Source organism: Vibrio sp. SCSIO 43097, from assembly GCF_023650755.1.
Lineage (GTDB): Bacteria > Pseudomonadota > Gammaproteobacteria > Enterobacterales > Vibrionaceae > Vibrio > Vibrio alginolyticus.
In genome coordinates this window covers 1037700-1151926 of record NZ_CP071841.1, presented here as the reverse complement: position 1 = coordinate 1151926, position 114227 = coordinate 1037700, and the positions used below count along the sequence as shown (strand labels likewise).

Below are 114227 nucleotides of genomic sequence, written 5' to 3'. Positions count from 1 at the left end.
AATGGACGAGTTAATTTGCTTGTATTGCTACCCTTCAATGACGCCTTACTTGCAGCACTTTGCGCAGGAAGCCTCTTTCGGGCGCGCGAAATTGCAGTTTCTCGACTCATCGCTTAGTGAACTCAATCAATCTTTGAATCACCTTGGTCAGCGATTATGGGCGGTTGAACTAACGCCCGATCAAGCAATCAAGTATGCTGTTAATCGCTTCGGCGTCACACATATATATGCTGACGCCTTTCCCGGTTCGGATGAGCAACAAGCGTTAGATCGCGCAGTTGAAGGCGCTTCTCATGTAAAAACAAAACAGCAAGCAATCCGGACCCTGTTAAGGGAAGAACAACTGCCATTTGACTTGAGCAATCTGCCTACCACTTTCACGCAGTTTAGAAAGCAAGTTGAAGGTTTAGACATCCCTCAGCCCCACGAGAGTATCCGTTCGTTACCTCCAATTCCCTTAGGTGTGAATCTTCCTTCCGTTACTGCATATTACTTTGACACAAAAGCTGCGTTTCATGGTGGAGAAAGCCGCGGGCTTGAACACTGTCGTCAGTATTTTGCTTCAACACTAGCAAGCGAATACAAACAAACGCGCAACGGTTTAGATGGTATGGATTACTCCACCAAGTTCTCTCCTTGGTTAGCTCATGGGTGCCTTTCTCCGAAAACCATTTATGCCATGTTGAAACGTTATGAAGCGGCGAATGGCGCAAATGATTCAACCTATTGGATTTACTTCGAACTGCTTTGGCGTGAATACTTTTATTGGTATGCCCGTCGATACAAGCGGCAGCTCTTCCGATTCGGTGGCATCCAAAATCAAGCACCACTCACCAGCTTTTACGCGCACCGTTTCCAACAATGGAAGAAAGGTGAAACGCCATTTCCTATCGTGAACGCGTGTATGCACCAGCTCAATGAAACCGGTTATATGTCGAATCGTGGCAGGCAGTTAGTCGCCAGCTGTTTGGTGCATGAGCTTGGCCTTGATTGGCGTTATGGCGCGGCGTACTTTGAGTCACAACTGGTTGATTACGATGTGGCATCGAACTGGGGAAACTGGCAATACTTAGCAGGCGTTGGTGCTGATCCGCGTGGTTCACGACAATTCAACCTCGAAAAGCAAACCGAAATGTACGATCCGCATATGGAGTTCATCGATAGGTGGCAAGGTCGTTGTGCTGGCGCGCATTTGGATAGTGTAGACATGGTCGATTGGCCTATCGTAATGGGCAGCAGTGACGAAGCTTCGTCACCGGAGAAACCGTAATGCAATTTGAAACCGTACGATTGATCTTGGGCGATCAACTTAACAGTGAGCACTCTTGGTTTCAGCAACCGGATGAGCAAGTGCTTTATTTGATTGCAGAGCTCAAGCAAGAGAATACTTACGTCACGCACCATATTCAGAAAGTGTGTGCGTTTTTTTCTGCAATGGAACAGTTTACGCAAGAGCGTCAGAGTGAGGGTCACCAAGTTCTGCACCTCACATTAGATGACACACAATCCTTCGACGATCTTGAGCAAGTCTTGCAACACTACGTGAGCGAAGTTGGTGCAAGTAAGTTTGAATATCAACGCCCCGATGAATACCGTTTGCTAGAGCAGTTAGCCAAACTAAAGCTTGATGGGGTCGTGACACGTTGTGTCGATTCGGAACACTTTTTGTTGCCGTTTGAAGAAATAGAATCGCAGTTTCCTCAAGGCAAACACATCATGATGGAGCACTTTTATCGCCGCATGCGCAAGCGCTTCGACATCTTGATGCAAGACGGAAAGCCAGTCGGCGGAAAATGGAATTACGATGCCAATAATCGTAACAAGCTCAAAGCCAAAGACATTGAACAACTTCCACAACCTTTGATGTTCAGTACCGACGTAAGCGACATTATTGAGCGATTGGCAAAACATGACATCAAAACTATCGGAAATCTCGAAGGAGACTTGTTGTGGCCGATTAATCGCGTGCAAAGCCTCTCTTTACTCGCGCATTTCTGCCAAGTCTGTCTGCCGTTATTTGGACGTTTTCAAGATGCCATGACAGGCCAGCACGATGCTAAGTGGAGCTTGTATCACAGCCGAATTTCATTCTCGCTTAACAGCAAATTGCTGCACCCGAGAGAAGTCATTGATGTTTCACTCAAGGCATTTCATTCCAACGCGGACATCGACATTTCTCAAGTCGAAGGGTTTATTCGCCAAATCTTAGGATGGCGAGAGTACATTCGAGGCGTCTATTGGGCGAACATGCCTCATTACCCGAAAAAGAACGAGCTGGGCGCAGAAAGAAAGCTGCCAAACTTCTTTTGGAGTGGCGAAACCAAAATGGCCTGTATGCGCAATGCGATTGGTCAGTCCCTCGATTATGCCTACGCACACCACATCCAACGTTTGATGGTCACTGGTAACTTTTGCTTGCTAACCGAGATCGACCCAGATCAAGTGGATGAGTGGTATCTCGGTATCTATGTTGATGCGATTGAATGGGTCGAAATGCCGAACACACGTGGCATGGCATTGTTTGCGGATGGCGGCATTGTTGGCACCAAACCTTACGCGGCGAGTGGTTCTTACATCAACAAAATGAGCGACTACTGTAAGGGTTGCCATTACGACAATAAGGCGAGGAGTGGGGAAGGATCGTGTCCGTTTAACAGCCTTTATTGGCGCTTTATGAACAAACACGACAAGCGCCTCGCAGCCAATCCACGAATCGGGATGATTTTCCGCTCTTGGGACAACATGGAAGAACAACAACGCCAAGCGATTCTTGATACCGCAGAGCACTACATAGAAAACGTGGAGAACTTGTGATGGAAATACTCATCGTCGGTGGCAATGGTGGAATTGGTTTGGCGATGGTGAGAGAAGCCGCAGCTCGGTTTCCTCAAGCTCGCGTGCATGCCACTTATCGTAAGCAGCAACCAGATTGGCAACACCCAAATGTCGTTTGGCATCAAGTGGATGTATCGCAAGACGAGCAGGTAAAAGCGTTCAGTGAGCAGATTGAACACGTCGATTGGTTGGTGAACTGTGTTGGTATGTTGCACACCCAAGAGAAAGGTCCTGAGAAGAATCTTAGCTCGCTCGACGCAGACTTCTTTCAGCAAACCATCACGGTTAATACTTTGCCAAGTTTGCTGTTGGCGAAATACTTCACGCCCAAGCTAAAGCGCAGTACTGCACCCAAGTTTGCGACCATTTCGGCCAAAGTTGGCAGCATTAGCGATAATCAGTTAGGTGGTTGGTACAGCTATCGAGCATCGAAAGCCGCATTAAACATGTTCCTAAAAACCATGTCGATCGAATGGCAAAGAGTGGTCAAACATGGCACGGTGCTTTCACTTCACCCTGGCACCACAGATACCGCTTTGTCGGCACCTTTTCAAACCAATGTCCCAGAGGGAAAGTTGTTCACGCCAGAGCGAGTTGCTAAGGATTTATTAGGCTTGATAGAAAAAGCAACCCCGCAAGATAGCGGGGAGTTTTGGGCTTATGATGGGACGTTATTACCTTGGTAAGAGAGCGCGTACAAACGTTAATACAAATGAAATAACATACTCCAGAGAGGGTCGGAGTGACCTACGTTTTCGTTGATTTATTTCTTCGGCAACGCTCAGAACAATAAACGATTTCCTCCCAATTTCGCGCCCACTTCTTTCTCCAAGAAAATGGGCGCTGACAGACCGGACAGACTTTCATGGGAAGGTTGGATTTAAAACCTTTCATCGCGCTGAATGTTCACTCCTAATTTGGTTAAAACTACTTATCAAATAGGTACAGGTAATCGCCGTAGCCTAAACTCGCCATCTTGTTCACAGGTACAAATTTCATCGCAGCAGAGTTCATACAATAGCGTAATCCCGTCGGCTTCGGACCATCTTTAAACACATGACCTAGGTGTGAATCACCAAACTTACTGCGGATCTCCGTTCTAGGGTAGAGCAGTTTATAATCGGTTTTCTCCACGATGTAACCCGGGTTAATTGGTCGAGTAAAGCTTGGCCAACCTGTGCCAGATTTGTATTTATCAGTAGAAGAAAATAGCGGTTCACCGGTCACAATATCCACATAAATTCCCGCTTCTTTGTTGTCCCAGTATTCATTATCAAACGGACGCTCCGTGACTTCTTCTTGCGTCACGTAATACTGTAGCTCTGTTAAGTTTGATTTGATTTCAGACTGAGAGGGCTTACTGTACGCTTTCACTTTCGAAAGCAGCTTTTTTTCTTCAATCAACTGTCGAAGCGTTTTAGGACTTTCTTTTCGATCTTCACCAAACACTTCGTCGAGGTATTTATCGCGACCTGATGCGTAGCGATAGTATTTGTATTTCAGACTACTCTTCTTGTAGTAATCCTGATGGTACGACTCCGCAGGGTAAAACTTTTCAAACTCGATCAGCTCTGTTTTCAACGGTTTTGGATAGATCATCGCCTTGTCGATTTCCATCATAAACTGCTTAGCAATCTGCTTTTGCTCCGCATTATGGTAGAAGATCGCTGGACGGTATTGAGGACCACGGTCAACAAATGAACCTTTATCGTCGGTAGGGTCGATATGACGGAAGAAGTAGTCCAGCACTTGCTCGTAGTTCACGACAGCAGGATCGTACTTCACCTCAATCACTTCAATATGACCAGATTTACCAGAAGAGACTTGGCGGTAAGTCGGGTTTTCAATATGACCACCTGAATAACCTGATACAACATCGATTACGCCGGGCAGTTGCTCTAAATCCGATTCTGTACACCAGAAACAACCGCCAGCTAGCGTTGCGATTCTTGTATTCTCTGAAGCCTTCAGCTTATCCATCGTATCGGCGGTACCTGTTTTACTCAATAGTAGAAACAAGACTGGAAGTGCGAAGGAGAAACCGGCCAATAACTTAGACATATTCTTCATAGCTACCTCATCGTTATTTTTGTAGAAAGTGTTACTTAAATAAAAAGTGTTACGTATAGAGAAAGGTAACCGAGCGAAAAAATTACAGTAATGTTGAAAATTCCGTTGCCCTTTTATGCGATAGAGCTAAAGTATCGACAAGAAACACACCGCTAGTAAGGGCAACGATGCCTTGAATAAGCGATGCTAAATGAGGTAAATCATGCAAGCTGAAGTTAAATGGATAGAAGATTTTAAATTCCTTGGGCAATCTCAGTCGGGCCACTCCGTAGTGATGGATGGCAATGGCGGTGCAACCGCACCAAGCCCAATGGAAATGGTACTAATGGCTGCTGGTGGCTGTAGCTCTGTCGATGTTGTTGATGGTTTGAAAACAGCAGGCCAAAAGGTTTCGTCAGTTAATGCCAAGCTAACCACAGAGCGTCGTGAAACCGCGCCGCGTATCTTTACGCAAGTGAATATCCACTTTGAAGTGTCAGGTGACGAGCTTGACCCAGAAGTCGTAGCAAAAGTGGCGGCTGACTCGCTAGAAAAATACTGCTCGGTTTGCTTAATGCTAGGTGAAGGTGTTGAGATGACCCACAGCTGGGAAATTGTGTAAGCCGACAGACTCCACAAAATATAAAAACAGGAAAGAGAAAAGTCCGGGCTTTTCTCTTTTTTTATTTCGCAGTTCACGTACCTTGTGAAGAATCTGAAAGCAGTAATTGCAGGTTGTAGGAGTCTTCCAGTGACAGAACTAGAAAAAATGATGTCTGGCCAGGTCTTTGATGGCATGGACAAAGAAATTGACGCCATTAGAAGCCATGCTCTTCAAGCACTTAGAGCGCTCAATAATAACACCGACGAAAGTCAGCGCGACGAATTGCAAAAGCAGCTATTTGGCAAGGTAGGCCGTTGTATTGTCCAGGCCCCTTTTCATTGTGAATTTGGTAAGACCATCGAAATAGGTGAAGAAACCTTTATCAACATGAACGTGGTCATGCTCGATGGTGCCAAAATTACCATCGGGAACCACGTGCTCATTGGACCGAGCGTGCAATTTTATACCGCTTCTCATTCTGTTGATTACCGCAGTCGCCGACGTTGGGAAACGTTTTGTAAACCCATCACGATTGAAGATGATGTGTGGATTGGCGGTAACTCCGTCATTAACCAAGGTGTAACAGTTGGCGCTCGTTCGGTTATTGCGGCGAACTCGGTAGTCAACCATGATGTGCCGCCAGATTGTCTATACGGAGGCACGCCAGCTAAGTTGATTCGTCGTCTCAACGAAGAAGAGTAGAGGTTAGTATGCAATAACTCTGGCGATTAGAGAGTTCAGACTGAGCTCTCTTCGTCGAATACATCGTTATATTTTAATGTTAATTCCTCACTCAATTGCTAAAAGAACGGCACCAATTGATAAAGTCAGGGCAACGACAACAGAGTTAACAATGATAATACCCAGTAATAGAATCGACAAATAACGATACCATTTTGGTACTTCTCTAGAAATATTAGGTAATTTTCGCTTTTCACCTGAGCTAGGTTGAACGATTAAACGAACAAACATCAATGTTCGGAAAAATGCGTAAGGCCACCCTGTGAATAAAGAAAGCTCAAATTCATTAAAATATGGTTTTTTAAAATAGTTCCCAACAATCTCCTTCGGCATCAGAAAGTGCATGACACCGATAAAAATGGTTTGTAAGAAAATAATAATCACACCAGTCATTAAAGTGTAAAAAAGAAATGTGATTACTTGCTGCATATAGACTCTATTCCAGTACTAGCGACTAAGTTTGGCTTGCTTTCAATTGAGTTATAAAAGCTTTTTGCCACTTTACCGGATGCATAACCTACAGCCGTTGAACCGGCAGCGAGTACAATGGCAGTCCCCCAGCCAATAGGGTTTGATACTAAAAATAGACCGACTAACGCGCTGGTACCCATTCCTACAGCTGTGCTAGTTATTGACTCAACAAAAATTTCATTCTTTTCATGTTGGTCTTGTGTATTCGCAATCTGAATGCAGGAAGCCGTCAGACCAACACCGACTAAAACATGTCCGCCCACTTTAGATGCTTGAGCTATTTTATTCAGTTTTTCGGCTTGTTTAACTATATGAGCATTCGCAGGTAACCCTCCACTTCGAGCTATGCGAATAGACTGGTGAGTCGTTTTGTTGCCAAATAACAGCTTTTCCATAGGGCCAACATTTTTCTTTAGTAGGTCTAAATGTTTTTTACATCGACCATCATATTGTCCTTTACTTATTACTCCGTTTTTATAGTTTGCGTAAAGGTCGTTGATGTTCTCAATGAGCTTAATATTTCCTTTACTCATCAAGTTCCCTGTAGCACCCATCAAGGTACCTCCTGGAATAGTAATCATATTGGCGTTGTTTTCTAACCATGCCAACGCCCAAAACATTTCAGCATGTTGCGGTGGAACTTGATTTGAGATTGATTTTGGAGGTTGATTGTAGCTGAGAAGGTTGGGAGGCAAAACTTTATGGGGAGGAGAGCTGGGCATTTGAGGTTTAGACGCTGGGTAGGTCCCTAGCTTCGCGATACTTTTAGGAGGTAACGCATTGTTACTTTGAGTTTTAAGTTGAGAGCTTGATTTGGGTAGAGCTGATAACCAAATGATATCGCCAGCTCTAATGCGGTTAGGATCTGAAATATGCTTGTTTAATGTCATTATATGAGTCAGTACCATCTGATAGTCCTTGCTACCATATGGAGCACCATACATGTTTAATATAATTGATGATAAGTTATCATGAGTTTTTATTTTATACTCAAATAATCCCGACACAGAGCACCTCTAGCTAATAATTTGTTTGTTCAGATACTAACAAAAAACTATATTTAAAAAGTTACAAATTAGCTGATGTATTTATTATTTGCATGAAATTGTTAATGTGATTTTTTACATTTAAAGTGTGATATTAAACTTGGTTGGATAAGTGAAGGTCATACATGATTTGCTAGTGATAAAAAACCTGCGATAAAAAATACAAGTGCTAACATTGTAGAGTTTATGATAATTACCCATATTATTATGAAGGATAATAGGCGGTACCACCTAGGCACCTCTTGGGATACATCGGGTAACTTTCGTTTTTTACCTGAGTTAGGTTGAACGATTAAACGAACAAACATCAATGTTCGGAAAAATGCGTAAGGCCAACCTGTAAATAGAGCTAGTTCGAAAGTGTTAAAATAAGGTTCTTTAAAGTAGCTATTGACAATGTCTTTTGGCATTAAAAGGTGCATGATACCTATAAAGAATGTTTGAAAAAAAATAACTAATACACCAGAGAACATTAAGTATCCAATAATGTTCCAGATCAATTGCATATTGCACCTATCCTTATAATAAACCGATGCTTTTTCAAAGGTTTTATCCTAATTTTTATCATGAAGAAATAAAGAGACTAACAGATAACCTATATCTTAGCTATGAATGTAAGGCCGTTTTGAAGGAGTGTCGAGAACGAAAATAAGAACTATTTTATTGATTTTTATGTAAATATAGTTGGTCGTGTATAAAATTGATAACGTGAAATGGCGAGATGTAAGCCTTGCACAACTAACAAAGGTTGGTTAAACAAGGCTAATAATCGGTTATGGATGAATAACGATTTGTTGCTCCTCTGTCATCACAAGTGTCGCTTTGCTTTGTTCGATAAGTTGGGCAGCATAAGAAGGGGTAACGGCCTGCATATCACCTTTAGATCGAAGAGTTAAAGACTCCCACGCTTGATCTCGATATTTCCCTGCTTGGGTGTATTGAATCAGTACTTTCATAGCTTCACGCTCCGGTGTGGTTGACGTGCTACTTAAGTTAACGATCTTAGGTTGGTTGCGCATCTGTTAAAAATGAAACATTAGTTTAACCAAATGTGCCTTTCCAAATATCGCGCATTGAGCAGAGCAATTTAGAATCCTTGTGATGGAAGGATGAAGAACACTCAATCTTTCGATTCATACTGCGCAATATAATGTTTGAGAGATTTGGTTTCCGCACTCTGAAACTCTTCATCGTGCATACGCAGTGCTTGGATACGGTCGAGGCGGAACTGGCGGTAGTCATCGCGCAATTCGCACCAGGCGACCAGCGTCCAGACTTTGCCCCAAAAGAACTGGCCTAACGGTTGGATTTTTCTCTCGGTCACCTGTCCGCTTTCATCTTGGTAATCCAAACTGACTTTAAACTGATGATCAATCGCGTGGCGCAGAAGCTGCCCTCGTTTGGCAGTCTCGGATTGGGTGTGATAATCGGGCACAATCAGCGGACAATCTTCCACTTGTTGTTTGAGCTTATCGGGCAATACCGAAAGTATTTTGGTGGACGCAGAGTGAGACGCTTCGGCGAGTTCGGCATCCGACCAAGCTCGAACCATCCGCATACCCAGTTCAAGCGCCATCATCTCTTTTTCTGAGAACATCAAAGGCGGGAGATGAGAGCCAGCTTGCAACAAGTAGCCGACACCTGCTTCACCTTGAATAGGAACACCAGAACTAAGCAACGACTGAATATCGCGATAAATCGTACGTTCGCTAACTTCCATTCTTTCTGCGAGCTCTTTCGCTGTCACGGCGTAACGCTTTGCGCGCAAAAGCGTCAGTAGCTCAAACAGTCGTTCTGATTTGCTCATGATGTTCCTTATCTAGACCTACTGGTTGTTAGTGGTAGTGCGGCTGATTACTTCTCTAGCTCACTGCACATTTTTAAGTTGTGATGTTTAAGCTCGAAGCTTTCGCAGTCAATCATTGATAACAGAGGCTGAAATTCAGCGGCTTGCTTAAGCTGTTTTCCCGCCTGTTTTGCATCGTCCATTGAACGCCAGTAAATGATGTCTGTCCACACATCGTCCGTCGCTTCGTGACTGAGTGAGCGATACAAAAAGCCTGGCAGATTCTTCACAAACGTTTGTGACTGTCTGGCAGCGGCGATCACGTCTTGCTCTGTTGTGCCTGTGGTTAGACGAAATTGCACAGTTTCGATAACGGTTTCCATATTGTGATTCCTTATTGGTTTTGGCGGATTGCCTGTTGAGTTCCAAATAAGGTTACGCGGATGGAATGTCAGAACATGTCAGTAGTGAAATCTCACTCACTTATCATCAATATGGTTATTTTTCTGGGCTGTTGTAACGATCCCAGTAAGGTAAATCTGTGCCGAGTTTTTCGCTGATAAAATCGATAAAGGCTCTTACTTTCAACGGCATGTGCTTGCGCTCAGGGAACACCGCATAAATGGCGTGTTCTGGTAGAGAATACTCTTCCATCACCGGTTTTAGATTTCCTGCGGCAAAGTCTCTTCCTGCAATAAACGTCGGCAGTTGCGCAATGCCCGAACCTCTTAACAGCAACTGGCGAATGGCTTCGCTGTTATTGACGATAAAGTTTCCTTTTGGAAGCACCTTGTATTCGCTGCCATTGTTGATGAACAACCATTCGACGCCGCCACGGAAATAGGAGTAGCGCAGGCAGTTGTGACCGACTAAATCACTTGGTTTTTGTGGTGTTCCAAACTCCGCTAAGTAATCTGGTGAGGCACAAAGCACACTTTTACAAGGGGCGAGACGTTTTGCGATTAGATTGGAAGAGGTGAGTTCACCAATACGGATCCCCAAATCAAAACCGTCTTTAACCAAATCGACCATTTTGTCTTCGAGGTTTAAATCCACTTCAATTTTCGGGTAACGAGCGAGAAACTCGCTGATCAAAGGCGCGATATGCAGCACACCGAAAGACATCGGCACGGTAATTTTGAGCCGACCTTGTGGAGATCCTTGCAGCTCCGATACCGCGTCCACGCCTTGCTGGGCCAGATTGAGCGCTTGAGAAGCGTACTCAAAATAGCGTTCTCCTGCTTCGGTCAGGCTCAGCTTACGCGTAGTTCGATTAAGGAGACGAATGCCCAAATCGTCTTCTAGTTGGTTGATGCGTTTGCTGATCGCCGATTTCGTCAGATTCAGCTGTTTGGCCGCAAGGGAAAAGCTGCCGCATTCGACAACAGCAACAAAAACGGGCAGGGAGGCAATCGCGTTCACATCAATCTCCTATTATCGTGAAGCATTTATTGTTGAGCACAAGGATACAATTAATTTCCAATTATAGAGATTATCTTCAAGAAGAAAACAATCTAGACTATGCACCAGTATTACGACCTTGATTTTGGGAAGAAGAAAATGAAGTACGATTGGATCCTGTTTGACGCTGACGAAACCTTATTCCACTTTGATGCTTTCAAAGGTTTGCAGCTTATGTTTTCTCGCAAAGGCGTAGATTTTACTGAACAAGATTTTGCTCATTACCAAACCGTAAACAAACCGCTTTGGGTGGATTACCAAGACGGCAAAGTAACGGCAGATGAGCTAAAACATAAGCGTTTTACCGAGTGGGCTGAGAAGTTGAATACCACAACAGCAGATCTCAACAGCGCATTTTTAGAAGCAATGGCCGATATTTGCAGCTTGTTGCCAGGTGCAAAAGAGCTGATGGAAGCGCTGCAAGGCAAAGCTAAAATGGGCATTATCACCAACGGTTTTACAGAGTTGCAAGCGATCCGCCTTGAGCGCACAGGGATGACTGAGTACTTCGATAAAGTGGTGATCTCTGAACAAGTGGGCGTAGCAAAACCGGACTTAGGTATTTTTGAATACGCGATGCAGCAAATGGGCAACCCATGCAAAACGCGCGTACTGATGGTGGGTGACAACCTGCATTCCGATATTCTGGGTGGTAATAATTTTGGTATTGAAACTTGCTGGTTAAATACCACAGGCGCAAGCGTCGATGAGCGTATCGCACCAAATTACACCGTTGAGTCTTTGAGTGAACTAAAGAACATTTTGGTGGCGTAACCGAATCGGGTATTATTCCGCAGTAACCCTCAGAAAAATCAAGGAATAATCATGTCAGATATCAAACAGCTAGACAGCAAAGTCGTTTACCAGAATAAGTGGATGACGGTGCGTGAGGACAAAATTTTACGTCCGAGCGGCGCAGAGGGCATCTATGGTGTGGTCGACAAACCTGATTGTGCTGCGATTCTGGCTATCGATAACGGGATGATTCACTTGGTTCAGCAGTACCGTTACACCGTAGGTCAACGTTGTTGGGAGATCCCACAAGGGGCGTGGGAATCAAACCCAGATGCGGATCATCTTGAGCTTGCCAAAGGCGAGCTGCGTGAAGAAACGGGCATGCAGGCGAGCGCTATGGCGTATGTCGGCGCGCAGTTTATCGCATACGGCTTTTTGAATCAGACATGTCACGTCTACTTCGCCAGTGATTTAACGGACGTGGGCAATCAACTCGACAGTGAAGAAGAGGATTTGATCACTCGCGCTTTTTCTGTTGAGGAGTTCGAACAGATGATGATCGACGGCACGATCAAAGATTGTGTCACCATCGCCGCTTATGGTTTGGCGAAGCTGAAGAAATTCATTTAGTTATTCATGACGATTTTTTAATGAAAACAGCGGCCTAGTGCCGCTGTTTTTCGTTTGGGTGAGCTCGTTGAGCCATCGCTTACTCGTCGATTTTCTTACCTAAGATTTCCACTTGCGCTTTTTTGGTCACCCCCGCGACTTGCAGCGCAGTGCTGCCAACCGATTCATAGTTCAACTCGATTTTGTCTAACTTCGCGTTATCTTTTGTTGGTAGGCTTAAACTTCTTGATGACATGCCTTTAGTCAGAACCCCTAAACTGTCGAACGTCTTTTCCTGACCATCTTTCATGATTACTTTAACGCTTTTCAGATCGACCGTACCTTGCGTACATTTGATTTTTATGTGGCTGAAACGAGCGTTAGCAAATGGTGACAGTGGATTGACTGTGTCGGTTTCCGATTTAAAACTGACGGTCTTATCTGCAATCTTCTCCCAATCGTTGTCTCCTGCAACCGATTGGAAAGAGGCTACAGCCGCTAAAAGACAGAGTGCGATGGTGTTGAACAGTTTCATAGCTTTTCCTTACCTTAGGTTTAGATATTCTGTTTAATCAGTTCGGTGACGTGTGTGACTTCGTCTTGAGTTAAAGCCCCTTCTTTCACGAATAAAATTTCGCCTTGTTTATTTTGTACGATAATCGCAGAACTTTCTTGCTGCAGATCCCAAGTTGTTGCTAATACGCCATTTTTGTCTAACACCATGGAAGACCAAGAGAATGTCTTTTTGCTGTCCTCTGCCGACGATTTTACAAATGTACCGGTTCCCCAGATGGCGTCTTCTTGGTTGATCACGGTTGTGGTCTGATACTGATCTTCAGGAAAGTGAGCGGCAGTGATTGCTGACATCAGCGGCGCGTTCATCTCTTTAGCTTTACTACGACCTGCAATGGCTTGTATCACACGGACTTTGCCTAACATCTGCTGAGTTGCCCAAGGTTGATAAGCCACATCGTCTCCTTGCAGCGTCATTTCGCCATAGGTATCAATGCTGACGGATGGGGTGGTTTGACCGACAGAAAGGTTATGAGAGAAGGCGAATGTCGGGGCGAGTGCGAGTAAGAGTGACAGAACAGATGGAGTTTTCATTGGGGGTTCCTGTAACGAAGTGAGGTTAGAGCGAATCAAAATATGGGGCAAATACGATGCCCCTTATCGGATATGGCGATTAGTTAGAAAGTACAACGCGCGCATTTAGCGGTTGCAGCGGACGATTGTTTTGTCCCATGACTTCCATCAGTTTCGCGGCTTGATCTTTGGATAAGGTTTGAGTGTCTTTAAGCACAAACCAGCGCACACCTTCTGAACATGGCGGTGTGGTTAAAGAGCCGTTAAATCGATAGTAGTTTGCAGTTTTTGGCAGTAAGTCGTTAATCTCAAACGTATCTTTAAAGAAAGTGGTTTGATTCTCTTGTGGGATTGCGTTGATCAGTTTAGACAGTGCTGCGTTTTGATCGCCAGCATCAAACATCACCGAAATTACCGCCAACTCGCCATCTGCGTTGGCGTGCACAAAGTGCGCTTCAAGTGGATATTGGCGGCCTTTGATTTGGTTTTCTGAAGGTGTGTGGAAATGGAACTGTTGCAGCTCGAACGTCTCGCCATCGATGGTGAAGCTGTTACGTCCGTTCACTTGCGCTTGCAGCGTATGACCATTGTTGGTTAAACCAATGACCTGACCAGTGTACGAAAGGTTCAGTGCTTCCAGTTTTGCATCGGCTGGGTTGTCGATGTTGATTGGGCTTTGGTTTTTCGTGGTTGCGCAGTCTTTGGCGATTTCTCCCCAGTGCTCTGGCCCGTGTTTGTCATTGCCATAGCCCCATTCAGAAGCCTGAGCCGCGCTTAGAGTGAGAAGTGAGAGTGAAAAAGCAAGTAGTGTTTTGTTCATAATAATGTCTCTGTTCGGTCACCTTGATAAGCGTTGTTACAAGGCAATGACCTAGAGGTCTGATCACTGCCTGACAAATTAGAAACGGTGGCTGAGCTGGGTACCAATTAGGAACGCATTTGAATGGGTAACGCCCGTCACCATCGGTGCAGGAACACCTTCATACGCGTACTCTTCTACGTTGACATCTTCACCAATCAAGTACGTCATGCCGATGTCAACCGTGGTATCTGATGACCATTGGTAAGAGGCCCCCGCAGATAACCAGTGACGGTTCGAATCTGGGATAGAAAGCGAAGTCAGCTCATCGACAGGTGTTTTGTCGAACATGTAACCCGTGCGTAGTGTCCAACGTTCATTGGCGTACCAAGTTGCACCGATGGAGTAGTGCGCGGAGTCTTGCCACTGAAAATCTTTTAGCAACTGATCATCAGCTTTCAAGCTGTCAAATGCTGACCAACCAATCCACTGCACAGAATAGTGCAGGGCAAATTTAGGTAAGACGCGGTGATAACCGGAAAACTCCGCAATATCCGGTAGCGGCATAGCAAGCGAGTCGTACGATTCGCCAGCAAAGTGGATGTCACCCTTGGCATCAATGTTAGGGCTGTGCTTGTAGCTTAAACCTAAGCGATGACGTTCGTTAAACTCGTACATCATGCCAATGTTCGCGCCAAGCCCAATGCCGCCAGCTTCCACATCAAGTGCGTTGCCTTTTACGGATCCACAGCGTTGTTCTAGTTCGTTTCCAAGTATGTTCCCACCAACGCAAACACCCACGTCCATATCGCGGTACAGCTCACCAGAGCCGTAAATCACATCAATACCACCACCGATACTAAAACGATCGTTCACCTTGTATGCCAAGCTTGCGCCAAGGTTGACACTCGCTACGCTGGTGACACCGCCAAAAACAGGTGCGCCATAGTTTGGTTTAAACTCCATGTCGGTTCCGAAGTTGGAGTATGCCGATAAGCCTAGATACCAGTCGTCGTTGATAGGGTGAATAAAGTAAAAATTGGGTACAACGGCTGGTTGACCAACGCCATCGACGTCATCAATGTCGGTCACGGTTTGAGAGAAGGACGGGGTAATGTCAACTTGAGGGGACGGAGGAAAACCGCCCATACCAACATTGACATCCGCATTAATGTTAGCTCGATGATATTGCGCATTTTTAACGGTAACGTCAGGTTTGACGTAAGTGACACCGAACGATAAGGCATTTTGTTTAAACAGCGTCATCGCTGCGGCGTTGCGGCTGACTACAGACGAATTATCACCAATAACAGCATCACCAGCAAAAGCACGACCAAGACCCGTCGCCGAATGTTCGTTAATTTGAAAACCACCGGCATACGCCGTCGAGGAGGCTAACCCGATTAATAAATAAATCGGTGAAAGAGTTAATTGTCGCTGCATGTTTTTCTCATGAATTAATTAGAAGTTGTATTGCAACGAAAATTAGTAAAATAAACAAATCTGACCAGTGCATTTAAGAGTAAAACTAACAGTGTGCTGACAATAAGTAAATTTAACTTAATAAATATTTATTATTGAATTTATTAATGCTTCATGGCGTGAATATAGTAATTATTTTACGTGTAAATTAAATCCTGAACCTCTATTTTTATTTTTGCGGTATTACTTCTCTATTTTTATTGTACTGACTGTTCCCTAACAAATAGAGGGAAATCCCAACGTTGGTAGTTCGAATCAGCAAGAGAACTATCGTTTAAACCCACATGACACACTCCTCTCGGTCTTACCTGTGTTATGTGGGTATTTTTTATTTAACTTGCCACTTAACTCCTCTTGAAATTCAATAATTAAAAATGGCCATAATGAAATTTTAATGGATTGCATATTGAATAAGTTAAGATTTTTACTGGTTTGTTGGTATTTAAAAGTTTTGTTTATAATACTTATAACTTGAATTTCTATATTAAAAATGGTCTTTGCTATACGTATTGAATAATAAAGTTTTGAAGTGACTATAATATCTCTGATTTTTCACGTTAGTGAAGTTATTCATTCAGTTTCTTGACGTTAATTTACCTATCTTTACGTCTCGTACCCTGTACGGCTAAGACAAATAGCAGTATAAAATCAAAACGATTATTTACTTCACTCCTGCTATGAAACTCAATAAAAAATGGCTCGTTTTGTGTGGCCTACTTGCTATTGGTGCTGGTGGTTATCATTATCTGCAACGTCCAGAACCCATTTCTCCTTACGCGACAGAAGTCGTTCGCAAAGGCAATATCGAAAAGGCGGTATTAGCTAACGGCATGTTGCAAGCGTCCAAATTGGTGAATGTAGGTGCGCAAGTATCTGGGCAAATTCAACGCCTTGCTGTGAACTTAGGGGATGAGATAAAACAGGGGGACTTGATTGCACAGATTGACAGCCTGACTCAGCAAAACAGCCTCAAAGAAGCCCAAGCGTCTCTTAATAGTCTCAACGCTCAGTACCAGGCTAAGCAAGCGCAGATTAAACAAGCAAACTATGAATACGTGCGCCAAAAAGGCATGTTGGCAGCGAAAGCGAGCTCACGAGCTGATTACGAGAATGCCGAAGCGACGCTCGCCATCTACAAAGCCGAGTTAGCGCAACTGGATGCCGAAATCGAGAAAGCCAAAATCAACGTCGACAATGCGCAGTTAGATCTCGGTTACACCACCATCAACGCACCGATGGATGGCACGGTGGTCTACACCGCGGTGGAAGAAGGACAAACCGTAAACGCCAATCAAACCACGCCAACGATTATCGAGTTAGCCAAGTTAGATACGATGACAGTGAAAGCCGAAATTTCGGAAGCCGATGTGATTTTTGTTCACCCCGGCCAAACGGCGCTGTTCACCATTTTAGGCAAACCGAATCAGCAGTTTAAAGGCACATTGCGCGCCATTGAGCCGGGGCCAACAATCATGGATGGCGATGACAGCGATTTGAGCATTTCAGATAGCGACGCCATTTACTACAACGCTGTATTTGATGTGAAGAACCCGCAAGGTATTTTGCGTATTGGCATGACTGCGCAAGTTTCGATTGTCCTTGAGCAATCGGAAAATACCTTGATTGTCCCTTCACAAGTGCTGCAAAAATCTGGCGGCAAAGGCAACTATACCGTGCCAGTGCTTGAACAGGGCCAAGTGGTGCAAAGGCCCGTGACAGTGGGTATCAACAACAAAGTGAACGCAGAAATTCTCTCAGGTTTGAAGGAGGGCGACCAAGTTGTTCTTGGCAATGCTATGGATGGAGAATCATCAAGCCGAGGTGATCGTCGTCGACCTCCAATGAGGTTCTAAGATGAGTGACGTGCTTTTAAAAGTTGAGGATTTAACTCGACGTTTTGTCTCTGGCGACGAGTCGCTTACTGTGTTGAACCACATTAATTTAGAGATAAAACGCGGTGAAATGGTCGCGATCGTGGGTGCATCAGGCTCTGGTAAATCGACGCTGATGAATGTGCTCGGCTGCTTGGATAAACCGTCCAGCGGTCGATACTTCATTAATGGGCAAGATGTCTCGACGTTGGAATCCGACCAACTGGCGGAGCTGCGCCGCGAGTATTTTGGCTTTATATTCCAGCGTTACCACCTGCTGGGGGACCTAACCGCGGTGGCAAACGTGGAAGTACCGGCGGTTTACGCGGGAGTTCCTCATCGTCAAAGAACGGAGCGAGCGCAGTCGTTATTGGCACGCTTAGGGCTGGAAGATCGTTTGACCCACAAGCCCAGCCAACTGAGTGGTGGCCAGCAACAGCGCGTGAGTGTTGCTCGTGCACTGATGAACGGTGGTGAGGTGATTCTCGCCGATGAGCCCACTGGCGCATTAGACAGTCACAGTGGGCAAGAGATGATGGCACTGCTTAAAGAGTTGCATCAACTTGGGCATACGATCATCTTAGTGACTCATGATATGAACGTGGCGAACTTTGCGGATCGCATCATTGAAATCAAAGATGGTGAAATCATTGCAGATACGCCAAATGCACAAGTTGTAATCAATGAGCAAGCAGCAAAGACACCGAGCGCGTCTTTTCATCGCCCAGCGCAAGCCGCCAGTAAGTGGTGGAAGTGGGACAGTTTTATTGACGCGCTCAAAATGGCGCTGCTGGCGATGTCTAGCCACAGAATGCGCACGTTTTTGACCATGCTCGGCATCATTATTGGTATAGCTTCGGTGGTTTCCGTGGTGGCACTAGGTAATGGTTCACAACAGCAAATTTTGTCGAATATTTCATCCATGGGAACAAACACCATTGATGTCAGGCCGGGCAAAGGGTTTGGTGACCGCCGCTCCGGACGAGTGAAAACGCTAACCGCCGACGATGCTAAATCGTTGGAGAGTCTACCTTTTGTCGACAGTGTCACGCCGTCTTTATCCAACAGCTTAACCGTGCGTTACTCCAATCAGGATGCAACCGCGTCTGTGGAAGGGGTTGGGGAAGATTATTTCCGTGTGCGCGGTTATGAGATCGCCAAAGGTCAGTTTTGGGATGAAGAGAGCGTGAACTCACTCGCCCAAGAAGCAGTGATTGATGACAACACCAGAAAGGAAATGTTTGCGGATAGAAATCCGATTGGTGAAGTGATTTTTCTAGGTTCATTGCCAGTGCGTATTGTGGGTGTCACGCAGAAAAAAGAAGACGCGTTTGGCAACAGCGACGCACTGAAAATTTGGGTGCCATACACCACCATGTCGGGACGAATGATGGGACAACGCTACCTCAACGGTATTACTGTACGGATTGATGAGAACGCCCCAAGCGCAGCGGTAGAACAGAGCATCATCAACTTGTTAAAAATGCGCCACGGTACAGAAGATTTCTTCACGATTAACACTGATACTATTCGTCAGAGCATCGAGGAAACCACCGCCACCATGACGTTACTGATCTCAGCGATTGCGGTGATCTCCCTAATTGTCGGCGGAATTGGTGTAATGAACATCATGTTGGTGTCGGTGACAGAGCGCACGAAAGAGATCGGTGTGCGAATGGCTGTGGGTGCGAGGCAAGCGGATATTTTGCGTCAGTTTTTGATTGAAGCGGTACTAGTGTGTTTGTGTGGTGGCATTGCTGGTATTGGTTTGGCGTTTTTGATTGGTTTTGCATTCAGTACATCTGGCAGCAGCTTCCAAATGATTTACTCAACGAACTCGATCATCTGGGCGTTTATTTGCTCAACGTTGATTGGCATCGCTTTCGGCTTTTTACCTGCTCGCAATGCCGCCAAACTCGATCCGATAGAAGCGCTAGCGAGAGACTAAAAATGAGTAACACAATGAAATTCAAAACTCGATTGGTCGCGGCTGCCTTAAGCGCAGTGTGGTTGTCAGGTTGTGGTTCGCTTATGCGTAGCGACTATCAAGCTCCTGAGGTGCAAGTGCCTGCAAATTGGCAACAGATGCATGTTGCGGGTGATGTCAGTATGGATCCTTGGTGGTTGGCGTTTAACGACCCAACTCTTAATCAATACATTACTCAGGTGTTGGCTCAAAATAACGATTTGACGCTGGCAACGCTAACGCTAAAGAAAGCGCGTTTACAGCTGGGTTTAGCGCAAGATGACCTTTTCCCTACGTTGAGTTCTTCCACATCAGGACAAGTTCAAAAATCTCTTGATAGCGGGGAATCGGCAGATAGTTACAGCACTAACTTATCCGTCAATTACGAGTTGGATTTATGGGGAAAAATCTCGGCAGACGTTGACCAAGCCAAGTGGTCGGCGATGGCAAGTCAACAAGATCTCGAGGCGACCGCACAAAGTTTGGTCGCAACGACGGCATCGCTATATTGGCAAATCGGCTATCTGCAACAGCGCTTAAACCTCAGCCAGCGTAATGTGGTAGACGCAGCTCAAACGCTACAATTGATTGAAAAACAGTACCAACTTGGCGCTGTGGATCAGTTAGATGTGCTTGAAGCCAAACGTACGTTGGCAAGCTTACAAGCGCAGCAAAGTGAGTTTGAACAGAGTTTACTTGAGGCAAACAACGCCTTTGCGATTTTGTTCAATCAACCGCCGAAGAGCATCAGTGCAAACATCCAAATGCTGCCTGAAGGCGATATGCCATCGTTGAGTGTTGGTGCTCCGTCTGATTTATTGATCCGCAGACCCGACATTAAAGCAGCGATTTATGACGTCAAAGCCGCGCTAGCAAATAAAGACGCAGCAGATTTGGACTACTTGCCTAAGCTGACGCTCACTGGGGCTTTGGGGGGATCGTCACAAGCGCTCAAAGACCTGCTTTCCAACCCGATTGGCAGCTTAGGTGCGGATATGACGCTACCGTTTTTGCAGTGGAATGAGATGAAAAACAGCCAAGCCATTGCCGATTTAGACTATCAATCGGCTATTGTGAGCTATCGCCAAGTGTTGTACGCCGCATTCCAAGATGTCGAAAATGCCTTGTCAGCACGAGAAAAATTGAAGTATCAAGCGGCGCGTTTACAAGAGCAGTATGATGCCGCAAGTGCTGCTGAGTCCATTTATGCTGCGCGGTATCAGTATGGCTCGACATCGATCATGGACTATTTGAATGCACAAGAAGACACCAGAAACGCGCAAGCTTCTTTGTTGGAAAACCGCTACAACCAGTTTCTCACTCAGGTTACGCTTTACCAGTCTTTAGGAGGAACCGACGTTGCGCCGTTGTAATTAGGGATCAGCGCACACTAGCGAAGCGTCATGCAACAAAGCCTTTTTTGAAGGTATTACTGGTCCCATCAATGGGACCAGTAATAAAAGCTTAAGTTACTTGGCGAACTTCTTGAAAGGTGCATCAACCGGGGTGTCAGCTAGGTGATTGGTGTAGTTACTCATCACTTTTTGCGCTAGACCAAGTACAATTTCAAGCAGTTGCTGCTGTCCGTAACCCGCCGCAAAGAACTTCTCTATCTGAGACTCTTCCACTACACCACGTTGGCGCACCATTTGAAGCGTTGTTTCTCGTAGTGTTTCAAGTTTTTCGTCTGCCAATGGTGTTTGGTTGACGAGAGCATCAACAATCTCCTGATCCACTTTCATTGACGCCGCGATCGCACTATGAGCAGGAACGCAGTAGTGACAACCATGTTCAACGTTGATGGTTTGCCATACGACGGTCAATTCTTCTGCGTTAAATGATGTTTGTTGAAATAGCTCATGCACAACTTGATAACCCTCAAGCAAGGTTGGCGCTTCAGCCATAACAGCATGAAGATTTGGTAGCATGCCAAACGCTTTGACTGAATTTTCAATCAGGTGCTTTGATCCTTCGGGTGCGTTTTCTGCGGTATACAGTTTAAATTCTACCATGTTTAAATCTCCTGTAGTTGGATATGAGCGAATTAGGCAAGAACAGGATAGTTGATTTTGAGCGGTCGCTCAATATAAAATTGAGCATATGTTCAAAATTGATAATTGCTCATGGCGAATACAAAGAAATTCCAACGTGATGAAGTGGTGAAAGCCGCCTCGGATCTATTCTGGAAGAAAGGTTTTCATGCAACATCTACACGTGATTTACAAGATAGCGTTAATCTGCGTCCTGGAAGTATTTATGCGACGTTTGGGTCAAAAGAGGGGCTATATTGTGAAGCGCTAAAAATGTACGTTGCGAACTTACAAGCCCTGTTTGAGTTGCATTTAGCTCAGAACACAACGGTTCTAGATGCAATAGAAGCTTTCGCGATTGATGTGGTTATCAATCAGCGAGACTCCAATCCCAGTGAAGTGTGCATGTTAGTCAAATCAGCAAGTGAATTTGCTGAGGATTTTAATGCGCTGCGCAATCAAACAAACAGCTTAGCAAACCAATTTGAATCTTTTCTTGCAAAGCTGTTTGAGCGAGCAATCGAGAATGGCGAAATTGAAGCTCAGGATACATTGCTTCTTGCTCAGTTGTTCCAGGTTCAGTTTACGGGTATACGAGCCTACTCATACCGTAGTGATGATGTAACCTTAAAGACGTTGATCTCTATTATGGTGGACAGCTTCCGCGGTAACGTACCAAAAACAGAAAGCTGAATGAGGCTGCTCAAAGTCAACGTCTCTAAATCAACGGCTTGAACTAAGCGAGCTCAAATAAACCCGTTATCGGGGTTCGATATCGATAAAAAATGACCACGAAGCATCGTGGTCATTTTTATGCAGATTAACTTGCAATGAACAACAACGGCTTATTAAAAGCGAAACTCTTCTAAGTTATTGCTGCTTTCTAACATTTTTTCAGCCACATAACGATGCGTTGCTGTGGTTGGGTGAGTCACATCCCAGAACACGAACTTATCTGCGCCAGATGCTGCACATTCAGAACGTAATGAGTGAGTGTACATGTAGTCAACAGAGGATGAACGGTTGATGTCTAAGCAAGGGTCGCTTGCATTTACGAAACCGTGTTCTTCTGGTGCCGAGGTTAACTTCTCAAACAGTGCGTGTGTATCAAACAATGCGATGTTGTAGCCTTGGGCTTTGTAGTACATCGCTTGTGCTTTGATGAACTCGTTCATTTTCAATACTTTCGCACGAATCGTTTCAATTTCTTCCTGTGTTGAGTATTTGAACTGTGGTGCTTTGGTTGCATCAGGCAGTGTCATCAACATGAAGTTCTTAGCGCCAGCGTCTGTTAAACGAATCAGAGCTTCAGCGTAATCCGCTTTTACTTCCGGCACGCTACGGTTGTAGTTCATGAAATCATTTAAACCAAACTCTAACGTAAACAATGTGTTAGCAGGGTTGTAGTTCTTCGCCAGCTTTGTGTAGGTTAAGTAAGAAGAAACTTGTTCGCCGACACCAGTTAGCGCGATGTATTGGTTTTCACCTGCTGCGCCACCAACTGCCCAGTTGTATAGCGGTAAGTTTTTGGCTTTAGCAACGTATTCCGTCCAAACAAAACCGTTTGAGAAGTGACCCAAGAACCAGCTATTCGGGTTAGGGAAGCGCCATTGGGACGCGTTAAAGATGTTGCCTGTATCAGACAAGCTATCGCCCAAAGCCACTACTTTGTTTATTTGATCTGGTTGCATTGCAGCATCATTGCTCCAGATCGTGTGGTTATAAGAATAACGATTGTCAGCAGCAAAAAATGTAATGTCTGCGTTCTCGTTCGCTAGATCTAGTGTTTCTTCACAACGCTGACGAATTACGTTTTGTGAGGTATTGGTGTAGAACATGTTTTTAAATGAAACAGAGCTCCACCAATAGCCATCGATAGTGAAGTCACTACCATCTTGGTTTTTTGCCCATTTCCAATCGGTAGCCGCATCGTCCTTAGAGTGGCTCGTACGATACCAGCATCGAACGTACGTATAAGTTTGATTTTCTTGCGCGCTAACCACTTCAGCCGCAGAAACCATTGCTGGTGATAAAGTTGGCTCCTCTGCAATGGCGGAGGCAAGCGGAAGTAATGCAGTTAATAGTGTGATTGTTTTTTTCATCATTCACTCTTCTTGTAATGGTTATTGTTCCGAATGCGTGAATACGCTCGGCTATAACAGTATTTAGATGAGAATTTTTCTCACTAAACCTTCTAATTCTGAGTAAATGCTCAAGACAGTCAACAACTAAATATTCAATATTTCAGTTTTGGCACCACGGTCAAAAAATCCATTCAGCATAGCAATCGATTAAATGGGTGATATTTAGAATAATTACTCACTAACATTAATTTAACATTCACTTTTTGTTAATTAAGTAATTGCTTTATAAGGTTTTGTAGATAATTTTTAATGTTAACTTAAAGTGTTTATTGAATGATCTTTTGTACAAATTTGTATATTCATGAAACAAATTGTTTGGCATTTTTGCTCTGTAAACTATAGCTGAAGCTCTCATGCAAACATCATGATGATGACTTTTCATGAGAATATAGTGAATAAAAATTAGCTCAAATAAGGAATAGGGCAAATGCACTACACAACAAGTAAAAAACAAGGCTTATTTTCGTTGTCTGCCGTAGCAATAGCACTGACCACTTCGATGTCAGCGTTTGCGGCTCCACCAATGGGATTTGATGAATCTAAGTTACCGACGAAGTACATCGTCAAATTCAAAGAAGATGCAGTCAGCCGTTCTTCAATGGGGGGTAACTCATTCTGGGGGCCACGAATCGCGCAGGAGTCTGTTCTAGAACAGGTGAAGGCACGTAAGGTGGAAAAACTGGGCAATCGCGCCATTTACAGCGTTGAATTGGATGGCGATGACTTAGAGCCGCTTCGCAACCGTAGTGATGTGGAATACGTGGAAGTCGATCCACCTCGCTATTTGCTCAGCGAAACGACTCCATGGGGATATGAAGCGGTTAATGCTCAACTGTTAGCTGACTTCAATGCGGGTAATCGCACTGTATGTATTATCGATTCAGGGTACGACATTTCGCACAACGACCTAAGCGGAAACCGCGTTGCTGGTACTAACGATAGTGGTACGGGATCATGGAGTGATCCGGGTAACAACAATGCCCACGGTACTCACGTCGCGGGTACGATTGCTGCGATTGCCAACACCGAAGGTGTAAAGGGTGTGATGCCAAACCAGAATGTGAATTTGCACATCGTGAAAGTATTTAACGAATCGGGTTGGGGTTACTCATCTGGGCTTGTTAAAGCAATCCAAACCTGTGCCGATAATGGTGCTAACGTTGTGAACATGAGCCTTGGTGGTAGTCAATCAAGCCGAACTGAGCAAAATGCACTGCAAAATATTTACGATCAAGGCGTTCTATTGATCGCCGCAGCGGGTAATGATGGCAATACAGCGCACAGCTATCCAGCTTCTTATGACTCAGTGATGTCTGTTGCGGCTGTTGATAATCAAAATGATCATGCAGCGTTCTCACAATCTACTAATCAAGTTGAGATCTCAGGCCCGGGTGTGGCGATCTTATCAACGGTTACGGTAGGTGAAGGTAAACTTTCTGATATTACCTTGAATGGTGTCAGTCAGTTTGATCGTGGGATTGTTCCTCACAATCGTTTGATCAATAACGGTTCTTCGTATGTTCCGGATCCAATCGCGGGTTCAGTAACGGCAACGCTAGATAGCTGTGATGTATCTGGCGGTAACTTTAACTGTGGTGATATGTCGGGCAAAATTTGTTTGACTGAGCGTATTGGCAACCAGTCTTCAGGAAACTACCCTGAAGTGGATGCGGTTCAGGCTTGTTACAATGCGGGTGCGCGAGCTGCAATCGTATACAGCAACTCTGAACTACCTGGTTTACAAAACCCATTCTTGGTAGACACAAACAACGCTTATCGTATGGTTTCGGTAACGGTTGATCGTGCATTTGGTCAAGAGCTGTTGGGGTATGTTGGTCAGGAAATTACTGTTGCAACAACCTCTGGTGAAGATTACGAATACTACAATGGTACATCAATGGCGACACCGCACGTAACGGGCGTAGCTGGCTTGGTGTGGAGTTACCACCCAACCTGTACAGCAGCGCAAGTGCGTAATGCCCTAGTGAAAACTGCAACAGATATTGATGTTGCTGGTCGAGACAACCGTACTGGCCACGGCCTAGTTAATGCTGAAGCGGCGAAGCTGTTCTTGGACGCTGGCTGTAATGGACCTGATGGTGGTAGCTCTTCGGATTCTAGCTTCTCAAATACCAGCCCTGTTGCGATTCCAGATAATAAATCTTCTGGCGCAATCAGTGCAGTAGAAGTCGATCGCTCTGGTGATTCAGGCACAGTAAGTATTGACGTTGATATTAGCCACACTTACATCGGTGATTTACGAGTGACTTTAACGTCACCGACTGGTGGAGAAGTTGTACTTCACAATAATACTGGCGGCAGCGCTAACGATATAAAAAACACGTTCCAAGCGGATTTTTCTGGTTTTGAATCGCAAGGTACATGGGAACTAAAAGCGGTAGACAGTGCCAGAAGAGACACAGGCACCATCAACAGTTGGACTCTGACCTTTCAATAAGGAGTGACTATGAAGAAGTTGACCTTACTTTCTTTGTCTGCGGTAGGCGCTACCGCACTATTGGCAATCGGACTGAGCTCAAGCAGCTTGGCAAACAATCAAGGATTTCCTCTCGTGGATGAACGCCAAGATCAAGCCGAGCAGCAACCTGAACGTTACTTTATTAAGTATCATGAAGGAAAAGAGAGCGAAGTGAGAGCGCTTCTTCGTCAGCACAACATTGAAGTAGTCGACGCTCTGGTGAAACAACATGTGTTGATTGTGGTGGGTGAACAGGCGGAAGTCGATAAGCTCGCCGCTCACGATGCGGTCGAATACACCGAGCAAGAGCCGACAAGGAAGCTGCTATCTAACGGAACTACGCTTCAATAAGCCAAACCTCCTTAAGATAGTGCCAAAAAGAAAAACGCCCCTCACGTAAGGGGCGTTTGTTTTCTTTCTATGATTGCTTTTTATGACTGGTTTCTTCTAAAGCCAGTCGTTTGCTATGACTAGAGATTCTTGAAGATTGATGCCGATGAGCCTATTCCCGCATTAATCACGCCAGTTCTCAGCTCGTCATATTCAGACTAACTACTTAGCGAACAATCAGACCCAGTAGGATACCTACAGCGCCGAAGTCTGCGTCACTAAAGGTTGTGTTAGCAAAGCCTAGGTCACCAAGCACTGGCATTAGGAATACTGGTAGGAAGGTAATCAGTAGACCTTGTGCAAAAGCACCCAAGATTGCACCGCGACGACCACCTGTAGCGTTACCAAATACACCTGCCGCTGCACCTACAAAGAAGTGTGGAACGACACCAGGGATAATCACAGTAAGCCCCATCACGTAAAGTAGGAACATACCCAAAAGACCCGCCGCAAAGCTCGATAGGAAGCCAACTAATACTGCGTTTGGTGCGTATGGGAATACAACCGGACAATCAAGCGCAGGTTTTGCGTTTGGTACTAGTTTGTCTGAGATGCCTTTAAACGCTGGAACGATTTCTGCGATAACCATACGTACACCTTGAAGGATAACGTACACACCACCGGCGAATGTGATGGATTGCATCAGTGCGAACATGAACCAGTGTTTACCACCGCTAACTTCGCGTACAAAGTCACCGCCAGCGAAGATACACGTCACCATAAAGATGATGCCCATGGTGAATGAGATTGCCACTGGCGTATCACGTAGGAACAACAAGCTCTTAGGTACGTTCATCTCTTCAGTAGAGTGTTCTTTATTACCGAACTTGCTGCCAATAAAGCCCGCTAGTACGTAAGAAAGGGTAGAGAAGTGACCAATCGCAACGTCGTCAGAACCTGTTACTTGCTTCATGTACTTGTGAGCAATCGCAGGGAAGAACACCATCACAGAGCCCACAACTAGAGAGCCAAGCGCGATCAGTGGAACACCTTTCATGCCGCTAGAAGCAAGGATCGCCGCTACCATCATTGACATAAATAACGTGTGGTGACCCGTTAGGAAGATGAATTTCCATGGCGTGAAGCGAGCGATCAAGATGTTCACTAACATACCGAAGAACATGATCATCGCCATCTCTTTACCAAACGCTTCTTGCGCGATAGAGACGATAGCTTCGTTGTTTGGAACCACGCCAGTGATGCCGAACGCGTGTTGGAAAATCGTCGCAAAGTCACCCAGAGAAGTTACAACCAGACCCGCACCCGCACCAAGCACGATGAAACCAAGAATGGTTTTTACCGTGCCTTTAATGCACTCGGTGACCGGTTTTTTCTGGGCAATTAAGCCGATTAGGGCGATAAGACCTACCAGAACCGCCGGCTCTGATAGGACATCGTTCATTAAGAAACTGAAAAATTCCATAACGCCACCTTATAGAGCGCCAAGCTCTTGAAGTGCCACAGATAGACGCTCTTTCATTGCCACTTTGTCGACCATGTTATCAAGCGCAACGATGCGTGGTTCAACGCCCAGTGCGTTCAACTGCTCAACGATGTCGTTAGTACCGATGAAGATGTCACAATCCGTACCTTTTGCAGAACCTAGATCGATATGATCCACTTCTGCGTTTACATTCAATTCTTTCACGATGCCTTTGATGCTCATTTCCATCATTAGGCTAGTACCAAGACCGTGACCGCAAACAACCATAATTTTCATAATTCAGACCTTTTCTTTTTATAGGGGTGTATGCCCATTTTGAAGGGCACATCAGGAGTTAGTATTTTTCGATGATCGTGAGAACATCTTGTGTGTTTTGAGCGGAGCAGATGGCTTCTACATGCTCTTCATTCATAAACAACTCAGCCAGTTTAGAAATCGCATCCACGTGCGAGTTACTGTCTGTCGCGGCTAGCGTAACCAGCATTTTCACTGGGTCGTTACCTTCAGAATCGAAGTTCACGCCGTTTTGAATCACCGTGATAGCAAGAGACAAACGGTTAACGCCATCTTCAGGGCGAGCGTGTGGCATTGCCATACCAGGACCTACCACGTAGTAAGGACCGAGCTCTTCGTGTGAGCGGTAAATAGCGTCCACGTAGCTTGGCTCAATCGCGCCATTTTCAATCAGTGCTTCACAGGATTTGCTCACCGCATCTTTCCAGTCAGTAGCATCAGAATGGATGCGAATCACATCAGAGGTAATCAGTTCACGTAGCATTGGATCTTTCCGGTTTGTTGTTTTGTTGATGGGTACTTTATCGATCAATTTGTCAGAAAAACCTGAGAATGATCACAAATGATAGCGCTATCTGATAGCGCTATCATAAATTGTGATAGCGCTACCATTTTTATCAGTCATCCGAGTTTCATATGCTTGTGATCGACTTCTAATGCGCTAATATCAAAACCACTAAAACGCTGTGGTAAGATGTCGCGGCAGAAAATAGAGAACACTAAATAAGAACAATGAGCGAACCTCGCAAACGAAGAAGTACTGGCAATGTCACCTTGGCGGACGTCGCTAAAAAAGCCGGCGTAGGCACCATGACGGTGTCGAGAGCATTACGAACGCCCGAGCTAGTATCTGACAAGCTGAGAGAAAAGATTCAACAAGTGGTTGATGAGCTCGGCTATATCCCGAATAAAGCGGCAGGGGCTTTGGCGTCTGCTGAAAGTTACTCCATCGCTCTTATCATTCCTTCCCTGTTTGAAAAAGCGTGCGCGCTTTTCTTACCGAGCTTTCAACAAGCGTTGAACAAAGCGGGTTATCAGTTGCTGCTTGGTTACAGTGACTACTCGGTAGAGCAAGAAGAGAAACTGCTTTCGACATTTCTTGAGAGCCGTCCAGCCGGAGTGGTGCTGTTTGGTAATGAACACAGCCAACGTACTAATCAGCTTTTGGAAGCCTCGAACACACCAGTATTGGAAATTGCTGAGCTAAGTTCGAAAGCCAGTTATCTCAATATCGGTGTTGACCATTTTGAGGTGGGTAAAGCCTGTACCAAGCATGTGATTGAGCAAGGCTTCAAGAACGTGGGCTTCATTGGGGCACGTGGGGATCACTCCACTTTGCAACGTAAGCTACACGGCTGGCAAAGCGCGATGATTGAGAACTACCTTGCACCGGACCATTTTTTAACCACGCACGAAGCACCATCGTCACAATTAGGTGCGGAAGGGTTGGCAAAGTTATTGCTGCGCGATTCAAGTTTGAATGCTCTGGTATGTAGCCATGAAGAGATTGCGATTGGCGCGTTGTTTGAGTGTCACCGCCGAGTGCTGAAAGTCCCGACCGACATTGCGATTATCTGTTTGGAAGGCTCTTCCATGGGTGAGCACGCCTACCCAAGTTTGACCTGTGCGGAATTCGATTACGAACGTATGGGGACGAAAGCCGCAGACAAGTTACTGCAAGCCATTAAAGGTGAGCCTGTAGAGCACGTAACGGACATGGGCTTTAAGCTAAAACGCCGAGCAAGTACTGCGATCAACTAATTTGACTTGGTTAGATACTAAAACGCGATACAAAAAACCTCTCGATGCTGAGAGGTTTTTTATGCGTGAGAATAGTGATTGTCGACTAAGGACGCTCACCTGCCGCTAGGCGACGTTCGATATCTGCAACCACTTCAGGGAAGTCAGCAATGGTGTCGATAAGGTAGTGCGGCGAGCTCTTGAGCAATTTTGCACGCGCTTTTTCACGAGCAGCATTAAGCGTTGCTTCGTCCGCAGCTTGGTATTCTTCAAACGTTAGACCTGCTTCGTTACCAGAAAGCAGCAAACCAACGGTCCACATACCGGCGTTGTGACCTTCATCGATGCCCGGTGCGGCGTCATCCACTTTGATACACGCATTAACGTCCGTTACATTCAGCTCAATCACGTTTTTCAGTGCCATAAATGGTGCTGGGCGACCACCTTGCGGCAGGTCATCCGTTGCTACTACGTAATCCGGTTTGTAGCCGTAATCCGCAGCCACAGGAATCAGCACATCCATCACTTCGCGAGGGTAACCAGAACAAGAACCGATCTTGATGCCTTTGTCTTTCAGACCGTTCACAACTTCAATCGCATTAAGGATTGGCTCTGCGTGGTCAGCCACTTTTGCTTTTTGCAGAGGCATGAATGCTGCGTAGATAGCGTCGATGTCTTCGCTGGTCATTGAGCGACCAAACTTCTCATTCCAACGCTTATCAACTGCAGGGATGCGACCCACAGCTTGGATGTGATCCCACTTACCAAGCCCCATTGGTTCCCGCGCTTCTTCAAGATCGATATCAAAATCAAAGCCTTGTTTGAACGCTTCCACAAAGATGCTGGTTGGCGCAAAAGAGCCGAAATCGACGATAGTGCCAGCCCAGTCAAAGATCACTGCTTGAATTGGTGAGTTGCTCATGTTCAATCCTTTTTCTTGCTTGCCAGAGCGCTGCCTACACGTTGGAACCGCGCTCTGGATAAATTGGTTTTTGTTGAGGTCTATCGACCCTAAATGTAGTTAAAGTCTTTACACACTTTGGCGATGGCTTCTTCGAAGATCGCCAACGCTTCTGTCAGTTGTTCGCGAGTGATGATCAGCGGTGGGCTGAGTTGAATCACATTGCCTTGCGATACCTTGAAGCTCACGCCGTTATTGAGGCATTGGTACAGCACGGCTTCTGCTTCGTCATAGGCGCGCGCTTTGCTCTCTTGGTCAGTGACCAACTCAATACCCCACAACATGCCGATGCCACGCACATCGCCAATCACTGGGTACTTGGCTTTCATCTCTAGCAGCTTTTCACGCATGAACTGGCTGTCGGCTTTGGCTTTATCTAGCAAGCCGTCTTGCTCAATGGCTTCCATGGTTGCCAATGCTGCAGCACAACCGATAGGGCTTTTCTCATGAGTGTAATGACCCATGGAGATTTGCTCAGCAGTGTTGTATTTGTCTTTGGTCACCATGGCTGCGATAGGCACTAAGCCTCCGCCCAAACCTTTACCGATGCAGAGCATATCTGGCTCGATGTCATAGGCTTGGTAGGTAAACCATTCACCGCTGCGACCCATGCCGTTAGGGATGTCGTCGATGATCAACATGACATTGTGTTTGTCACAGATTTCACGGATGCGTTTCCAGTAGGCTTTGCTCGGCACTTGTACATCCGTGTTGCGAACCGCTTCTGCGATAAACGCGCCCACGCCACCTTCTTTCTCAATCACGTACTCAAGGTAGTCGGCGTAATGTACGTCGCTGCCGTCCGCGACTGGAAAAGCGCCTCGGTAAGACACTGCTGGTGGAATGCGTTCAACACCTGCCATTAATGGTCCCATTCCTTGACGAAAACACGCTTCGCCGCCCACTGAGATGGCATCCAATGATGCGCCGTGGAAGGAATCCCACAGAGACACCACCTTGTAGTTGCCCGTGATATGGCGCGCTAGTTTAAGTGCCATGCCCACTGCAGATGTGCCACCCGGCGCAAACAGCACGCGATTCAATTCGCCGCCACATATTTGGGTAAGTTTTTCGGCACACTCAATCGCGGTCTCGTTGGTAAAACGACGTGGTGAAAACGGCAGTTTGGCAATTTGCTCTTGCACACGTTTAATCACATGCGGATGACCGTAGCCCAACTGATGGACGTTATTGCCATGGAAGTCCATGTACTTTTTGCCGGTGGCGTTTTGGATGTAGATGCCTTCTGCTGCTTCCAAGGTATCTAAGCAAGGCGTTGACATGGCTTGATGAAGAAAGACCTCCGAATCACGCTTCAACAAAGCTTGCGTGCGTTCGTCGTCCATCGATGCATTCCAAGCTTGGCGCGCTGGTGTCGTGTTGACATCACCTTCGCTGCGGAAATGGGTCGGTTTGATATTCTGAGTCATAACGCTCTCTCAATCAGAAGGCTGCTTTAAGCAACTTGCCAGTACATTGCTTTTTCAATCGCACCGATTAAGCGCTCGATATCTGCTGGGTAAACTTCGCCAATGTTGCCGATGCGGAAGCAATCTGCGTTCGATACTTTACCCGGATAAATCACGAAGCCTTGCTCTTTCAAACGCGTGTAGAACGCTTTGAATTGGTAATCACTGTGAGTTGGAGAGTAGAAAGAGGTGATGATTGGCGAGTGAAGGTCATCACTCAGTAGCGGTTCGAAACCCAAAGAGCGCATACCTGCAACCAGTGTTTTCTGGTTAGTTTGGTAGCGGTTATGACGAGCCTCAATGCCGCCTTCTTGTTCCAGTTCTAGCAATGCTTGGTAGAAAGCGCGAACTGTGTGCGTTGGAGACGTGAAACGCCATTTGCCGTGGTTCACTTCCATACAGTGCCACTGGTCGTAAAGATCAAGGCTCAAAGAACGCGCCTGACCTTGGCACTTTTCTAGCTCAGTTTGTTTCGCAATCACAAAGCCAAAACCCGGTACGCCTTGAATACATTTGTTTGCAGAGCTGATCATAAAATCGATGCCTAGCTCTGCGATATCGATAGGAATGCCACCAAAGCTCGACATGGCATCGAGAATCACGACTTTACCGTGTGCTTTTGCCGCAGAAGCAAATGCCTCAATTGGATTCAGCATGCCAGTGGTTGTCTCGCAGTGAACAATCGCCACGTGTGTGATCGCAGGATCCGATGCCAATGCAGTTTCCACCTCGTTCAAGTGTGGCTGTGATGTTTCGCCTGGGGAAACTACATGGCATGGAATATTTAGGTAATCAGCGATCTGAGCGATACGTGCACCGTACGCACCGTTGTCGACAACCAACAACTTTCCATCTTTGCCAATGGCGCTGCCAATTGTCGCTTCTACTGATGCGGTGCCGCTACCTTGCATTAGTACGCTGGTGTAGCCGTCTTGCTCCGTCGCCAGTTTTACAAGCTTAGTGCGGATCACTTCTACAATGTCTTTGTTGTATTCATCATCCCAAGTACACCAGTCTTTCAGCATGGCTTCGCGTACTGTTTCAGAAGTAGATAGAGGACCTGGAGTCAGTAGTAGGTATTCGTTTTTCATCTCGATTTCCATCAGAATAGGCTAATTGGTCTACACCAAATTTCGAGTTCACTCTAGCGAGGAAGAAAAGGGCAGTAAATAGGCGAATCTCCAATTTCATAAAACTTTAATATCCAGAAAATGGCGGATCAATTGAACGATTATTCATCGCAAATTTTCGTAAAACTGCCATTTAATGGTCATGATTTCGTCACAAAGGCTCAGTAGGGTGGTTATCGTCAACTGGTACAGACCAAATGAAAACTTAGCCAAATTAACTGGAGAAAATGATGAAAAACCGTTTGATGAAAGGATCGCTGGCTGCACTTGTCTCTCTGCTAGCTACGAATGCAATGGCAGCACAGGAAGTCACGGTTTACACCGCTTTCGAAACTGACATTCTTGCCAAATACAAGTCTGCGTTTGAGAAAGATAACCCAGATATCAAGATTAAGTGGGTTCGCGATTCCACCGGTATCATGACGGCGAAATTGCTGGCAGAAAAGAACAACCCTCAAGCGGAAGTGGTTTGGGGTCTGGCTGGCTCGTCAATGGCACTGCTTAAAGATGAAGGTCTTCTTAAGCCTTACACACCAAAAGGTTTGGAAGAGCTGCACGCGAACCTAAACGACCCTCAATCAAACCAAGCTTGGTTTGGTAACGATGCGTTCTTTAACGCAGTTTGTTTCAACGAAGCGGTAGCGAAACAACTTAACCTACCGAAACCAACGTCTTGGGAAGACCTAACGAAGCCGGTTTACAAAGGTCACATTGCAATGCCGAACCCAGCGTCTTCAGGCACTGGCTACATGCAGGTTTCTGCTTGGCTACAAAACATGGGTGAAGATCAGGCATGGAACTACATGCGTGACTTAGACAAGAACATTGCACACTACACGCACTCGGGCTCTAAGCCATGTGTTCAAGCGGGCATGGGTGAAGTGGCTATCGGTATTTCGATGGCAAGTCGCGGCGCGAAGCTGAAAACACAGGGTGCGCCACTAGCGGTGATCACACCAAAAGGTATCGGCTGGGAATCAGAAGCTGTTGGTCTAGTAAAAGAATCGGATGCTGCAAAGCGTGTGGTTGATTGGTCAATCTCTAAAGCGGCGAACGAGCTATACGTAGAAATGTACCCAGTGGTTGCACATAAAGAAGTGAAAGCGACCGTGTCTAACTTCCCGAACGTTCAAGAGAACATGGCGAAGATGGACTTCGCGCAAATGGGCAGCAAGCGTGCAGAGATTCTAGCGGCTTGGTCTGAGAAGTTTGACGCGAAATCAGAACCAAAGTCTTAACTGAATTTGCTTTGAGTTGAATACTGAAATCCACCTCGGTTGAGGTGGATTTTTTGTTTTCTCTGTTATTTCAAAGTTTGCTGAAAGTAGATTCCTAGTCTCACCTAGGTTCGCTGGAATGACGAACTTAATAAAGTCGGGAATCTCTAATTACCACTTAAACAAACCTTATCTCCCTTCATCTATTTGTCATCTTCTGGCTATAAATTTGTCATTGGAACGTAACACTCCAAAATTAAAGTTGGTATATACCATTTGGAGCGTGTGCTATGTCAACTAACCAACATTACCTAAATATTGAAAATGTAGTGAAGCAATTCGGACAGTTCACTGCATTAAAGAAAATCTCGCTAGCGATTGAAAAGGGCGAGTTTGTTTGTTTTCTTGGTCCTTCTGGCTGCGGTAAAACCACTCTATTACGTGCCATTGCAGGTTTAGACTTGCCAACGTCTGGTGCGATTTTTCAAAACGGTCAAGAGACCACATTCCTACCACCAGAGAAGCGCGATTTCGGCATCGTATTCCAATCTTACGCGCTGTTTCCGAACCTAACTGTGCAAGAGAACATTGCGGTGGGTTTGAAGAACCAAGGCATGTCGACCAAAGAAGCGTTAGAGAAGGTGGACTACTGGCTAGAAACCATTGGTCTTCCAACCTCTGGCGAGAAATTTCCTAACCAACTTTCTGGTGGTCAGCAGCAGCGTGTTGCTTTGGCTCGTGCATTGGCGTTGTCACCGGGTTTACTGTTACTTGATGAGCCGCTGTCAGCGCTAGATGCAAAAGTACGTGTTCACTTACGTGACGAGATTTGTAAGCTGCAACGTAAGCTGGGCATCACCACCATCATGGTTACGCACGATCAGGACGAAGCATTGTCGATGGCGGATCGCATTGTGGTGATGAACCATGGCGTGATTGAGCAAGTCGGTACACCTCAAGAGATCTACCAACAACCAGCAACGCGCTTTGTCGCTGAGTTTGTCGGCAGCATGAACTTTATTGAAACCTCAGTCGCAACGGACTCCCAAGTACGCATTGCAGAAACCTTGATGCCAGCGCCAAGCTTGACCAATCGTAAGATCCAACGTGGTGACCGCTTTGACCTTGCGGTGCGTCCTGAAAGCATCAAGTTCGTTGAAAACTACGATAACTCTTTACCTGTGCGAGTTACCGCTACCGAGTTTTTGGGGGCGTTTTTCCGCATTGATTGCGTATTGCAAAACGACAGTTCAACGAAAACCATCGTCGTGGATGTGCCTGTGGAAACGGTTCAAAAACTCAATATCAAAGCGGGCGATGTACGTTACATCCAGTTTGCTGAAGAAGGGCTGCATGGTTACGCCGTGCCCTCGGTTGATAAAGCGCTAGCGGCGTAGGTGTAAACATGGATGCGAAGACAATGACGATGAATAGCCTGACCACACAAGACAAAGCAAAATCCTTACTCGGACGTGTCAGCCGCGACAACCTTGTGTTGTTCGGTTTGCTCGCAGGCTTGTCGACCATGATGGTGCTGTTCATCTTAATGCCGCTTTGGGCAATGTTGACCAAGAGTGTGCAAAATGCCAATGGCGAATTTGTCGGATTGGCAAACTTTGCGACGTACTTTTCCTCTTCAAGCTTATGGGTATCGGTGGGCAACACCTTCACTTTGGGCGTGATTGTGACCTCGGTAGTTGGTGTGCTTGCGTTCGGTTATGCCTACGCGCTGACTCGTTCATGCATGCCGTTTAAAGGTTTGTTTCAAATCCTAGGCACTGCGCCAATTCTCGCGCCTTCGTTGTTGCCGGCGATCAGTTTGATCTTCCTTTTCGGTAATCAAGGCATTGCTAAAGAGATGCTGTTAGGAAACTCGATTTACGGCGTGATTGGTATCTCGATGGGTTTGATTTTCTGGACCTTCCCTCATGCATTGATGATCTTAACCACTTCGTTGCGCACTTCTGATGCCCGCTTGTATGAAGCAGCCCGCGCACTTAAAACATCGCCCATCAAAACCTTCTTTATGGTGACGCTACCTGCGGCGAAATACGGTTTGATCAGTACGCTTATCGTCGTCTTTACACTGGTTATCACAGACTTTGGTGTGCCGAAAGTGATTGGTGGCAGCTACAACGTTCTGGCGACTGACATCTTCAAGCAAGTCGTGGGGCAACAAAACTTTGCCATGGGGGCGGTGACCAGCATTATGTTGTTATTCCCTGCGGTAATGGCGTTCGGCGCAGACCGTTGGGTACAGAAAAAACAAAAGAGCTTATTCGACACTCGCTCGGTGCCTTATCAGCCAGAGCCTAACAAAGCGCGCGACAGCATTTGTTTGGTTTACTGCAGCATCATTTCTATCGCAGTGCTGGCAGTACTTGGTATGGCGGTGTATGGCTCGTTAGTTACGTTCTGGCCTTGGAACAAAGCGCTGACGCTAAACAACTACAACTTTGCTGAAATGAGCACTTACGGTTGGAGCCCATTCTTCAACTCGCTAACGCTGGCAGGCTGGACGGCAGTGATCGGTACAGCCATTATCTTTGTCGGTGCTTACTGCATTGAGAAAGGGCGTGCGTTTGGTCCAATCCGTCAGGTTATGCAAATGCTTAGCGTGGTGCCAATGGCAGTTCCGGGTATGGTGCTTGGCTTGGGTTACATCTTTTACTTCAACGATGCGAACAATCCTCTGAACGTACTTTATGGCACCATGGCATTCTTGGTAATTAACACGGTAGTGCATTACTACACAGTGGGTCACATGACCGCCCTGACAGCGCTAAAGCAGTTGCCATCGGAGATTGAAGCCACGGCGGCATCGGTGAAGCTCCCTCAATACAAGTTGTTCTTTAAAGTGACATTACCTGTGTGTTTACCTGCGATTTTGGACATTGCGACTTACTTGTTTGTTAATGCATTGACCACCACTTCTGCGGTAGTATTCCTTTACTCAACCGATACGATTCCGGCTTCGGTCTCGATTCTGAATATGGACGATGCAGGTCAAACTGGCGCTGCAGCGGCAATGGCTGTCATGATCATGATTGCTGCCGCGATTGCGAAGATTGTTCAGATGACTTTGGGTAAATTGTTAGAAAATCGCACACAAGCTTGGCGCAAAAGATAAGGACACTTCGTGCAATACGTAAAAATTAAAGATTCGATTGTTGAACAGATTGAAGCGGGCATGCTATCGCCGCGTCAAAAACTGCCAGCAGAGCGTAAGTTGGCGGAGTCGTTCGATACTACACGCGTCACTCTGCGTGAAGCTTTATCACTGCTAGAAGCGGAAGGTCGAATCTATCGCGAAGATCGCCGAGGCTGGTTTATCTCACCTGAGCCATTGCGTTACGACCCAACCCAAACGCTAAACTTCCCGAACATGGCGAAAGCGCAAAATCGTGTGCCAAAAACGGAGTTGGTTGCAGCAAAAGGGACGTTGGCAAACAAACAAGCGGCGCGTTTACTGGACTTGCAGCCTTTCTCGGATGTGTATCGAGTTGACCGTGTGCGATACCTTGAAGACAGACCTGTGGTATTCGTAACAAACTATATTCGCCCAGAGCTGTTTCCGAACCTGTTGGATTACGATTTATCAAATTCACTGACGGACATTTACCGCGATCATTATGGCGTGACGTATCAAAAGATTCGCTACCGCATTTCAACCAGCACTTTGTTGGGGGAAATGGCTCAGGCACTGCGTGCGACAGCTGGCACTCCCGCGATGGTGGTGGAGCGCATCAACTATAACCAGCACGGTGAGTTGATTGATTGCGATATCGAGTATTGGCGACACGATGCCATCAGCATTGAATCTCTGGCGGAACTCAATCGTTAAGTGGATTTTCTCATCATCTAAGGCTCCATCTCGGGGCCTTTATTTTATTCAGACAGGAACATTGAAATGGATTTGTTGGCGATTGGTCTCGTCGTTTTTTCTGCTGTTCTCCATGCGGGTTGGAATATCCTTGGTAAAAGCAACTCAGGCTCTGGACTCGCGTTTACTATGGCGGCCAGCTTTTCTGCATGTTTCATTCTTACCCCTTATTTGATTTGGTATTTGGCAACCATTGGCTGGATATCATTACCGAGTGAGTTTTGGGGATTGCTGTTCATTAGCGGCATTTCACAAATGGTTTATCTGGTCGGTTTGATTGTCGCTTATAAGCACGCGGACGTGGGCGTGGTTTATCCCATTGCTCGGGCGTTGCCTGTGATGATGGTCGGCGCAATCAGTGTGGCATTAGGGCATGAATTATCCAGTCAGCAGTGGCTTGGATTCTTGCTGATTATCCTTGGTTGTATGCTGGTACCACTGACGAATTTTCGTCAGATGACATTGGGCTCTTATTTGAACGTTGGTGTGTTCTGGGCATTGATTGCCGCAATAGGAACAACGGGTTACTCGGTGGTCGACAAAGAAGCGCTGAGTTTACTTACAGGGCAAGCGTCAGAGATCTTGAATGATCAGTACAGTGCAATCTTCTACTTGGGCGTGCAGTTTTGGGCAATTGGTATTCCAGCCCTTGTATGGTGCTTAGTTACGGGCAAGCCAGATGAGATTAAGACAGCGTGGCAGATCCGCAAAACAGCCAGCATGGCAGGGGTAATGATGGCATCCACCTACGGCTTGGTGCTGTTTGCGATGACCATGACCGACAACGTGAGTTTGGTGGTGGCACTAAGGCAAATCAGCATTGTGTTTGGGTTGTTTATGGGGATTTGGTTTCTGTCTGAGAAATGGTATCTCACTCGAGGGCTTGGCGTTACTTCTATCGTGGCGGGGATCATTCTCGCGCTTGCATATTGACCTATATTCATGAAAAAAGGCAGCGAATGAGCCTCTCGCTGCCTTTTGTATTAACTTGTAAGCCTTGTTTAAAAACGCAGTTGCGCACCAAACATCACGCCGCTAGAGTCAAAATCGCTGTTTTTTGAGTACACATATTCTGCATTCAAACCAAAGTGTTTATAGCTCCAGCCGATACCGCCAGCCGCTTCACCTCCGACACTTGATTGTTCGATGTTCTTGCTCTGACCGTTCACTTTATAAGTGTATTCGAGAGTGTAGAGAGTGACACCTGCCTTGCCGTACAGTTCGAAACCTGAACCCAGGGGATAGCTAGCATAGCCACTTAAGCGAGGTCCGGAGAAGCTCGTATCGGTGACTTCTGAAATCGGACTCACGAGTATCGAGCCGATACCGTCAAACGCGCCTTTATAACCTGCTTCGATACCAAAGTTATGTGTTGGCATGTAGCGGTAATATATTTCACCTAAGAACATGTCGCCTGATTCTTTGCTTGTCGGAGCATCGTAGTTCACATCGCCATAGCCAATGTTTGTACCTATGATGTGCTCACTGGTTTCTGCATTGGCTGACAAAGAAAAAGCCGACAGCACTAAAGCAGTAATGAATGAATAACGCATGAACGCTTCTCCTTAGCTTTTAGCTTGCTCGCCTTTTAATATTTGTTCGAAAGTGATCTTGGTGTTGTCTAGCCATTCATAACGGCGACGATACATCGAACGCTTAGAGCGCGACATGCCTTCGATATCTCGACGGGGTGCATTTACATCAATTGAGTAAAAATGACGATTGTATTCGGTGCCGCCCAATTCTTGCCAGAGTGCATCGTAATCCGTTTTGATTCGCCCTTTGCTGTAGCGCTTAGCTGCGTAAGTATGGGACTGCGTTTTCACTGCTAGAATCGTGTTCACTTCCCAAATTTGTGCGAGCAAAGTGAGCAAGCTCACCATCAAGCTTTTTGGTCTCTGTCCGTAAAGCTTACGGGTTAGCTTTTTAATTTTCGCGTTGTTTTCTTCACTGCTTCGCGGTCCTTGTAAGCCGCCAATCATAATACTGCGTCCAGATTCGATGTGACCTAGCGTAAAAGAGAGCGTGTAGAAGTTGCCATCTTCAGCGCTGTGCAGCACTAGGCTCATGTCGCCTTCTTTTTGATAACGTGCTTCGTATACTAATCTCACCGAGTACAGTATTTCGTCAATTTCAAAAGAGGCTAATGTTAGGCCTTTCGAGTCTGTGTAGATTTCTTCGATTGTTTGTTTAGAAAACAGTTCTGAAATCGTTTTGTAGTGATCAACCACCAAGTTAGAACGATCGAACGCTGAGTTGTTTTTGATGATATACGGACGAAACGGCTTCTCTAAAAATCGATGCGTACGTGTACAAAGTAACTCTAACAATGACGATTCAATATTGTCTGAAAGGTGCTTAAACGCACGTTTGTAATAAAGCGCACGTAAGATGAACTTAGCTCTGTAGGTCCAAATTGGCTTGTAGACATCAGCATAATCATCTGAGTAAATCGATTTGCTATGGTAAAAAATAGATTTGTTCGCGGTCATTTTCACTCCAGATTAACTTGTGCTCAATAGCGACAATTAAGAACCGACGGACGAGCAGCGAAGAACCCGAAAAGGAGGAATGCAAAGCACGACTGAAAAGAGGTGGTTTTTGCTGTGTCCGACGTTTTTGTAAGGTTTTGAACACTGTTCTTTTGCTGGAATTCTAAGAGAAAATTGACCTTAGGTATTGTATGGTTTGGTAAGGAAATGTCAGGTTGAAACCCATTGTTCAAAAGGAAGAAAATGCGAATGTCGGCTGAATATGACGTTGAGTTGCTAAGTTAATGTGAAATAAGTTGAACGAAAATTGAACATTATTTGAAATTGTTTTGACGTGTTTTAGGTCTTTATACGTACCTTATAAGTATCGAGCCAATTTTGGCCCGATGTAAAGGTAAGTAAGGAGAGGTTTATGAAACGCTTAACAACTTTAGCAAGTACGATTGCTCTGATTGCTGCACCTTCTATGGCTCTTGCTGGTGGTTATCATTGGACAAACGATACCGAAACTATCCATGGCGACGTAATGGATAGCAAACAAGCGGCTTATGAAATGGGCCGAGACATGATCCAAAGCTACCAAAATAAATCATCTGGACAACTCCGTGATGAGTTTACGAGCCTTACAACGTATGTTGATCGCCAATCGTTTTCTATCACTGACTCAAAAGTCATGGTAAATGAGTTCTTGCAAAGTGACGGGCAAGTTGTTTACCAGCCTATTCTCAATGTTCAATACGAGTACCGCATGCGTGATACCGGTAAATATTAACCAGTAAGACGGACTCGAATTGTTTACCACTAATATTTTTGCTGTTTGTTTTGGGGAGCCACGAGCTCCCCATTTTGTTTTTGTTGGAAGCGAAAATTCGCACACTCTCAGTGCAACATTTTCTATCGCTCAGCGTTAGATTTTCTTGCTCGTTGATTGTCATCATCGTTTGTAAAGTGTTTGCGGAAATGGATGTAACGCACTAACGAGGATACCCGATGACACATCATTCATATTGGTTCAAGCAGGCAATTGAAGCTGAGCAACCAGAAACGCCACAACCGTTACAGCAGAACATTAATACTGACGTTGCGATTGTTGGTGGCGGATACACCGGACTTTGGACCGCGATTATGATTAAGCAGCAATCTCCGGAAAAAAAGGTAGTCGTGATTGAAAAAGGCCTTTGTGGCAGTGGTGCATCGGGCGCAAACGGCGGTTGTATGCTGACTTGGTCGACAAAGTTTCCGACATTGAAACGGTTATTCGGTGAAGAACATGCTGCTTGGTTGGTAAAAGAGTCGGAACAAGCAGTGCTAGAGATTGACGACTTTTGTCAGCAGCACAACATCGATGCGCAATTATCGTTGAAAGGGGTTTATTACACTGCAACCAATCAGGCTCAAACTGGGGGAATGCAGCCAGTTGTGGACGAGTTAAAGCGATTAGAAGTGAACAGTTGGCGTCGTTGCTCGGTGGAGGAACTGCGTGCCAATGCGGGATCGCCGCGCAATATAGAAGGCTTTCACTCTCCAGTTGCAGCCAGCGTTCAACCTGCTTTATTGGCGAGAGGATTAAGACGCGTCGCAATGGAGTTGGATGTTGAAATCTATGAGAATACGCCGATGACGCGTCTAGATTATGGAAAACCTGCCACTGTCTGTACACCTAAAGGAAATGTTCAAGCGCAGCAGGTGGTGTTGGCATTGAACGCATGGATGGTGGAGCAGTTTAAACAGTTTAAAAACAGTATCGTGGTGGTCTCTTCCGACATGGTGATCACCAAGCCGCTTGGTGACGCACTACCTCAATCTGGTTGGCAGGCAGGTTCTAGTGTGTTGGATTCTCGTATTTTTGTACACTATTACCGAGATACGCCAGATGGCCGTTTGATGTTGGGGAAAGGCGGCAATCAGTTTTCTTTCAATAACCAAGTTGACGCAATGTTTAACAAGCCAACACGCTACCAAGGTCTACTGCGTAAGTCGTTCGATAAGTTGTTTCCTCGTTTGAGAGGCGAGGAGTTTGCTTATTCATGGACGGGGGGCTCTGATCGTTCTGCTACTGGTTTCCCTTTTTTCGGCGATCTAGATAAACAGAGCAATATCTTTTACGGATTTGGTTATTCAGGCAATGGTGTAGCGCAGACTCGCATGGGCGGAAAGATCCTATCTTCATTGATATTGGGAATCGATAACGAGTGGACGAACAGTGGTTTAGCCAAAGGACCGTTGGGGTGTTTCCCACCAGAACCGCTTCGCTGGACCGGGGCTATGATAGTGCGCAACGCGGTACGTCGAAAAGAGGAAGCAGAAGATAACGAGAAAACGCCGTTTATCTGGGATAAGTGGCTAGCAAAACTTGCAGGACCAGCAGGCAAAGCGGATAAGCTTGACTAAACTGAAGACTTTAGCCACAAACGAGACAGTTTGCAGTGAAAGTCATTGGGGCGCGATGAAGCCTTGTGTTAGCCTCTGTCTTTCAAGCTCAGATTTAAAAGGTGAGTCATAAAATGAAAGTATTCAGCAACTTCGATAGCGGCAGCATTCACGTAGTGAAAGCGGACGACAAAAACGACATCCAACTCAAAATTCCTAACGACAATATGTCGGAATTCTACCAGTGGTTCCACTTCCGTCTTGAGACAGAAGCCGAGCAATCACACACCATCAAATTGCTTGATTTGGCTAAATCGGCTTATCCAGAAGGATGGCAAGGTTACGATGTGGTTGCGTCTTACGATCGTGAAGAATGGTTCCGAGTACCGGCAGAGTTCGATGGCGACACGCTGACTTTCACTGTAATCCCTGAGCGCAGCTCAATTTACTTCGCGTACTTTGCGCCATACACGTACGATCGCCATTTAGACTTGTTACACATGGCACAAAGCGCGCACCACTGCCAACTTGAAACACTAGGCCACACATTAGACGGCAATGATATGAGCCTGCTTACTTTCGGTGAGCCAGAAGAAGGTAAAAAGAAAATCTGGATGATTGCACGTCAGCACCCAGGTGAGACAATGGCGGAATGGTTCATGGAAGGTATGATCCAACGTCTGTTAGATGAAAACGACACGGTTGCGCGTGCATTGCTTGAAAAAGCGGTGCTTTACGTCGTACCAAATATGAACCCAGACGGTGGTATTCGCGGTCACTTGCGTACCAACGCAGTAGGCGTAAACCTAAATCGTGAATGGCAAACGCCATCAATGGAAAAGAGCCCAGAAGTCTACCTTGTGCGTCAGCGCATGCTGGAAACGGGTGTTGACATGTTTTTAGATATCCATGGCGATGAAGCGATTCCTTATAACTTCGTCGCTGGCTCAGAAGGTATTCCTTCTTACGATGAAAATCTTGCCGCTTTAGAGACATCATTTAAGCAAGCGTTATTGACTATTACGCCAGAGTTCCAAGATGAGATTGGTTACGATAAAGATGAGCCTGGTAAAGCGAATTTGACTGTGGGTTCAAATTGGGTTGCAGAGCAGTTCAAATGCTTGTCTTACACAATCGAAATGCCATTTAAAGATAACAACAATCACCCAGATCCACTTTACGGTTGGTCTCCTGAGCGTAGTGTCTTGTTTGGACAAGATGTATTAGCTGCAACGTTAACCGTAGCGGATAAAATTTAGCGCGACGAGTTAACGCTTTTTCATTATTTCGAAAACAGCTCATTTTAAATGAGCTGTTTTTTTGTGCTCTCCATATCCACGCTCCCCTGTAAAAATTTGTTGCCATTCACAAGCTTAAATGATGATTCTTAAATTTGAGAAAGTGGCTTTTTATGGTGATTTGCGTCACAGAAAGTTGGCTTCTTTGTGATATTCTCCGCAACGAATTGACTATGGCTAAACCAACGCAACGAACTTTATTTTTCGGTTGGGTATGCGGATGAAGCTCATGAATAGATGGTCTTGAGGTTACCTTTTTCCGTTTTACGTCATTGGCGTTTGAATATCATTTTTGATTCTTTCCTACGCTATTTAGCTATTTCTATTCGAAGAAAAGAGAAAGTTACGGCTTCATATTTTACGGCAGTATGCTGCCGCGATGTGTTGCTTTGTGTACAAGAAAAAGGAAAAGAATAATGAAAAAAATCGCTATAGCAGTGGCTACTGTACTTGCTGGTGGTGTGATCTCAAACGTTGCACTTGCTGACACTTACATGGGCGGTAAAGTAGGTTACAACTCTCTAAACGATGCGTGTTACCTAAACGAACCTTGTGACGACGACAGTTTTGCAGCATCTATGCACTTAGGCTACAGCTTCAACAAGTACGTTGCAGCAGAGTATGGTGTTGATTACCTTGGTGACTTCACTGCAAACTTCAAAAAGCCTGGCCTAAACACCGTTGATGGTGATCTTTGGGCGTTGACGCTTGCTCCTAAATTTAACCTACCGCTAACGGATTCTTGGAATCTATTCGCGAAAGTTGGTGCTGCATACATGATGGCTGGTGACGAGAAAGATTTCGTACCAACTGGCTCTCTGGGTGCTGAATACCAAATCAACTACAACTGGAGCCTACGTGCTGAATACCAACGCTACCAAGATATGTCTGATGATGTAATTGAAGACATGGATTCAGATTTCTTCGGTATCGGTTTCAACTACAAGTTTGGTTCTGAGCCAGTCGTTCAAGAAAAAGCCGTTGAAGAGGTGGTAGAAGCACGTCCTGCAACACGCATTGTAGATCACGTTTACCCTGCTCAAACAACAGCGACAGTACAATTCGACTTAGAAAGTGCAGAAGTGAAAGACACGTCGAACCTTTCTGGTACCGTTGATTTGATGAATACTTACCCACAAGCTCAAGTTGAGATCACGGGTTACAGCGATACGACAGGTTCTGCTGCTTACAACAAACAACTCACAGAAAAACGTGCGAAAGCCGTTGCTGACGAGTTCCAAGCAAAAGGTATTGCGGCTGAGCGTATGACAGTGAAAGGCATGGGTGAAGCTAACCCAGTGGCAAGCAACGAAACACGTCAAGGTCGTCAAATGAACCGTCGTGTTGAAGTAGTTGTCCCTGCGTTTGAATACCAAACCACTGAGAAAGCAGAATAATTCCTGCTTAAGAGACAGTTCCAAAAGCCAGCGTGTATCACGCTGGCTTTTTTGATCCCGCTTAACAAACTAAGGAGTTGTGTAGAAACATAGTTATATCGGGACGCTTTGACATATGCTCAACATACGTAAACTCAGCACCTTCATCAATTTGTCATCACCAGTTCATAGCATGACAGCTAAATGTCTGGGAGAATGATATGCAAAGTTTACCGCCGCTTAATTTGCTCCGAGCGTTTGAAGCCACGGCGCGATTACAGAGCTTCACTAAAGCCGCAGAGGAGCTAAATGTGACCCGTGCGGCCGTCAGTCAGCAGGTGAAATCGCTAGAACTGCAGTTAAATGCAACATTATTCGAGCGCAAGGGTACGCACCTTACGCTGACCAGCTCAGCAAAAGAATACTGGCCTGTGGTTAACCATGTGCTTCAAACATTATCGACCACGACGCAGCATTTATTTACTCGTCCCAAGAATACGCAAGTTAACTTACATGTCGCTCACAGCTTTTGCTCTCAGTGGTTAATGCCAAGATTGGCTGATTTTCAGCGACAATTCCCAGACATTTCCTTTAAAATCTCGACCACTGCTAATACAGTTCCAAGCGCCAGTGCAATTGCGGATATCGAAATTATTAACGGAGATGGAGATTGGCAAGAGCAAGAAGCCATACGATTAACCCAAGAAAACTGGATCGTTGTCGCAAGCCCCGGCTTTATGCATTTAAACCCGATAAATGACCTCTTGCAGTTAGCTAAAGCGCCTAAAATTTGTACTGGCGGTTATCATGAATCTTGGCAAGAGTGGCTTACGCACCAAGGTTATCAAGGGAAGGTGAGCAAAGTCGTCGCCGAGTTTGAACACTCATTGCTTGCTATTCATGCTGCGATGAATCAACTTGGCGTGTTGCTGGTAAGAGACTTTCTTGTTGAGGATGAGCTGCAACAGGGCGTATTAGTCCAGGCTGGAAATTGGAATATGCCAAGTTCTGGTGCACATTATATGATGGTTCGAGCATCCGAAAAATCACACGTAAACACCTTTGCTCAATGGTTAATACAGAGTCTTTAATGTTCGTTCAGCGAGTGAGTAGAGCGCATGTGTGGTTTGGCTATTATTAGCAGTAGCAAGTCATCAGTCTAGGACTGAGCGACATGCTTAATTACATCTAATAACCACTGATTTACCGGAGCTTGCTGTTGAGAGCGACGACAGCTCATCACGTAGCGAACATCAAGCTCTAGCCCAGCAGGAAGCGCGATACTTCGGCAACCCTTAGGAACATGTCCACTCATCGTTATGCCAAAATGATTCGTTTGCAGAAGCACTTTTTGAATCATCGCTGGGTGCTCAATTTCCACTTTAGGTGTGGTTCTAAAACCCATATGTTTGAGCCTTTCCAACACAGGGTATCGGTAGTCGTTCCATCCCGGCGTTTTAAAAAGTATAAAAGGGTATTCTTCTAGCTCTTGGGAGTTTTGAGCGGGATGATCTTGTCGAACAAAAAATACCGCTTTTCCTCGCCCCAGTTCGGTCTGAACAATTGACTGTGGCAGATCTTCATCAAAGTAATGAATCGCAATGGCGTTTTCACCGTCAATTAATCGTTTTTTTGCTTCGCTACCCCAGCGCAAACATGAGAATTTTGCTTCTGGAGCGTGCTTTAGTAACTCCAAGTAAAACTTGTCACCGAAGTACTCCCAAAACAATGTGTTGGCATAAATAGTGATTGAGCCGTCAAAATGAGCTGGTGAAAAATGCTGTGGTTTGATGGAATCAATACTGTTGATTATTTGCTCAAAATGCGCAATGTTCGCTTCCACAAAAGCTGTTGGTTCAAAGCCATTTTTGGTCTGAACGAATAGCGGATCATTGAGCTGAGTTTTCATCTTTGTCAGATTTTTGCTGATTGCTCCTGACGTTTTACCGAGTGATTCTGCGACTAACCGGACGTTACGTAACTCATACATCCGTTTTAATACCAAAATATTTTGAATATCCAGATTAACGCTCATACATTGTCTCGCTTGGCTTTTGTCGACAAATCATATCGCTGAATTTCTTAAGAAAAGACAACGCTCGGTCAATTTAAGTTGCTGCCTTATCCCTGATTTATTGAAGGTAACGATAAGTTATTCTTGGTTACATCAGTTTATTAGCATGGATTTCCATTTGGTAAATAATGGCTTTCCTCGTATGAGCGCGTTTCTGTTGTTACAGTTTTTCCACCGAAAGAAAGTAAGAACGATAATAGAGGTGATGTATGAAAAAACTAATCGCACTTGTTTTGATGGTTTGCTCAACAAACGTAGCATTTGCTGGCGATGGGTCATACACGGGCACGATTGATATGACGATGGCAACGAAAAATCAGGTTGACGTAGAGCGTGCAGATTCTCAATTGACGCTGAAGGGTCGCAATGAAATGGCCTATGGCGGTGTAACAATCCATTCGGATGCTGCAACTCAAAAAATTGAACTTCGTGGTCGACGTGATTAATCGAATAGTTTCTTGTTAAGAAAATGCCGCGAAGAACGCGGCATTTCTATATGTAATATCATCAGATCATAATTACCAGATAAGCGTATGGTGAGAAGCTAAGCGCAATGACCACTTGCCATTATTCGCATGGCGGTGCCATATGAATGACAGCTAAGCCCCCCAAAGAGGTTTCACGGTATTTTTTATTCATATCTTTACCAGTCTGATACATGGTTTCGATAACTTTATCTAACGAAATTAAGCATTTACTTGTGCGCTTTAATGCCATACGCGATGCATTAATCGCTTTCATTGCTCCCATGGCATTTCTTTCAATACAAGGTACTTGAACCAAGCCGCCAATCGGGTCACAAGTCATACCCAATGAATGCTCCATCGCAATTTCCGCAGCAATACAAATCTGCTCGTTACTGCCCCCTCTTAGCGCTGTTAAGCCAGCGGCAGCCATGGATGAAGAAACCCCAACTTCTCCCTGACACCCCACTTCTGCACCAGAAATTGACGCGTTAGTTTTATATAAGATGCCGATAGCGCCGGCGACTGCGAGAAAGTCTTTTAGCTGTTTAACATCGAGCTCTTTGATGAAGCGATGGTAGTACATCAATACCGCCGGAATCACCCCTGCTGCACCATTCGTTGGAGAAGTGACGACTTGCCCTCCTGCTGCATTTTCTTCACTAACCGCAAAGGCAAAGAGATTGATCCAATCCATGATCTCCATCGGATCGTTTTCAACTGCAGCGTTGGCTTCGAGCTTTTTCAAAAGGTTTGGTGCTCGACGAGTGACATTTAGACCACCTTCCAAAATCCCTTCCGTATCGAAGCCACGTTGCATGCAGAGCGACATCACTTTCCAAATTTGCTCTGCTCTTTGGTTAATTTCTTCGTCTGAGCGAAATGCGAGTTCGTTTTGGAGGATCATGCCTCCCAAGCTGAAACCGTTCGTCTCGGCTTTTTCCAGCATCTCATCTGCGGATGTAAACGGAAATGGTACTGCGACCTCATTTTGTTGCGTGCCGTTCTCTAGTTCGTCGGCGGTGGCGATGAATCCGCCCCCAATGGAGTAATAAATTTCAAACGCTACTTGATCTCCAGCTGCGTCTAATGCCGTAATCGTCATACCATTTTCATGCAGGGGAAGGTTGTCGCTATGAAAGACGATGTCATGGTCGTAGCTAAACTCAATCTGGTGTGTACCGGCGAGCATGAGCGTATTATTGTCTATGGTATTTTGTAGCGCACTTTTGGCACTGCTCATTTTGATGGTATCAGGTTTATTTCCCATCAAACCAAGGACCGTGGCTCGGTCTGTATGGTGCCCTCGACCTGTCAGTGACAATGAGCCATAAAGGTCCACTTGCACCCGATGCACTTTCGCCATAGAGTCGCTAACTAGCTGAGTGAAATGGAATCCGGCAAGCATAGGACCATTAGTGTGGGAGCTGGATGGCCCGACACCAATTTTAAATATATCGAAAATCGACAGCATAATTGACTTCCTTTAGCAGTGAACCTTTATAAAGGTCTCTAGAACAGTGTTGTTAACTAGATGTTAAAGCTTGTGGGTCGGGAGTGAAAGAAGATTTTTGTAACACTGCCAACTAAGCGCGAGATTTTAAAATGAAGTTAGACAACATCGTCATCGTTTTAGGTAAACGCCTCGTCAATAACAGGTTGACCTCTGAGGGCATAACCAGAGTCGAAGCTTTGTCTTGTAGGACTGCATCACTACCGATAGAGCGAACGGTGATTGTTTTTTGTGGCGGAGTAACGCAAGGACAAAGTGTTTCTGAAGCAGAGGCGATGTACGCGTATTTTAGAACCCTAAACGCAGACTCTGTGAATCCGTTCCCTGAACGTCATATACTCTTAGAAACGGAGTCGTTGAACACGTTTCAAAACATGCGTTATGTTTCCCAAGTTTTGTGCAAAAGTGGGTTGTTCGAGTTATGGTCGGGGCATCCGGTTGAGGTTATCTTGCTGTCTAATGACTACCACCTCGAACGAATCATTGATATCCAGAATTTGATGGATGAGCAAGGCTTATTACGAGTACTTAAATCCGATTGCGAATCCATGGGGGTGACTCTCAATATTCCACTGGATATCAGCAAACATATTAGCGTGCCATACCCACATAAAGGGCTTATGGCGGAGACATTCTTGCTACTCGATGAACTCACAACCTACCGAGTTTATTTAGAAGGGATCAAGCATGGCGCATTTTTCCGAGATTTATCAATTGTCCGAAAAAAGCCACTTATGATCGCAAGAGATGCTATTCACAAATTGCTCTCTTTACCGCTCGATAAAGAGGCTTTGCAACATATTGAAGAAATGAAAAAGGCCGTCGAAATGACGGCCTTGGATGAATCTGTAGGTGCTGCGGAAAAGGCATTAAGTATCTTCCATCCGATACTGACGGCATTGAACCGTCGCTTTGACCCAGAGTCTATTCATTAAGCTCGCGTTTTGTGCGGACGGCGCTTAATGCGATCAAACAGTAGCAAAGCAGTTCTATACCTTCTTCTGAGATATTTTTAACATCACGGATGTAATTTTCGTCCATCACTTGTTGCCAAAAACTACCCATACCATACAAACGAGAGAAGACTAATAATAGCATTACAGCACCAACTAATAGCTTCATATGTGGCACCGTTAAAATGGTCGCCATTTCGTTCATGGTACCTTTACCACCTTGGTAAGCTTTGGCGCAAGCCAGTGCGGTGACAGCAAGTGCTGGGAAAACCCAAGAGCCATGATGAATCATGTCTGTCCAATAGTCCGTTTCGCGAATAATCAGTACTGCAAAAAATCCTGCAATCAAAATAGCCGCATGCTTTAGCTGAGGCTGTTGTTTCGATAAGCTGAAAAACGACCATGATGCAATAGCAAGCATCACAAGCTGGAGCGTTTCTGTAACGGAAAGCTCGCCAAGGCTTGATCCCAACACGACATAATCAAGACGAAGACTAAGGTTAACGAGAATACTTATAGCGACAATCATCAAGGCGTTTAAACTCGATTTATAAATAATGCGCTTTGATTTTTCAGTAACAACGTTGCTTGGGGCTGACTCGGCTTCTTTTACTATTTGTGTTTTCATCTTGCTCACCTGTCCCAGAAAATGTGGAAGAAATGTGAATTAGTGTGATCTGTGTTTGGAATTTTATTGTCCAAGTGGAAAGTTATGTCAGGGGAATGTCAAGAATAGAACACTGTTCGATATAGGGTCGATGTGCGGTAAAGTCAGAGATATGTAAAAACAACGTAAGAACACTTTGATAAATCAAATAAAAAAGGAGCCCAAAGGCTCCTAAGTGATAGAGGGAAGGTGACGGATCGATAAAAATAATTAGTAGTTGTCACCCTCATTTTCTTTGTGATTCTCGCGATAGTATTCCCATTGCTCGACGCGTTCATTGTCCGACAGCACACAGTAAGTGACACGTTCGCCGTTTTCCGACACGGTATCCAGCTCACCACCTTGCTGAACACAGTATACGGCTGCGGGATTTGCAACGGAGGTATACTCAGTTGATCGGGTCGCTCCCTCGTAAGTTGAACAACCAGCCAGTACCAATGTTGCAGCCATAGCCATCATTAAATTTGTCTTTTTCATTCTTTATCTCCGCATGGGGTGGGCGAGTATTGTATTGATTATAGGCAACTTTAAGAGATTATTGTCTTATCGATGTTAAAAGTAAGAGGGACGTATAAGAATTTAGATATTCTCATTTATTGCTGATTAGCACGTCACACTTCTGTTCTTGGCGTATTGTTGTGAAGGTCATATCAATCACTTCCTGACAAGCGCTCGAACGTACCTGGCCTACAACAATGATTTAAAGTGTGAAATTCGGTAATATGCGCACAAAACATTGACCGTGGTATTTTCGATGAGACATTTAAAATCGACCGTTCATCCAGACATAGAGCATTTGGATGACAAAATTGTTTTTCAGCGCAATGCAGCGCGAGCCATTGTACTTGATGGTGAAGATGTGCTGTTGCTCTATACAGAACGTTACCATGACTACACGCTACCAGGCGGTGGTATTGATGATGGTGAAGATGTCATTGCTGGATTAGTCCGTGAATTAGAGGAAGAAACGGGCGCCCAAAATATACATGGTATTAAGCCTTTCGGAATCTTTGAGGAGTTTCGTCCGTGGTACAAGGATGACGCTGACGTGATGCACATGGTGTCGTATTGTTATACATGTAAAATCGAACGTGAGCTAGGCGAAACGGCGTATGAAGATTACGAAGTTAAAAATGGAATGCGCCCGGTATGGATGAACATACACGAAGCAATTGCACACAATGAAAAAACGATGGCAGAAAGCCCGAAAAAAGGCATGAGCATTGAGCGCGAAACGTTTTTGCTTCAGTTGATTTCTAAAGAATTACTATAAACAGCTAGCTTGCATCATTACGACTTAGCTTCTGTTGGCGCTATTGTTGGTAAAGATTTTAGAGCAATAAAAAAGTCCGGACTCCCCCCCGGAACCCGGACTTATTCCAGACGCGCAAGCGAAGCGTCATCTTGATATGTTAGATTTGTTTCGAACTATGAAAACAATAGCTGTTTTACATTTAGTGTGTAAATAATTATTAGGTCTGACCATTGGTTTTCATGTTTTTTTGCAAACGCAATGTGACGCATATCTACCCAATTGCCAAGCGCAATTGGGGTGCTTTTTAGTAAACCACTACTCTTTCTTATCTTTGAGATACCTTACCTCAACTTTTTTGCACACGTTTGCATAGAGATCACGAGTTTTCAAATTCGCCGAACAGGATCTTGTGATTTTACGTTTCTCTGACATTGAGCTCTGTCGTAGCTTTTATCACAAATTAACTAGCGGAGGCAGTCGGCTAAAGTCGACCAGCGGTTGTGAAATCATAGTAGCGTCTGGAGCAAATAAGAGTAAAGGTTGAAATGATGAGGATTGTAACTGACCGATATCTATCAACTTTTCCAATGCATAGAAGCGGCTGACATATTGGCGAGTCTCGTTAGGCAGCGTGAGTTGTTGGAAATCTCGACTTCCTGCTCGCTGAATAGCACGTGCAACACGTCCTTCTCCGGCATTGTATGCAGCTAAAGTGAGAGCCATATTTTGATCGAATTTGTTGTATAAAAACGCCAGGTACTTGAGCGCGGCCTTTGTGCTAGCTTCTGTGTCAAAGCGATCGTCTTGTTTTGTATTTATCGTTAATCCGAAACGTTTCGCTGTGGCTGGTATCAGTTGCCAAAGTCCGGCGGCGTTAGCGTGAGAAACGGCTTTGGGGTTGTAAGAAGATTCTAACATTGGCACTAAGGCTAGGCTATTTGGTAATGAGTGGTTTTGAAGCTGTTTGAAAATGTGGTTAATTACCGGTTTGGATGAATCGAGACGCTTGGCAATTTGTGGCTTGTATGGGGCTAATACTTGATACTGCGTTTGAATATCGACAGCATTTGGTTTTGCCTGGCATGTGAATGGAAGGTAGGACAGAAAGGCAATAAAAATAAAAAGGCCTACAGTACTCAGCCGAGATGGCGACTGAATCTGTAGGCAAGACGAACATCGTTTAGAACGATTTATCTTCATAAGTGTGTTGCACAGGTTGTTTGAGTTGACTGACCAACTCATGGAACGCCGCAGAGCTGTGGCCATTGCTCTGATTGTATTGTTGGCACTGACTTACCAACGTTTCCAATAGCGCCCATTGTTTTCTAGCTTGCATACCTATTTGGGCAGGCAAAGCGTTGAAAATTCGTTTTACGCTGGCGTCATTACACGCTAACCCCAGCGCTCGCATACACTGGCTTCTGTCATTGGCGGAGCGGCTGAGTTTATTGAGTATCGGCATTTGTTTCTGAACATTGTCGTTCAGTGCCTCTCCATCAAACTTTAAGTACAATACCTTTTGCTGCTGAAGCAAAGGAAGCAGTTGTTGATAAAGCTTAATATCCTCAGATATAGAGCGAACAAATTGTTGAATTCGCTGCGATACTGCGCTTGCCATGATGTCTTCCTAGCGTTTTATTACTCGTGACCTGTATGGAACTGCATGATTGCCTTGGATAGCACTTTTGTATCTAGGCTAAGTTCACCACGCGCTAATGCGTTGCGTACTTGTTCTACTTTTTCCATATCAACATCAGGTAGTGATGCCATTTCAGCTTGAGCGCGATCTATCGCTACGGTATTCGCTTGAAATGCAGGCTCGTGTACTTTGCTCTGTTCGACGACGTCGACAGGCTGTTTGCTTGCTTGCTGTAATTTTGTTTGTGGGACATGACCGCCCGCGACTTTGTCGATTTTCATGCTGTGGTCCTCATCATCATGTTCTAAATTAAGTAGGCGGTTAGAATGTGGTAAACATTAAATATTTTTTTGTACTCGAAGTTCAGTGTTACTGACGAGAGCCAAAATTAAAAAATGTTACCCCGAGTCAAAAAATCAAAATTGAGTATGAACCTGGTTTAATCCAGTTACGACTGCTCTTATGACCTTGCCCGAACTTGGGTTTTCCACGTCAATTTGTTGCCCTTTCGCTCCATCTTCTAAGGCGACTCCTTTTGTGCTGGCACTAAATCCATTTTTGCTCGCAATGACTATGACTTCATTGCCTTTCTCGATTAGAGGTGGGGCCGACAAATTGGATGGATTAACCACTTGTCCAGCCCGCAAACGACGAGAGGTTTCTAAGCCTACTGCTTGCTCGGGGCGAGTATAAAAATCGTCTTGGCGAGAGATGGTTCGGGTTTCAAGCTTTATGTGTTTAGCCGTTACGACTTCATTTCGGCCAACCGTGGTTGTCGCGACTAAAACAGGCAGAGTCAGCGAAGACTTTATCGTAACGTTAATTCGCCATGGTGATGCGATATTGTCGCAGCTGACTGAGCGCTTGAGGTTACCGACTGGCAACGTGTTGTTGTCACGACCTGTGATAACTAAAGGCGATTGACATTCTGGCAAGTGATTGGCAGAACCGGGCACCCACATGTCGAAGTCCAGTTTGTACTCCCCCCACTGATTGGAGAGCGCTACGCGATCCACCTCTTGTTCGAAATCCGTTGCTACAACGGATTTTATCTCTTCAACGCTGAGGGTTTTGTCATTGGTGTTGGCGAATGCTTGTTCTGATGTCAAAGCGAGTAACGTCAGCATTATTGTTGAGGAAGTGGACACTTTCCTCTTGTTTTTAATGCTTTCCGAGAACCGGAAGTTTGGCTTCCATCCTTGTTTATAAGTCATTGATATATATGGCTATTTTTTATGGCACGTATCTTGTTTGTATGTTGGCGTATTCGAGCCAACTGTAAGGAAGATGCATGGCGATCACATTTGAAAATGCTTTAGGAGTACATCCAGAGGCACTTAATTTTCGCGTTCAGCGTACCAAAGTCCTCGCCAGTAACCTAGCAAATGTTGACACCCCTGGGTATTTGGCGAAAGACCTAAGTTTCACCACCGTAATGAACCAAGTAACGGCAGGTGGTGTGAACAAACCGGTGCCAAAGTTCCAGGTTCAGGCCCAATACTCGGTGCCTTACCAGAATAGCAAAAATGGCAACACCGTAGAGCTTGGTGTTGAACAAGCAAAATTCACGCAAAACAACATGGACTTTCAAACTAGCCTGACGTTTCTCAACATGAAATTTAATGGCTTAGCGAAAGCGATTGAGGGACGTTAATTATGTCATTCACTGATATTTACTCGATCACTGGTTCCGCGATGACAGCACAAACTGTGCGTCTGAATACGGTAGCCAGTAACTTAGCAAACGCAGATGCAGTATCTGCAAATCCAGAAGATGCTTATAAAGCGCTTAAGCCAGTATTTGCGACTGTGTACCAAAAAACGCAAATGACAACAGAAAATGGAGCTTATCCCAATGCAGAAGTTCGCATTGTTGACGTTGTTAAAAATGCTGGAGATGCAGAGAAGCGTTTTGAGCCGAACAACCCACTGGCTAATGATGAAGGCTATGTGTTTTACCCAGATATTGATGTAGTTGCTGAAATGGCAGACATGATGTCCGCAACACGCAGCTTCGAAACGAATGTTGAAGTATTAGCCAATGTAAAAAGTATGCAGCAAGGTCTGCTTAGGTTAGGGCAGGGCAGCTAATGAGTATTGCACAATACACCCCTTTATCGTCTGACGCTCCAGTAAATACAAAAGCAAAAGACAGCAACGGTATCTCACCAAACCCTAAAGACATGAACAGCGCTTCTTCATTGGAGAATGAGTTTATTTCTTTGATGGTGGCTCAAATTCAAAACCAAGACCCACTTAATCCCCTTGATGGTACGGAATACGTTGGTCAATTGGCTCAGTTCTCGCAGGTACAAAGTACCGAGAATATGTCTAAGACAATGCAACAGAGCATGGTGTTACTGGACAACATGCAAGTGCTATCAACAGCAGGCCTTGTTGGGCAAACGGTTTACGTCAATGCGGATGAATTTCAGCTTGGTGAAGACGTACAAAACGGAAAAATCGAACTCGCTCATAGCTCAAACCAAGTCACGTTAGTTGTTAAAGATGAATTTGGTCAATCAACTAAAGTGCCACTAGGTGCTCACGGCAAAGGTGACGTCGACTTTTCAATTAATCCTGAAGAACTTGGTCTTAAACCAGGCAAATACTCAGTGGCCGTAGAAGTGCAAGAAGGGCAAGCAAGTCCAAATGTGCTGATGGCAGGCACTGTTGAGCAAGTGCGCATTCCTAATACCGGTGGCGCAGCATTAGTCAATGTCCATGGCGTTGGCAACGTTCCTTTCTATCAAATCACTCAGTTTGGTGCTTAACCAAATACGGAAATCAGAGGTCTATTTATGAGTTTTAACATCGCACTAAGTGGTCTGGACGCGACCAACACAGAGCTAAACACAATCAGTCACAACATTGCCAACGCATCAACGTATGGTTTTAAAGGTGGCCGCACAGAATTCTCCGCTGTATATAACGGCATGCAACCTGGTGGTGTGGAAGTCGCGTCAATTTCACAGAACTTCGACAAAGACGGCAGTATCACAGGAACTGGCCGTGCGATGGACCTAGCTATTAATGGCGGTGGCTTTTTTGTTACTAAAGATAATATGGGTCAAATGTTGTACACACGTTCAGGTGTGTTCTCAACGGATAAGAACAACTTTGTTACGGCTAACAGCGGCGCAAAGCTTCAAGGTTACAGTGTCGATAGCAACAACAACCTAATGACAGGTTCTGTGGGTAATATTCAGGTATCGACTTCCTCACTGAATGCTAAAGCAACAGACAGCTTAGATTTTGTTGCGAACTTCGACGCAAGCGCGTCTGTTATTGATAAAGCCGTAACGCCATTCAATCCAAAAGATCCAAGCTCATTTAACTCGTCTTACACAACAAAAGTCTACGACTCACTGGGTAACTCGCACACGGTAACTCAGTACTTTACTAAGACTGCTTCTAACTCGTGGGAAGTGAACGTTCAAGTAGATGGCGGTACGACGCCAGTAGCAACTGTGCCTGTAACGTTTGGTAAAGACGGCTCGCTTTCAGCACCAACTGCGCCGTTTAATGTTTCATTCCCTGCTGCAGGCGCGAACGCGATGAGTGTAGACATTAACCTGAAAGGCAGCACGCAATTTGGTGCAGCTTTTGGCGTAAGTACTAATAGTCCTAACGGTTACACATCAGGTGAACTTGCAGGTGTACGCGTTGAAGGTAACGGCATGGTTTACGCGACTTACACTAACGGCCAATCACAGCTACAAGGTCAGGTTGTTCTTGCTGATTTTGCAAACACACAAGGCTTAGCGAAAGTGAGTGGAACATCATGGACTCAAAGCTTTAGCTCAGGTGCTCCAATTATGGGTGTTCCGGGTTCAGGTACGATGGGTGACCTAACTCCGGGTGCATTAGAAGGTTCTAACGTTGACTTAACCAGCGAGCTTGTTGCTCTAATGACTGCACAACGCAACTACCAAGCAAACGCAAAGACAATTTCTACCAGCGACAAGCTTACTCAAGCTTTGTTCAACGCGGTGTAATGGGAGTTTTGCATGGATAGTTTGTTATTTACGGCAACGTCGGGTGCCAGCCGAGTTCTTAAAGCGCAGCACGTTCGTTCAAACAACTTATCAAATGCTGATACTGCGGGTTTTCGAGCGGATATGGAGCGTGTGCGTAGTGTAGAGATGCAAGGCCCAGGTTTTGATGGTCGCACTATGGTTGTGACCAACTCTGCCTCAACACGTTTCGACGCTGGCGATATTGTGAAAACAGGACGTCCGTTGGACGTTGCGGTTATGGGGGAGGGATATCTCTCTGTAGAAACCCCAGCGGGTAACGAAGCTTACACCCGTGCAGGCAATATTCAGGTCGATACTTTTGGCGCTCTAACAATCAATGGGTTCCCTGTCCTCGGTGACAATGGTCCTTTGGTTGTGCCGGATTATCAAAAGATTGAAATCAGCGAGCGTGGTCAAGTCTCAGTGATCCCACCAGGTGGCGGCGCAGAAATTGTGGCAGGCACTTTGAAGTTGGTTAAACCGGAAATTAATCAACTGCAAAAAGAGAGCGATAGCTTGCTGCACAGCGTAGATGGCGTGCCATTCGCGGCAGATGAAACCGTGCAACTCTCTCCTGAGCACATTGAGGGCAGTAACGTATCTGCTATTGATGAATTGGTTAGTGTGATGTCGCTGACGCGCAACTTTGAAATGCAAGTTCGCATGATGAAAACGGCGGAAACTCTAGCAAAAGCTGGTAACAAATTAATGGCGGCGAGCTAAGTCTCGCCCCGCAAGGAGTAAAAAATGCATTCAGCATTATGGGTAAGTAAGACAGGCATGGCAGCGCAAGACACGAAGATGACTGCCATTTCTAACAACCTAGCAAACGTAAACACGGTTGGCTTTAAGCGTGACCGAGTCGTATTTGAAGACCTTTTCTACAGCATTCAGCGTCAACCAGGCGCTCAAGTAGACCAAGTTAACGAACTACCAAGTGGTATTCAGCTAGGTAGCGGTGTTCGCGTTGTTGGCACACAAAAAGTGTTCACGCAAGGTAATACCCAAAACACAACGCAAGAGTTGGATCTTGCTGTAATGGGTCAGGGTTTCTTCCAAATAGAAAACTCGGACGGACAGATCATGTATACACGTAATGGTCAGTTCCATCGAAACTCAGAAGGCTTAATGGTGAACAGTCAGGGCCTGCCTTTAGAGCCTCAAATCCAGATCCCAGACAATGCGGTCTCTTTCTCTGTGGGTGTTGATGGCACCGTGACTACAACAACAGCAGACGATCCAACACCTCAGCAGCTTGGTCAAATTACACTTGCAAAATTCATCAATCCAGCCGGCTTAGAGGCCATGGGTGGCAACTTATTCCGTGAAACGGAAGCCAGCGGTCCAGCTGATGAGCTGATTGCAGGAGCTGATGGTGCCGGCATTATCAAGCAAGGTGCACTGGAAGGGTCAAACGTACAAGTAGTAGAAGAGATGGTCGACATGATCACCACTCAACGTGCGTATGAGATGAATGCGAAAGTGGTCTCTGCTGCAGATGACATGCTGAAGTTTGTTTCGCAATCAATGTAAGTATGAAATTGGTGATGATGAAGGAAAAAGCAATGAAATGGCTTTCTAAGAGTTGGGCAGTAGCCGCCGTGTTGCTGGTGGGATGTGCTGGCCGTCAGGAATTTATTCCGCCTGAGCCGAATGCTGAGGAATATGCACCACCAACGCTCGATTACACGCTGCCGGAAACCCAATCTGGTAGCCTTTATCGTCACCAATACACGATGACCCTGTTCCAGGATCGTCGTGCTTACCGAGTTGGCGATGTATTAACGGTTCAACTATCAGAAGAAACCTCATCGAGTAAAAATGCGGGTACTAAGTTCGGTAAAAGTTCAGCAATTAACTTTGTGGCTCCGACCATAGGCACGAAAACTATCGATGAGTTAGGGGTTAGCGTGGATGGCAAACGTAACTTCGATGGCAGTGCATCAAGTTCACAAGGCAACAAGCTTCAAGGTGCCATTACGGTAACGGTACACGAAGTATTACCTAATGGCGTATTGCGTATCAGCGGTGAAAAATGGCTTCGTCTTAATCAAGGCGACGAGTTTATTCGCCTAACCGGTATCGTCCGTGTGGATGATATTAACCGCAGTAACCAAGTTTCTTCTCAACGAATTGCTGATGCAAGAATTACCTACGCAGGTCGCGGAGCCCTAGCTGACAGCAACGCAGCCGGGTGGCTAACTCAGTTCTTCAACAGCCCATGGGTACCTTTCTAATGAAGACAATGCAATCTTTCTTTATGTCTCTCCTATTGGTGTTGACCTTGGGACTACCAGGCACTTCACGTGCTGAAGCGGAAATTCCGATCATGGACTTGGTCGATGTTCGCGGCATTCGAGAAAACCAACTGGTTGGTTATGGTTTGGTGGTTGGCTTAGCCGGCCAAGGTGACCGAAACCAAGTGAAATTTACCTCTCAATCTATTACCAACATGCTACGTCAGTTTGGGGTTCAAATTGATGACAGTATGAACCCTAAGCTACGAAATGTGGCTTCTGTGAGTGTGACAGCGTCCGTTGATCCAATGGCAGGCCCAGGACAAACGTTGGATGTGGTTGTGTCTTCAATCGGTGATGCAAAGAGCCTTCGCGGTGGTACGTTATTGCTAACGCCTTTACGTGGTATTGATGGCGAAGTGTACGCGATTGCGCAAGGCAACGTGGTTGTGGGGGGCTTATCTGCAGAGGGGCGAAGTGGCTCCAAAGTAGAAGTGAACACACCAACGGCGGGTCGCGTTCCGAATGGTGCGACTTTAGAGAGAGAAATCAAAACCGATTTCAACCAACGTGATGAAATCACCCTAAACCTGCGCAAGCCTAGCTTCACTACAGCAAAAAATATTGCGCGTGAAATTAACAACACTTTTGGACCTAACGTTGCAGTTGCGATCAATAAAGCTCGCATTGATATGCGTGCACCAAAAGATACACAGCAGCGTGTCGTCATGATGTCGATGCTTGAAGAAATGAGCGTCGTTGAAGGCCGTAAACCTGCTCGTATTGTCTTTAACTCTCGCACTGGCACCGTGGTGATCGGTAAGAGTGTCAAAGTGAGTGAAGCAGCAGTAAGTCACGGTAACTTAACCGTGCGAATTTCTGAATCACAACAAGTTAGTCAGCCTAATGCGTTTGCAAATGGCGATACGAAAGTCGTTAACCAAACGGATCTTGATGTGAATGAAGATCTCGCTCAGATGGTGATTTGGCCTCCAGGCACGGAACTTAACACCATAGTTAATGCGGTAAATAGTTTAGGTGCCACGCCTACAGACTTGATGTCTATCCTGCAAGCTTTGAGTGAAGCGGGTGCGTTGAACGCTGAATTGGTCGTGATATAAGGAGTTAAGGATGAAGCTAGACAGTACCAATGAACAAACTCAGTTAAATTCGATGCTTTATCACGACAACAGTGCATTGGCTAACATCAAGCATAGTCGTGATCAAGAAGGCGCACTTGAAGTCGTCGCAGGTCAATTTGAGGCAATGTTCCTACAAATGGTGTTACGCCAAATGCGTAGCAGTAGTGACGCTCTTGCTGATAAAGACAGCCCGTTTGCCAGTCAGCAACAAGGGGTATTCCGTGATATGTATGACGGTCAGCTGGCGATGGAACTAGCAAAGAAACAGAGCTCAGGCATTGCCAATATGCTCATCCAGCAGCTGAGCCCGTCTATGCGTGAGGTTGCTTTCGATGCTGCGCGCAACATCTCATCCGCTAACGATGGTAAAGGTTCGAATTCTGAATCTATCTCACAAGTAGATTCTAAAGAGGTGGAGAAGAATTCAAGCCTATTTAATACCGCTTCTCAAGCCGTCGCCTCTGCTAAACAGGTATTCGGTGAGGCCGGTATGACTACCGCGTTTTCTCAGCCGTTGATCAGAAAAATGGAGCTGTAAATGAACCTAGTTAATATTGCCCTTTCAGGTTTAGGCGCGAACCGTGTGGCCCTAGACGTAACCGCGCAAAACGTGGCAAACGTGAATACCGTGGGTTACAGTCGTCAACAAGCGTTGATGGCGTCTGTCGATGATGGTAAAGCCAATCGCTTAAGTCCAGGTTTAGGGGTAGAAGTCACTAGCATTCGCCGCGTTACTGATCAATTTCTGATTAAGCAAACGTGGTCGACTAACAGTATGGCGGCATACGCATCTGGATACACCAGTAACATGAGTCAGCTGGAGAATACGCTTGGTGCCGATGGTTTCAGTATATCGGCTGGCTTGGACTCGCTAAACGCTGCGCTTAACGATGCGACCGTTAAGCCGGAATCCATACCTTACCGCCAGCAGATCATTAACGAATCTGAAGCTTTGGCCCGCCGTTTTAATACGCTTACCGAATCTTTATACAATCAACATAAAGACATGAGCGACCAACGTAATGCAGCGCTTAACCACGCGAATAGCCTTATGGAAAATATCGCGAAGGTGAACAAGCAACTGGTAGAGATGCAAGGTACAGGTGGTAACCCATCACAGTTAATGGATGAACGAGATAGGTTAATCGGTGAGTTATCTCAAACCATTGAAATCAAAACAACACAGCAGCATGACGGCAGTGTTCAGGTCACACTAACCTCTGGTCAACCGCTTGTGATGGGTACGGACCATGGCAAACTGGAAGCCATTCCTGACCCGAGTGATCCTTACTTGGCGGACTTACACGTCACGTTCTCGAATCAAAGTTTTGCGATTGGTGACTCGCTTGGTGGCAAATTAGGTGCGATTAATGACTATCAAACCGAAGTGTTGAAACCAAACCAATTGGCTCTGAATGACATGGCGAAAGCTCTCGCGGATGAATACAACGCCGTGCTTGCGACTGGCAAAGACTTAAATGGCAACCCAGGTAAACCTTTGTTCAGCTATGACCCAGCAAACCCTGCAGCCAGTTTGGATATTACCAAGCTAACTCCAGATGAGCTTGCGTTCTCAAGTGATGGAACACCTGGTAACGCAGATGCGTTGCAATCATTGATCGAGTTAAGCAACAAGCCAGTGGCGGTATCAGGTTACGGCTCAGTAAGCTTGAACGATGCCTTTAGTTCAATGGTGGGTCAAACCGCAATTAAAGCACGCCAAGCTAACGCTGATTATCAAGCGAAGTTAGCCATGAACAAGCAAGCGCACGCAGCTCGCGATAATGTTAGTTCCGTAAACAGCGATGAAGAAGCGGCTAACCTAATGATGTTTGCTAATGCGCACAATGCCAACATGAAAGTGATCAGCACAGCAAATCAACTGCTCGATTCTATTCTGCAGTTATTCTAAGAGGAAAGTTTAGATGCGAATTAGTGACAATCAATTTAGTCAAATGATGTTGCACAGCTTGCAGAGCAATAGCGCGGGATTAGGCGAAGCTCTGCAACAGATGTCTACTGGCAAGCGCTTGACCAAGCTGTCTGACGATCCAATGGCTTCGATCAAGTTGCTTAACTTAGACCGAGAAACCAGTGCGATTGCTCAGTACAAAAACAACATTGAAAACGTAAAAACGACGCTATCGAGTCAAGAAACCCATTTAGATTCGATCAAAGAAAGCTTAAAAAGCATGCGAGACATCGCGCTTTGGGGTGCGAACGGCTCTCTTACTGACGAAAGTCGTGGCGGTATGATTACAGAGCTTAAGAGTTACCGTGACTCTATTGAGTCGTCTTTTAACGCGCAGGATGAAGAAGGGCACTACCTTTTCTCTGGTACTAAAACGGATACTGCGGCTGTAAGTAAAGCGAGCGGCAGCTACGTAATTGAAGGTAATAGTGACAAGCGCGTAGTAACAATTGCTAAAGGTGTCACGATGGATTCCAATATGACTGCAAAAGAAATATTGGACCTTGGGGGAGGCCATAACGTGCTTAACCAAATTGATGCGCTGATCAAAGAGTTTGAGAGCCCTACCGCCAACTTCAGAGCTGAAGTTGAGGCGAGTATCAGCGCTATCGACGATACTTTTTCAAACGTACTAGGGACCATGACTGAGATTGGTGGTCGACACAACAACTTAGATCTTGTTGGTGGCGCGCATAGTGAAAACAAGCTGTTCGTTGACAAAGTATCTGGAGACCTCTCTGCTCTGGACTATGGTGAAGCGTCGGTACGATTGAGTAATTACATGGCCGCTTTGCAAGCAACGCAAGCAAGCTATGTGAAGATCGATGGTTTGTCGCTGTTTGACCGTTTATAAGGTTAGGAAGTTCTTTTTATGGTAATGAGTACAGTAGAGGTTAGACCCCATAGCATACGCTTAGGTGGACAAGAACAAGCCTCTATCATGCCGACCCGTTCTGCAGACTCAAGTACGGCAATTAAACCGCGCCCGGGGCGAATTCAGGCTGACACTGCGTCAGCCTACTCTGTATCTGGTATTCAGCTTACACAGGGTCAGCAGCAAGCCACGGCGGTTCAGATCGCGTCCAAATCGCTGCAGGTGATTGGCAAAGAGCTCACGCAAATTAAACGTGGTTTGACGCAAGCTATTAATCAAGGCGTACAAAATGTTCCTGGTTTGCAGGATACATTGGTTCGCTCTAAAGCCACCATCCAAAAAGTCGTTGAGCAAGCACGTTTCGATGGCCAGAAAGTCCTAAATAACGAACTGCACTTAAAACTGGATAAAGCGGATATTCGTCGCTTTTCTATTCCAGGTTTGAATGTTCATCGCTTAAGCGACAAGGCCGAGCAAATCCGTTTGGATTTTCCTCAAGGTCAAGCGGTGATGATTCAGTTTGATGGACAATCAGACGGTGAGCGAACGGTCAAAATGCTGGATCGCAGCTTGATTGCGTTAGGAATGCGAGCCTCATTAGCCGATGATGGCAGCATTTTATTTGAAGCCAGAGACAACGCTTATCAACAAATGCAGCAAAAGGTGATGGTAACGGGGGAAGGGCACCGATTCCCTGCGGGACAGCCTAACGTTTTGAACTTAAAGTCTGAGCCAGATGGTATTGCGGAGCTCGGGTTTGATCTAGGCTCACGCGACGGCATCAAGCAGACGATTGCCAAAGTAAATCAGCATCTGAAACAAGTTCAAACGAGTTTGCAAGAAGCGAAAGCTTTTCATGGTGAACTGAATACTCAAATGCGTTCTATCCAAACCAAAACCGCACAGCTTTCAGTCAATGAGGTGAATGCAAAACTGGATGGATTCATGCAAAAGTCTGGCGAGTTTACTTCGACTTTTCAGGCATTGAATGCGCAAGCAAACGTGCGTCGTCATACCGTGGTCGCTTTACTGAAGTAACGAACACTCCAATGATTCCCGGCTTTACACTGTTATCGTCCCCCAATAACGAAAACAGCGCACTGTCGGGAATCTCTCTTCGACTCGTCTAGGGCTAGAGTGCTTTTGCCACCGAACGATTCAATTTCTGGAATAGCCATCCAAGTGCTATCAAAGACGCACCTAAGCCTAAGAAGCTTATCGCTCGCCAGAACCCATCCAGAGAGCTCACATCCCATAAGAATACTTTCAGTGCGACACAGGCAAGGACCACTAGACCGACACGCTGCATCATCAGCCCCTGTTGGGTCACGCCGCGCCAAGTCAGTAATCCGCCTACGAGCAAGCCAGCCACTGAATAACTAAACAACTCTGCCATGCTGGTTGGCTGATACAGCATCATCGATGTGGTTTGCCAGAATTGACGGATAGACATCCCCAACCAAATGGCTGCAAGTAAAAAGCCTAGACTAGCAATCGCAAATCGATGAACTTGCAACGTATTCCAGCGTTTAAATGTTGCGATAAGCAGGATGCAAGCTGGTAACAGCCAGCCGATACTCAGCATGTTAAAGATGGGAAGTGCTTGTGCCGAGACGTTATCAGTCACCAACGGCGATTCTGCCGTATTAAGCAAAATAATCAATATAGCGAACGCGCACCAAAGCAAGTAACTATAGATTTCGTAGATACGACTTAAGCGTTGCGCAAATTGGCTGCGGTAGCTGTATACCAAACCCATAACTAATGCTTGATTGGCAAAGACTGCCGCACTTGTGAAGTCGATGTGCCCCAAGTAACCATATTGCCCCGTTAACCAGTAGTTAGTTTGGGTGAACAATGCCATTAAGAATACATGTAAAAACGCCCCTTCAAACCAGTTGGTCAGTTCTCGGTCCACTTGTTTTAGTGTTGAACGAGCGTAAGACAAGATGAAGAGAGAAGGCATATAACTCACAAGAACCCAAGCCCAATGCCCAGCTTCTACCGGTTGCCATTCGGGTATGAAAGGTAGCAGCGTGAGTCGGATAACCAGTATTCCCATTGCCACTTTAATCGCCCAACTCGCAGGTCGAAATAACCCGACTTGAGCCTGTAAGGCCATTATCGCAACTTGTATTGAGATTGCTGTTGTTAACCAAGTATCGCTCAACCAAACAAAAGCGATACCTACGATTAAAGCATGCATAACGGCAGAGCATTCTAATGCCAACGAACGTGCACGCTGACCAAGCACAACATAGTAAGTGGCCATCAATGCGCAGAAGGTAGTCCAATACCACAGGTAGCCTTGCATAAATTCGTCAACATAAAGCAACGTAATTAAGCTCATCGCGGGAGCCAGTACCAGCAGAAGCAGCCCACTGAGTTGCGAACGGTCACTAAGTGATTGGCAATATGTTCGATAGCCGATCAGTGCAATACTCACCGCCAATGCGAATAGAATGCTAGCTTCTCGCTCTAACATATACAGCGCATCAAAAGCGATGGTAAGAACAATCAGCGCGGTTGCCGAGACGAGAATGGATGGCAAAAATACACGTAATGACCAGCCTGTACGAAGTGCTGGTAGCCAGATGATCGCAACAAGCAGCGTATAACAGTACGCCATTTGTAGAGTGTTCAGCTCCGGCATTCTGGTGACGGCAGAAAAGGTCAATAAAGCAGTTGCGAGAGCGGTAGCGGTCGGCGAGTTTGTCCACTTGCTTTGATAGTGACGAAAGCGAGGATTGAGCATCCAACCCATTCTCGGAACCGCGAAAATGAGATACAAAGTGATGGAGAGATAAATCGCGAGCCACGAGAACAACCGTTCTGTTGGTACACTCTCAATCAACAGCAACATCCAAATGACATGTGGAATCGCGATACTTGGCGTAATCCATGCCCTACGCACTTTTTGCATCAATAAGGTCGCCGCGAACGAAATTGCGCAGATGTATCCGGCTAACAAGAAGTAGTTGGGTTCATTACCCCCAATCCACAGTGGTGCTGTGTAGCCACCAATTAAGCCAAGCACGGCCATTAACGGCCCTTGTCGCAATGATAATGCTAAACTGAAAAATGCCGCTGAAGCTAAAATGATCAACGAGATACTTGGCGTTAGCATTTGATAAACCACAAAGGCAAAAATGACGGTGCAGTAAATGCCCGTTAATCCCGTACCGGTAACGGCAGCAGGAACATACGTAAAGCCTTGGGCTCGTGCTGCCCGTTGCGGATTCTGTTGTTCTTTACGGTGAAACCACTCGCCAACAAGCACCATAAGTAATGAGATCACAAAGGCAAAGGACACTCGCATAAATGGCGAAAACTGGATGTGACTACCAATCACCTGTACGAGATAACCTCCACCGATCAGCATGGCCAATGCGCCTACCCAAACCAACCAATTTTCTTGAATGTTGCTAAGCAGGCTCTGAACTTTACTCTGAAGGAATGACTCATTTTCTTGACTAAAAACATCCAGTTGCACTTCTCTTATCTGGGCGTACCCTTGATTCGCAGCGCTCTGGTCCAAGTCTAGGTTGGCAGCTGGTTCATGTTCCCCAGAGGATGAGACATTTTTCTGTTGTGATTCTATGTGAGGTGACGTCGCTACAGATGGTGTGTCTTTTTCGATGCTGGATTGTTGGTGTACTTGTTGGTTTGAGCCCCCATGGACACTGGCTCGTAGTGATGTGACTTCCTCACGAAGTTTGGTTAGTTCTTTTTCTAAAAGTGCAGCTCGGTTGGCGGCTTTCACTCCGATGAGGATGGCGAGACACGCCATGAACAGTGCTAGTATTACGTACAATCCATTTCTCCTTGCGTACGTCGCGTGACCCACGATTCTTAACTTTGAGCACTTACGCTAAAGCTTAGTTCATGCTCTATGCCTTAGCCTCATATAGTGCTAGGTTCCGCGCTTTCTTCAGAAATCATTCTACATAATGAAACTCAATGCGTAATGATGAATTCGACAAAGTCGCACACTTGTGTGCCACTTTAAGACCTGATGAACAAAAATGAGTCGTTAAGTCATTGGGGGTCAACTATATTCATAGTTCTGATGCGATCGCCAAATGACTTCAAACATGTGCGTTTCGTAGCGATGTCATCGAAGGTCAGTCGTTTGATTTGCACGTTCGGTTGTTTCTATTTGACCGTAAGGCTGAATGTATTCGGGTATAGCGCATTCACGCGAAAAAAGACAAAAACAGGTAATTATTGATGCAAGTGGGTAATGAAGCGCTGGTGCTGTCAGCGGTTGGGGTTATTGGTTTAGGTTGCCAATGGTTAGCTTGGCGATTGCGTTTGCCAGCGATTTTATTTTTGTTGTTGGCAGGGCTGATCGTCGGGCCATTTATGCAGTGGTTAAATCCTGATGAGATATTAGGTAATTTGCTCTTTCCGTTGGTTTCTTTAGCGGTGGCAGTGATTTTATTTGAAGGCAGTTTGACCTTAAATTTTAAAGAAATTCGTGGCGTGAGTGGTTCGGTATGGAGCATTGTTTCCATCGGGGCGATCATTTCGTGGGCAGCGACCAGTATCGCAACACACTATTTCCTCGGCTTTACTTGGGAGCTTGCCATGTTGTTCGGCAGCTTAACCGTAGTAACAGGGCCGACGGTCATCGTGCCACTTCTACGAACCGTAAGACCTAACAGTACGCTTGCTAACATTTTGCGCTGGGAAGGGATTTTGATTGACCCGCTCGGTGCGCTTTTTGTTGTGATGGTTTACGAGTTTATCGTATCTCACAGTGCGATAAATAGCGTCGAAGTGTTTGGGACGATCATTGCTGTCGGTGTCATGCTAGGTGCGGCCTCAGGCTATGCAGTTGCGACGATCATGCGTCGTTCTTGGCTACCGGAATATTTGCAGCCATTTGCGGTTTTGATGGTGGTTCTAGGTGTATTTTCGGTCTCTAACCACATTGAGTCTGAAGCTGGGTTACTAACCGTCACCGTAATGGGTATGTGGCTCGCAAACGCTAAAGACATCAATATTCAGCAAATTCTGCATTTTAAAGAGCATTTAACCATTTTACTGATCACCGGATTGTTCATCTTCCTTGCGGCTCGAATCAGTCTGGATGATTTTGCTGCGCTAGGTAGCGGTGCGTTATTGTTGTTTGTATTTATGCAGTTAGTGTCGCGTCCGTTATCGATTTTTCTTTCAACCTTCCGCAGCAACTTGCGTCTCAAAGATAAGCTGTTTTTGTCTTGGGTTGCACCGCGCGGTATTGTTGCTGCTTCGATTTCGTCTCTTTTCGCGATCAAATTGACTGAATACGGCATTGATGAAGCGATTTTACTGGTCCCTATGACCTTCATGGTGATTATAGGAACGGTCGTGTTACAAAGTGCGACGGCACGTCCTGTAGCGCTGACGTTGGGCGTTGCAGAGCCAGCACCACGCGGCTTCTTGTTGATTGGTGCTAACCGAGTAGCAAGAGAAATAGGGCAGGCGCTGGCGCGTTATGACCGCCGCGTATTAATGACTGACTCAAACTGGGAGTACATCAGTCAGGTTCGTATGTTGGGATTGGATTACTATTACGGCAACCCTATTTCTAGTCACGCGGACGACAACTTGAACTTGATAGGAGTTGGACAAGTGGTTGCATTAACGCCCGATCAGCATTTCAACATTATGGCTTGCATGCAATTCGTCGACGAGTTTGGGGAAGATAAAGTTCACTGCTTACAAAAAGTGAAAACCAACGGCAATGGCAGCGAGAAGCACTCCGTGGCTCAGGAGTACCATGGTAAATTGCTGATGGGCGGCAATGTAAGCTATACCCAGCTAGCCAGTATGTTAAGTCGTGGTGCAGAGGTTAAACACACGAAATTGAGCGATAACTTCACGTATCAAGATTATTTAGCGCATCACAAAGGTAGTTCAGTTGTACCGCTGTTCCATGTAGAAGAAAAAGGAAAAATTCAATTCTGTGATGATCCCGAACAGTTTGAACCAACGACGACAAGCACTGTTGTGTCGCTAATTCTGTCGGACAGCGTAAAGTAAACTACAGAGCAATGTGATCCATTTTCATCATGGGTATCGTACGCTGATTATCTCAATTTGAAGAGAAACTTGCCGGCTTGTTTAAAACGGAAAGCGAGTTTCTTTTCTTATAATGTCAGGGGCAGTCGAGATTCATTACTCGTTTCGGAAAAGTAATCCGGCAAATTCACAAAATTCGCATTGACGTTACTGATAAGGATCGCAATACTGCGCGACTGTTTTACTTTAGGGTGACATTATGGCTCCGCAAACTAACCGAAAAGATTTACACCTAGATGCTGTTTTACATCATGATATGAGCATGAAGCATAAAACGGCGGGTTTTGAGTCTGTCGAGTTTGAACACTGTGCGCTGCCAGAATGTGACTTTCACGCGATCGATTTATCGACAGAGTTTCTTGGTCATCAATTAGCGCTACCGTTTTTGATTAGCTCGATGACTGGCGGAGCAAAAGACGCAGAAACGATCAATTGTCGTCTAGCTGAAGCAGCAAGTGAATTAGGTATTGCCATGGGTGTGGGCTCGCAACGGATTAGCTTAGAAGAAAGTCAGCATTCGGGCTTGGGTAAAACCATTCGTGAGTTGGCGAAAGAAGTACCGTTGTATTCCAATCTTGGAGCCGCTCAATTGCTCGATAAAGGTAAACTCGATAATGCGCAACGTGCGGTTGAGGCGATTCAAGCCGATGCCTTGTTTGTGCACGTTAATCCAATGCAGGAAGCGTTTCAGAAAAATGGCGACCACAATTGGGTTGGTGTTTTCCAGGCAATTGAGATGCTTAAATCTCGCGTGAAGGTTCCTATCATTATCAAAGAAGTCGGTTTTGGTATTAGCGGACACGTTGCGCAGCGATTAATTGATGCTGGTGTGGATGCAATTGACGTTGCGGGCGCGGGTGGCACAAGCTGGAGTGCGGTTGAAGGGTATTGCCAAGATAATCCGAAAATGCAGCGTGCAGCCGAGCTTTTCCGCGATTGGGGTGTCCCTACAGCAACATGTTTGGCTCAAATCCGCGCACTGCATCCTACATTACCCTTGATCGCCTCGGGAGGTGTTCATAACGGACTTGAAGCGGCGAAAGCCATTCATTTGGGTGCTAATCTCATTGGGCAAGCTGGTGCGGTATTAAAAGCTGCGACGATCAGCACGCAGTCTGTCGTCGATCACTTTGAACAAATGGCATTAGAGCTGCGTTTAGCGTGCTTTGGTACTGGCTCTTTTAAGGTTGGTGAGCTAACAAAAGCGCGCTGCCTATAGCTTTTAGAATGGCGCGCTTTACACAGAGTCGCTCAATAATTTTTCGGTGTCTTAACACGTAGACTGATAATTTCGTTATAGTTGATACAAAAGTCACTTCAGCTAGTGACGCCTTTATTCAGACACTTGAATGGGCATGTGTTGAAGAGATTGAGTTTAATTTTACTATTGTTTGCAACTGGAACCTTAAATTTATGAAAAAACTAGTCATGCTGATGTTGGCGGCTTCTGCTTTGACCGCTTGTAGTGATGAAGTGGGCACTGAAGGCTGGTGTAACGACATGCGCGATAAGCCAAAAACAGAATGGACAGCAGACAACGCGGTAGACTTTGCAAAGCATTGTGTTCTGCAAGATGGTGTCGGCAGCGAGCAATGGTGTGAAAACCTGAAAGATAAGCCGAAAGGTGACTGGACTGCAAACGAAGCGACCAGCTTTACTAAACACTGCATTTTTTAAGCACAGCGGAAAGCGCCTTTTCTGAGGCGACATTCTGTGAGGTAAACACCAAGCGTTATTGCTTGGTGTTTTTGTATCTAAAATAGCTCGATTTTTCACGTGTCGAGCGCACTTCCCTCTAAATGGAATGTTTTACATTTTCGTTTCATTTTTGAAAACCTGTATTGCCTGTCTTTAATTTTTCGTATTGCAGTGGCATGGTGTCGAGATAGCCATCTAATTCAATTAGATTCATAACAAAAAGGAATTCAAATGGAAGTACTAAAAGGCTCATGTCTGTGCGGCAAGGTAAAGTTGGAAGTGGCAGATGAATTCAAGTACATGGGAAATTGCCATTGCTCTGAATGCCGCAAGTTCACAGGTTCTGACTATTCATCTGCCGGTGGTATTGCGTTGGATAAACTGCTTATTATCCAAGGGAAAGAAGATATTCAAACTTATCAGAAAAGCGAAAATACCATGCTATGCTTTTGTCGCCACTGCGGATCAAGTCTGTATTCGAAAAAGAACAATGGGATCGTCAATATTCGCCTTGGTATCTTGGATGACACACCTTCTCACAAGCCTGATTTCCATATTTTTGTCGCGTCGAAAGCGCCGTGGCTCGAGATATCGGATAACCTGACTCAATTTGATGCAGGGCCAAAATAGAGTTGTTGTAGATAAGTATTTAGAAACAGAGCGCGTTACAATACGCTTGCGACGCGCTCTGTGCTTTTACTTTGTATATTAGAACGGAGACGACTATTTGGCGTCTTGTAGTTCTTCAAAGCCACCTGCATTGTGCAGATTCGTAAAGCCTTGCGATTGTAAGTATTGATACGCTTTGCCAGAGCGGTTACCACTGCGACAGTACAACACGATAGCTTGATCTTTATCGACGTCTTGAAAATGTTTATCAAGTTCAGATAAAGGGAAGTTGACGGCATTATCCAAATGCCCTTCAGAAAACTCTTGCGGCGTGCGCACATCGACAATCATCGCGCCCTCGTCAATCAATTGCCACCCTTGTTCAGCGCGTTCAGAAGCCGACACGTTGGGGGAGAGGAAGCTCACGCACAACGTTGCAAGAAATAGAGATACGGCCTTTTTCATTGTTTGATTATCCTTTTTAAGAGTACGTAACCACTCTAGATTTGATTGAGCATATTTTCCATCATAAAGAGATGCTAAGTAGTTGTGAATGCGATAATTCGATAGAAAATTTTATTTAATTTAATAAAAAATTTTTATCAAATTCACCTCTTGAACTCTAATTTTTCGACCTTATTATTTTCATCGAAAGCGAGCTGTCGACTCGCAAATCCATCTTGATGTTTATTTTGTCTTTTATTTTTGGTTCCAAGTAGGAGGCACTTAAAAATGAAAATTCGTCCTTTAAATGACAAGCTAATTGTTGAAAGACAAGAGGTGGAAAATAAATCTGAAGGGGGAATCGTTTTAACTTCTCAGTCGGTGAAAAAATCAAACCGCGGGAAAGTCATTGCTGTTGGTTTAGGTAAACGTCTTGAAAATGGCGAACGCGCTGCGATGGAAGTCAAAGTGGGCGACCAAATCATTTTCAATGACGGTTACGGCGTGAAAACCGAGAAAATTGACGGCGCAGAATACTTAATTCTGTCCGAATCTGATGTGTTAGCAATCGTTGAGTAATTATTTTTGTAGTAGTTTTTTGAGGAGATAACCATGGCTGCAAAAGACGTATTATTTGCTAATGACGCACGTCAAAAAATGCTGAAAGGTGTGAACTTACTGGCGGACGCAGTAAAAGTGACACTAGGCCCGAAAGGCCGCAACGTTGTGCTTGATAAATCTTACGGCGCGCCAACCATCACCAAGGATGGCGTGTCTGTAGCGAAAGAAATCGAACTGAAAGATAAGTTCGAAAACATGGGCGCACAAATGGTGAAACAAGTGGCGTCCAAAGCGAATGATGAAGCGGGGGACGGTACAACGACCGCTACCGTACTGGCGCAATCTTTCATCAATGAAGGTCTTAAAGCGGTAGCCTCTGGCATGAACCCAATGGACCTAAAACGTGGTATCGACAAAGCCACTGAAGCGGCGGTTGAGAAACTACGTGAAATGTCTAAGCCATGCAGCGACAAAGAATCTATCACCCAAGTGGGTAGCATTTCTGCAAACAGCGATCGCGCGATCGGTGAAATCATTGCAGAAGCGATGGAAAAAGTGGGTCGCAATGGCGTGATTACGGTGGAAGAAGGCCAAGGTCTAGACAACGAATTGTCTGTGGTTGAAGGTATGCAATTTGACCGCGGTTACTTGTCGCCATACTTCATCACTAACCAAGAAAATGGCAGCGTCGAGCTAGACAACCCATACATCTTATTGGTGGACAAAAAAGTCAGCAGCATCCGCGAGCTATTGCCTGTACTAGAAGAAGTAGCGAAATCTTCTCGCTCGCTATTGATCATTGCTGAAGACATCGAAGGTGAAGCGTTAGCGACATTGGTTGTGAACAACATGCGCGGCATCGTGCGTGCGACCGCGGTGAAAGCGCCTGGCTTTGGTGACAACCGTAAAGCGATGATGGAAGACATTGCGGTACTAACTGCTGGTACGGTCATCTCTGAAGAAATCGGCCTAGAGCTCGAAAAAGCAACGTTAGAGCAACTAGGTAGTGCGAAGAAAGTGACCATTACCAAAGACACAACAACCATTGTGGGTGGCGCAGCAGAAGCAAGCGCGATTGCTGATCGTGTGGCTTCGATTGAAAAACAAATCGAAACAACCACTTCTCAATACGACAAAGATAAGCTTCAACAACGTGTTGCGAAGCTATCTGGCGGCGTAGCGGTGATCAAGATCGGCGCTGCAACCGAAGTTGAGATGAAAGAGAAGAAAGACCGCGTGGACGATGCGCTACACGCTACTCGCGCAGCGGTTGAAGAAGGTATTGTTGCTGGTGGTGGTGTTGCCCTAACTAAGATCGCGAAAGAATTGGCGGATCTAAAAGGCGACAATGATGACCAAAACGTGGGTATCCGAGTTGCGCTACGTGCAATGGAAGAGCCTCTTCGTCAAATCGCAACTAACGCAGGTGACGAAGCTTCTGTTGTGGCGAACGCTGTCAAAGCTGGTGATTCCGATTACGGTTACAACGCTGCAACAGGTGAATACGGCAACATGATCGAAATGGGCATCTTGGACCCTGCGAAAGTAACACGTTCAGCGCTTCAATTCGCAGCGTCTGTTGCTGGCTTGATGATCACCACTGAAGCGATGATCACCAACCATGTTGAAGACAAAGAACTTGATATCTAACGTCATCAATCGTTAGTGATTAAGTAAGCGTTAAAATAACAATAACATTGCAAAACCTAAGCGGGCTCGCTTGAGCCCGCTAATCAGTCATTTGAGGTAAGTGTTATGACCCGTTTACCTGCGTTTTCTTTCTCAATATCTGAGCCGGGCGGTAATGAAGCTTCGTCAAAGTGGCCGACTGCTATTCACTTCCCCCTCGTTCCAGCTGGGCCAGAGTTTTCGATCGAAAATGCTCTGCCTAAACGTCCGACAGTGACGATATTCACTATCGATCTGTCTCAGTTACTTAAAGGGGACGCTCGGGTCATTCATTAACTGCATCGAAACAGCCAGCGCACGTTGGCTGTTTTTTCTAATTTAAGGTATTGATAATGCAGATTTTTATTTGATTACAGCCACTTGTTCAATGATCAATTTGAATTGGGGTAATCGGACCGCAAGCGTACTACACTTTTAAGCCCAGCATCGCGCCGAAAATGATTAATCCCGCCCCACATGCTTGATTGAGTCGATGCTTAATCTTCAACAAGAAAGCTTGTAGCTGGGGTGACGTGAATAAAACAGCAACGATAGAAAACCAAATACCATGCAGCGCAATCATATAAATCCCGTAGAACAAGGCGATGTGTTGCTGACTAGAGTCGGGAGAAATCACTTGGCTAAAAATACTCAGAAAAAACAGCATCGTCTTGGGATTGAGTAAATTACACAGAAACCCCTGCATGAAAAATCGCCACATTGAATACTCGCTCTGTTGAACGGTTTCTGAGTTTGATGCAGGTTGCGAGGAGAATATTCCTTTAATCCCAAGGTAGACAAGATAAGCGGCTCCAAGATAGCGCACGAGATTAAACAACCATTCATTTTGTGAAATTAAGTAACTGATCCCCAGCATGGAGTAAGCGGTGTGGATGCTTATCGCCATGCTGATACCAATCGCACTGTATACGCCTGCTTTTCGTCCTTGATTTAAGCTATTTCTTAATACCAAAACAAAGTCTGCGCCAGGGCTAATGACAATAAGCACACCTAATAACGCAAGAGTTACAAATTCCATATCGATTTCCTGTTTGAATGATGAAGTCTGGGATGTAGCGGAATTGTAGGTGTCTTTATTACTGACTATAATCGAAAAATATTCCCATATTGGTGAGAAAAACTCACAGATGCGTCACCTGAAATCTTTTTATGTCTTCCACGTTGCGGCGAGTTCTTCAAGCTACACTGAAGCGGCTGACAAACTGAACATTACTCACGGAGCCGTGAGTAAGCAGATCAAGCAACTTGAGCAATATCTGTCTCAACCTTTGTTCTTCAAAGAGGGCAGGAAAGTCGTGTTGACGGCAGAAGGCGAATTACTCAAGACATACACAGAAACGGCATTCCAAACGCTAGAAACAGGCGTGAATACGCTTATTCAAGAGAAGCATCAGCATCTTGAAGTGTCTTGTGAACCGACATTAACCATGCGCTGGTTGATGCCAAGGTTGGCCGCGTTTAATGATGAACACCGTGCTGATGTTCGTTTGTCGACGGCTGGTGGCCCGGTAACATTAGGATCAACTGGGCTTTCGATGGCGATTCGTCGAGACGATTTTGCGCAGCATCACGATTACGACAAAACCATTCTTGTGGAAGAGTGGGTGGGGCCGGTATTTTCTCCTGAGTATTGGCAATCCATTAAAGACAATTTGAAAGCAGCTCGATTGTTGAATAGCCAAACCAGACCGAATGCTTGGGCGGATTGGCAGCAATCAACACGTTGTGAAACTTTCAACGGCAACACTCAGCAATCATTCGCGCATTTTTATTTTTGCATACAAGCAGCGGTGGACGGCTTAGGCGTCGCAATGGGATCGTATCCTTTTGTCATGGACGATATTAAGCGTGGTAATTTGGTCGCACCATTTGGGTTTTCTCCATCAAGTTGCAATTACGTTTTATTGAGTCAAGATAAAAAGCGTACAGAACTCGAACATAAATTTATCACATGGTTACAAACGCAAATGGCAGAGTGTGTGCCACTGTCATCACAGCAGATTACGCAAGGCGAATAGAAGGCATAGAGCGAGATTACGTCAGTCAGTTTTATGGAAAAAGGCTTAGGAAATTGGAAATGGAAAACCTCAATATTGTTGAAATCAAATCATTTGTTCCGGCGAAAGATTACGCGCTATCAAAACGCTTTTATGAGGCGATTGGCTTTGAAATGGCATCGGACTTCGGTGATGTAGCATACTTCTCTCAAGGTAGCTGCGCGTTTCTTTTACAGAATTTTTATGAGCCAGAACACGGCAATAACTTCATGATGCACTTGCTCGTAGAAGACGCAGAAAGCTGGCATCAGCACTTATCCAAAGTGGGTCATGAAGAATTTGGTTCGCGTTTGACTGAGTTGGTCGAGCAACCTTGGGGCATGCGCGAATGTTGTTTGTTTGACCCTAGCGGCGTTTTATGGCGAATTGGTCAGAACATGAATACTGACTAACGCCAGTCTTATTTTCACCACATCTACGCGCAGGTATTGAGATCTCGATATCTGCGCGTTTTCTTTTTTACTTAGCCTTGCCAACGTTTGTAGCGCACTCACGCCTTTTTCGAGGTGGTGTGCGATGGGCTAACGCCAAAAAACTCCTCAAGCAGCATGGCTTTGAGTTCTGCTCTGACTTCTGCGCCACCGATTAACGCCAAAAGTGCGAGTCCTCCTGGAATAAGGATGACCATTAATATCGGTCTTAAAATATACGAAAAGCAGAAGATGGTCGGGAAGAAAATCAATCCTTGGCCTAGTTTGTTTAATACGTACATGAGTGATTCCTTTTGTTTTTATATAAAATGAGCATGCTCAATTTTATAAATGAGCGCGCTCAATTTGTCAATCTCAACCACGCAAGGTATGATCCTTTCAGGCTCATTAAGCAGACACATCAATGACGAAGCGACAACAAACCAGAGATAAAATTCTAAAAGCCGCATGGGCATCTTTTGCTCAAAATGGCTATGACATGACGACCACAAGGCAGATAGCGAGAGAAGCAGGAGTAGCCGATGGCACAGTGTTTAGCCATTTCCCGACTAAACTGTCGATTTTGCGCGAAGGGATGCTGGCGCAACTGCAACAGATCAGCCAAGAAACGCTAGTCAGTGTGGAAGGTAAAACCGATATCGACATTGGTTTGGCGCTGACGGAGAAATACTATCGCTACTATTTTGCGAACGTTGAGCTGAGCCGAGCTTTGTTGAAAGAGGTGATTTGGGATTTGGATTATTATCAGTCGTTTAACCAAGCTTTGTTTCAATCTGTAAACGGAAGCTCCGTCCTTGAGGGAAAAATACCGCTGATTTTTGACTGCTATTTTATGACGTTAATCTCGCACTTGAGCCGTGCAGAACCGGATGTTGAAGCGGCACTTGAAGAGCTTCATGCTAAGTTTCAGCAAATCATTGCGACTGCATAACATGGCCCCAACGCAGGATCTGAAAGAATATACTGCCTGTCATTTTATTTGCTGGACTCCCATTTTCTCGTTTCAGTTGGCGTCTCACCAAATAGCCGCTTGTAGCTTTGACTGAACTGCCCGAGATGGAAAAAACCAAAGTCAAAAGCAATTTCTGCAATTGTTCGATTATCTTCAGGGCTTTGTAGCACTCTACGTACTTGATTCAGGCGCATTCGATGTATGAACTGCTTTGGGGAAGTATTACCGCAATGTTCAAAGGTGTACTGTAGTGTGCGACGACTGACGTGTACTGCATCACACAGTTCACTGACGGTTATCGGTGTACGGTAGTCTAGATCCTGTAGCTGTTGTTTTATACGGTGCATCACGTGTTGACGATGAGAGATTGATATCGGATGGCTCGTGTGCAGTGAACTGAGTGAGAACAGCTCCAGCACAATATCTTTTAAGATTGCTTGATGTGTGGTTTCAGACCATCTTGGTTCGGCGGAACCAAGTAACATGCCTAAGTAGTATTTAAGTTGTTGAATGTGTTTTTCCGTCAACCCCGTTAAGTGCAATGTGTTGTTTTGGATGCTCCCAAGCTCAAGTTGATTTTCTATGATGTGAACGAAGTTTTTGTCGAGCACTATTCCATAGATAGAAAACTGCTCCGGTGTCATTAACTCAAAATCAGCGCCACCTTGCCTAAGCAAAAGCTGGCTTGAATTAAACTGACTGTGATTTAGGTGTAGCGGCTTATTTTCCGCACTCAAACCCAACCAAATACCTCCCTCTTCAACCCTGCATTGCTGTCTTAGCGAGCGGCTACTGTCTTCACGAAACACATGGAAATTGGGAAATCGTCGTTCTCGAATTTGACCTAAAAATCGACCATCGCTGAGTTGGTCATATTCCTGTTGCCAGTTTATCAGACTCGCAGCTTGTTGGTTTGCATCCTTAGTGTGATGGATGCACAGCATTGGTGCAGTTTGGGGCATTTGGTTACTCATCCTTGTGATGCTCATTCCTTTTTTGTGAGTCATGTTGGAGCAGTATTTACATAACTCATTGTTTATTATTGGTTTATAAATGTTGCCAGTTTTTGATAACGCTACGGAACACATTTGGCAATACTTTCTTAAAGCTTATTGATAGTTCAGCAAAAAGCGAACCAAATAGTGAAGAGGAAGAGCAATGACGGCAACTTATCGTCGGCAACAAGGAAGTAAAGTCTATACCTTTAAGTCATTAGCTGACTTGATGGCGAAAGCGACACCGGAGCGCTCAGGCGATGCGTTAGCCGGGGTTTGTGCTCAGTCAGCGGCAGAACGTGTAGTCGCACAAATGGCGCTGTCTGAGTTACCACTTAAAACGTTTCTTAACGAGGCGGTTATTCCATACGAAAGCGACGATATCACTCGCCTAATTATCGATACGCATGACCTTGAAGCCTTTAAGCCGATTGAGCACTTGACGGTCGGAGATTTTCGAAATTGGCTGCTGAGTGAAGAAGCCGATGGTGAAACGTTGGCTAAAATTCGTCAAGGTTTAACACCAGAAATGGTGGCCGCAGTCAGTAAGATTATGCGCAACCAGGATTTGATTCTCGTTGCTAAAAAATGCCAAGTTGTCACGGCTTTTCGGAATACGATAGGTTTGCCGAGTCGCCTGTCTACTCGCTTACAGCCGAATCATCCCACTGATTCTCTCAACGGTATCGCAGCGACCATTTTTGATGGTCTGATGTACGGAAATGGCGATGCGGTTATCGGTATCAATCCGGCAACAGATAATGTACCTCAAGCTATTAAGTTAATGAACTTAATGGATGAGGTGATTCAACACTATCAAATACCGACTCAGTCTTGTGTGTTAACTCATGTAACGAACACGATCGAAGCCATTGAAATGGGCGCACCAGTCGATCTCGTTTTTCAGTCGATAGGCGGCACGCAAGGGACGAATGATACCTTCGGAATCGACTTGTCGATTTTGAAAGAGGCCCATGAAGCCGCGTTGTCTTTGAATCGAGGTAGCGTAGGAAACAATGTGATGTATTTTGAAACCGGACAAGGTACCGCGCTGTCTGCGAATGCATTTCATGGGGTCGATCAACAGACTTGTGAAGCCCGTGCTTATGCTGTCGCGAAACAGTTCGATCCTTTGTTGGTTAATACAGTTGTTGGGTTTATTGGCCCTGAGTATCTGTTTGATGGCAAACAGATCATTCGTGCTGGGCTTGAAGATCATTTTTGTGGGAAGCTGCTTGGTTTACCCATGGGTTGCGACATCTGTTACACCAATCATGCCTATGCCGATCAGAATGACATGGATAATTTGCTGACACTGTTAGGCGTGGCCGAGTGCTCTTTCATCATGGGTATTCCAGGGTCTGATGACATCATGCTCAACTATCAAACTACCTCATTTCACGATGCCCTTTACGCAAGAAAAGTACTCGGTCTGAAGCCAGCTCCAGAGTTTGAACAATGGTTAATGGAGATGCAGATTTTCGAGAGCGTGCAAGACGTTCGGTTAAGTGAGCAAATCTCTCGCTCGTTTTCGGGAGCAATTAATCAACTGAATAAGGGGTATTCTCATGGGTAAAGTAATCACCATTGCTCAGTCCCCACAAGATGAGTCTGAAGTTGTCACACACAACCCTTGGGGCAAGTTACGCGACTTCACCTCTGCTCGGATCGCTCTGGGTCGCAGCGGAAACAGTGTACCAACCAACGAGTTACTCTCATTTCAGCTGGATCATGCCCAAGCTATGGATGCAGTGCATTGCAGTTTGAATATTGAGTCTCTCGTTGCTGGTTTGTCGGACTCTTACTCGATTCTTGAAAATACCTTAGAGCCTCCAGTGGTAGTGAGCAGCCAAGTGAGTGATCGGCTTATGTACTTGCAAAGGCCCGATTTAGGACGGCAGCTCGATGAATCTTCTTGGAAAACGCTCAACTCGATAGCAAATGAGCATAACACTGACATTGATCTTGCGATTGTTATTGCTGATGGACTTTCTTCCGTCGCAATTCAAAACCATGCCGTGCCTGTTGTTACGCGATTGATTTCTCTTTTAAGCGCTGATGATGAACATCAATGGAAATTCACACCTATCACAATCGTAAAGCAAGGAAGAGTAGCGGTAGGGGATGATGTTGGTGAATGTTTTAACGCTAAGGCCGTGCTGGTTTTAATTGGAGAGAGACCCGGTCTAACTTCTCCGGATAGCATGGGTATGTATCTCACTTGGGGGGCTAAACGAGGCTCTAAAGATTCCCAAAGAAACTGCATTTCCAATGTGCGCCCTCAGGGGCTCAACTATGACGATGCCTGTGAACGCGCATTTTACTTGCTCAAGGAGGCTCGAAAATTACAACTGTCAGGAGTGAATCTGAAAGATCGCTCCGATATCAATGAGCCAAGTGGCGCAAGTGTTGAAGATAAACACAGCGACAACTTTTTAATTTCATCAAAGTAGAAGGATTTACTATGTCTAAACATCAGGAGTACTTGGCCAAAAGGCAGCTAAAAAGAGGCACCGCAGGTTGGATTTTACTTGCTGGCTTAGGTGTCTCGTATGTTATATCTGGTGACTTCGCCGGTTGGAACTTTGGCATCGCTCAAGCAGGATGGGGAGGCTTTCTTATTGCTGCTATCGCGATGGCAGTAATGTATTTCACGCTAGTATTGTCTTTAGCTGAAATGTCTGCGGCTATTCCTGCTGCGGGTGGTGGTTACAGCTTCGCAAGACAGGCGATGGGGCCGACAGGTGGCTTTTTCACTGGCTTATCAGTTTTGATTGAATATGCGCTCGCGCCTGCTGCGATAGTGATTTTTATTGGCTCAGCCGTGAATGAATTGGTTGGTATCGATGGCCCTGTTGTTTACGCACTTTTCTACGCCGTCTTTATCGCTATTCATATGGCAGGGGTTGGCGAAGCTCTCAAAGTAATGATGGTCATCAGCGGTTTGGCTGTGCTAGCTATTCTCATTACTGCTGCTGTGCTTATTGGTCACTTTGACGTTAATAACTTATTCGATATTGCTCCGGCGACGGCTCAGGCAACAGAAATCTTGCCGTTTGGGTGGTATGGCGTATGGGCTGCGTTGCCATTTGCAATGTGGTTGTTTCTTGCGGTTGAAGGTGTGCCTTTAGCGGCAGAGGAGGCAAAAAATCCGGCAAAAGATGTTCCCAAAGGCATCATTGGTGCGATGCTGTTTTTATTTCTAACCGCAACTCTCGTAGTCGTCCTTTTGGCTGGTGCGGTTGGCTCAAAGGTCATAGGCGATAGCGCGGTGCCATTAGTTGACGCCCTAAAGCTTACGGGCAATTCAACGGTAGCAATGGCCGTGAACTTACTTGGATTGGCTGGCCTTATCGCTTCTTTCTTTTCAATTATTTATGGTTACAGTCGCTTGGTGTTTGCGCTTTCCCGCGCGGGTTATTTACCGCAAACTTTGTCATTAACCAGTGACAAAAAAGTGCCTTCTCGTGCGCTTTTGGTTCCGGGCGTTTTTGGGTTCTTGGTTTCACTTACGGGTGAGGGGGACTTAATCTTGGCGATGGCTGTTGTCGGTGCGACTGTATCGTACGCATTAATGTCCTTGAGCCATATTTTATTGCGAATTAAACAGCCGGAATTAACTCGTCCATATAAAACGCCTGGTGGGATAATTACGTCGAGTATTTCTCTGGTGCTTTCTTTGATCGCAATGACAGGTGTTTATGCTTTTGATCCCTCAGCCTTTTTCATGACAATGGGATTGTTTCTTATCGGTGGTGTTTATTATGGGTTATACAGCCGCAACAAACTGGTGGCAGCAACCGCCGAGGAAGAGTTTGCCATGCTGTCTGTAGCAGAGCTAGAGCTTGAATCAGATGTCGTACGATAGTCACTTTGATTCTTGTTATTCAGCATATTAAGGGAGCCATAGGCTCCCTTTGTCATTTCTATCAAAAGTGCATAGCGCACAAATGCATCACTTTAACTTTATAAGCGGTTAATCATGTGAAAGTCTAGTCTGGATAACGATGGCGCAGATCCATCACAGGTAAAGGTTAAGTTTTCAAGGAAAGAGCATGATAAACAAGGTATTTAATACACTTTTGGGAACAGAGTTACCGATTATTCAAGCGCCAATGGCCGGTGTGCAAGACAGCCAAATGACCATAGCCGTCAGTAATGTTGGCGGGCTTGGCTCGTTACCTTGTGGAGTGCTGAACAAAGACGCCATCGTAAAAGAACTTCAACTTATCAAGCAGGCAACTAACCGACCGTTTAACCTCAATTTCTTTTGCCATGAAATGCCGGAGTATGACGCCAACAAGCACGAAAAGTGGCAAAAAACGCTGCAACCGTATTTTTCCGAGGTTGATGCAACCGTTCAGGCTCAGCCAAACGCTCCGACAAGGATGCCTTTCAATCATGATATTGCTGACGCGATTGAACCATTTGCACCGCCAGTGATCAGTTTCCACTTTGGTTTGCCAGACGATGATCTGTTAGCTCGAATTAGAGGGTGGGGAGGGAAGATCCTTTCGTCAGCGACTACGGTGGACGAAGCACTTTGGCTAGAAGCAAAAGGCGTTGACGGCATTATTGCTCAAGGCTTGGAGGCTGGTGGACACCGAGGCATGTTTTTATCGGATGATTTAACTACTCAATTAAGTCTGATGGCGTTATTACCACAAATCGCCAAACGGGTGAATTTGCCTGTTATTGCAGCAGGAGGAATTGCCGATAGAAACGGTGTACAAGCCGCGCTAAAGTTAGGAGCAAGTGCCGTGCAGGTTGGCAGCGCCTATTTGTTGTGTGATGAGGCGAAAACATCGTCTTTACATCGATATGCCATTGCCAGTGAACGCGCGCAACATACCGCTGTGACCAATGTTTTCTCGGGCCGACCAGCGAGAGGCATTGTGAATCGCGCGATGTCGGAGCTAGGCTACATCAGTGAGTTTGCGCCGAAATTCCCATACGCCTCCATTGAAATGGCTCAACTAAGAGCGCTTATGGAAAAGCAAAACCGAGATGAATTCACACCGTTGTGGTGCGGACAAAACTCGTCGGGTTGTAAGGAAATATCGGCGGCAGAAATGACATTGTCATTAGTGGAAGGCATCGATTTAAACTGATGTGCGTCTTACCTTTTAAAGCGATGCCGACTGAACGGTTACGAGTTATCCCTGTATTTATGTAGTAAATCTAATGGGATGTGGCAGTAATCATTCGGAAAGTTTGTGAGTCTGTCTTGGTGCTCATCATCACTTGGTACATAATTCGTGAGTGGCAGTACTTCTACGGCGATCTTGTCGGCGTCCGGTCGTGCTGCGATAAACGCTTTCGCGATGGTGAGATGCTGTTCGTTTTGGCTATAAACACCAGTACGGTACTTCTCACCTACGTCTTCACCTTGCTTGTTAACGCTGTAAGGGTCGATTATCTCAAACAAATACCCCATTAAAGTTTCAACCGAAACTTGCTCAGGGTCGAACTGGGTTTTCACGCACTCTGCGTAGCCATCGTATTCGGATTGAGTGTTATCCGTTGTGCCATTTGCTCGCCCGGCTTCTGTGTTGATTACGCCCGGAAGGTGGCGCATAAATTCTTGCACGCCCCAAAGGCAGCCGCCTGCGAAGTAAATTTCTTCCATTACTTTGATCCTAGTCTCTATCGTTGTTGGGATGTAGGGAGTTAACCCCTCTTCTTCCATCCCATTTTCGTTGCCCTATTATCTGTTGATGGGAGCGATATTCGCAAGGTACAGCTTGGCTAATCAGACCACGCGTTTTTTCCTTTTTACTTTCAAGTTCTTTTCATATGAAACATCAGGTGAGTATACTGTAAGCTCATCAATAAGGAGCGAACCTGTGAACCCAAGACAAAATGAAATCCTGCAATTAGTGAACGACCGTAAACGCGTTCAAGTCACAGAGCTTTCTGACATCATTGGCGTGTCGGGTGTGACCATCAGACAGGATTTGAACTTTCTGGAGCAACAGGGCTACCTAAAGCGCGTTCACGGCGCAGCTACCGCGTTGCAAAGTGATGACATTGATGCCCGTCTAGAAGTACGTTTCGATATTAAACAATCGCTCGCAAACCAAGCTGCGGATTTGGTCGCACCGAATGAGACAGTGCTGATTGAAGGAGGCAGTGCCAATGCGTTGTTGGCTCGGACATTGGCTGAGCGCGGCGATGTGACCATCATTACGCCATCGGCGTATATCGCCCATCTCATCCGTAACACTTCTGCCAACATTATCTTGCTTGGTGGCGTGTATCAGCACCAAGGCGAGAGCTTGGTCGGACCGCTGACTAAGTTGTGTATTGAGAACATTCATTTCAGCACAGCCTTCTTGGGTATTGACGGCTTCCATCAAGACACTGGCTTTACTAGCCGCGACATGATGCGTGCTGAGATCGCAGAAACCATCATTGCGAAAAAAAGGCGCAATATTGTTCTAACGGATTCTAGTAAATTTGGGCAAATTTATCCCTCATCAATTGGTAAGACTGACGAAATATCAGTGCTGCTGACTGACAAAGCCGCTCCGAAAAGCGACCTTGAACAAATCAAAAAGCGAGGTGTGGAAGTTATATTAGGCTGATTAAGCAACGCTTTGTTTTCGCTTCGCGAGCATTGCTGTTGGGGAGAAACCGGTGACTAGCATAGTGCCGCTAAGCACTAGAATTGTTCCTATGATGGTGTTAGAGCCGACGGGCTCATCTAGCACCAAGTAGCCCCATAAGATACCAAAAACAGGAACAAGAAAAGTGACAGTCAGTGCTGACGCTGGGCCGATATCAGAAACTAAGCGGAAATAGAGCAAATAAGCGAACCCTGTGCATACAACGCCGAGCGTGACAACAGAGCTCCATTCGAAATGACTTGGTTCTGCACGCATTGGTAAGAATGGTAGCAGCGGCAGTACCCAAATAACCGCCGCCCACATGCTGCCGTGAGCATTGTCAAAAGCTGGTACTTGTGGCGCATTTTTAGTGTAGTTGGTAGCAATGCCATAGCTGAAAGAAGCCATCAAACTGGCGGCAATAGGGAGCATGGCTTCTTCACCTATGGTTGAAGTATCTAAGCCGACCAAGACTGCAACGCCTCCAATGCCTATTAGCATACCGAGAACAGATTTCGCTGTGAGTGGGCTGCGGTACCAAACAAAGCCAACTAGTGCTCCCCATATTGGGGCGGTTGAGTTCAATATTGCTAAAGTTGATGCATTCAGTGTCTGGGCTGCGTACGCAAAGAGTAAAAATGGAACTGCGCTATTGAATAAGCCAATAATAAAGAAGTGTTTAGTATGCGCAGTTAACGTGAGTTTCTTCTTCAAATATACGGCGATCAATAACAAAGCGACGGCGGCAAATGTAACTCGAAATTCGATTAAGTAAGCCGGCCCGAATGTGTTGGCGGCGACTCGCATAAACAGAAACGAGCCACCCCAAATAGCAGCAAGGCAGAGTAAGCGAAAAAAACTGACGGCAGTCATTTGACATCCTTGGTCGAGGTCTAGCGCCTCATCGATTAATTGTTGCGCTAACAGTGAATTAAACCAAGGATGAGGTCAACCAGAAATGTAATGCCAGTTCCGGATCTGGCTAGCTTGGGCTCACGTTGATGGTGTGTTGTTGATTTGTGATCACTTAATGGCTCTCTGACCATACTGCGAATTCATTTCCACTCGGTTCAGTGAAGTGGAATCGACAGCCGCCGGGGAATTCGAAAATAGGGCGGATAATTTTTCCACCATGCTGCTCTACTTTTGTCTGAGTGGCCTGAATGTCTGAGCTATAAAATACTAAAAGTGCGCCACCATTTGCGGTTTGGTTTATAAACTCAGATTTGAAGAATCCGCCATCCAACCCTTGTCCTGAAAATGCAGAATATTCTGGACCATAATCGGTAAAGCTCCAGTCAAAAGCACGCTCAAAAAATTGTTTGGTCGCACTGACATTAGTGGAACCAAATTCAACGTAATTCAATTTTTCATGTTGATGCATGGTGAAATCCTTCTCGGTTACTATCGTTTCTAAGCGAACTTTTCTACGATGATGTCGTCCGCTTTTTCGACAAATAATGCGCCATTATCTCTGAGCTCTGTCAGCACATTCTCTACATTATCAGGCAGCACCGCACGAGTTGAAGCAAGATTAACTACCACATTGTAGCCAAGTTCCAGCGCTTGCATGACGGATTTTTTCACGCAAAAGTCTAAGGCAAGGCCACCGATAACTAAGGTATCAATCCCGTTGAACTTTAGAAATTCATGCGCGCCTGTCGTTTTGGTGTCGGCAATATCATGGAAAAAAATACCGTAAGGGTGTGCGTCAGGATCCATACCTTTATTAACTTGAAAATCATAGTCCAACACGGGTGGTAAGCCATCTAGCAGCTCAGAACCTGTTGTGCCAAGCACACAGTGACGGTTCCACTTTATATCCACATTCGGTAAACCAACGGGCTCAAGCATATTGGATGGCGATTCTGCATCCCACTTTGCTTTTGGTGGGTGTAAGTCACGACTGACCAGTTTTAATCGGCCTTTGGCATGATTGTTCAAAAGTTCCGGTACGATTTCCAACGCACCTGCAACGGGCAGTTCATCTGGACATAACTCACTAAAGCCTTTCTCTGGATCAACGTCGATCACTGCTGTAGTTTGATAGTTTACTCGAACAGTCATGGCAGACTCCTTGTCTGTCTGATTGTCTGCGTTTATCCACGCAAACAGTTTTGAAAAAAGGTTACTTCGTCGCTAGTCAGCGTATATACCATTGCGGGTTTTCCACCTTTGCCTTTGTTGGTTGAAGCGACTTTGTTAGTGGGTTTTAGTACGCCTGAATCTATCAAGCGGCGCTTAATCGTCATTCGGCTGATATCAATACCAAACTCTTGATAAGCAGAAATGATGTCCGCAACCAAAAACTCTTTGTCTAATGCAAACAAAAGAACCGATGTGTATTCAATGGATGCACGAAGCTTTTGCCACGCTTTTTCAATGGTTTTTTGATGATCAAATGCGAGAGTCTCTTCTCCATTGAGAATAGCCTGTAGCGAAAACCATTTAAGTTGGCATTCCGGTACACCTGCATTATTTATTTGCTCTACATTGTTACGATCAACTAAGGCGTAGTGCGTAATGTTTAAGCTCCAGTCTTCTGGATCGCGCTTTGGATCACCGTCGATAAACGCTTCGCTAAAATGGCGAGGGTAGGTATGGATTTTCTCACGGCAAATTCGGCGACGCGCCGCTTCAAAGTTTTCATCGGCCGGGCGTCCGCCTTCACTGGTTAAGTCTTTATCAAAGACAAATCCGCCCGGTAGTGCCCAGACTCCATGGTATGGCCGATTTGGATTTGAACGTTTAATCAACAACACTTCCAATCCCTTATCGGCACAGCCAGATAGCCTGAATGGAATAATGTCGACAGATACGATCATGGTTGGGTCCTAATATTGATTTGTAAGTAATCTAGCGCATAACAAGTGGTCAATCAATGGGTAAGTAACGAGTTGTTAGAAACGTTTTAGGTAGTGTTCGTAATACGATTTGAGCATAAATTTACGGTTGACTCTGACTTATTCACAATGCTTGCTCGAATTCTAGACAAAAAAACCTTATAAAAATGAGTGGTTAGTAACAAAAGTTGACAAACTATAGATGGGTGTTTATTGTTTACGCAAATTAGTTAGTAACAAAAAGTTATATACCCAGGAAGGGCATGTAGAAGGGCACCTAATGACCACCAAACTATTTTCTTCCCGCATCATTCAAAGCGCTTTGGATTTCGATGTCTACAAAGTCAATATGATGAGCGCTGTAACAGCGCTTTACCCTGATGCGATGGTGTCATATAAGTTTATCGTGCGCAGTGAGGAAGACCTCTCTGAGCTTTTGCCCGAGGTAAAAGCCGAAGTCCTTAAACTGCAAGATATTCAATTTACGCAAGAAGAAATTGAATATATTAAGCGTGTCGCGCCTTACCTGAATCCTGACTTTGTTGATGCACTGCGCCATTTCCGTTTCAACCCACAAAGTGATGTCTCTTTCCATAATAAAGCCATGGCTGATGGCTCAAGCCAGTTAAGAATTACCATTAACGGTTTGTGGCGAGATACCATCTTGTACGAAACGATCATCATGAGTATCGTGTCTGAAGTTCGTAGCCGTCAGCGTTGGTCAGATATCCCTGTTGCGCAATTTACCACTGTTTTAGAAGAGAAAGTTCGACACCTAAAGTCGGAACTAAAACGTCGTAACATTACTAACTTTAAATTTTCTGACATGTCGACGCGTCGACGTTTTTCCTTTCAAGCTCAGCGCACTATGCTGGAATATTTGTGCCAGGAAGTGCCGGAATGTTTGACAGGAACAAGCAACTATCACTTAGCAAAAGAGCTAAACTTGACGCCTATCGGCACGGTTGCTCATGAATGGTTTATGGGACACCAAGCTCTGGTGAATGTGCGAGATTCGCAAAAAGTGGCGTTGCAACGTTGGCAAAAAATGTTTAATGGTGCACTAGGTATTGCGTTAACCGATACGATTGGTATCGATGCTTTCCTTAAAGACTTTGATGAAGAACTAAGTAACGCGTACTTCGGTGTACGTCACGATAGTGGTTGCCCTTATAGCTGGGGTGAAAAAATGATTGCACACTACCAGTCGCTGAATATAGACCCATTAACAAAAACACTGGTGTTTACCGACGGACTTAACTTCGAACAAGCGTTAGATATTTGCGAGTATTTCCAAGGACGTATTCAGGTGAGTTTTGGTATCGGTACTTTTCTTGCCAATGATATGGGTGATTATGCCAATAAAGATGGTGAAGCCTACCAGCCACTTTCTATCGTGATAAAAATGGTCACGTGCAATGGTTCACCGGTCGCCAAAATCAGTGACGAACCTGAGAAAGCCATGTGTGAAGATATCTTCTTTTTGATGAATCTCAAGCGCCGCTTTGAACAACCTCTTGATTTAAATGAGTGTCGTAAAATGATCGATCGTTTAGAAACTGAAGGTCAAAATTATCTCATCGACGCGTAGGCGTTATCCTCTCTCCTTGATAAGCACCCTCTATCGTTACGACAAATTTATATAGGTAAACGTGGAGGGTGATTTCGTTATAGTAATATACAGAAGTAACCAGATACAGCGCAGGAAAGCACTCAAAAGTTGATGTGTTATCTGCCTTTGATTGGTGTAAATCGATACGTTACAGCATCGTGGACGGTGTATCTCATCCGACACTAAACTCAGTCTAATCACGTAGTTTATTCCCACGTACCATGAGCTCACTCGGGTATAGACGTCTATCTGCTTTTATGACTTTGGGCTTCACGTAGTTGCTTGAATCAGGAGTCAAAATGAACCTAGTAGTACATTTGCAAAAGAAAGCGATCCGAAAATATGGCTATGAGATGGCCACTCGCCAAGCATGGAAGTGTGGTATCAAGGCAAATCTTGTAAAGCGCGTGATTGGCCTTTTTAAAGGACAAATTGTTTGTGTGGTTGAAGGTTGCCGAGCAGAGTTTTCTTCTCCTCTTAATAACCCCCTTCACGAAGATGACAAGCAGGGGCGATATGTGTTTGTTGGCGGTGTATGCTGGGAACCAAATAACATTATAGCGCCTGGTTTCCCTGATTTTATGTTTATGCACGTGCGTAATCTAAGCCACCGCCATAAGTATTTAACGGATGACGAACTATTTTTGAGCTTGGCTTAAAAATAAATCTCATAGACTAGTCCAGCCCAATCATAATCAGTAGTGATACAGTTTTAGCTCTGTTGACACGTTGCTGAGTGTTTCTTGACGTATCTTTTATAAAACAGTGTTTCTTTACTTGTTAATGACAGAGGGTTTGTTTTCGTCTGATGTGATTTCCCTTTTGCGATTTACCATAACGCTCATTAAAGCAAACCATACTGGGATGTAAATCATGAATATGAAATCTATCGCAATTGCAATGGCAGTTGTTGCTGTACTAGCAGGCTGTAAAGACAAAACGCCACCAGCTCCAACTCAAGCAAACATTACTTTGGTTGAAGCGGTGACTGAAACGGTGAAAAAGCCGCACCAAGTATGTAAAGACGTGGTAGTAACCGAGCAAGTTGCCCCTGCGGATGACAATAAAATTATTGGTACGGTTGGTGGCGCAGCAGCTGGAGCCGCGCTGGGCAACCAAATCGGTGGTGGCTCAGGTAAAGTGATTGCAACTGCAGCTGGTACGATTGCTGGTGCACTGACAGGTCGTAAGATCCAGGAGAATGTGCAAAAAGGTGATGTAGTAACAACGACGAAAAAACAGTGTCATACAGAATATACGACATCTGATAAAGTAGTGGGTTACGACGTCACTTACGAAGTTTCAGGTGCACCAACGACGGTTCGTTTGGCGAGCAAACCAGCGACAAAAACGTTCCCAATTCAAGATGGTAACGTTGTTCTACCACAATAGTTAGCGACTTAACCGAAGCGATTAACAAGCCCTTTTATCTTTGAGATGAAAGGGCTTTTTCACATACGCGGCGTTTTCATCTGTTTTCCTATTGGAATGTGCGGCCAGAAATACCCGTTAATTTCCGCGTTCGATACAATCACTTTTCTAAAAGTACGAACGGAAAAAACATGGAAGATTTTTACCTGACCGAGCACGGTCTGGCTGGTTATTTCGAAGCTCAATGGTTCGACAAGTTCATTGAGGATCAACAGATTGAGATGATAACCAGTCGCTCAAAACAAGTCCCACTTTCTTTTTTGTCATCACCTCACTGCTCCCAAGTTGCTGATTTTATTGCGCAGGCGGTAATCGAAAGCAGCGTTCAGCCGTATTCCCTACTTGAGGTTGGGGCGGCGCTGGGAAGAAATTATTATGAGTTAGTGCAACGCTTACCTAACCTTAAAGAAGCGACGCTTGTGGAGCCTTCAAATAGGTTAATGGATGGCTTGAAGCAACTATTAATAGAAGAACAACGCGTCGAGCTTACTTACCTTCACGATGTGAACACCTTAAACACTTTAGAGGTAGAGAATAGAGATATCGTACAGAAATGTGCTCATGTTGATTTGACGCTAATTAACCAGCCTTTTGAGCTCGATACTCTCCAATCTCGCTTTGATTTAGTCGTATGTTTAAATGTGATTGATCAATGTGAGTCGCCACTTAGCGTGATCAATGCTCTAAAAAAAACCACCAAGGTGGGTGGGCTGATCGTTGTCTCTTGCACTTATCAGTGGAACGCGAAACACATCAAAAATAAAGAAGAGGCGGTTGATGATATCAAAGAATACTTTGCTGAAGGCTGGCGTCTAGTGTCGGAAGCCGAGCATGAATATCGCATCCGGTTTAATGATCGCTTTGCAAGGCAGTTTTTATCTCACGTAGTCGCTTACGTAAAAACCGATTAGAGCCACATAAAAAAACCGAGCACTTACGGCTCGGTTTTTTAGTCTTTGGGTTAGAGCACAACTTTAAGTAACGTGCGCTTCTTGTTGCTCTTGCAACTTTTTCTTACGACGTTCTCGTTTAGAAAGCCAAACCAGAGGCACAACAATCATAATGGTTCCTATTGCCATAAATATATCTGGCACTTCTCCAAACCAAATCAATCCCACAAACACGGCACCAATTAAGCCACTGTATTCAGCGCTGGCAATTTTGTTGCTATCGATCGAGCGGTAAGCGATGACACATGTTGCTGCATAAATCATGATGAACAGACTTGAGCCAGCAGCAACAGGGAAAGCACTCCAGTCCCAAGGTTCTGCTTCGATCAGAACAAGCAAGAAGGCTACTGGAATACCTGCCAAGTTTGTCATCAATAACGTTTGCATCACAGACTGATTTTTTGGCAGTTTTCGAATGAGCAAGTTATTGATTGCTAAAGTAATTGCAACAACTAAAGCTGAAATGGCTGCCCAATCGATTTGGTCTGGACGAATGATGACCAATACACCGGCAAAGCCCATTATCGCTGCAGCGACCGATTGCTTAGACAACTGTTCTCCAAAAAAGATTGCTGCAAGTGGCAACATGATCAATGGCGCGGCGTAAAAGATCGCGTTCGCAGTTGCGAGCGGTAAAGATGAGATCGCCAAAACCATGAATATTGCACCAAGTAACCATACGTGAGCGCGAACAGCATGCCACTTAAACCCTTCAAGAAAAGGCGCATTTTTTGTTAGCAGGTAGACTGGCAGCAGGAAAAGCACCGCTGATATTTGTCGGAAAAAGACAAATTGAAAAATAGGCACTTCATTTCCGACACTTTTAATTAAAGAGTCCGAAAGCACCGCAATGAGATTTCCAACAATTAATAGCAGCATCGCTGCTCCGACCGATGTAACTTTCACTTTTTCCTCTCCTCTTTCTTTGCCAAAGAGTAGGTGATGTCATAGGATGAAGTGAAGTGATATTTATTAGTTTAAGTATGAGATTTTTAGATAATGAAATTGCCACCACTCAGAGCTGTTCACTGTTTTGAATCTGTTGCCAGAAACTCTAGCTTTTCGCTTGCTGCTGAAGAACTCAATGTGACGCAAAGTGCCGTTAGCCACCAGATACGATTATTAGAAGATTATTTGGGTGAATCATTATTTATCCGTCAAGGCAGAAAGCTCTCTTTGTCCGATACGGGCGCACGCTATTTAGAGGATATTAGCCTAGCAATTAGCTCAATTGCGATGGCCAGCCAAAAGGTGCGAGAAGGGGACAAAGGCAGCATACGGTTGGCGATTTATAGCTCGCTTGCCGTAAAGTGGCTTATTCCGCGTTTGTCTGATTTTAAGCGCTTACATCCAGAAATCGACCTGACACTCAATATGGTCGTTGGTGATCCTGAACAGACAGACAGCGTTGGCGATTGTTTTATCACGGTAGAAAAGCCAAAGCGAAACTACATGTCGGTAAAGTTATACGCGGAGACGCTGTATCCGGTCTGCAGCCATAAAATTTGGAAAGAGTTGCAAGATCAACCGATTCCAGAAGCGCTTTGGCGATACCCTATTTTGTCGACAGACTCAATTTATCGAGAGAGAGGAAAAGATTGGGCTGAGTGGTGCAGAGCGGGCGGTTACACCTTGCCGAAAGATGTCGATGTTCAACATTTTAGTCATATGTTGTTGGCAATAGAGGCGGCGCGTTATGACCAAGGCATCGCATTTGCGAATGATTTTATGCTCAATGAAAGAGATAAAGCGCACGATTTGGTGTGCATCCCTTCTCATGGATTGGAAACCGGAGACAGCTTTTATTTTATTCATAAAAAGAGTCGAGCCAAGCAAGCGGAAATCATCAAGCTCACTAACTGGTTGAAGCAGCAATGCTTGTGAAATGACTAAATTGTCAAAATTAAGAAAGAAAGTGGCAAAGTTGTGTCTAAATATTTCATGTTTTATTGAGTTTTTATTCATTAACATCCACTTGGTTTTGAAACCAAGTGAAATGGATAGCATGGCATGCTTAAGGATGGGCAAAACACAACCTCAATAATTAACAGGCAGTGAAATACAATGTTTAAAAAAACATGGCTAATGACAGCCCTTCTAGCAACATGTTCTGTTGCAAACGCAGCTCCTTACGTTGGTGCATCTGTAGGTCAAGCATCGTTTGGTGATGTTAATGGCTCTATCAATGGTGGTGGTACTAACGCTAGCACTAAACTTAAACTTGAAGATGACTCAAGCCTTTCAGGCAAAGTATTCGGTGGTTACAAATTCAACGAATACATTTCTCTAGAAGCAGCCATTGGTGGTTACGATGCTTTAGACGGCAAAGTTGTTACTGTTGGTGATATGAAGTATCTATCGATTCAGCCAAAAGCGACTCTACCGATTGGCGATCGTTTCAACCTTTTTGCTAAAGCTGGTCTTTCTTACTTCAATGCTGAATTCAAAATTAGCAACTCTGTGATTGACGGTAGCGCAGGCCATACCACCATTTCTGACAGCACTGTAACAGGCATGTACGGTTTAGGCGCAGAGTTCGCTATTACTGAAAACTTTGCTCTACAAGTTGAATGGGAATACATGATGCCTGAGCTAGACATTGCGAAATTTGGCAATGAAAAAGTAACGGTTGATGCAGACATCAATGTATTCTCTGTAGGTATGAGCTACCGTTTCTAAGAATACTTATTCAAGTTACCTCTTGGCTTAGTAAACGTTTTTGACTTCTGTTGGTCGAGCTGAGTCCAAGCTTTGAATTTGTTTAGATATAGCACAGGAAGTTTAGTTGCTAAGCGTCCTGTGCTATTTTTTTGCTTTGGAATAACTCTTAGGAATCTTTGTGAACGATGTCAATCTTAGGTATCTGGATCTACTGTTAAAGCACTTTGAACCTCACCAGTATCACCTTGTTACGCTTTCTGAGCTAGAAGCGGTGATTTGCACGTCGAGGCGCAATGTTTCTATTGTGATGAAAAAGCTTGCCACTTACGATTGGGTCGATTGGCAACCTGCGATTGGCCGAAGTAACGCTAGCCGTCTCAGTATTAATATTTCCCTCCAACAAGCGATGACCGAGTTTTTGGTTGAGGAGCTTGGCAGAGGAAGAATGAACTCAATAACGAAACTTATTGATTGGTTCGGTCAAACCGCGGTTAGAGCACTAACTATCGCTTCTGAAAAAGTGAATCGATTGAATGAATCAAATAACGCTATTTTGATTTCTTCTTACCCTTGGGTATCCAAAATCGACCCTGCGAATACTTACCGTCACACTGAATTACACGTCGCGAAAAGCGTTTATGACGTATTGCTGACCCAAAATTCCAATGGTGGTATCGAGCCATCGTTAGCACACGAATGGAAAATGGAAGGCAAGGTAATGACGTTATGGTTGCGGCCAGGCATATATCGCCATGATGGCGAGCCCCTTAACATACAGGATGTGGTTTGGAGTATAGAAAGACTCAGGGAGATAAAAGGACCAGTTCACGAGCTCTGGCAATGCATTGATAGTGTGGTTGCAGAAACATCTAACTGCTTAAAAATTATATTGAAGCATCCGAACAAGTTGTTTCCATACATGCTAGCAACTCCTCATGCGTCTATTCTGTGTCGAGATGTCGTCTCTTTCGGTTCTAGTTATTCCTACCACATAGGGACTGGGCCATTTAAAATCAGCGGCTGGAACCAGGAGAGTATGACTCTTGAAGCGCACAAAGAGTATTTTTCAGCACGCGCATTGTTAGATCAAATAACGCTGTCTCATGGTGATGTTAAAACCTTAAATATGTTGAGCTTTAACCAAAGCTCCGATCACGTTGAAGTGGAAAAAATTAGCGCATTTTCATATCTGACCTACCGCGAACGCGTGGAATCCCAACTCACAAAAGAAACTTGGTATCAACTCGCTGATTACATCCATGTGCAAAAGCGAATTTATGATGCGCCAAGTGCCGTTGACAGCATTCAGTTAGAGACTCATGAGCAAGATTTATCAATAACAGATGGTGGTGTGATACCTAAACTGAAAGGTAAAGTGGTATTAGCTGAACCTGTCTGGACGATACCGAGTCTAATTCGCCATTCCGAATGGTTGCACAGTGTGATTCGTGCAACGGGATTAGAGTTAGAGATCATTGTTATTGATGACATTAGTTTTCCTGAGGTAGTGTCTCACCAAGCAGACTTGCTCTTCATTGAGGAAGTCATGGAAGCACCATTTGAATATGGCATCTTCGAATGGCTGTCGATAGCAACTGGACTGCGTTTTAGTTTTGATCAAAGCCAGATGTTAAGCCATAGAGAAAAGGTTCGCAGGGCGATGGCAGATGATCACTCGCTACAGTCTTTATTAAACCTAGAGAAAGCGTTGCGCGATCAGTACCTATATTTGCCTTTGTTTGTTGGCTACGAAGAAGTGACAAAAACACAGCAAGTGCGAGGTGTGCAGGTGAAGAATACAGGCTATAGCGATTTACATAGGTTATGGATTGCTCATTCACACTAGAGTCTGTGTTCAAGATTATGCAAATGTCCAACGCATAAAGCCATCGAAATGATGGCTTTATAAGGGCGTATCGGATTAGAAGTTGTACGACACACTTGCGCCAACAACCCATTGGTTTGCACTATCAACGATAGATGAGTCGCTGATACCGCTGCCTAGGCGCGTGTATTGTGTCATTTGGCTTACTTGCCAGTTGTCGTTGATTGGCATAACAAGTTTGTAGCCCACACCATAGCTTACCGTTGAATCACCTTTGTATGCTTTGCGGTTTGCGTTTGCTTCGCGTTGTTTTACACCAAAGTAGTAATCTACGTAGTCTTCACTTTGATAAGTTAGGTTAGCAAAAGGAACAAAATCAACACTACCGAATTTCATGATGTGGAAGTAAGTCGCGCCCGCTAAGTAACCTTTGTAAGCACCACTGATATCGTGCTGAAGGTACGTAGAAATGACGTTGTTTTGATCCAGTGTAAAGTCTGCGTTTAAACCTAGATCGACGGCGAAGCGGCGTTTATCTGTGCCTTTCAGGCTTTTCGCTGTATCACCGTCGCGCATTACACCGCTACCTACAAGGTAGGCACTCATGTTGATTAACTCATTGGTGTTACCGAAGAAGCGGTAGTTAATGCCACTTAGGTCGGCATTAAAGTCGTCACCATGGTAACCACCGTTGAGAATTGGTGCTGTATTATGCTTTTGATCTTTGAAAAGATCGCTGCCTTGAGCCACACCAGCTTCTACGTTCCAACCGCCTTCGTTGTTGTAGATGTTACCGTTACGAATGTAAGTATCGCCAGCGAAAGCTGAGCCAGCAGCTGTCAGAGTAAGTAGTGCAATTAATGTTTTTTTCATCATTTTTCCGAGTTGTTCTGTTTTGTTTTGAACACTGTACAAAATAACGTTGTAAGCATCTATCGGCAAAGCGTATGGAAATGTAATGAACAATCAGGGTAAGAAGCAGAATGTTGCTTCAGAATAGAAAGGTTGCTGGAATAGCGTTCGTTAAAATAACGAAAAATCCGAGCAGGGGTGGCTCGGATTTGGGGTATTTATCAGGTATTGATACTAACTTCTTACTGTTTCGTTAAGTTGTATAGTGGTGCTAGGTCACCCGTTACTTTTTCGCCATTCATGTCTAGCTTCATAAGTACGTTTTCACCAACAAAGTATTGGTTTGGTGCATCTTCATTTGTCAACGTTACGATGCTGCCATTTGCGTCCCAAGTGAATTGACCTTCAGATTTTGATTGACCGTCTTCTTTGTCTTGGTAGCTTTCTTCAAGTACGTAAGTGCCATCTTGATTTAGTGTGATGGTCATATCGATACCAGCACAATCCGCGCAAGGTAGTGTTCCTTTGTAGGTGCCGTTCCAGTCCAGAGCACTTTGTGCGTTGTGTTCAGAGTCTACAAATGTCTCTTCAGTAATTACCTGTTCTTCTTCTACTGGTAACGTGTCAATTGTCTCAGTCGTAACGTCTGCACTGGTGGTGACTTCAGTTTCCGTTGCCTGAGGTACTTCAACTGCGCTTGTTTCGGCAGGTTTCTCATCTTGACAGCCTGCAAGAATGATTACCGCGCCTGTTAGTGCCAACATTGTCTTTTTCATTTTATCCCTCTTTAAATCAAGATTTTGTATGAGAGTAATAGTAGACATTTATCGAGGATTTGCGTCATCAAAAAGCAATAGAATGATCTAACTATGTCAATAAAACCGGATATGAGCATGAAATTGTCAGGAAAATCAGAACAATGTAAATGTTGCTTTGGGTATCAAGCTTGAGCCCACAGATAAATATCTAAAAAGGGGAGTGGGAGCGAGTTAATTGATAACAGCCCACATTATTGTGAGTTGTATTATCAACATCATCTAAGAAACGTTATTGAAGCTTGAGCGTGAAGTGCCTCGTTTTGTGCTTCGTTGATCAGAAAACAGCTCTGCAATAACCTGACGATTTAATTCGCCTTTCAAATTGCCGTGCTTATCGATGACGGGCAGTGAATATTCACACGACATGACTTCAGTCAGCACTTGCTCAATGGCTAAATGTGGAGAGATGGTAGGCACCTCTTCATAGATATCATCACGCCAATCTGATAGGTGAGTTAACTTCGCTGCGTTTAGCAATCCTTGCTGTGTTATCACGCCTTGATAGCCTGCATTGGTCTCATGGTAGGCATAATCACGTTTAACACGTTTCATTTCACTCAGCGCATCTTCAATGGTTTCAGCGCGAACACAGTACGAAGGTGGCTGCATCAGCGTTTCGACCGTCAGTGCTCGCGCTCTATTGACGTCTTTTACAAAGGCTTCAACGTACTCATCGGCAGGATGCAGTAAGATTTCGTCTGGTGAACCTTGTTGGACCAGTTCACCGTCTTTAAGAATCGCGATGCGATCGCCAAGTCGAAGCGCTTCATCTAAATCATGAGTAATGAAAATAATGGTTTTGTGCAGTTTCTGTTGCAGCTCTACCAACTGATCTTGCATTTCGCTCCGAATCAGAGGGTCCAATGCTGAAAAAGCCTCGTCCATCAACAGTATTTCGGCGTCAGTAGCCAGTGCCCGTGCAAGGCCCACACGCTGTTGCTGTCCACCCGATAGTTGAGCAGGATACTGGTGCTTATAACCCGTCAGTCCAACGGTTTCTAACCATTCATTTGCTTTTTCTAAGCGCGCCTCTTTATTCATTCCCTGAACTTCCAAACCATATGCGATGTTGTCGATAACAGTGCGATGAGGCAGCAAACCAAAGCGCTGGAACACCATAGACATCTTGTGACGGCGAAACTGTTCAAGCTCTTTGTTCGAAAGTTGCATGACATCCACCCCTTCTACCAAAATCTGCCCCATGGTTGGATCGATTAATCGGTTGAAGTGGCGAATCATGGTGGATTTTCCAGAACCGGATAATCCCATAATGACAAAAATTTCACCCTTTTGAATTTGCAGGTTGATGTCTTTTAGTCCGACCGTGTGGCCCGTTTCCGTTAAAACCTGCTCTTTACTATGTCCCAACTTAACGCGCTCAATCACGCTATTGGGCTTGGGGCCGAAGATTTTATACAGACCGCTGATTTCGATAAGTGGACTAGTCATGTTTTGAGTCTCCTAAATGAGCTTGAGTGCGTTTCGCATACGCTTGTGAAGCACGATCAAAAAGGATTGCTAGGGCGACAATTGCTAAACCATTGAGAAGACCAAGAGTGAAATATTGATTGGTAATAGACTTTAGAACAGGCTGACCTAAACCTTTTACCCCAATCATTGATGCGATGACCACCATTGACAGTGCCATCATGATCGTTTGGTTAATTCCCGCCATGATGGTTGGCATTGCAAGCGGAAGCTGAACCCCAAAAAGCCGTTGCCGAGTGCTGGCACCAAATGCGGTTGCGGCTTCCAATACTTCTTTATCAACTAGACGAATGCCCAAATTGGTTAAACGAATAACCGGTGGAATCGCGTAGATCACTACTGCGATAAGGCCAGGAATTTTCCCGATGCCCAATAACATCACAACTGGAATGAGATACACAAATGCCGGCATGGTTTGCATGACGTCGAGTAATGGTGTTACCACCGACTGAATGCGATTAGAGCGCGCCATAGCGATGCCGATAGGGATACCAAGTGCGATGGCAAGCATAGTACATACAGTGATGATACTGAGCGTGCGCATAGTATCTTCCCACATTCCAAAATAGCCAATCAGAATCAGCGAACCAAAACATGCAGCGGCCAGTTTCCAAGAGCGGCTAGCGGCATAAACGAGAGTGGTGCAGACACCTAAAATAATGAACCAAGGTGTAGAAATCAGAAGTTTTTCAAACCAGACAAGAAACGCCAGGAGCGGATCAAACAGAGACTCAATGAGTTCACCATACTCGCGAGAGAAATCTCTGTAGGCGCCGTCGAGTGTTTTGCGAATCGCCCTGAGATCAGAGGCATCCATTTCCGGGAATTCGCTGAGCCAATTTGAGTCAGACATATGTACTTCCTTTTTCTGATATACCTAAGCGCTTTCAAGAAACTTAATTTGGCAAGAAGAGTAGGGCACCTAGGCCAAGTAATGGTCGTTCGACAGGTTCTGTATCGAAAGTATTACCCTTTAAGCTCAGGCCAATGTCGTCAAACTTCTCTTTTTCGTTCCTTAGGTATACATCCTTTTAAATAAAACAATCATTAGTGTTCAAACTAATGATTTGCTTGGATTATAGTTTTTCTTCTTCAATAAAATGAACACATTAGCGTGTATTTGTATGAAAAATCTGCGCAAACTAACGTTTTTATTATCCGGTTAATTAGAATTGATCTTTTTGTTCGTTTGTCATCAAAATTCCTAAATTATTAGATGTCTAATTAATGCTGATGTATTACGTATTTGTCGTGTTGATTTTTGCAAACTTAGTTTATTGGCATATGCTAAAAATGTTATTGGCATATGCCAGTTTAAGGCGTAATTTGACTCTGTGTTTTTGAGGGACAATGATGGCAAGACCAAAGATAGAAAGACGAATATGCGGACGTGCGGCTCACCACTGCTTTAAGCCCAATGGCATTCCATTTAATCAGTTGGAGCAAGTCGCCATATTACCAGAAGAGTTAGAAGCGCTACGTTTAGCCGACTTAGAGGGGCTTAGCCAGCAGCAAGCTGCGGAGCAGATGGGCGTTTCTAGACAAACTTTTGGTAACACAGTAAAAAGTGCAAGATTGAAAGTCGCAAAAAGTTTAGTTGAAGGTCATGCATTAGTTTTTCCGAATGAGGAGTCAAACTTATGATTTATGCTATTCCTAATGATGGTGAGCGGGTGGCAAACCACTTTGTAAAAGCACCATACATCGCTATTTATTCTGATACTGACGGTATGCTAAAAAACTTAGCGAACATTGCTTCTATGCCACAAGCGGGTTGCAATGCGAAGTCTCAGTTGATTCAGTCTCTACAAGGGTACAATGTGGATGCTGTTCTTGTGCGAAATATCGGTGAACGTGTATTGGCAAAGCTACTTAGCAGTGGCACGCCAGTATTTAGGCTGTCTACTCGTAGTTCATTGGAAGATGTGCTTGCGGTTCCAAGAGAGCCTTTGATTGAGCCCTCTCAAGGACGCCCATCAAACAATCATAAGAAAAGTGTTCACAAACAAAAAGGCGGCTGCGGCTCCTGTGGTTGTGGTGGCCAAAAATCAAAACCCTCCTTGTTGGCAAGACCTAAAGCGCTACTCAAAGCAACATCTAGCCCTGCTATACTTAAGCTAGAGTCGATGGCTAATAAGGCAGGTTAATATGGTTTGGTTATTTACCTTTCTTGGTTTTCTCGCAATCATTTTGTTGATGTCACTTGGCGTCATTTTTCACAACAAGCGCATTCAAGGGAGTTGTGGTGGTTTGAATAATGTCGGCGTTGACAAGGTGTGCAATTGTGAAACCTCATGCGCAGAACCTGAAAGGCGTTTATATCAAATCTCAGAGCCTAACTCATCACCTGAGCGCTAAGGCTTTTGGCCCATTTCGGCAAGGTTTGCCGAAACCAGTCCAAATACTTGCTGGTCTGCGGATTCTCTCTGGAGACCAGTATGTTGACTACCTCGACAACGATCCACGCTTTTGCTAGTCCGATATCGCGCGCCAATTCTGTTGTTTCACCTTTCTCTGCGCACTTTATATATTTGTCTGCTACGTTCAAGTAATCATCAAATGTGCCCATGCCCTCGATGAGCGGCGCTAAATCTATCGCGACATGCCCTGTAGAAAAGCGCTCCCAGTCGAACAGCACCAGCTCGCCATTTTGGCGCTGTCCCCAGTTTCCTGCATTGGTGTCTCCGGAGATCAAGTTCCGCCTATCAAAAAGGTGCGCCGATCGTTGTTGTAGCTGGTGGAAGAACTGTTCTGTCTCTGAGCCCAGTTTAAGTGTTGCGAGTGCTTGTTGGGTTGCATGTGGTGTCCACTGATGGCGGTGATAAACACCATCTGATATTGGTGGAAGTTGGTGCAGTTTGACGAGTTGTTCAATGACTCGATCATCTTCAAGTAAGAATGCTTGCTCGACTGCGTGGGGAACGTATTCAATGTGCAGAACGTTTTTCTGGTCGTCGAGTTGAATCAAGCGCGGTACGTGTATTCCAAGCGCGTTAAACTGCTCGGCATAGCGTTGATAAAACGCCACTTCTATTTGAGTAGGGTTACGTTTTTCTATTACTTGGACGCCATCTTTTTCGATGAGAAAAACTTTGGCACTGCCCATTTGGTTGAGTTCTTGTTGCGACACCGGACTTCCTGTCTTCATGTAGAGAGAGCTCACCTTAATCGCTGCACTCACGTTTGCCAATAGCCACGACAAAGTGCCTCAAAAATATTAAATGCAACTGTTTAAATATGATTTTGCTGTGAGTGTCTAAATTTTACACAGTCTCGCCTGTACTCCGATAAATTCGTTCTACGCTTACTATTCGTCTTAATAAAGGAGAACCAAAATGGCTGTAATGAAGCAGGATATTCCAAATCGTGTAACGGTTTACCATGACAATATCGATCAAGAACAAGAGCTGAAAAATGCGATGCTGCCAGAGAAACCGCGCTACTTTAACGGTGCTCCGACTTACAAAGCGAACAGCATCGAAGAGTTTGAAAGCAAAATCAGTCAGATAGGTTTGTCTCTCGATAAATAATTTTTCTTTTACCTAAAAGCGCCTTCAAAATGAGGGCGCTTTTTTGTTTATGTGATTGATTTGAATCTTAGGGAATTAACCTTGTTGTGTACTGCCTTGGCAGACCTGTTTTTGCACTGCTGGTGGCGCGGGCTCGTAATGGCTTAAAGTCATACTAAAACTGCCTTCACCACCCGTGATAGCTCGTAATCGACGAGCGTAATCTTGCAACTCGTTTACTGGCGATTTGGCTTTCAACAACGTGAATTGGCTATCAATCGGTTCGGTGCCTTCTATTAATCCTCGATTACCTGACAAATCCCCAGACACGTCACCGACGTTTGTGGTTGGGACGTGTAACTCCATTTGGACAATTGGCTCCAGCACAATAGGATCGGCGTTGTTAATCGCATCTAAAAAGGCTTTCTTACCTGCGATGACAAACGCAATTTCTTTCGAATCGACGGAGTGATATTTACCGTCATAAACGGTGACTTCCACATCCTTAATTGGGTTGCCAGAAATCGCGCCTTCCTCTAACGCTTGCAAAATACCTTTTTCTACAGCAGGAATGAGCGCGGTTGGGATGGCGCCACCCACCACTTTGTTGATGAACTTAAATCCGACACCACGTTCGAGTGGACGAACCTTCAATTGCACTTCACCAAACTGGCCTGCACCGCCACTTTGTTTTTTGTGTCGATAATGCCCTTCGGCAGGTTTGGTGATGGTTTCAAAGTATTCGACGCTTGGTTGGCAGGTTTCGACGTCCAGTTTGTACACGTTCGCCATCTTTTCTAATGCGACTTTGAGGTGAAACTCCCCTTGGCCGCTGATGATGGTTTCGTTGGTGCGAGCGCGATGTTCGATGCGCAGCGAAGGATCTTCACTGGCAATTTTATTCAGCACATCTCCTAATTTTTGCTCATCTCCACGCTTAAGAGGCTTCAAGCACAAAGAATACATGGAGTCAGGAAGGTCCAACGTTTTGAGTTGAACACCATCTTCTTCGTGAGAGTCATGAACGATTGAATCGAATTCGAGATCATCCACTTTGGCTAAAACGCAGAAGTCGCCTGCAAGCGCGCGAGGGATCTCGGTTCTATCTTTGCCCTGCAGTTGATATAAGTGCCCAACTTTAAATGCCTTGTTGCTTTCGCCAATATAAAGCTGGCTGCCCGCATTGATTTCACCCTGATACACACGTAAGTAGGCAAGTTTTCCCATATATGGGTCGACGCTGACTTTGTACACGTGTGCGACGGTGTGCTCTAAGGTTTCGCAATTTACTTTGATTTTTTTGCCGTTCTTTTCCAGTAGAGGAGGGTTACCCTCGTTTGGCATGGGCATGATCTCCGCCAAGGTGCGCAGCAGCAACTCGACGCCCGCGCCGGTTTGTGCTGAGACAAAACAGACCGGAATCACATGTCCAGTTCTCAGTGCTTCTTCAAACGGATCATGCAGTTGCTCTGCGGTGAGTTCGGAGCCTTGTTCCAGATACAGTTCCATCAGTTCTTCATCGACTTCGATGACTTGGTCAATTAAGGTCTCATGAGCTTCATCTACCGTTGCAAGTAAGGTTTCTCGTCCCAATTCTGGTTCGAAATAGCAGTCAACTACAGATTCCCCGTCAGCCGAAGGTAAGTTGATCGGCAAGCAGTGGTCACCAAAATGCTCAACGATGTTCTCCATCAATCTTTCTAACTGACTACCGTGGTTATCGAGCTTATTGATGATGATCATCTGACATTTTTGCTGCTCTTTTGCAAAGGTGAATAAGCGATCGGAAGTTTGGTTAAGTGGTGTTTGAGGGTCGATGACAAGGGCGGATGTTTCAACGGCAGGAAAAACGCTGATAGTACGGCCAAGTAACTCGTTTTGTCCCGGAGTGTCGATGATATTGAGCCGGTGTTTATTCCAGCGCAGTGCGACTGGCGTTGCTTCAATACTGTGTTGATATTGGATGGATTGAGGGTCGAAGTCGGTAACAGTATCGCCTTTTTCTACGCTGCCTAAATGGTGGGTGGCATCGCAGGTGAAGAGCAGTTTTTCTATCAGTGTGGTTTTACCGGTCCCGGTTTGACCGACAAAAGCGATATTGCGTATTTTATTGATAGGCATAAAGCCTCCTTGCAAGATGGCGTGAAAAACCTACGAATTGCTAGGAAGTGGGTTGTTATAGAAACCCACGCACTGCATTGGAGTAGGGCGGGATTACCGCCTATTCGTTTTCCACGTCATTTTCCGGATGACTCGATGCATAAGACCACCTTCTTGGACTACTGGAATCTTAGCATGCATCAATAACCATATAATTTATGTGACTTATTTCATGATGGGGCTGATTGTTTTTTAATCGAGATCATAAACTCAGAGGTTCTGACTTTTGGAGCAAAACCTCTGGATTGTTTAGGCTATTTGGAAAGAACGATTTCGCCGTCGCAATAAACCAAGCTTGGCGTTACATCTTGTCCGAGCAGCACCGGGCCATCAAGATCGACAACGCTTGCCTGAGCAGCAATGGGTAAGGCAGCACGCATCGCAAGCGACGTCCCCAACATACAACCGGACATGAGGCTAAAACCGAGTTTTTGGGCGTCGTCGGATAATAATAGTGCTTCAGTGAGCCCGCCAGTTTTATCTAGCTTAATGTTCACCATTTCATATTTGCCAACCAACTGATGCAATTGCTCTCTGGTGTGACAACTTTCATCGGCGCAAAGTGGAATGGGGTGCGGAATGCTGGCGAGTACGTCGTCGCAGTCTTGTGGCAACGGTTGCTCGATCATGGTGATATTAAACGGTTCGAGTTGAGCAAATACCGTCGCGAGGTCGAGGTTTTGCCACGCTTCATTCGCATCTAAGACAATTTGTGCGTGCGGCGCGGCATCGCGTACTGCTGCAACGCGCTCAATCACGTTTTCACCATCCAGTTTTACCTTAAGCAGTTTTGCGCCTTGGCTAAGGTAAGCTTGTGCCTGTTTTGCCATCGCTTGCGGCTTGTCGATAGAAACCGTCATCGCCGTCACAATCGCCTCGGGTAACGTAAAGAGGTCGTGAACCTGCTGCTTTTGGCTCAAAAGCGCGTGAAGATGCCAAAGGGCGCAATCCAATGCATTTCTTGCCGCCCCTGCGGGTAATAACGATTGAAGCTGGCTTTTGAGAACCATGACATCAGCTTCGCCTTTGGCATACAAACTTTGCAGCTCATGCGCGGCGTGAGAAATCGCCTTAATCACCGATTCAACCGATTCACCATAACGAGGGTATGGCGTGCATTCACCTTGGGCGATCATGCCTCGATGTTCAATTGTCACGCGGACTACGTGGCACTCTGTCCGACTGCCGCGAGAGATGCGAAATGGTGTCGCCATGGCAAGCGTGACAGGTTCTACATGAATTTTCATCTCACTAGTTTTCCCTAAACCACAGTTATTTTCTAAACCGTAAATGTTTCTTAAATCGTAAGGAGCCTATCTGCAACCGCATCAACGCCAAAACGTACAGGGTCGGTGACGGGCACTTGGTATTTGTCGCTCCAATCCTGGCATAACTGGGCTGCATCTTCTTCGCTGAGCGCCGAAGTGTTTAAGCAAATACCCACTAATTGAGCGTTTGGATTTGTTAGGCGAGCAGCGGCCAGATTCGCTTCTATCGTTTGTTCAATAGTTGGCAAGCTCGCATGTGGTAAGTTGCGGATGTGCGGGCGACCAATCTCATGGCACAGTATCAGAGCGTCAGCTTGTGCGCCGTGAAGTAAGCCCAAACTTACGCCAGCAAACGAAGGGTTAAATAACGAACCTTGCCCTTCGATGATGTCCCAATCGTGATCGGTGAACTCAGGGCTGATCGTTTCTACTGCGCCGGAGATAAAATCGGCAACTACGGCATCAATTGAAATGCCACTGCCTGCGATGAGAATTCCAGTTTGACCCGTTGCTTTGAACTCTGCGCGACAGTTTTTACGCTTTAATGTGTGCTCAATGGCGAGGGCAGAGTACATTTTGCCAACGGAGCAATCTGTTCCTACAGTAAGTACTCGCTTGCCTGCGCGAGCTTTGCCATTGCCGACCTTGAGCGGGGCATCATAATGGCGAACATCATACAGTTTGGTTAATCCACGTTGTTCTAGATCGGCAAGAGGAGCAAATTCCGCCAAACGTTGGTGCATGCCCGATGCAATTTCAAATCCCATCTCTGCCGCTTCAAGTAAGGTTGCTTGCCAAGCTTCGGGAATGACGCCTCCTGGATTTGCCGTGCCAAGCACCAGCGTTTTTGCTCCTTGCTGCTGCGCTTTTTGTAGTGTCATGTCGGTTAAACCAAGCGATACGGTTTCTGGCGTCAGGCGGATTTGGCCAAGACAAATCTCAGGTCGCCATTGATATATGCCACGCGCGGTTTTTGCTGCGAGTGGATCGGTTACGTCGCCAAGAAAGAGTAGGTAAGGTTGAGCAATTTGCATGATGGTTCCCTTCGTCATCGTTATTGCTCATTAATGTAGCCAGACTGATTTAGGAAACCGAATGCTTATTTGTTAGGCAGGTATAACTTCAGGTTATACCTTTAAACCATCTGTTGTTTTAGGGCGGTGATAAATTGCTTTGTCGCAATGGATTGAGGTGTGTGCTCTGCGAATAAAATAGAGACAGAGAAGGACATATTTGGCTCCAAAGCATGCACGGAAACGGCATTATCTTGGCGATATTGTTTTGCAGTCCAAGGGTCTACAATCGCGAATCCTGCTTCGTTTTTCACCAGTTCAGCCGCCGCGGAGTAGCTGCGGACGGTAATGGCATGTTGATAATGCTCGTCACGCGCTGACAAGGTTTGATGTAACAGCAAGCCCAGAGGGTCTCGGCTATCTAAACCGATAATGGGTAAATCGTGACTGATGAGTTCTTCTAAAGTGACGGTTTTTTCTGTGGGTATCGCTGCGCTTTTAGGAGCGATCAGTGCTAAGTTTTCTTTCAATAACACGTGCCCCATGATCGCTGGTGGCGTTTCTTCACCGAACGCAATGGCGACATCCAATTCATGTTTCAGTAAACCTGAGCACAGCTCATCGCGATTAGCCGTTGAGAGCTCAAAGGAGATGCCGTGTTCTTTCGACAGCAACGCGACAGTCGGCGCTAACAAGTGTGCGGCCAAAACAGGCGGAGCACCAACTCGTAAATGTTGAGTTCCCTGTTTGACTTTGTTGGTCAGAGAGCGAAATTGTCCGAGTTGTTGATAGACTTTTTCAGCCTCTGGCAATAAGGCTTTGGCTTCTTGAGTTGGAACGAGACGGCCCTTTACACGCTCAAATAAAGCGAAGCTCAGTTGTTGTTCTGTATGGGCGAGAACTCGAGTGACATTAGGTTGGGAAACGTGCAGTAAGCGAGCCGCGCCTGACACCGTTCCTGCTTGCATAATGGCGTAAAAGACTTCTAATTGCCTTAAGTTCACTGCGATTTCCCTCTGCTTATGTTGGTCACCTCAGAATACCCAACCTTGCTGATAAGCGATAGAGGCAAAAGTGCTAGCGTAAAAAATAGGAAGACGATGTTGGTTGCCTTCCTATCTCGCTTTTTCAATTTCTCAACTTCTCAATTTCTATGCTTCACTTTGCTGCTGCATGAAGGGGCAGGTCGTTAAACGGCTCGACGTCTCGGCTGAGTAATCCCATCAAAATCACTGCCAATACCATGACAGCGGCTGCGATTGCAAAACCGTATTGTGTTAGTTCGTAATGACTCAATATTGCAATCAGGACGTAACTGAGAGATTGAATGGTGGTGGCAAACATGCTGATGCCGCCATCGACGCGACCTCGTTGATGAACCGCTACGGTGTGATGCATCCAGTTGACTCTCGCAATGCGATTTAGCGCGTTAAATACGCCAAACAGCGCCGTAAACAATAAGATGGTCAGCGGGCTCATCGCAAAACTCATCCCGATAAGCGCAAAAGAGACCATAACCATCGAAGCGAACATAATGTGGCTATGAGAGGCACGGCTTAGCACTTTGGTGACAATAAAGCCGGTTAGCAACGAGCCGAGGCCAAAACTGATGTTGAACCCTGCAAACCAATCGCCAGAGATGCCTTGTTCAGAAAACCAAATCGGCACCAGTTTGCTCAAATACGTCAATGCAGGATAAGAGAGGCAAGAGAGCAGAATAAAGCCATAAAATCGGGGTTCGAGACGGAATATTTGTTTGCTCTCTTTGAGTTGCGCGATGAAAGCAACGGATTTTGACGCCCTTAATTGTTGGGTATAAGGCGTCAGAATATAGAACATCGCTGCTAATGCAGAGGCGCTGGCCGCAAACAAAGCAAACTCTTTCATACCCCACATTTCAAGCAAAACAATACCCAACGCGCCAGCTCCGAGGGTTGTGGATTGCATTACAATTTCTTGCTGACCCGAAATTTTCGCATACTCATGGTGCTGATAATTTTCTTGGGTGAAGGCGTTGTTGGTCGTCCATGCAAAATTACTCGAAACCCAATACACCAGTTGCGCAAAAGCCAGCAACCAGTGTGACTCAAACCCTAACCAATAAGCAATGAACACCACCAAAGCCATACCCGATTGAATCCATTGATTGAGCACGAGTAGTACTTTGCGTGAATGTCGGTCAATTAAAGTGGAAAAGAAAGGCGTTGCTAGAAAAGAAATCGCGGTGCAGCTCAGAGAAACTAAAGCGACGAATGTACCCATGTTAGGTTCGGAAAGCATGACCCATGGCAGCGCCATCATGAATAAGCCAGAGGAGATACTGTCGAAGAAGCGGCCAGCTAAGTACGGCTGAGTTTTATTTTTCATTATGTTTGCCTCTAACTCCCGATGTATTTCAAAAGGTTGATGTCCAACTGTCTTGTGTTTAACAACCAAGTCGTTCGCGCTGAACACATTATCTTGAGCTCGCCGGGGTTTAGCGTTAATTAAGATGGTGCAACTTTAAAACCTCAAGTAAACTTGAGGTAAAGCGTTTTTTTAACAAAATTGATATACAGGGAGTCAAGGATGGAAATCAGCGTAGGAGAAGTGGCAAAACGTTCTGGAGTGAAAGTATCTGCCCTACATTTTTACGAGCAAAAAGGACTGATTTCGAGCTGGAGAAATCAAGGTAATCAGCGTCGCTACCATCGCAGTGTGTTGCGCCGTGTTGCGGTGATCAAAGCAGCGCAGCAAGTTGGGTTGTCGTTAGAAGAAATTAAACATGCGTTAGATGAACTGCCGAAACACCAAGCCCCTAACAAAGCGCAATGGGAAGAAATGGCAAGCCATTGGCATGAACAGTTAGAACATAAGATTCAAAAACTTAAAGCGTTGCAAAACGATTTAGGAGGATGCATTGGCTGCGGGTGCTTGTCGTTAGAAACCTGCGCACTGCGAAACCCAGAAGATGTATTAGGGAAAGACCACTCGGGGTCGAACTTAACGTTAGATGAAGAGTAGCGATTATCTCTATTCTTTGTCGAAACTGTCGACTACGATCGCGCCCATCGAAGCAGGCATTGTGATGACGATAACGCGTTTTATCGCAACCAAAGGCTCATTCATGAGTGGCAGCTTATCAAGACAGAAAAGAACTAACGCTACCACAACGGCCGCAATGAGGTACGCGATAACCACACGAAAAATAAAGATGGATACGCGATTCTTGATGTGGCTTTGAAACACGCTTTGATACGCGAAAAAACTGAGGAAAATGACAGAAAGACTTAACAGCATGAGCAAGTTTGCCATTGGTAGGCTCTCACCCAATCGCCACGCTTCCTCCGAAAATGAGATCGGGACTGCTAGGGCAAAAGCGCCAACCAATACTTGGCTAGCGTCTTCTAGATTAAAGTGGCTGCTCATGCTGTTTATTCCATTATTCGCTTGCTAGATGTAAGAGCTTTTCAAAACGCTCATTACCGTGCAGCAATTCGAGGTCTCGTTCTTCGGCAAGTAAATCACGAATGGATGGGCTGTATTCAATTGCGCGTTCCAAGTCTTCAATAGCTTGCTCTTCGATACCAAGGCGAGAGTATGCACACGCGCGTTGATACAGTGCAGGGCCGTTGGTGTAATCGACTTCAAGTACGCGGTTACAAATGCTAAGTGCCCAATGGTATTCGTTGATTTCCATCGCTGCGTCGGCTTTGTACGTCAACGCTTCTAAATCACCTGGACGAATTAACAAGATTTCATCATAGATTTCGATACGTTGCTCTGGAGTTTGAGAGCTTTGTGCACGTAGCCATAAGTTATGGATCTCGTTGATTTTCTCAATTTCTTTGTTGTTTTCACTGATAATGCGAGTTTTGCGTTTTAAATCTCGCTCAAGGGCGACAAACTTTTTCTCGTATTCTTGGGCGATCTTCTCCAATCGTTTATCAGCCATCTCTTTGGTGTTGTGTTTAAACTCACGCAGAGATTGCCATCCGACAAAGGCAATCAGCGATGCGACACCAGCAATGATGTAGAAGAAGTATGTAACGGTCACGTTGGCATAGTTCAACGATTTATCTGCGACCGTTAGCTCGCGATCGGTGATCTCTGTGATCATTCGCTTTTCTAGGCTTTGATAGTCCTGACGCAGCGCTTTTAGTTCATCTAAAATATAGCGTTCCATTAATGGTCTATCTAACAGATCCGATTCTGAATACTTTTCCTCCGATGCCATTGTTGGCAAGGCAAGTATCAGCGAGAAAAAAATACCAATAAATAAGCGCATATAACGTCCTTTCACGAGAAGAGTACAGATAGACCATGCAACAATAGCAAATAGCACAAACGTTTAGCAAAGTTATTACAAAAGAAATAACAGTCGTCTACGTAGAAGTCATATTCTTGTTGTTTTTCAGCTTGTTCCTGGTGGTTATTTGTTGTGATATCTTTTATCCTCCTTGCGAATTTATGATTAATGGAGTGAGCATGGACGCGCGAGCTAAGGATTACTTAGAACAATTCCTAGAATTATTATCACCAGAACAAAGGGAAGCTGTACCATCAGTCAGTGCTGACTATTATTGTGCCGATGAATACAACGCGAATGTATGCGCAGATTTGGTTCGTATTGGACAG

Annotated in this window: 120 protein-coding genes (2 of these 120 cut by a window edge); 67 read left to right on the top strand and 53 right to left on the bottom strand. The window is 45.3% G+C overall.

All coding sequences use genetic code 11. The features are described from left to right. The 3 genes in view from J4N40_RS21545 to J4N40_RS21535 are tightly spaced (each overlapping or abutting the next) and all read left to right on the top strand, a layout consistent with a single transcriptional unit that may run on beyond the window. On the top strand, positions 1-1270 hold the 3' portion of the coding sequence (locus tag J4N40_RS21545; RefSeq protein ID WP_250654506.1) for a DASH family cryptochrome. It extends 83 nt beyond the left edge of the window; 1270 of the gene's 1353 nt are visible here — the last part of the coding sequence; the start codon falls outside the window, past its left edge; the stop codon is at positions 1268-1270. After that, the gene (locus tag J4N40_RS21540; protein WP_250654505.1) at positions 1270-2814 is read left to right on the top strand and encodes a cryptochrome/photolyase family protein; all 1545 of its coding nucleotides are present in this window, start codon (positions 1270-1272) and stop codon (positions 2812-2814) included. The genes J4N40_RS21545 and J4N40_RS21540 overlap by 1 nt, the downstream gene beginning before the upstream one ends. Then, positions 2814-3521: an SDR family oxidoreductase gene (locus J4N40_RS21535; RefSeq protein WP_053349376.1), complete on the top strand. Its 708-nt coding sequence runs from the start codon at positions 2814-2816 to the stop codon at positions 3519-3521. The genes J4N40_RS21540 and J4N40_RS21535 overlap by 1 nt, the downstream gene beginning before the upstream one ends. Positions 3522-3582: 61 nt before the next feature. Here the strand turns inward: J4N40_RS21535 and J4N40_RS21530 are convergent, their stop codons facing one another. Then, entirely contained in the window at positions 3583-3729 is a 147-nt protein-coding gene (locus tag J4N40_RS21530; RefSeq protein WP_005374142.1) for a DUF2256 domain-containing protein, read from the bottom strand. A gap of 33 nt (positions 3730-3762) precedes the next feature. After that, entirely contained in the window at positions 3763-4905 is a 1143-nt protein-coding gene (gene msrB / locus J4N40_RS21525) for a peptide-methionine (R)-S-oxide reductase MsrB (RefSeq protein ID WP_250654504.1), read from the bottom strand. Positions 4906-5107: 202 nt separating this feature from the next. On the opposite strand from msrB, the gene J4N40_RS21520 reads away from it, so the two are divergent. After that, positions 5108-5506, top strand: a complete 399-nt coding sequence (locus J4N40_RS21520; RefSeq protein ID WP_005374132.1) for an OsmC family protein — start codon at positions 5108-5110, stop codon at positions 5504-5506. A 129-nt stretch (positions 5507-5635) separates the two neighbouring features. After that, on the top strand, positions 5636-6190 hold the full coding sequence (locus tag J4N40_RS21515) for a sugar O-acetyltransferase (RefSeq protein ID WP_042523386.1): 555 nt from the start codon (positions 5636-5638) through the stop codon (positions 6188-6190). Between the two features lie 87 nt (positions 6191-6277). Here J4N40_RS21515 and J4N40_RS21510 read toward each other — a convergent pair whose 3' ends face one another. The 6 genes from J4N40_RS21510 to J4N40_RS21485 form a co-directional block, all read right to left on the bottom strand. Next, complete coding sequence (locus tag J4N40_RS21510; RefSeq protein ID WP_005374128.1) at positions 6278-6658, bottom strand: hypothetical protein; 381 nt, start codon at positions 6656-6658, stop codon at positions 6278-6280. Further along, positions 6646-7707 carry a glycine zipper family protein gene (locus tag J4N40_RS21505; RefSeq protein ID WP_250654503.1) on the bottom strand — a complete coding sequence of 354 codons (1062 nt, stop codon included), beginning with the start codon at positions 7705-7707 and terminating at the stop codon, positions 6646-6648. Before J4N40_RS21505 ends, J4N40_RS21510 begins: the two co-directional genes overlap by 13 nt. Positions 7708-8519: 812 nt before the next feature. After that, on the bottom strand, positions 8520-8702 hold the full coding sequence (locus J4N40_RS21500; protein WP_021035913.1) for a hypothetical protein: 183 nt from the start codon (positions 8700-8702) through the stop codon (positions 8520-8522). Positions 8703-8866: 164 nt separating this feature from the next. After that, entirely contained in the window at positions 8867-9553 is a 687-nt protein-coding gene (locus J4N40_RS21495) for a helix-turn-helix transcriptional regulator (protein WP_005497912.1), read from the bottom strand. Between the two features lie 47 nt (positions 9554-9600). Further along, a complete protein-coding gene (locus tag J4N40_RS21490; protein WP_054574511.1) occupies positions 9601-9915 on the bottom strand; it encodes a hypothetical protein in 315 nt (104 codons plus the stop codon). Positions 9916-10030: 115 nt separating this feature from the next. Then, positions 10031-10954 (bottom strand): LysR family transcriptional regulator, encoded by a 924-nt coding sequence (locus J4N40_RS21485; RefSeq protein WP_213907734.1) that lies wholly within the window; start codon positions 10952-10954, stop codon positions 10031-10033. Between the two features lie 138 nt (positions 10955-11092). Between J4N40_RS21485 and yjjG the strand changes: the two genes are divergently transcribed. Further along, the gene (gene yjjG, locus J4N40_RS21480) at positions 11093-11767 is read left to right on the top strand and encodes a pyrimidine 5'-nucleotidase (protein WP_005374109.1); all 675 of its coding nucleotides are present in this window, start codon (positions 11093-11095) and stop codon (positions 11765-11767) included. A 51-nt stretch (positions 11768-11818) separates the two neighbouring features. Then, the gene (locus J4N40_RS21475) at positions 11819-12358 is read left to right on the top strand and encodes an NUDIX domain-containing protein (protein WP_020834877.1); all 540 of its coding nucleotides are present in this window, start codon (positions 11819-11821) and stop codon (positions 12356-12358) included. 79 nt (positions 12359-12437) lie between these two features. Here the strand turns inward: J4N40_RS21475 and J4N40_RS21470 are convergent, their stop codons facing one another. The 4 genes from J4N40_RS21470 to J4N40_RS21455 all read right to left on the bottom strand — a co-directional run bounded on the left by J4N40_RS21470 (position 12438) and on the right by J4N40_RS21455 (position 15665). Continuing rightward, positions 12438-12872, bottom strand: a complete 435-nt coding sequence (locus J4N40_RS21470; RefSeq protein WP_024701557.1) for a DUF2541 family protein — start codon at positions 12870-12872, stop codon at positions 12438-12440. Positions 12873-12892: 20 nt separating this feature from the next. Next, positions 12893-13444: a YtfJ family protein gene (locus J4N40_RS21465; RefSeq protein ID WP_250654502.1), complete on the bottom strand. Its 552-nt coding sequence runs from the start codon at positions 13442-13444 to the stop codon at positions 12893-12895. Positions 13445-13523: 79 nt separating this feature from the next. Next, entirely contained in the window at positions 13524-14243 is a 720-nt protein-coding gene (locus tag J4N40_RS21460; RefSeq protein ID WP_020841751.1) for a carbonic anhydrase, read from the bottom strand. A gap of 78 nt (positions 14244-14321) precedes the next feature. Then, a complete protein-coding gene (locus J4N40_RS21455) occupies positions 14322-15665 on the bottom strand; it encodes an OmpP1/FadL family transporter (RefSeq protein WP_250654501.1) in 1344 nt (447 codons plus the stop codon). 716 nt (positions 15666-16381) lie between these two features. On the opposite strand from J4N40_RS21455, the gene J4N40_RS21450 reads away from it, so the two are divergent. From J4N40_RS21450 to J4N40_RS21440, 3 genes are read left to right on the top strand one after another with little or no spacing between them, the layout of a single operon-like run. Further along, the gene (locus tag J4N40_RS21450) at positions 16382-17557 is read left to right on the top strand and encodes an efflux RND transporter periplasmic adaptor subunit (protein ID WP_213898720.1); all 1176 of its coding nucleotides are present in this window, start codon (positions 16382-16384) and stop codon (positions 17555-17557) included. Between the two features lies 1 nt (position 17558). Further along, entirely contained in the window at positions 17559-19523 is a 1965-nt protein-coding gene (locus tag J4N40_RS21445) for a MacB family efflux pump subunit (protein ID WP_250654500.1), read from the top strand. A gap of 14 nt (positions 19524-19537) precedes the next feature. Continuing rightward, the gene (locus J4N40_RS21440; RefSeq protein ID WP_250654499.1) at positions 19538-20914 is read left to right on the top strand and encodes an efflux transporter outer membrane subunit; all 1377 of its coding nucleotides are present in this window, start codon (positions 19538-19540) and stop codon (positions 20912-20914) included. Between the two features lie 96 nt (positions 20915-21010). Here the strand turns inward: J4N40_RS21440 and J4N40_RS21435 are convergent, their stop codons facing one another. Then, positions 21011-21553 (bottom strand): carboxymuconolactone decarboxylase family protein, encoded by a 543-nt coding sequence (locus tag J4N40_RS21435; protein WP_250654498.1) that lies wholly within the window; start codon positions 21551-21553, stop codon positions 21011-21013. A gap of 111 nt (positions 21554-21664) precedes the next feature. On the opposite strand from J4N40_RS21435, the gene J4N40_RS21430 reads away from it, so the two are divergent. Then, positions 21665-22264, top strand: coding sequence for a TetR/AcrR family transcriptional regulator (locus J4N40_RS21430; RefSeq protein WP_005374096.1), 600 nt, complete (start codon positions 21665-21667; stop codon positions 22262-22264). A gap of 155 nt (positions 22265-22419) precedes the next feature. Here the strand turns inward: J4N40_RS21430 and J4N40_RS21425 are convergent, their stop codons facing one another. Further along, entirely contained in the window at positions 22420-23676 is a 1257-nt protein-coding gene (locus J4N40_RS21425; RefSeq protein ID WP_017819748.1) for a type 2 secretion system lipase, read from the bottom strand. A 466-nt stretch (positions 23677-24142) separates the two neighbouring features. Between J4N40_RS21425 and J4N40_RS21420 the strand changes: the two genes are divergently transcribed. Next, positions 24143-26173: a S8 family serine peptidase gene (locus J4N40_RS21420; protein WP_025768035.1), complete on the top strand. Its 2031-nt coding sequence runs from the start codon at positions 24143-24145 to the stop codon at positions 26171-26173. 9 nt (positions 26174-26182) lie between these two features. After that, positions 26183-26545 carry a hypothetical protein gene (locus J4N40_RS21415; protein WP_017635087.1) on the top strand — a complete coding sequence of 121 codons (363 nt, stop codon included), beginning with the start codon at positions 26183-26185 and terminating at the stop codon, positions 26543-26545. A 205-nt stretch (positions 26546-26750) separates the two neighbouring features. On the opposite strand, the gene ulaA is transcribed toward J4N40_RS21415, so the two are convergent. The 3 genes from ulaA to J4N40_RS21400 are packed head-to-tail and all read right to left on the bottom strand — an operon-like array spanning position 26751 to position 28806. Beyond that, positions 26751-28007 (bottom strand): PTS ascorbate transporter subunit IIC, encoded by a 1257-nt coding sequence (gene ulaA, locus J4N40_RS21410; protein WP_005384349.1) that lies wholly within the window; start codon positions 28005-28007, stop codon positions 26751-26753. Positions 28008-28016: 9 nt separating this feature from the next. Then, positions 28017-28304, bottom strand: coding sequence for a PTS sugar transporter subunit IIB (locus J4N40_RS21405; RefSeq protein WP_005374080.1), 288 nt, complete (start codon positions 28302-28304; stop codon positions 28017-28019). A 58-nt stretch (positions 28305-28362) separates the two neighbouring features. After that, a complete protein-coding gene (locus tag J4N40_RS21400; protein WP_085569212.1) occupies positions 28363-28806 on the bottom strand; it encodes a PTS sugar transporter subunit IIA in 444 nt (147 codons plus the stop codon). A 248-nt stretch (positions 28807-29054) separates the two neighbouring features. Here J4N40_RS21400 and J4N40_RS21395 point away from each other — a divergent pair, with 248 nt between their 5' ends. Beyond that, a complete protein-coding gene (locus tag J4N40_RS21395) occupies positions 29055-30083 on the top strand; it encodes a LacI family DNA-binding transcriptional regulator (protein WP_025768033.1) in 1029 nt (342 codons plus the stop codon). Positions 30084-30168: 85 nt separating this feature from the next. On the opposite strand, the gene phnX is transcribed toward J4N40_RS21395, so the two are convergent. The 3 genes from phnX to phnW all read right to left on the bottom strand — a co-directional run bounded on the left by phnX (position 30169) and on the right by phnW (position 33583). After that, the gene (phnX, locus tag J4N40_RS21390; protein ID WP_025768032.1) at positions 30169-30984 is read right to left on the bottom strand and encodes a phosphonoacetaldehyde hydrolase; all 816 of its coding nucleotides are present in this window, start codon (positions 30982-30984) and stop codon (positions 30169-30171) included. A gap of 89 nt (positions 30985-31073) precedes the next feature. Then, entirely contained in the window at positions 31074-32453 is a 1380-nt protein-coding gene (locus J4N40_RS21385) for an aspartate aminotransferase family protein (protein WP_025768031.1), read from the bottom strand. Between the two features lie 26 nt (positions 32454-32479). Further along, entirely contained in the window at positions 32480-33583 is a 1104-nt protein-coding gene (phnW, locus tag J4N40_RS21380; protein ID WP_005432490.1) for a 2-aminoethylphosphonate--pyruvate transaminase, read from the bottom strand. Positions 33584-33849: 266 nt separating this feature from the next. Here phnW and J4N40_RS21375 point away from each other — a divergent pair, with 266 nt between their 5' ends. The 5 genes from J4N40_RS21375 (at position 33850) to J4N40_RS21355 (ending at position 39655) form a co-directional block, all read left to right on the top strand. After that, complete coding sequence (locus J4N40_RS21375) at positions 33850-34860, top strand: putative 2-aminoethylphosphonate ABC transporter substrate-binding protein (protein ID WP_005384363.1); 1011 nt, start codon at positions 33850-33852, stop codon at positions 34858-34860. Between the two features lie 269 nt (positions 34861-35129). Continuing rightward, positions 35130-36236: a putative 2-aminoethylphosphonate ABC transporter ATP-binding protein gene (locus J4N40_RS21370; protein WP_171345926.1), complete on the top strand. Its 1107-nt coding sequence runs from the start codon at positions 35130-35132 to the stop codon at positions 36234-36236. A gap of 8 nt (positions 36237-36244) precedes the next feature. Continuing rightward, positions 36245-37969 (top strand): putative 2-aminoethylphosphonate ABC transporter permease subunit, encoded by a 1725-nt coding sequence (locus J4N40_RS21365; protein WP_005445406.1) that lies wholly within the window; start codon positions 36245-36247, stop codon positions 37967-37969. A gap of 9 nt (positions 37970-37978) precedes the next feature. Then, the gene (gene phnR, locus J4N40_RS21360) at positions 37979-38683 is read left to right on the top strand and encodes a phosphonate utilization transcriptional regulator PhnR (RefSeq protein ID WP_005442366.1); all 705 of its coding nucleotides are present in this window, start codon (positions 37979-37981) and stop codon (positions 38681-38683) included. Positions 38684-38749: 66 nt separating this feature from the next. Further along, the gene (locus J4N40_RS21355) at positions 38750-39655 is read left to right on the top strand and encodes an EamA family transporter (RefSeq protein WP_171345925.1); all 906 of its coding nucleotides are present in this window, start codon (positions 38750-38752) and stop codon (positions 39653-39655) included. Between the two features lie 68 nt (positions 39656-39723). On the opposite strand, the gene J4N40_RS21350 is transcribed toward J4N40_RS21355, so the two are convergent. Together J4N40_RS21350 and J4N40_RS21345 are read right to left on the bottom strand one after the other, a co-directional pair. Then, positions 39724-40275, bottom strand: a complete 552-nt coding sequence (locus J4N40_RS21350) for an outer membrane beta-barrel protein (protein ID WP_171345924.1) — start codon at positions 40273-40275, stop codon at positions 39724-39726. 12 nt (positions 40276-40287) lie between these two features. Continuing rightward, on the bottom strand, positions 40288-41214 hold the full coding sequence (locus tag J4N40_RS21345) for a VirK/YbjX family protein (RefSeq protein ID WP_005384371.1): 927 nt from the start codon (positions 41212-41214) through the stop codon (positions 40288-40290). Between the two features lie 412 nt (positions 41215-41626). Between J4N40_RS21345 and J4N40_RS21340 the strand changes: the two genes are divergently transcribed. The 5 genes from J4N40_RS21340 (at position 41627) to J4N40_RS21320 (ending at position 47349) form a co-directional block, all read left to right on the top strand. Then, the gene (locus J4N40_RS21340) at positions 41627-41986 is read left to right on the top strand and encodes a DUF3316 domain-containing protein (RefSeq protein ID WP_064369428.1); all 360 of its coding nucleotides are present in this window, start codon (positions 41627-41629) and stop codon (positions 41984-41986) included. Positions 41987-42204: 218 nt separating this feature from the next. Next, positions 42205-43605 (top strand): FAD-dependent oxidoreductase, encoded by a 1401-nt coding sequence (locus J4N40_RS21335; RefSeq protein ID WP_115386471.1) that lies wholly within the window; start codon positions 42205-42207, stop codon positions 43603-43605. A 113-nt stretch (positions 43606-43718) separates the two neighbouring features. Then, positions 43719-44843: a M14 family metallopeptidase gene (locus J4N40_RS21330; protein ID WP_017819760.1), complete on the top strand. Its 1125-nt coding sequence runs from the start codon at positions 43719-43721 to the stop codon at positions 44841-44843. Positions 44844-45298: 455 nt separating this feature from the next. Further along, the gene (locus J4N40_RS21325) at positions 45299-46279 is read left to right on the top strand and encodes an outer membrane beta-barrel protein (RefSeq protein WP_213966663.1); all 981 of its coding nucleotides are present in this window, start codon (positions 45299-45301) and stop codon (positions 46277-46279) included. A gap of 200 nt (positions 46280-46479) precedes the next feature. Beyond that, a complete protein-coding gene (locus J4N40_RS21320) occupies positions 46480-47349 on the top strand; it encodes a LysR substrate-binding domain-containing protein (RefSeq protein ID WP_182039437.1) in 870 nt (289 codons plus the stop codon). 68 nt (positions 47350-47417) lie between these two features. Here the strand turns inward: J4N40_RS21320 and J4N40_RS21315 are convergent, their stop codons facing one another. Further along, positions 47418-48293, bottom strand: a complete 876-nt coding sequence (locus J4N40_RS21315; protein WP_047102796.1) for a LysR substrate-binding domain-containing protein — start codon at positions 48291-48293, stop codon at positions 47418-47420. Positions 48294-48541: 248 nt separating this feature from the next. Here J4N40_RS21315 and J4N40_RS21310 point away from each other — a divergent pair, with 248 nt between their 5' ends. Beyond that, positions 48542-48778 (top strand): VPA0252 family protein, encoded by a 237-nt coding sequence (locus tag J4N40_RS21310; RefSeq protein WP_005374030.1) that lies wholly within the window; start codon positions 48542-48544, stop codon positions 48776-48778. A gap of 121 nt (positions 48779-48899) precedes the next feature. Here J4N40_RS21310 and J4N40_RS21305 read toward each other — a convergent pair whose 3' ends face one another. Next, the gene (locus tag J4N40_RS21305) at positions 48900-50270 is read right to left on the bottom strand and encodes an L-serine ammonia-lyase (protein ID WP_005374028.1); all 1371 of its coding nucleotides are present in this window, start codon (positions 50268-50270) and stop codon (positions 48900-48902) included. A 131-nt stretch (positions 50271-50401) separates the two neighbouring features. Here J4N40_RS21305 and J4N40_RS21300 point away from each other — a divergent pair, with 131 nt between their 5' ends. Then, positions 50402-51244, top strand: coding sequence for a YdcF family protein (locus tag J4N40_RS21300; protein WP_250654497.1), 843 nt, complete (start codon positions 50402-50404; stop codon positions 51242-51244). Here the strand turns inward: J4N40_RS21300 and J4N40_RS21295 are convergent. Next, the gene (locus tag J4N40_RS21295; protein WP_005374025.1) at positions 51234-51890 is read right to left on the bottom strand and encodes a hypothetical protein; all 657 of its coding nucleotides are present in this window, start codon (positions 51888-51890) and stop codon (positions 51234-51236) included. The two genes, J4N40_RS21300 and J4N40_RS21295, sit on opposite strands and share 11 nt — an antisense overlap. 249 nt (positions 51891-52139) lie before the next feature. Further along, complete coding sequence (locus J4N40_RS21290; RefSeq protein ID WP_005374023.1) at positions 52140-52406, bottom strand: putative hemolysin; 267 nt, start codon at positions 52404-52406, stop codon at positions 52140-52142. 277 nt (positions 52407-52683) lie between these two features. Here J4N40_RS21290 and J4N40_RS21285 point away from each other — a divergent pair, with 277 nt between their 5' ends. Further along, complete coding sequence (locus J4N40_RS21285; RefSeq protein ID WP_005374021.1) at positions 52684-53202, top strand: NUDIX hydrolase; 519 nt, start codon at positions 52684-52686, stop codon at positions 53200-53202. Between the two features lie 435 nt (positions 53203-53637). Here the strand turns inward: J4N40_RS21285 and J4N40_RS21280 are convergent, their stop codons facing one another. From J4N40_RS21280 to flgA, 4 genes are all read right to left on the bottom strand, one after another. Further along, positions 53638-54384 (bottom strand): lytic transglycosylase domain-containing protein, encoded by a 747-nt coding sequence (locus J4N40_RS21280; protein WP_250654496.1) that lies wholly within the window; start codon positions 54382-54384, stop codon positions 53638-53640. Next, the gene (gene flgN, locus J4N40_RS21275) at positions 54365-54802 is read right to left on the bottom strand and encodes a flagellar export chaperone FlgN (protein WP_005374018.1); all 438 of its coding nucleotides are present in this window, start codon (positions 54800-54802) and stop codon (positions 54365-54367) included. The genes J4N40_RS21280 and flgN overlap by 20 nt, the downstream gene beginning before the upstream one ends. Before the next feature lie 20 nt (positions 54803-54822). Then, positions 54823-55104: a flagellar biosynthesis anti-sigma factor FlgM gene (gene flgM, locus J4N40_RS21270; RefSeq protein WP_005374016.1), complete on the bottom strand. Its 282-nt coding sequence runs from the start codon at positions 55102-55104 to the stop codon at positions 54823-54825. A 135-nt stretch (positions 55105-55239) separates the two neighbouring features. Beyond that, positions 55240-56037, bottom strand: a complete 798-nt coding sequence (flgA, locus tag J4N40_RS21265) for a flagellar basal body P-ring formation chaperone FlgA (protein WP_031777223.1) — start codon at positions 56035-56037, stop codon at positions 55240-55242. Between the two features lie 77 nt (positions 56038-56114). Between flgA and flgB the strand changes: the two genes are divergently transcribed. From flgB to J4N40_RS21205, 12 genes are read left to right on the top strand one after another with little or no spacing between them, the layout of a single operon-like run. Then, positions 56115-56477: a flagellar basal body rod protein FlgB gene (gene flgB / locus J4N40_RS21260; RefSeq protein ID WP_005374013.1), complete on the top strand. Its 363-nt coding sequence runs from the start codon at positions 56115-56117 to the stop codon at positions 56475-56477. Positions 56478-56479: 2 nt separating this feature from the next. Then, positions 56480-56914 carry a flagellar basal body rod protein FlgC gene (gene flgC, locus J4N40_RS21255; RefSeq protein ID WP_005374012.1) on the top strand — a complete coding sequence of 145 codons (435 nt, stop codon included), beginning with the start codon at positions 56480-56482 and terminating at the stop codon, positions 56912-56914. Next, complete coding sequence (gene flgD, locus J4N40_RS21250) at positions 56914-57597, top strand: flagellar hook assembly protein FlgD (RefSeq protein WP_005384410.1); 684 nt, start codon at positions 56914-56916, stop codon at positions 57595-57597. The genes flgC and flgD overlap by 1 nt, the downstream gene beginning before the upstream one ends. A 27-nt stretch (positions 57598-57624) precedes the next feature. Continuing rightward, complete coding sequence (gene flgE / locus J4N40_RS21245; RefSeq protein ID WP_005374010.1) at positions 57625-58821, top strand: flagellar hook protein FlgE; 1197 nt, start codon at positions 57625-57627, stop codon at positions 58819-58821. 12 nt (positions 58822-58833) lie between these two features. After that, complete coding sequence (gene flgF / locus J4N40_RS21240) at positions 58834-59565, top strand: flagellar basal-body rod protein FlgF (RefSeq protein ID WP_005374009.1); 732 nt, start codon at positions 58834-58836, stop codon at positions 59563-59565. Between the two features lie 24 nt (positions 59566-59589). After that, entirely contained in the window at positions 59590-60375 is a 786-nt protein-coding gene (gene flgG, locus J4N40_RS21235) for a flagellar basal-body rod protein FlgG (RefSeq protein ID WP_005374008.1), read from the top strand. A 32-nt stretch (positions 60376-60407) separates the two neighbouring features. Then, positions 60408-61079: a flagellar basal body L-ring protein FlgH gene (flgH, locus tag J4N40_RS21230; protein ID WP_017635111.1), complete on the top strand. Its 672-nt coding sequence runs from the start codon at positions 60408-60410 to the stop codon at positions 61077-61079. Beyond that, positions 61064-62200, top strand: a complete 1137-nt coding sequence (locus tag J4N40_RS21225) for a flagellar basal body P-ring protein FlgI (RefSeq protein WP_086026720.1) — start codon at positions 61064-61066, stop codon at positions 62198-62200. The genes flgH and J4N40_RS21225 overlap by 16 nt, the downstream gene beginning before the upstream one ends. Before the next feature lie 10 nt (positions 62201-62210). Then, positions 62211-62759 (top strand): rod-binding protein, encoded by a 549-nt coding sequence (locus J4N40_RS21220; RefSeq protein WP_250654495.1) that lies wholly within the window; start codon positions 62211-62213, stop codon positions 62757-62759. After that, a complete protein-coding gene (flgK, locus tag J4N40_RS21215; protein WP_005374000.1) occupies positions 62760-64133 on the top strand; it encodes a flagellar hook-associated protein FlgK in 1374 nt (457 codons plus the stop codon). It abuts the gene before it with no gap. Between the two features lie 13 nt (positions 64134-64146). Continuing rightward, positions 64147-65046 (top strand): flagellar hook-associated protein FlgL, encoded by a 900-nt coding sequence (gene flgL, locus J4N40_RS21210; RefSeq protein WP_005373998.1) that lies wholly within the window; start codon positions 64147-64149, stop codon positions 65044-65046. 18 nt (positions 65047-65064) lie between these two features. Next, on the top strand, positions 65065-66105 hold the full coding sequence (locus tag J4N40_RS21205; protein ID WP_186585500.1) for a flagellin: 1041 nt from the start codon (positions 65065-65067) through the stop codon (positions 66103-66105). A gap of 94 nt (positions 66106-66199) precedes the next feature. Here J4N40_RS21205 and J4N40_RS21200 read toward each other — a convergent pair whose 3' ends face one another. After that, complete coding sequence (locus J4N40_RS21200; RefSeq protein ID WP_412034513.1) at positions 66200-68857, bottom strand: DUF2339 domain-containing protein; 2658 nt, start codon at positions 68855-68857, stop codon at positions 66200-66202. A 440-nt stretch (positions 68858-69297) separates the two neighbouring features. Here J4N40_RS21200 and J4N40_RS21195 point away from each other — a divergent pair, with 440 nt between their 5' ends. From J4N40_RS21195 to J4N40_RS21180, 4 genes are all read left to right on the top strand, one after another. Beyond that, positions 69298-71097 carry a cation:proton antiporter gene (locus tag J4N40_RS21195; RefSeq protein WP_005373994.1) on the top strand — a complete coding sequence of 600 codons (1800 nt, stop codon included), beginning with the start codon at positions 69298-69300 and terminating at the stop codon, positions 71095-71097. Positions 71098-71335: 238 nt separating this feature from the next. Then, positions 71336-72355: a type 2 isopentenyl-diphosphate Delta-isomerase gene (gene fni, locus J4N40_RS21190; protein ID WP_005388695.1), complete on the top strand. Its 1020-nt coding sequence runs from the start codon at positions 71336-71338 to the stop codon at positions 72353-72355. A gap of 194 nt (positions 72356-72549) precedes the next feature. Further along, a complete protein-coding gene (locus J4N40_RS21185; RefSeq protein ID WP_005373992.1) occupies positions 72550-72813 on the top strand; it encodes a DUF3012 domain-containing protein in 264 nt (87 codons plus the stop codon). A 252-nt stretch (positions 72814-73065) separates the two neighbouring features. Then, positions 73066-73464 (top strand): GFA family protein, encoded by a 399-nt coding sequence (locus tag J4N40_RS21180; protein ID WP_005388696.1) that lies wholly within the window; start codon positions 73066-73068, stop codon positions 73462-73464. Between the two features lie 93 nt (positions 73465-73557). Here J4N40_RS21180 and J4N40_RS21175 read toward each other — a convergent pair whose 3' ends face one another. Further along, the gene (locus tag J4N40_RS21175; protein WP_222716450.1) at positions 73558-73908 is read right to left on the bottom strand and encodes a rhodanese-like domain-containing protein; all 351 of its coding nucleotides are present in this window, start codon (positions 73906-73908) and stop codon (positions 73558-73560) included. A gap of 267 nt (positions 73909-74175) precedes the next feature. On the opposite strand from J4N40_RS21175, the gene J4N40_RS21170 reads away from it, so the two are divergent. The 3 genes from J4N40_RS21170 to J4N40_RS21160 all read left to right on the top strand — a co-directional run bounded on the left by J4N40_RS21170 (position 74176) and on the right by J4N40_RS21160 (position 76413). Further along, positions 74176-74466 carry a co-chaperone GroES gene (locus tag J4N40_RS21170; RefSeq protein WP_005373989.1) on the top strand — a complete coding sequence of 97 codons (291 nt, stop codon included), beginning with the start codon at positions 74176-74178 and terminating at the stop codon, positions 74464-74466. Between the two features lie 33 nt (positions 74467-74499). Then, entirely contained in the window at positions 74500-76098 is a 1599-nt protein-coding gene (groL, locus tag J4N40_RS21165) for a chaperonin GroEL (protein ID WP_021452407.1), read from the top strand. Between the two features lie 105 nt (positions 76099-76203). Then, positions 76204-76413: a hypothetical protein gene (locus J4N40_RS21160; RefSeq protein WP_080257663.1), complete on the top strand. Its 210-nt coding sequence runs from the start codon at positions 76204-76206 to the stop codon at positions 76411-76413. A 130-nt stretch (positions 76414-76543) separates the two neighbouring features. On the opposite strand, the gene J4N40_RS21155 is transcribed toward J4N40_RS21160, so the two are convergent. Beyond that, complete coding sequence (locus J4N40_RS21155; RefSeq protein WP_047102790.1) at positions 76544-77155, bottom strand: LysE family translocator; 612 nt, start codon at positions 77153-77155, stop codon at positions 76544-76546. A gap of 109 nt (positions 77156-77264) precedes the next feature. Here J4N40_RS21155 and J4N40_RS21150 point away from each other — a divergent pair, with 109 nt between their 5' ends. Together J4N40_RS21150 and J4N40_RS21145 are read left to right on the top strand one after the other, a co-directional pair. Further along, complete coding sequence (locus tag J4N40_RS21150) at positions 77265-78155, top strand: LysR family transcriptional regulator (protein ID WP_005388706.1); 891 nt, start codon at positions 77265-77267, stop codon at positions 78153-78155. 59 nt (positions 78156-78214) lie between these two features. After that, positions 78215-78586 (top strand): VOC family protein, encoded by a 372-nt coding sequence (locus J4N40_RS21145; RefSeq protein ID WP_005373979.1) that lies wholly within the window; start codon positions 78215-78217, stop codon positions 78584-78586. A 98-nt stretch (positions 78587-78684) separates the two neighbouring features. On the opposite strand, the gene J4N40_RS21140 is transcribed toward J4N40_RS21145, so the two are convergent. Continuing rightward, entirely contained in the window at positions 78685-78906 is a 222-nt protein-coding gene (locus tag J4N40_RS21140; protein WP_017635120.1) for a hypothetical protein, read from the bottom strand. 122 nt (positions 78907-79028) lie between these two features. Here J4N40_RS21140 and J4N40_RS21135 point away from each other — a divergent pair, with 122 nt between their 5' ends. Further along, positions 79029-79556 (top strand): TetR/AcrR family transcriptional regulator, encoded by a 528-nt coding sequence (locus J4N40_RS21135; protein WP_005373975.1) that lies wholly within the window; start codon positions 79029-79031, stop codon positions 79554-79556. Positions 79557-79600: 44 nt separating this feature from the next. Here the strand turns inward: J4N40_RS21135 and J4N40_RS21130 are convergent, their stop codons facing one another. Next, positions 79601-80551, bottom strand: coding sequence for a helix-turn-helix domain-containing protein (locus J4N40_RS21130; RefSeq protein WP_250654493.1), 951 nt, complete (start codon positions 80549-80551; stop codon positions 79601-79603). Positions 80552-80735: 184 nt separating this feature from the next. Between J4N40_RS21130 and J4N40_RS21125 the strand changes: the two genes are divergently transcribed. The 4 genes from J4N40_RS21125 (at position 80736) to J4N40_RS21110 (ending at position 85683) form a co-directional block, all read left to right on the top strand. Beyond that, a complete protein-coding gene (locus J4N40_RS21125) occupies positions 80736-82148 on the top strand; it encodes an ethanolamine ammonia-lyase subunit EutB (protein ID WP_005388715.1) in 1413 nt (470 codons plus the stop codon). Continuing rightward, positions 82141-83025 (top strand): ethanolamine ammonia-lyase subunit EutC, encoded by an 885-nt coding sequence (eutC, locus tag J4N40_RS21120; RefSeq protein WP_005373971.1) that lies wholly within the window; start codon positions 82141-82143, stop codon positions 83023-83025. The genes J4N40_RS21125 and eutC overlap by 8 nt, the downstream gene beginning before the upstream one ends. Before the next feature lie 11 nt (positions 83026-83036). Next, positions 83037-84440, top strand: coding sequence for an ethanolamine permease (gene eat / locus J4N40_RS21115; RefSeq protein ID WP_250654492.1), 1404 nt, complete (start codon positions 83037-83039; stop codon positions 84438-84440). A gap of 187 nt (positions 84441-84627) precedes the next feature. Continuing rightward, on the top strand, positions 84628-85683 hold the full coding sequence (locus J4N40_RS21110; protein ID WP_213889589.1) for an NAD(P)H-dependent flavin oxidoreductase: 1056 nt from the start codon (positions 84628-84630) through the stop codon (positions 85681-85683). A gap of 38 nt (positions 85684-85721) precedes the next feature. On the opposite strand, the gene J4N40_RS21105 is transcribed toward J4N40_RS21110, so the two are convergent. Then, positions 85722-86201: a peptide-methionine (S)-S-oxide reductase gene (locus J4N40_RS21105; protein WP_054701515.1), complete on the bottom strand. Its 480-nt coding sequence runs from the start codon at positions 86199-86201 to the stop codon at positions 85722-85724. A 217-nt stretch (positions 86202-86418) separates the two neighbouring features. Here J4N40_RS21105 and J4N40_RS21100 point away from each other — a divergent pair, with 217 nt between their 5' ends. Next, positions 86419-87159, top strand: coding sequence for a DeoR/GlpR family DNA-binding transcription regulator (locus tag J4N40_RS21100; RefSeq protein ID WP_017635127.1), 741 nt, complete (start codon positions 86419-86421; stop codon positions 87157-87159). Here J4N40_RS21100 and J4N40_RS21095 read toward each other — a convergent pair whose 3' ends face one another. The 4 genes from J4N40_RS21095 to J4N40_RS21080 all read right to left on the bottom strand — a co-directional run bounded on the left by J4N40_RS21095 (position 87160) and on the right by J4N40_RS21080 (position 90005). Next, positions 87160-88053: a DMT family transporter gene (locus tag J4N40_RS21095; protein ID WP_064354514.1), complete on the bottom strand. Its 894-nt coding sequence runs from the start codon at positions 88051-88053 to the stop codon at positions 87160-87162. Positions 88054-88207: 154 nt separating this feature from the next. Further along, the gene (locus J4N40_RS21090; RefSeq protein ID WP_042523322.1) at positions 88208-88564 is read right to left on the bottom strand and encodes a VOC family protein; all 357 of its coding nucleotides are present in this window, start codon (positions 88562-88564) and stop codon (positions 88208-88210) included. Positions 88565-88593: 29 nt separating this feature from the next. Continuing rightward, a complete protein-coding gene (locus J4N40_RS21085; protein ID WP_053307171.1) occupies positions 88594-89247 on the bottom strand; it encodes an isochorismatase family protein in 654 nt (217 codons plus the stop codon). Positions 89248-89279: 32 nt separating this feature from the next. Next, positions 89280-90005 carry an NUDIX domain-containing protein gene (locus J4N40_RS21080; protein ID WP_005373953.1) on the bottom strand — a complete coding sequence of 242 codons (726 nt, stop codon included), beginning with the start codon at positions 90003-90005 and terminating at the stop codon, positions 89280-89282. A gap of 298 nt (positions 90006-90303) precedes the next feature. Between J4N40_RS21080 and pncB the strand changes: the two genes are divergently transcribed. The 4 genes from pncB to J4N40_RS21060 all read left to right on the top strand — a co-directional run bounded on the left by pncB (position 90304) and on the right by J4N40_RS21060 (position 93977). Then, a complete protein-coding gene (gene pncB, locus J4N40_RS21075; RefSeq protein WP_064369687.1) occupies positions 90304-91614 on the top strand; it encodes a nicotinate phosphoribosyltransferase in 1311 nt (436 codons plus the stop codon). 320 nt (positions 91615-91934) lie between these two features. Continuing rightward, positions 91935-92294, top strand: coding sequence for a hypothetical protein (locus J4N40_RS21070; RefSeq protein ID WP_005373947.1), 360 nt, complete (start codon positions 91935-91937; stop codon positions 92292-92294). A gap of 214 nt (positions 92295-92508) precedes the next feature. Beyond that, the gene (locus tag J4N40_RS21065) at positions 92509-93027 is read left to right on the top strand and encodes a glycine zipper 2TM domain-containing protein (RefSeq protein ID WP_053307172.1); all 519 of its coding nucleotides are present in this window, start codon (positions 92509-92511) and stop codon (positions 93025-93027) included. A 170-nt stretch (positions 93028-93197) separates the two neighbouring features. Further along, on the top strand, positions 93198-93977 hold the full coding sequence (locus J4N40_RS21060) for a methyltransferase domain-containing protein (RefSeq protein ID WP_054730619.1): 780 nt from the start codon (positions 93198-93200) through the stop codon (positions 93975-93977). 63 nt (positions 93978-94040) lie between these two features. On the opposite strand, the gene J4N40_RS21055 is transcribed toward J4N40_RS21060, so the two are convergent. After that, entirely contained in the window at positions 94041-94922 is an 882-nt protein-coding gene (locus tag J4N40_RS21055; protein WP_005373940.1) for a DMT family transporter, read from the bottom strand. 93 nt (positions 94923-95015) lie between these two features. Between J4N40_RS21055 and J4N40_RS21050 the strand changes: the two genes are divergently transcribed. The 3 genes from J4N40_RS21050 (at position 95016) to J4N40_RS21040 (ending at position 98523) form a co-directional block, all read left to right on the top strand. Then, the gene (locus tag J4N40_RS21050) at positions 95016-95900 is read left to right on the top strand and encodes a LysR family transcriptional regulator (protein WP_213889586.1); all 885 of its coding nucleotides are present in this window, start codon (positions 95016-95018) and stop codon (positions 95898-95900) included. A gap of 180 nt (positions 95901-96080) precedes the next feature. Further along, entirely contained in the window at positions 96081-96695 is a 615-nt protein-coding gene (locus J4N40_RS21045; protein ID WP_005373936.1) for an outer membrane beta-barrel protein, read from the top strand. A gap of 160 nt (positions 96696-96855) precedes the next feature. Next, positions 96856-98523, top strand: coding sequence for an ABC transporter substrate-binding protein (locus tag J4N40_RS21040; RefSeq protein ID WP_054574527.1), 1668 nt, complete (start codon positions 96856-96858; stop codon positions 98521-98523). A gap of 75 nt (positions 98524-98598) precedes the next feature. Here the strand turns inward: J4N40_RS21040 and ompV are convergent, their stop codons facing one another. From ompV to J4N40_RS21020, 4 genes are all read right to left on the bottom strand, one after another. Beyond that, the gene (gene ompV / locus J4N40_RS21035) at positions 98599-99375 is read right to left on the bottom strand and encodes an outer membrane protein OmpV (RefSeq protein WP_017635134.1); all 777 of its coding nucleotides are present in this window, start codon (positions 99373-99375) and stop codon (positions 98599-98601) included. A gap of 221 nt (positions 99376-99596) precedes the next feature. Continuing rightward, positions 99597-100130 carry a copper resistance protein NlpE gene (locus J4N40_RS21030; RefSeq protein WP_005373930.1) on the bottom strand — a complete coding sequence of 178 codons (534 nt, stop codon included), beginning with the start codon at positions 100128-100130 and terminating at the stop codon, positions 99597-99599. A gap of 261 nt (positions 100131-100391) precedes the next feature. After that, a complete protein-coding gene (locus tag J4N40_RS21025; RefSeq protein ID WP_250654491.1) occupies positions 100392-101621 on the bottom strand; it encodes a quaternary amine ABC transporter ATP-binding protein in 1230 nt (409 codons plus the stop codon). Then, positions 101614-102513 (bottom strand): ABC transporter permease, encoded by a 900-nt coding sequence (locus tag J4N40_RS21020; protein WP_005373926.1) that lies wholly within the window; start codon positions 102511-102513, stop codon positions 101614-101616. The genes J4N40_RS21025 and J4N40_RS21020 overlap by 8 nt, the downstream gene beginning before the upstream one ends. A gap of 500 nt (positions 102514-103013) precedes the next feature. On the opposite strand from J4N40_RS21020, the gene J4N40_RS21015 reads away from it, so the two are divergent. Genes J4N40_RS21015 through nqrM form a run of 3 tightly spaced genes read left to right on the top strand, consistent with a single transcriptional unit; the run spans position 103014 to position 104018 of the window. Next, positions 103014-103304, top strand: coding sequence for a DUF134 domain-containing protein (locus J4N40_RS21015; RefSeq protein ID WP_005373924.1), 291 nt, complete (start codon positions 103014-103016; stop codon positions 103302-103304). Continuing rightward, the gene (locus J4N40_RS21010) at positions 103301-103807 is read left to right on the top strand and encodes a NifB/NifX family molybdenum-iron cluster-binding protein (protein ID WP_005387209.1); all 507 of its coding nucleotides are present in this window, start codon (positions 103301-103303) and stop codon (positions 103805-103807) included. Before J4N40_RS21015 ends, J4N40_RS21010 begins: the two co-directional genes overlap by 4 nt. Before the next feature lies 1 nt (position 103808). Further along, entirely contained in the window at positions 103809-104018 is a 210-nt protein-coding gene (gene nqrM, locus J4N40_RS21005; RefSeq protein ID WP_017635136.1) for a (Na+)-NQR maturation NqrM, read from the top strand. On the opposite strand, the gene J4N40_RS21000 is transcribed toward nqrM, so the two are convergent. Continuing rightward, positions 103996-104808 carry an aminoglycoside phosphotransferase family protein gene (locus tag J4N40_RS21000; protein ID WP_213889583.1) on the bottom strand — a complete coding sequence of 271 codons (813 nt, stop codon included), beginning with the start codon at positions 104806-104808 and terminating at the stop codon, positions 103996-103998. The two genes, nqrM and J4N40_RS21000, sit on opposite strands and share 23 nt — an antisense overlap. Before the next feature lie 187 nt (positions 104809-104995). On the opposite strand from J4N40_RS21000, the gene J4N40_RS20995 reads away from it, so the two are divergent. Then, on the top strand, positions 104996-105190 hold the full coding sequence (locus J4N40_RS20995; protein WP_005373920.1) for a hypothetical protein: 195 nt from the start codon (positions 104996-104998) through the stop codon (positions 105188-105190). Positions 105191-105265: 75 nt separating this feature from the next. Here the strand turns inward: J4N40_RS20995 and fusA are convergent, their stop codons facing one another. The 5 genes from fusA to J4N40_RS20970 all read right to left on the bottom strand — a co-directional run bounded on the left by fusA (position 105266) and on the right by J4N40_RS20970 (position 111977). After that, positions 105266-107290, bottom strand: a complete 2025-nt coding sequence (fusA, locus tag J4N40_RS20990) for an elongation factor G (RefSeq protein WP_025768000.1) — start codon at positions 107288-107290, stop codon at positions 105266-105268. 293 nt (positions 107291-107583) lie between these two features. Further along, the gene (gene dgcA, locus J4N40_RS20985; protein WP_222716443.1) at positions 107584-108576 is read right to left on the bottom strand and encodes an N-acetyl-D-Glu racemase DgcA; all 993 of its coding nucleotides are present in this window, start codon (positions 108574-108576) and stop codon (positions 107584-107586) included. A gap of 50 nt (positions 108577-108626) precedes the next feature. Further along, the gene (dgcN, locus tag J4N40_RS20980; RefSeq protein WP_222716472.1) at positions 108627-109631 is read right to left on the bottom strand and encodes an N-acetyltransferase DgcN; all 1005 of its coding nucleotides are present in this window, start codon (positions 109629-109631) and stop codon (positions 108627-108629) included. Between the two features lie 101 nt (positions 109632-109732). Continuing rightward, on the bottom strand, positions 109733-110614 hold the full coding sequence (locus J4N40_RS20975) for a LysR family transcriptional regulator (protein WP_213867566.1): 882 nt from the start codon (positions 110612-110614) through the stop codon (positions 109733-109735). A gap of 154 nt (positions 110615-110768) precedes the next feature. After that, positions 110769-111977 carry an MFS transporter gene (locus J4N40_RS20970; RefSeq protein WP_062731075.1) on the bottom strand — a complete coding sequence of 403 codons (1209 nt, stop codon included), beginning with the start codon at positions 111975-111977 and terminating at the stop codon, positions 110769-110771. 201 nt (positions 111978-112178) lie between these two features. Here J4N40_RS20970 and soxR point away from each other — a divergent pair, with 201 nt between their 5' ends. Then, positions 112179-112613: a redox-sensitive transcriptional activator SoxR gene (gene soxR, locus J4N40_RS20965; RefSeq protein WP_213876835.1), complete on the top strand. Its 435-nt coding sequence runs from the start codon at positions 112179-112181 to the stop codon at positions 112611-112613. 9 nt (positions 112614-112622) lie between these two features. Here soxR and J4N40_RS20960 read toward each other — a convergent pair whose 3' ends face one another. Beyond that, on the bottom strand, positions 112623-113018 hold the full coding sequence (locus J4N40_RS20960) for a DUF2391 family protein (RefSeq protein WP_005373896.1): 396 nt from the start codon (positions 113016-113018) through the stop codon (positions 112623-112625). Between the two features lie 13 nt (positions 113019-113031). Continuing rightward, positions 113032-113877 (bottom strand): tetratricopeptide repeat protein, encoded by an 846-nt coding sequence (locus J4N40_RS20955; protein WP_005373890.1) that lies wholly within the window; start codon positions 113875-113877, stop codon positions 113032-113034. Between the two features lie 200 nt (positions 113878-114077). Here J4N40_RS20955 and J4N40_RS20950 point away from each other — a divergent pair, with 200 nt between their 5' ends. Further along, a protein-coding gene (locus J4N40_RS20950; protein ID WP_213886188.1) for an ASCH domain-containing protein crosses the window boundary here: on the top strand, positions 114078-114227 show its beginning. The gene runs 321 nt beyond the window's last position; only the first 150 of its 471 coding nucleotides appear in the window; the start codon lies at positions 114078-114080; its stop codon lies off the right edge, out of view.

Coding starts and splice junctions, on each gene's coding strand:
- J4N40_RS21540 (WP_250654505.1), top strand. CDS start 1,270: ATGCAATTTGAAACCGTACGATTGATCTTGGGCGATCAACTTAACAGT.
- J4N40_RS21535 (WP_053349376.1), top strand. CDS start 2,814: ATGGAAATACTCATCGTCGGTGGCAATGGTGGAATTGGTTTGGCGATG.
- J4N40_RS21530 (WP_005374142.1), bottom strand. CDS start 3,729: ATGAAAGGTTTTAAATCCAACCTTCCCATGAAAGTCTGTCCGGTCTGT.
- msrB (WP_250654504.1), bottom strand. CDS start 4,905: ATGAAGAATATGTCTAAGTTATTGGCCGGTTTCTCCTTCGCACTTCCA.
- J4N40_RS21520 (WP_005374132.1), top strand. CDS start 5,108: ATGCAAGCTGAAGTTAAATGGATAGAAGATTTTAAATTCCTTGGGCAA.
- J4N40_RS21510 (WP_005374128.1), bottom strand. CDS start 6,658: ATGCAGCAAGTAATCACATTTCTTTTTTACACTTTAATGACTGGTGTG.
- J4N40_RS21500 (WP_021035913.1), bottom strand. CDS start 8,702: ATGAAAGTACTGATTCAATACACCCAAGCAGGGAAATATCGAGATCAA.
- J4N40_RS21495 (WP_005497912.1), bottom strand. CDS start 9,553: ATGAGCAAATCAGAACGACTGTTTGAGCTACTGACGCTTTTGCGCGCA.
- J4N40_RS21490 (WP_054574511.1), bottom strand. CDS start 9,915: ATGGAAACCGTTATCGAAACTGTGCAATTTCGTCTAACCACAGGCACA.
- yjjG (WP_005374109.1), top strand. CDS start 11,093: ATGAAGTACGATTGGATCCTGTTTGACGCTGACGAAACCTTATTCCAC.
- J4N40_RS21475 (WP_020834877.1), top strand. CDS start 11,819: ATGTCAGATATCAAACAGCTAGACAGCAAAGTCGTTTACCAGAATAAG.
- J4N40_RS21470 (WP_024701557.1), bottom strand. CDS start 12,872: ATGAAACTGTTCAACACCATCGCACTCTGTCTTTTAGCGGCTGTAGCC.
- J4N40_RS21465 (WP_250654502.1), bottom strand. CDS start 13,444: ATGAAAACTCCATCTGTTCTGTCACTCTTACTCGCACTCGCCCCGACA.
- J4N40_RS21460 (WP_020841751.1), bottom strand. CDS start 14,243: ATGAACAAAACACTACTTGCTTTTTCACTCTCACTTCTCACTCTAAGC.
- J4N40_RS21455 (WP_250654501.1), bottom strand. CDS start 15,665: ATGCAGCGACAATTAACTCTTTCACCGATTTATTTATTAATCGGGTTA.
- J4N40_RS21450 (WP_213898720.1), top strand. CDS start 16,382: ATGAAACTCAATAAAAAATGGCTCGTTTTGTGTGGCCTACTTGCTATT.
- J4N40_RS21445 (WP_250654500.1), top strand. CDS start 17,559: ATGAGTGACGTGCTTTTAAAAGTTGAGGATTTAACTCGACGTTTTGTC.
- J4N40_RS21440 (WP_250654499.1), top strand. CDS start 19,538: ATGAAATTCAAAACTCGATTGGTCGCGGCTGCCTTAAGCGCAGTGTGG.
- J4N40_RS21435 (WP_250654498.1), bottom strand. CDS start 21,553: ATGGTAGAATTTAAACTGTATACCGCAGAAAACGCACCCGAAGGATCA.
- J4N40_RS21430 (WP_005374096.1), top strand. CDS start 21,665: ATGGCGAATACAAAGAAATTCCAACGTGATGAAGTGGTGAAAGCCGCC.
- J4N40_RS21425 (WP_017819748.1), bottom strand. CDS start 23,676: ATGATGAAAAAAACAATCACACTATTAACTGCATTACTTCCGCTTGCC.
- J4N40_RS21420 (WP_025768035.1), top strand. CDS start 24,143: ATGCACTACACAACAAGTAAAAAACAAGGCTTATTTTCGTTGTCTGCC.
- J4N40_RS21415 (WP_017635087.1), top strand. CDS start 26,183: ATGAAGAAGTTGACCTTACTTTCTTTGTCTGCGGTAGGCGCTACCGCA.
- ulaA (WP_005384349.1), bottom strand. CDS start 28,007: ATGGAATTTTTCAGTTTCTTAATGAACGATGTCCTATCAGAGCCGGCG.
- J4N40_RS21405 (WP_005374080.1), bottom strand. CDS start 28,304: ATGAAAATTATGGTTGTTTGCGGTCACGGTCTTGGTACTAGCCTAATG.
- J4N40_RS21400 (WP_085569212.1), bottom strand. CDS start 28,806: ATGCTACGTGAACTGATTACCTCTGATGTGATTCGCATCCATTCTGAT.
- J4N40_RS21395 (WP_025768033.1), top strand. CDS start 29,055: ATGAGCGAACCTCGCAAACGAAGAAGTACTGGCAATGTCACCTTGGCG.
- phnX (WP_025768032.1), bottom strand. CDS start 30,984: ATGAGCAACTCACCAATTCAAGCAGTGATCTTTGACTGGGCTGGCACT.
- J4N40_RS21385 (WP_025768031.1), bottom strand. CDS start 32,453: ATGACTCAGAATATCAAACCGACCCATTTCCGCAGCGAAGGTGATGTC.
- phnW (WP_005432490.1), bottom strand. CDS start 33,583: ATGAAAAACGAATACCTACTACTGACTCCAGGTCCTCTATCTACTTCT.
- J4N40_RS21375 (WP_005384363.1), top strand. CDS start 33,850: ATGATGAAAAACCGTTTGATGAAAGGATCGCTGGCTGCACTTGTCTCT.
- J4N40_RS21370 (WP_171345926.1), top strand. CDS start 35,130: ATGTCAACTAACCAACATTACCTAAATATTGAAAATGTAGTGAAGCAA.
- J4N40_RS21365 (WP_005445406.1), top strand. CDS start 36,245: ATGGATGCGAAGACAATGACGATGAATAGCCTGACCACACAAGACAAA.
- J4N40_RS21355 (WP_171345925.1), top strand. CDS start 38,750: ATGGATTTGTTGGCGATTGGTCTCGTCGTTTTTTCTGCTGTTCTCCAT.
- J4N40_RS21350 (WP_171345924.1), bottom strand. CDS start 40,275: ATGCGTTATTCATTCATTACTGCTTTAGTGCTGTCGGCTTTTTCTTTG.
- J4N40_RS21345 (WP_005384371.1), bottom strand. CDS start 41,214: ATGACCGCGAACAAATCTATTTTTTACCATAGCAAATCGATTTACTCA.
- J4N40_RS21340 (WP_064369428.1), top strand. CDS start 41,627: ATGAAACGCTTAACAACTTTAGCAAGTACGATTGCTCTGATTGCTGCA.
- J4N40_RS21335 (WP_115386471.1), top strand. CDS start 42,205: ATGACACATCATTCATATTGGTTCAAGCAGGCAATTGAAGCTGAGCAA.
- J4N40_RS21330 (WP_017819760.1), top strand. CDS start 43,719: ATGAAAGTATTCAGCAACTTCGATAGCGGCAGCATTCACGTAGTGAAA.
- J4N40_RS21325 (WP_213966663.1), top strand. CDS start 45,299: ATGAAAAAAATCGCTATAGCAGTGGCTACTGTACTTGCTGGTGGTGTG.
- J4N40_RS21320 (WP_182039437.1), top strand. CDS start 46,480: ATGCAAAGTTTACCGCCGCTTAATTTGCTCCGAGCGTTTGAAGCCACG.
- J4N40_RS21315 (WP_047102796.1), bottom strand. CDS start 48,293: ATGAGCGTTAATCTGGATATTCAAAATATTTTGGTATTAAAACGGATG.
- J4N40_RS21310 (WP_005374030.1), top strand. CDS start 48,542: ATGAAAAAACTAATCGCACTTGTTTTGATGGTTTGCTCAACAAACGTA.
- J4N40_RS21305 (WP_005374028.1), bottom strand. CDS start 50,270: ATGCTGTCGATTTTCGATATATTTAAAATTGGTGTCGGGCCATCCAGC.
- J4N40_RS21300 (WP_250654497.1), top strand. CDS start 50,402: ATGAAGTTAGACAACATCGTCATCGTTTTAGGTAAACGCCTCGTCAAT.
- J4N40_RS21295 (WP_005374025.1), bottom strand. CDS start 51,890: ATGAAAACACAAATAGTAAAAGAAGCCGAGTCAGCCCCAAGCAACGTT.
- J4N40_RS21290 (WP_005374023.1), bottom strand. CDS start 52,406: ATGAAAAAGACAAATTTAATGATGGCTATGGCTGCAACATTGGTACTG.
- J4N40_RS21285 (WP_005374021.1), top strand. CDS start 52,684: ATGAGACATTTAAAATCGACCGTTCATCCAGACATAGAGCATTTGGAT.
- J4N40_RS21280 (WP_250654496.1), bottom strand. CDS start 54,384: ATGAAGATAAATCGTTCTAAACGATGTTCGTCTTGCCTACAGATTCAG.
- flgN (WP_005374018.1), bottom strand. CDS start 54,802: ATGGCAAGCGCAGTATCGCAGCGAATTCAACAATTTGTTCGCTCTATA.
- flgM (WP_005374016.1), bottom strand. CDS start 55,104: ATGAAAATCGACAAAGTCGCGGGCGGTCATGTCCCACAAACAAAATTA.
- flgA (WP_031777223.1), bottom strand. CDS start 56,037: ATGACTTATAAACAAGGATGGAAGCCAAACTTCCGGTTCTCGGAAAGC.
- flgB (WP_005374013.1), top strand. CDS start 56,115: ATGGCGATCACATTTGAAAATGCTTTAGGAGTACATCCAGAGGCACTT.
- flgC (WP_005374012.1), top strand. CDS start 56,480: ATGTCATTCACTGATATTTACTCGATCACTGGTTCCGCGATGACAGCA.
- flgD (WP_005384410.1), top strand. CDS start 56,914: ATGAGTATTGCACAATACACCCCTTTATCGTCTGACGCTCCAGTAAAT.
- flgE (WP_005374010.1), top strand. CDS start 57,625: ATGAGTTTTAACATCGCACTAAGTGGTCTGGACGCGACCAACACAGAG.
- flgF (WP_005374009.1), top strand. CDS start 58,834: ATGGATAGTTTGTTATTTACGGCAACGTCGGGTGCCAGCCGAGTTCTT.
- flgG (WP_005374008.1), top strand. CDS start 59,590: ATGCATTCAGCATTATGGGTAAGTAAGACAGGCATGGCAGCGCAAGAC.
- flgH (WP_017635111.1), top strand. CDS start 60,408: ATGAAATGGCTTTCTAAGAGTTGGGCAGTAGCCGCCGTGTTGCTGGTG.
- J4N40_RS21225 (WP_086026720.1), top strand. CDS start 61,064: ATGGGTACCTTTCTAATGAAGACAATGCAATCTTTCTTTATGTCTCTC.
- J4N40_RS21220 (WP_250654495.1), top strand. CDS start 62,211: ATGAAGCTAGACAGTACCAATGAACAAACTCAGTTAAATTCGATGCTT.
- flgK (WP_005374000.1), top strand. CDS start 62,760: ATGAACCTAGTTAATATTGCCCTTTCAGGTTTAGGCGCGAACCGTGTG.
- flgL (WP_005373998.1), top strand. CDS start 64,147: ATGCGAATTAGTGACAATCAATTTAGTCAAATGATGTTGCACAGCTTG.
- J4N40_RS21205 (WP_186585500.1), top strand. CDS start 65,065: ATGGTAATGAGTACAGTAGAGGTTAGACCCCATAGCATACGCTTAGGT.
- J4N40_RS21200 (WP_412034513.1), bottom strand. CDS start 68,857: ATGGCGTGTCTCGCCATCCTCATCGGAGTGAAAGCCGCCAACCGAGCT.
- J4N40_RS21195 (WP_005373994.1), top strand. CDS start 69,298: ATGCAAGTGGGTAATGAAGCGCTGGTGCTGTCAGCGGTTGGGGTTATT.
- fni (WP_005388695.1), top strand. CDS start 71,336: ATGGCTCCGCAAACTAACCGAAAAGATTTACACCTAGATGCTGTTTTA.
- J4N40_RS21185 (WP_005373992.1), top strand. CDS start 72,550: ATGAAAAAACTAGTCATGCTGATGTTGGCGGCTTCTGCTTTGACCGCT.
- J4N40_RS21180 (WP_005388696.1), top strand. CDS start 73,066: ATGGAAGTACTAAAAGGCTCATGTCTGTGCGGCAAGGTAAAGTTGGAA.
- J4N40_RS21175 (WP_222716450.1), bottom strand. CDS start 73,908: ATGAAAAAGGCCGTATCTCTATTTCTTGCAACGTTGTGCGTGAGCTTC.
- J4N40_RS21170 (WP_005373989.1), top strand. CDS start 74,176: ATGAAAATTCGTCCTTTAAATGACAAGCTAATTGTTGAAAGACAAGAG.
- groL (WP_021452407.1), top strand. CDS start 74,500: ATGGCTGCAAAAGACGTATTATTTGCTAATGACGCACGTCAAAAAATG.
- J4N40_RS21160 (WP_080257663.1), top strand. CDS start 76,204: ATGACCCGTTTACCTGCGTTTTCTTTCTCAATATCTGAGCCGGGCGGT.
- J4N40_RS21155 (WP_047102790.1), bottom strand. CDS start 77,155: ATGGAATTTGTAACTCTTGCGTTATTAGGTGTGCTTATTGTCATTAGC.
- J4N40_RS21150 (WP_005388706.1), top strand. CDS start 77,265: ATGCGTCACCTGAAATCTTTTTATGTCTTCCACGTTGCGGCGAGTTCT.
- J4N40_RS21145 (WP_005373979.1), top strand. CDS start 78,215: ATGGAAAACCTCAATATTGTTGAAATCAAATCATTTGTTCCGGCGAAA.
- J4N40_RS21140 (WP_017635120.1), bottom strand. CDS start 78,906: ATGTACGTATTAAACAAACTAGGCCAAGGATTGATTTTCTTCCCGACC.
- J4N40_RS21135 (WP_005373975.1), top strand. CDS start 79,029: ATGACGAAGCGACAACAAACCAGAGATAAAATTCTAAAAGCCGCATGG.
- J4N40_RS21130 (WP_250654493.1), bottom strand. CDS start 80,551: ATGAGTAACCAAATGCCCCAAACTGCACCAATGCTGTGCATCCATCAC.
- J4N40_RS21125 (WP_005388715.1), top strand. CDS start 80,736: ATGACGGCAACTTATCGTCGGCAACAAGGAAGTAAAGTCTATACCTTT.
- eutC (WP_005373971.1), top strand. CDS start 82,141: ATGGGTAAAGTAATCACCATTGCTCAGTCCCCACAAGATGAGTCTGAA.
- eat (WP_250654492.1), top strand. CDS start 83,037: ATGTCTAAACATCAGGAGTACTTGGCCAAAAGGCAGCTAAAAAGAGGC.
- J4N40_RS21110 (WP_213889589.1), top strand. CDS start 84,628: ATGATAAACAAGGTATTTAATACACTTTTGGGAACAGAGTTACCGATT.
- J4N40_RS21105 (WP_054701515.1), bottom strand. CDS start 86,201: ATGGAAGAAATTTACTTCGCAGGCGGCTGCCTTTGGGGCGTGCAAGAA.
- J4N40_RS21095 (WP_064354514.1), bottom strand. CDS start 88,053: ATGACTGCCGTCAGTTTTTTTCGCTTACTCTGCCTTGCTGCTATTTGG.
- J4N40_RS21090 (WP_042523322.1), bottom strand. CDS start 88,564: ATGCATCAACATGAAAAATTGAATTACGTTGAATTTGGTTCCACTAAT.
- J4N40_RS21085 (WP_053307171.1), bottom strand. CDS start 89,247: ATGACTGTTCGAGTAAACTATCAAACTACAGCAGTGATCGACGTTGAT.
- J4N40_RS21080 (WP_005373953.1), bottom strand. CDS start 90,005: ATGATCGTATCTGTCGACATTATTCCATTCAGGCTATCTGGCTGTGCC.
- pncB (WP_064369687.1), top strand. CDS start 90,304: ATGACCACCAAACTATTTTCTTCCCGCATCATTCAAAGCGCTTTGGAT.
- J4N40_RS21070 (WP_005373947.1), top strand. CDS start 91,935: ATGAACCTAGTAGTACATTTGCAAAAGAAAGCGATCCGAAAATATGGC.
- J4N40_RS21065 (WP_053307172.1), top strand. CDS start 92,509: ATGAATATGAAATCTATCGCAATTGCAATGGCAGTTGTTGCTGTACTA.
- J4N40_RS21060 (WP_054730619.1), top strand. CDS start 93,198: ATGGAAGATTTTTACCTGACCGAGCACGGTCTGGCTGGTTATTTCGAA.
- J4N40_RS21050 (WP_213889586.1), top strand. CDS start 95,016: ATGAAATTGCCACCACTCAGAGCTGTTCACTGTTTTGAATCTGTTGCC.
- J4N40_RS21045 (WP_005373936.1), top strand. CDS start 96,081: ATGTTTAAAAAAACATGGCTAATGACAGCCCTTCTAGCAACATGTTCT.
- ompV (WP_017635134.1), bottom strand. CDS start 99,375: ATGAAAAAAACATTAATTGCACTACTTACTCTGACAGCTGCTGGCTCA.
- J4N40_RS21030 (WP_005373930.1), bottom strand. CDS start 100,130: ATGAAAAAGACAATGTTGGCACTAACAGGCGCGGTAATCATTCTTGCA.
- J4N40_RS21025 (WP_250654491.1), bottom strand. CDS start 101,621: ATGACTAGTCCACTTATCGAAATCAGCGGTCTGTATAAAATCTTCGGC.
- J4N40_RS21020 (WP_005373926.1), bottom strand. CDS start 102,513: ATGTCTGACTCAAATTGGCTCAGCGAATTCCCGGAAATGGATGCCTCT.
- J4N40_RS21015 (WP_005373924.1), top strand. CDS start 103,014: ATGGCAAGACCAAAGATAGAAAGACGAATATGCGGACGTGCGGCTCAC.
- J4N40_RS21010 (WP_005387209.1), top strand. CDS start 103,301: ATGATTTATGCTATTCCTAATGATGGTGAGCGGGTGGCAAACCACTTT.
- nqrM (WP_017635136.1), top strand. CDS start 103,809: ATGGTTTGGTTATTTACCTTTCTTGGTTTTCTCGCAATCATTTTGTTG.
- J4N40_RS21000 (WP_213889583.1), bottom strand. CDS start 104,808: ATGAAGACAGGAAGTCCGGTGTCGCAACAAGAACTCAACCAAATGGGC.
- J4N40_RS20995 (WP_005373920.1), top strand. CDS start 104,996: ATGGCTGTAATGAAGCAGGATATTCCAAATCGTGTAACGGTTTACCAT.
- fusA (WP_025768000.1), bottom strand. CDS start 107,290: ATGCCTATCAATAAAATACGCAATATCGCTTTTGTCGGTCAAACCGGG.
- dgcA (WP_222716443.1), bottom strand. CDS start 108,576: ATGAAAATTCATGTAGAACCTGTCACGCTTGCCATGGCGACACCATTT.
- dgcN (WP_222716472.1), bottom strand. CDS start 109,631: ATGCAAATTGCTCAACCTTACCTACTCTTTCTTGGCGACGTAACCGAT.
- J4N40_RS20970 (WP_062731075.1), bottom strand. CDS start 111,977: ATGAAAAATAAAACTCAGCCGTACTTAGCTGGCCGCTTCTTCGACAGT.
- soxR (WP_213876835.1), top strand. CDS start 112,179: ATGGAAATCAGCGTAGGAGAAGTGGCAAAACGTTCTGGAGTGAAAGTA.
- J4N40_RS20960 (WP_005373896.1), bottom strand. CDS start 113,018: ATGAGCAGCCACTTTAATCTAGAAGACGCTAGCCAAGTATTGGTTGGC.
- J4N40_RS20955 (WP_005373890.1), bottom strand. CDS start 113,877: ATGCGCTTATTTATTGGTATTTTTTTCTCGCTGATACTTGCCTTGCCA.